The organism is Roseateles terrae (assembly GCF_014192155.1).
Classification (GTDB): Bacteria; Pseudomonadota; Gammaproteobacteria; order Burkholderiales; family Burkholderiaceae_C; genus Roseateles; species Roseateles terrae.
Map to the genome: position 1 here is coordinate 1 of NZ_JACHXO010000008.1, position 115,343 is coordinate 115,343.

Consider the following 115,343-nt stretch of genomic DNA (forward strand, 5'->3'; position numbering starts at 1 on the left):
TTCATGTCTGCTGCCAACGCAGCACGTCTGTGAACGCAATCAAATCAAAGCTGATTTCATTAAGACTCTACGAATTGGGCGAGCTGCCCTGTCCCCAGATGGACGCGCAGCTGGCCAACCAGTCAAGCCTGATGACCATAGCGAGTCGGTCCCACCCCTTCCCATCCCGAACAGGACCGTGAAACGACTCAGCGCCGATGATAGTGCGGATTCCCGTGTGAAAGTAGGTCATCGTCAGGCTAATAACCCTGCAAACCCCCTGAACTCCAGCAGTTCAGGGGGTTTTGCTTTTGGGCGTTTAAAAAGGGGTTTTCTCATTGGCGAAAATGCGGTGAACCCGACGCGTGAGCGCGCGGTGCCATGGTTCCCCATATCCCCCAAAATGATGGATTCAGGGGGGTATTGCAGCCAATATGACTAAAGGCCTGCCCAGCAGGCTCTCCGTCACAGCGACCCAGGGCTAGACTGCGCTGATAAAGACTTCTGCCGGCTGTGTCATGCGGGACCTGATTCGTTCGCTGCTTCGCTCCAACTTCTCTCGACCGGCCGTCCTCGCCGCCGCGCTGCTTGGCGTGTCGAGCCTTCCAGCACAGGCGATGCAGCTGGCCAAGGTCGTGCCGGAAGGGGAGGTCCGCCAGCTGGCCAATGTGGTGGTGCAGTTCGCCGAGTCGGTCAAGCCCTTGGGCGACCTTCGCGGAGAAGCCCCCGTCACCATCCGCTGCACGCCTGAGGCCGTTGCAGCGGGCGAAGGCCGCTGGACCAACGACAAGGAATGGGTGTTTGATTTCAAACGCCCGCTGCCTTCCGGCGCTCGTTGCGACATCCGTGCCAACGACACTTTCAAGCCGACAGTCCCCGGCGTCTCCAGCACCTGGGTGGGCAAACGCGACTTCAAGTTTTACGTCTCTGCCCCTTCCGTCGAACGCACCGTCCCGTGGGAAGGCAGCCAGGTCGAAGAAGAGCAGCGTTTCCTGCTGAAACTCTCCGCGGCTGCCAACAACAAGACCATCGCCGCTGGCATGTGGTGCGAAACCTCGCAGCTAGGCGAGCGCATCCCGGTGATTCTGGCCTCGGAGGCCGACCGGAATGAGGCGTTGAAGGCCAACGGCTTCCAGCGAAGCAAAGATTCCTGGGTGCTGGTCAGCTGCCAGCGTCCACTCCCCCCCGGCGGCAAGCTGGGGCTGGTCTGGGGGCCCGGCATTGCCTCCTCGGTGGACAGCACCGTCACCACCCGCGGCGAGCAGCGCCTGAACTTCAGCATCCGCGAACCCTTGACGGCTGAATTCAGCTGCGAACGGGAACGTGCCAATGCGCCGTGTATTCCGATCCGCCCGATCCGGGTGGAGTTCTCCGAGCCCGTCCCCAAAGACATGGCCATGGCGATCCGCCTTCGCGGCCCGGATAACAAGCTCTACAGCCCGACCGAAGAGAAGTCCGCTGCGGACGAGGACGACAGCACCAATCGCCGTCGGGTCAGCTTTCCCTTCCCCCTGCCGGAGTCCTCCACCTTCAAGCTCGAACTGCCCAAGGGGCTGAAGGATGTCAGCGGTCGCCCCCTGTCCAACGCGGCCAGCTTCCCAATGACGCTGCAGACAAGCCAGGCGCCGCCGCTGGCCAAGTTTGCCGCGGCGCCCTTTGGCATTGTGGAGTGGGACGTGCGCGAACCCAGCCTCGTGCCGCTGACGATGCGCCACGTGCAGCCGGAGTTGCAGACCGGGGGTCCCGGCAAGGTGCTGATCAAGCGCGTGACGGACGATCTGGAGGTGCTGCGTTGGCTGGCCAAGGTCCGCAAGGCGGTGAACAGCGAATGGGAAACCCGCGACAAGCCGATGCTCAAGGGCGACCCCACCGCACAGCCGCTTGAATTGCCCAAGTCGGACAATCCCAAGGCGGAGATGGAGGTGGTTGGGGTGCCGCTTCGCCAGCCGGGCTACCACATCCTGGAAGTGGCTTCGCCGCGTCTGGGCCAGAGTCTGCTGGAGCCGCCAGCGACGATGTATGTCCGCACCGGCGTGCTCGTCACCAATCTCGGCATTCACTTCAAGCTGGGCCGCGATAACAGCCTCGCCTGGGTCACGGCCCTGGACAGCGGACGTCCGGTCCCAGGCGCGAAAGTGTCGGTCTACGACTGCACCGGCAAACCGATCTGGTCCGGCAAGTCGGATGACAACGGCATTGCCCACATCGATCGCCCGAACCTGTCGCAAAGCCGGTCCATCGAATGCCTTGGCGACGACGGTCTGTACGTGACCGCCCGCCACACCGCGTCCGGACAAACTGAAGATTTCAGCTTCCTGTTCACCAGCTGGAACCGGGGCATTGAAACCTGGCGCTTCAACCTGCCCACCAGCTGGGGCGGCAATGAAACCACCGCCCGCGCCCACACGATCACTGATCGTCCGCTGCTGCGCCCCGGCGAAAAGCTGTCGATGAAGCATTTCTTCCGGCTGGAAACCCTGCAGGGATTGAACGATGCGCCGCCGAATGAGTTGCCCACCGAGTTGCGGGTCATCTTCGCCGCGACCGGTGAAGAAGTCTACAAACAGACGCTGAAGTGGCAGGGGACCCGCTACGCGCTCAGCAGCTGGCAGGTGCCTCCCGGCGCAAAGCTTGGCAGTTACCGGCTGGTGCTGCAGCGGGGCGCCGATGGCCAGCATGGCATGCGCCAATGGGACAGCGGCGGCGTGAAGGTGGATGAGATCCGCATCCCCTTGGTCGATGCTCGCCTGCTCCCACCCAAGGCTGCAGCCGCCGGGGCCAAGGAATTCACTTGGGGTGCCCAGCTGAACTACATGTCCGGCGGCCCGATGGCGCAATCGCCCGTGCAGATCAGCGCCGTGCTGCAGCCCCGGTGGAGCAGCAATCCCGGCTATGAGGAATTCGCTTTTGATCCGCCACAGACCTTCGACCCGGACGCCGCCGTCTCCACACGGAATGCGGACGGCGACGAAGGGGATGGCGACGACGCCGAAACCTCCGACCCCGGCAACCGTGAACTGCTGGTTGACAAGCTTGCGGTGCAGACCGACAAGAAGGGGGCAGCGCAATTCCGCATCCCGCTCAAGGCCCCGGTGACCCGTCCGTCCGAGCTGCGCGTGGAACTGACCTATCGCGATCCCGACGGCTCCTCACACACCCGCTCCAGCTCGCAGGTGCTGTGGCCCGCCGATCTGCAGGTCGGCGTGCGCGCCCCCACCTGGACCACCCGCGCCCAGAGCCTGCCGATCCAGACGGTGATCATGGATACCGAGGGCAAGCCCATCGCGGGCCGTTCGGTCGTGGTCACGGCACGCCAGATCATCACCGTGAGCACACGCAAACGCCTGGTGGGTGGCTTCTATGCCTATGAGCAAAAGCGCACCATCAAGGAACTGGGCGAGATCTGCAAGACCACCTCCGACGCGCTGGGCCTGGCCCGCTGCGAAGTCAAGATCGAGCAGTCCGGACAGGTGGAACTGATCGCCACCGCGACCGACGGCAACGGCCGCAAGAGCCTGGCCGCGCGTCCGGTCTGGGTGCACAGCGGCAGTGAACTCTGGTTCTCGCAGGAGAACGACGACCGCATCGACGTCATTCCTGACCGCCGCCGCTGGGAGCCGGGCGACACGGCCCGTTTCCAGGTCCGCATGCCTTATCGCGATGCGATGGCGCTGATCACGGTCGAGCGGGAAGGGCTGGTCTACAGCCAGGTCCAGCGTCTGTCCGGACGCGATCCCTGGGTCGAAGTGAAGATCGACAAGGACTGGGCGCCGAACGCCTTCGTGGGCGTCACCGTGGTGCGCGGCCGCCTGCACGACGTGCCCTGGTATTCGTTCTTTACCTGGGGATGGCGGGACCCTGGATCCTGGTGGCGCGCCTGGCGTGCGTCGGGCGACTACCAGCCTCCCACCGCCATGGTGGACCTGGCCAAACCGTCGTTCAAGATGGGCATGGCGGCCATCGAAGTCGGCCGCGCCAAACATGAACTGAAGGTGGAGGTGCTGCCGCAGCAGGCCCAATACGGTGTGCGTCAGTCGGCGCAGGTGAAGGTGCGGGTGACGCAGGACGGACAACCGGTGCCGGACGCTCAGTTGGCATTTGCGGCGGTGGACGAAGGCCTGCTGACCCTGTCCCCGAACGGCAGCTGGAAGTTGCTGGACCACCTGTTGCAGCAGCGTCCGTGGATGGTGGGCACCTCCACCGCCCACAGCGAAATCATCGGCCGCCGTCACTATGGCCGCAAAGCCGTCGCGGCTGGTGGGGGCGGAGGATTTGCCACGCGGGAGCTGTTCGACACGCTCCTCACCTGGCAGCCTGCCGTCACCCTCAATGCCCAGGGCGAAGCCGTGGTGCAGGTGCCACTGAACGACTCGCTCACCCGCTTCCGACTGGTGGCGATCGCTGACGCACCCGGCCAGCGTTTTGGGACGGGCGAGAACAGCATCGCCGTCAGTCAGGATCTCCAGCTGCTGTCGGGCTTGCCACCACTGGCGCGTGAGAACGACCGCATGGAGGCAATGCTCACCGTGCGCAACACCACCAGCCGTTCGATGACGCTGGCCCTGTCGCTCAAGGGCGTGGCCACGCTCGAGAGCGGTGACCAGCCGATCCCGCCGCAGACCCGTCAACTGACCCTGGCCGCCGGAGGGGCGGAAGTCGTCAGCTGGCCGGTGGTCATTCCGGAGGGGGCTCAGCGCATCAGTTGGGAGGCGCAGGCGCAGGAGCAGGGCACCGGAGGCGCCAAGGATGCAATGAAGGCGGTGCAGAAGGTCGAGCCGGCCCTGCCGCTGCGCGTGCTGCAAGCCACCTTGCGCCAGCTGGACGGCCCGCTGTCGCTGCCGGTTTCCGCGCCGGCCGATGCCTTGCCGCCGCAAGGCGTCAAACGCGGCGGCATTCAGGTGGGCCTGCAGCCTCGGCTGTCCAGCGCGCTGCCAGGCATCCGGCGGTTCTTCGTGAACTATCCGTTCAACTGCCTGGAGCAGCAGACGTCCAAATACATCGCCCTGCATGACGACACCGCATGGACCACGCTGATGGGCCAGCTGTCGAGTTACCAGGATCGTGACGGACTGCTGGGCTACTACCCGCTGTCCGCCACCTACAACCAGGGCAGCGATGTGCTGACCGCCTACGTCCTCAGCGTGGCGAAGGAGTCCGGCCGCAGCCTGCCCGATGCGGCCCAGACGCGTGCCCTCGAGGGTCTGGCCGCGTTTGTGGAAGGACGCATCGCGCGCCAGCACTGGTCCCCGCGGCCGGATGACGAGCCGCGCCGCGTGGGCGCATTGGCGGCGCTGGCCCGCTATGGCCGTGCCACCAGTCGTCAGCTCGCCACTGTCGACGCCACCCGTCTGCCGACCTGGCCCACGGCCGCCGTGATCGACTGGCTGGTGATCCAGCAGCGGCAGCCCGCATCCCCGCAACGCGACGCTCAACTGGCCGCGGCCCAGAACCAGCTGCGCGCCCGGATGAGCTACGCCGGCAGCACGCTGCGTTTTGTGAATGAGGACACCGACGCCTGGTGGTGGCTGATGGACAGCGGGGACAGCAATGCGGCCCGCCTGCTGATGGCCGTGATGAATGACCCCACCTGGAAGGACGAAATTCCCCGCATCGTGACCGGTGCGCTGGCCCGTCAGGACCGTGGCGCCTGGTACAACACGACCGCCAACCTCTGGGGCGCGCTGGCGCTGGAGCGGTTCGGCAACGTGTTCGAGTCCAGGTCGGTGACGGGCAGGACCGACGCGGCGCTGGGCGGCCAGAAAGCGTCACTGGACTGGTCGGCGTCACCGAAGGGCGGCCAGCTGGCCCTGCCGTGGCCAGCCAGCGGCAGTGGTCCGCTGAGCCTGACCCAGGCGGGCGACGGCCGGCCCTGGGTGACCGTGCAGGCGCTGGCGGCCGTCCCGTTGCGGGCGCCGCTGTCGGCGGGCTACACCATCAAACGCAGCATCGTCCCGGTCTCGCAGAAGGCGGCGCCGGCGTGGACGCGCGGCGACGTGATGCGGGTGCGTCTGGAAGTGGAAGCGGCGGCCGACATGTCCTGGGTGGTGGTCAGCGACCCGCTGCCGACCGGCGCGGCGGTCGTCACCGACACCATCGAAGCGGACGGCGAGCGCGCGGAAGGACAGGCCTGGCCCAGCTATATCGAGCGCAGTTTCTCGGCCTGGCGCGGCTACTTCGAATACCTGCCGCAAGGCCGCCATGTCTTTGAATACACGGTGCGACTGAACAATGCCGGCCGTTTCCAGATGCCTTCGACCCGCGTCGAAGCGATGTATGCGCCGGACCGTTTTGGCGAGGCGCCCAATGCCACGATGGAGGTGGCGCCGTGACAAGGGGAGGGCGGGCCGTGCCAGCGCGACTGGCCGGCTGGCCCGCGCTGCTGCTCACAGCGGCGCTGATCGGGGGATCACCGTCCGCAGGTGCTGCGGACCTTCCGGCGTTTTCGCAGGTCCGCACCCAGCACCGCGTCTCTGACTTCGTTTTGCTGGATCGGCGGGGCGAGCCGCTGCAGGGAGCGCGCCTGGACCCTCGCCGACGTGCGCTGGCCTGGGTGGCGCTGAAGGACATGTCTCCGGCCCTGTTGCGGGCGATGCTGCTGTCGGAAGACCAGCGCTTTTACGAGCACAGCGGCGTGGACTGGTCTGCCGTCGCCAGCAGCGCCTGGGGCAACTTGTGGAACAGCCGCACCCGGGGCGCTTCCACCGTCACGATGCAGCTCGCAGGGCTGCTCGATGAAGACCTGGCCCAGCGCGGCGGCCGCAGTGTGACGCAGAAGCTGGGACAGGCCTGGGTGGCCGGCCGCCTGGAAAAGCGTTGGACCAAGGCACAGATCCTGGAGGCTTATCTCAACCTGGTGCCGCTGCGCGGCGAATTGGTCGGCGTGCCGGCCGCCGCGCAGACCTTGTTTGGCAAACGTCCCGCTGGTCTGGACGCGCGGGAATCCGCGCTGCTGGCGGCGATGCTGCGCGGCCCCAATGCCAGTCAAGCGCGGCTGACCGATCGCGCCTGTGCCCTGCTGAAGGCGATGAACGAGCGCTGTGACGGGCTGGATGATGAGCTTGGTGCGGTGCTGGCCCGCAAGCCGCTGCAGTGGGATGACGCGCCGCAATGGGCGCCTCACTATGCACGGCTCGCCTTGCGGCCTGACGGTCCGCCGACGCAGCGCAGCACGCTCGACGGCCGCATCCAGCGGCTGGCGGTGGCGTCGCTGGGCCGTCAGCTGGGGGAGCTGCAGGAGCGAGGGGTCGAAGACGGCGCGGTGGTGGTGCTGGACAACGCCACGGGCGAGGTCCGGGCGTGGGTGGGATCGAGCGGCCAGCGGTCCGAAGCGGCCCAGGTGGACCATGTGCTGTCGCGTCGTCAGCCGGGGTCTGCGCTCAAGCCGTTTGTGTACGAGCTGGCTCTCGAGCGGCGGTTGATCACGGCGGCCAGCCTGCTGGATGACACGCCTGCCCAGATTCCGACAGGGGCAGGCGTCTACCTGCCGCAGAACTACGACAAGCACTATCGCGGCTGGGTCAGCGCGCGGGCGGCTCTTGGCAACAGCATCAATGTGCCCGCCGTCCGGCTGGGCCTGATGCTGACGCCCGAAGCCGTCTTTGAGCGGCTCAATGCATTGGGCCTGCAGTTGCCGGAGACGGGGGGGTTCTACGGGCCATCGCTGGCCCTGGGCAGTGCGGACGTGACCTTGCTGGCGCTGACCAATGCCTACCGCGCGCTGGCCAACGGCGGGGTCTACAGCGAGGTGCCCTTGCCGGGGGCCTTGTCCGATCCCGCGAAGGGCGGCCCCGCCGCAGCAACCGCTGCCAAGGCCGCGGCGCCTGCCGCTGGCCCCTCCGCACGCTCCCGCTTCAGCTCAACCACCTCCACCACGAACATCACCGCTACCAGTGCCTCCGCCACTGCCCCGCGGCGCGTCGCCGACGCCCGCGCCAGCTTCGTCATTGCCGACATCCTGTCCGACAACAATGCCCGCGCCATCACCTTCGGCCTGACGAGCGCCCTGGCGCTGCCCTTCCCGGCCGCGGTGAAGACGGGCACCAGCAAGGACATGCGCGACAACTGGTGCGTCGGCTGGTCATCGCGCTACACCGTCGGCGTCTGGGTCGGCAACTCCAACGGCTCGGCCATGCAGCAGGTCTCCGGTGTCAGCGGGGCCGCACCGGTCTGGCGGGATGTGATGCTGGCTCTGCATGCGGGTGCGCCCGGGCAGCCGTTCCAGCCCCCCCCTGGCCTGGTCCACCAGCCGGTCCGGTTCGATGCCGGCCGCGAGCCGCCGCGGCAGGAGTATTTCCTGGCCGGCACCGAACAGAGCCAGCTTCGCGCCGCCGGCACGCCGGTCAGCATCACCAATCCTGCGCCCGGGGCGATCTACGCCCTGGATCCGGACATTCCGCCCGCCCATCAGCGCCTGCGTTTCCAGCACCAGGGCGCGCTGGGCGCCGCCGGCCCCGCCCGCTGGCGCCTTGATGGACGGCCGCTGGGGCAGGGCGGCAGCGTGGACTGGATGCCGATGCCCGGCCGCCACGAACTGCAGCTGCTGGATGCCAAGGGCCGCGAATTGCAACGCGTGACATTCGAGGTGCGCGGTGCCTCCATCCGCCCGGGCCGCAAGTCAAGCCTTTGAAGACGCATTTCGTCGCGCGTCTCTGGCATGTCTTTCCCTGACTTTCGATACTCCCTTTCGCCGCTACCATTGGCCAGAGGAAGCTCATGAGTCGCCATCCCCGTCTGTCCTTGAAGACCACCGTTCGCCTGCTGGGGCCTGCCCTGCTGGGCCTGTCGCTGCTGCTCCCCATGGCGCCGGCGCAAGCCAGTGAGGTGGTCAAGCTGGCGCGGCTGCTCATCACCGGCAAGCGCCAGCCCAGCAAGCCGCCAGTGGCGCCGCAGTCGGGCACCTCCGACCGTGGGGGCTCCACCGATGCGCCGGGTCCCCAGAGCAAATACACCGACGCGGAGGCCCCCGTCCAACAGGCGCATGTGGTGACCGAACGCCGTGGGACCTCCGACACCACCGCCACCATGTCGATGGGCGACTGACGCTCGCCAATACGCCACGCTGGCCGTCGCAGCGCTGCAACAGATCCGCCGATCGCTGGCACCGCGTCCGCACCTTCCGTGTGCCGCGGACGCCCCACCGAGTGTCATTCCCGCCTCACCGCGGTGCTGTCGTGATGACGGTGTGCGGTAAGTCACCGAGCCCCTTCCAATCACCGGTCTTCCCCTCCTGACAGCAACAGATTGCAACGCCACACTGCGCTGCTTTCGCCCCACAAGGGCCGCTTGAGGATCCCGGAATGACCAAGGTCTGGAGAAAAGGCCTGCCCTTCAGCACGGAAGTGGCACCCCTGTTGGCAGCGATGCCGCTGCTGGAGGAATATCGCGAACCGCTGATGCGCCTGCAGGGCGCCTGGGACAGCCTGTCGCTGCTGGGCCAGATGAGCGGCGCCGCGACCGACATGGCCGACACCCGCAGCGCCTTCGAGGCGCTCACCGGTCGCCTGCTGGACAGCCTGGCCCGCCGCCAGTTCGACAACGCGGTGCAGCAGTTGCAGGGACGGTCGCAGGTGGCAATCGACATCCTGGTCCGCAATCTGTTCGAACGCACGGCGGATGTGGGTTTTCTCGCCGCGGACGGTCCGCTGAGAGCGATTCTGGCGGCGGATCGCGATCGGGCCGATCACGCGGCCGATCACGCGGCCGACCACGCCGCCGTCCCGGCCTCCGACCCCATCGCTGACCGCGCCGCCGTGCAGCAGCGCCTGGCCGACTACGTCGCCAAGTATTCCGTTTACGACCAGGTGGCGCTGCTCGCCGCCGATGGCCGCAGCCTGGTCGCCTTGCATCCGGAGCGCTGCGCCGACCGGGTGCACGACCCCCGTCTTCTGCGTGCACTGGACCCCGGTCAGCCGTTCGTCGAGGTGCACGGCCCCAGCCCGCTGCTGGGGGGCGCCAGCGGTCTGATCTATGCGGCCGCGGTGACCGCGGACAACGGCGCGCGCGGTGTGCTGTGCCTGTCCTTCAAACTGGAGGACGAAATGCTCGGGCTGTTCCGCGCCCTGTGCGCGGGTGTACCCCGTTCGGTGCTGGTGCTCAAGGACGCCGAGGGCCGCGTGCTTCTCACGTCCGACCCCTGGCAGATCCCGCTGGGGGCGCCGCTGGCCGCGGCCGACCGCGCGCAGGGTTTCTGCATCGATTTCGCGGGTCGGGACTATCTGGCTTGTTCGGCCACAGCCAGCGGCTACGAGGGCTACTTCGGACCGGGCTGGTCGGCGCAGATGCTGCAGCCGCTGCAGCACGCGTTTGCCGATGCGCCGCCGCCGCGCACGGAGGCCCGTGCACGCGGTGTCGATACCCGCGAACTGTTTGACGAAGAACTGCGCAGCATCCCGCTGGAGGCCCGGCGCATTCAGCGGGAGCTGTCGCGGTCGCTGTGGAATGGCAAGCTCAAGAGTCGCAGCCGGGACGGCCACCTCGGTGCCGCGGGCAGCGTCGCGAGCGGGAATGCCGACTTCGCCGTCACCCTGCTCAATGAAGTTGAACGCACGGGCGAGCAACTGCGGCAGGTGTTTGAGCGCGCCATCCATCAGCTCGAAGAGAGTGCCCTGGGCGCGGTGTTTGATACCGTCGGCTTCCAGTCCGAGCTGGCCATCTCGATCGTCAACCGCAACCTCTACGAACGCGCGAACGACTGCCGCTGGTGGGCGCAGGATGCGCGACTGCAGCAGGCGCTGGCGCGAGGCGATGTCGCCGCCGCGACCGAGGTACTCAGCAGCATCCATGCGCTCTACACCGTGTATTCGCTGCTGCTGGTGTTCGATGCGCAAGGCCGCGTACTGGCCGTGTCCGATCCAGCGCAGTCGCACCACCTGGGGCGGAGCGTCCAGGGCGACTGGGTGCACGGCGCCCTGGCGCTGCGGGACAGCAGCCAGTATGTGGTCTCGGCGCATGAGCCCTGCGGTCTGTATGGCGACAATGGGGCGTCGCCGTGCCTCGTCTACGCCACCGCGGTGCCGCATCCCGACAGTTCAACCGCCCCGGTCGGTGGCATCGCCATTGTGTTCGATGGCCAGCCGCAGTTTCGAGCGATGCTGCGTGCGGCGCTGCCCAGTCAGCCGGGATCGGCGGCGTTGCTGGTGACACGCAGCGGTGAGATCGTTGCCAGCAGCGATGCGCACTGGGCAGTGGGCCAGTCCTTTCCGCTCCCGCTGCCGCAGCTGGCCACCTTGCCGCCGGACCAGGTGGTGACCGGTGAACTGGCGTTGCAAGGACGTGTGCAGGCGTATGGCCTGGCGATGTCAGGCGGCTACCGCGAATACCGCCGCCACATGCCACCGCATCCGCAGGACCTGGCCGCACTCGTGCTGCTGCCGCTGGGGCCGCGTCAGGACGACAGTTCGGACGCTCAGAAAAGCGCGGCCTTCCAGCCCTTGCCGCCCTCCGGCCGTCAGGTGCTGGACCTGGCCAGCTTCCAGGTGGACCACCAGTGGCTGGGCCTGTCGGCGCCCCAGGTGCTGGCTGCCGTGGGGCGACAGCGCATCACCGCCTGGCCGCAGGCGCCGGCGGCGGTGCGCGGCATGCTTGGCTTCGAAGGGCGCATGCTGCCGGTGCTGGATCTGGGCCAGTTGCTGTTCCACCGCCCTGGCGGCGACGACGCTGCGCTGCTGGTGTGCGCGACCCGCGAGGGGCAACGGCTGGTGCTGGCGGTGCAGCAGCTCGGGCAGGTGTTCCAGTCGGGCGCCGAGCAGTTGCAGCCCAGTCCCACCCGACCCGGCTGGGCCGCGCAGGCGCGCGTGCATCTGCTGAAGGGCAAGGGGGCGGAAATGCTGACGCTGCTGGACTGCGACGACCTGTGGCGCCTTGTCAGCGGTATTCCCGCACCGTCGAGCGCTGACGACCAGCCGCTGCTGGCGGCAGACTGAGCGGCCTGCAGCGGCTACCGACTGCCGAAGACCGAAGACCGAAGACCGATGGTCTTCTGCGCCTATCGCGGACCCGTGGACTTCGCCGTCCCATCCAAGCCTTCTGGCGGCCACACCGGCAGAGCGGGTCGCAGACGCGCCATCGCATAGCAGTCGACATACTGCCCATGTCGCATGGCATACCCGCGCATCCGTCCCTCGATGTCGAAATTGAATCGCTCATACAGGCGGATGGCGCGGGTGTTGTCCACAAACACACTCAGCTCGATGCGCAGCACCCCCAGCCAGTCATCCGCCTGCTGAATGAGCGCGGACATCAACGCGCTGGCCACGCCCTGACCCTGCACCTGCGGAAGCACGCTGATGCCCAGGGACATCGCATGCCGACGACGCGCCTGCGGCCCGGCCGGATGCAGACCAGCGGATCCCACCAGCTGGCCATCCACCAGTGCCAGCAGCACCAGCTCCGCCGACTGCACCTCCGGCGTGGCGCTGAACCGCTGCCGCCAGGCCTCGGGGGATACATGGGGCAGGCCCAGCAGCCAGGGCTGCACCTCCGGATGACTCATCAGGGCCGCATGGGCCGGGCCGTCATCGGGGGTGGGGCGTCGCAGGATCAGGTCCATCAAGATCTCCCTTTGGTGTGTGAATGGAAGGGCCGGAAACAACAAAGCCCGCAATCGCGGGCTTTGTCGAGAACTCTGCTGTGGGGGCGGCCGGGGCACCGGCTGGGGCGGGGAAGGGCTACCGCGTTCGACCTTCCTGCACCGGGTTGAGCGGCGTCTGGAACGCCTGTGTCGGGACTAGGCGCATCAGCGCCTCCGCGACACGGCAGCGGCTTTGCAGAACGGCCGGCGCTTCGCTTGTCAGCAGCGTCTCAGCCATCACAGTGGAGCCAGGGCGATTCATGCGAACCAGTATGTTGGGGACGGTCCGCCGCAGTCAACCACCCAGCGGTGGGACGATGTGGGGTGTCGCATCCGATGCACAGTGGGGCGCGAGCAGGCGACAATGCCGAGTCCCGTTTATCCCGTCTCCCTTCCTTCGACATCCGCCCGTCATGCCCCGCCTGAGTTCACTGCCGCCCGCGCCTGCTCCCGCTCCCAAAGCGTCGTCGCGGGATGCGGCCGCCCCGGGAGTGCGCGGGGAGCCGATGCCGGCCGAGAAGTTTGCGCTGCATGTCGCCCCCAGTGCCATCGATGGCCTGGGTGTGTTTGCCGACGAGCCGATTCCGGCCCGACGCAAGATCGGCGAGATGCGCGGAGAAGTCGTGTCGGTGCGGGAAGCGCGACGCCGCATTGAGGGCAAGCGACGCATCCATGTGGTGGAGGTGTCGGACCGCACCGCCATCGACGCCACGCACGACAAAGGCGTGATGCGCCACATCAACCACAGTTGCGCCCCGAATGCCGTACTGCGCATCCGTCAGGGCCGGGCCGAGTTCTATGCCATCCGGGACATCGAACCCGGGGAGGAACTCTCCTGCGACTACGGCGAGAGCCACCACGAAGGTCGGCTGCGCTGCCGCTGCGGCGCGCCCAATTGCAAAGGGCGCCTGTAGGCGCCCTTAGTGTCCAGCCTTCGTCCTCAGTGCTGTGACGGTGTCTCGCCGTCTTCGCTGAAGGCGGCCTTCAAGGCGGCTTGCTGCAGCCAGAACAGGCGCATGTCCTGCACGGTGAACAGCATGTCGTCAATCAGCGCGTCCTGGTCGATGCCTTCCGGCTCTTCGTAGGCTTCCTGAATGTAGGTGCTTCGCTCGTCGGAATTCGTCGCCAGCGTCACCGCTTCAATGGCTTCCAGCATCAGCGACAGGTCGCGCGCCGCATCGCCTTCCGGCAGTTCCCACGAACCGGTGTCTTCCACCGCCTGGAGGAACCCCTGCGCCCACAGCGCGCCAGCCGCCGGCAGGCGTTCCAGCAGGTCTTCCGTCAGCGAGCCGTCGGCCAGCAGGCGGGCCTTGGTCTCGTCGTCGAAGTCGGAGATCAGCGGCACCAGCTGCATCTGCTCGGGCGACTCCACCAGCGCCTGCGGGTCCAGGCTGTCGGCGATCTCGTTCCAGCGCAGGTGCAGCACGTCCATGAAGGCGTCCGTCTGTTCCTGCGATTCGAAGATGCCGGGCCACTCGTCGCCAAACAGGGCATCCATCGCCTGGATGGGCGCGCTCGGCGGCGGGCCCACCAGCAGGGCGGTCATGTAGCCGTCCAGCGTGTCCAGGGTGATGGCAGGGGCGTCAGGATCGGCTGCGGCAGCCAGCTGGGCGATGAATTCGCCGAGTTGCTGGGCGTTGTCGATGTCGAGGGGTTGATCTTGTTGATCGCTCATGAAGGGCTCCAGAATGCGGTCCGCATGCGGAGCGTGTGTCGCTTCGCGTGGCGGTCCGTGGGGCGATCCGGACAGGAGTCCGGAACGCGGTCCGTGAAAAGATCCGGACCGAGAGCCGGCACCGGGATGAAAAACTCAAAAACAAAGGGCCCGGACCGGGCCCTTCGAGAGCATCGACCGGAGCCGCCCGAGGCGGCCACGGTCATGATGCATCAAGCTTGATGACGCCGTGGTGGCAGAGGAACCGGCAATGGATGGGGCGATGGATTGCTCAATGGAATGGGCAATAGACTGGGCAATCAACGGGCCTGGACAGGCCCGCGGCCTCAGACCCGCTCGCCGATCCAGCCCTGCACGCTCGCCAGTGCCGCAGGCAATCCCTTCGGATCGGTGCCGCCGGCCATGGCCATGTCCGGCTTGCCGCCGCCCTTGCCGCCAACCTGCTGCGCCACGAAATTCACCAGCTCCCCGGCCTTGACCTTGCCGATGCTGTCGGCGGTCACGCCGGCGGCGATCTGGACCTTGTCGCCGTCCACCGCAGCCAGCACGATGGCGGCGGTCTTCAGCTTGTCCTTGAGCTTGTCCATGGTCTCGCGCAGGGTCTTGGCATCGGCGCCCACCAGCGTGGCCGCCAGCACCTTCAGGCCCTTGACGTCCACCGCCTGGCCCAGCAGCTCATCGCCCTGGGCGGAGGCCAGCTTGCTCTTGGCCGCGGCGAGTTCCTTCTCCAGCGCGCGGACCTGATCCAGCACCGCCTGCACCCGCGGCTCGAGTTCCGACGGGGCGGCCTTGAGCGTGCCGGCCACCGCCGCAACGGTCGATTCCAGCGACTGCAGGTAGTGCAGGGCGTTGTCACCGGTCACGGCTTCGACGCGGCGAATGCCGGCCGCCACACCGCTCTCCGAGACGATCTTGAAGAGGCCGATGTCGCCGGTGCGATGCACGTGGGTGCCGCCGCACAGTTCCTTGGAGGTGCCGATGCTCAGCACCCGCACCGATTCACCGTACTTCTCGCCGAACAGCATCATGGCGCCGCTCTTCTGAGCGTCGTCCAGCGCCATCACCTGGGCATTGGTGTCTTCATTGGCCAGGATCTCGGCATTCACGATGGCCTCGACGCGACGGATTTCGTCCTGCGTCATCGGGGCGGTGTGGGCAAAGTCGAAACGGGTGCGCTCGGCGTTGACCAGCGAGCCCTTCTGCTGCACGTGGCCGCCCAGCACTTCGCGCAGGGCCTTGTGCATCAGGTGGGTGGCGCTGTGGTTGCGCACGGTGCGGCCGCGACGCTCGGCATCGACGCGGGCGATGAAGCTGTCGCCCACCTGGATCGAGCCTTCCACCACCTGGGCGTGGTGACCAAACACATCCGCCTGGATCTTCAGCGTGTCGTCCACCACCAGACGGGTGGTGGCATTGCGCAGTTCACCGGCATCGCCCACTTGGCCGCCGCTTTCGGCATAGAAGGGGGTGTGGTCCAGCACCACCACGACGTCGTCGCCGGCGTCAGCGCTTTGCACCGCGCTGCCATCGACATACAGCGCCACGACCTTCACATCGTCGCGAGCCAGCAGGTCATAGCCATGGAAGGTGGTGGCCGAGCCGGTGTACTCCAGGCCCTGCGCCATCTTGAACTTGCCCGCCTGACGGCCGCGCTGCTTCTGTTCTTCGAGCAGGCGGTTGAAGCCGGCTTCGTCCACCGTCACGCCGCGCTCGCGGCAGACGTCGGCGGTGAGGTCGACCGGGAAACCGTAGGTGTCGTGCAGCTTGAAGGCGGTCTCGCCGTCCACCTGCTTCGCACCGCCGGCCAGGGCCGATTCCAGCAGTTCCATGCCAGTGGCAATGGTCTTGAAGAAGCGCTCTTCTTCCTGCTTGAGCACTTCGGTCACACGGGCTTCGTCGCGGCGCAGTTCCGGATAGGCGTCGCCCATTTCCTTGGCCAGCGCGGCCACCAGCTTGTGGAAGAACGGGGTGCGGGCGCCCAGCTTGTAGCCGTGGCGGATGGCGCGGCGGGCAATGCGGCGCAGCACATAGCCGCGGCCGGCGTTGCCGGGGATGACGCCGTCCACCACGGTGAAGGAGCAGGCGCGGATGTGGTCCGCGATCACCTTCAGCGAGGGGGAGGTCTTGTCGCAGTCGCCGCTGCCGGGCGTGGCGGCGTCCACCGCCTGCTTGGCTGCGTCCAGCAGGTTCACGAAGAGGTCGATCTCGTAGTTGCTGTGCACATGCTGCAGCACGGCCGCCAGACGCTCCAGGCCCATGCCGGTGTCCACGCTCGGCTTGGGCAGCTTGTGCATCACGCCGTCTTCGGTGCGGTTGAACTGCATGAAGACGTTGTTCCAGATCTCGATGTAGCGGTCGCCGTCTTCATTGGCGCTGCCCGGAGGGCCGCCGGCCACGTCCGGACCGTGGTCGTAGAAGATCTCGGTGCAGGGACCGCAGGGACCGGTGTCGCCCATCATCCAGAAGTTGTCGGACATGTAGCGGCCGCCCTTGTTGTCACCGATGCGCACAATGCGCTCGGCGGGCACGCCCACGACCTTGTTCCAGATCTCGTACGCCTCATCGTCTTCCTGGTAGACGGTGACCCACAGCTTGTCCTTGGGCAGCTTGAAGTGCTCGGTCAGCAGTTCCCAGGCGTAGCTGATGGCGTCCTTCTTGAAGTAGTCGCCGAAGCTGAAATTGCCCAGCATCTCGAAGAAGGTGTGGTGACGCGCGGTGTAGCCGACGTTGTCCAGGTCGTTGTGCTTGCCGCCGGCGCGGATGCACTTCTGGGCGGTGGTGGCGCGGGTGTACGCGCGCTTGTCGAAGCCCAGGAACACGTCCTTGAACTGGTTCATGCCCGCGTTGGTGAACAGCAGCGTCGGGTCGTCACCGGGCACCACCGGGCTGGAGGCGACGATCTGGTGGCCCTTGGATTCGAAGAACTTCAAAAACGTATTGCGGATCTCAGCGGCTTTCATGCCAGTCCTTTAGCTGTTGCACCCAGCGGTTTGCACCTCTGCCAGGCCTTGGGCACCGGAAACGTACGCCGCATGGGATACATGCGGGGCGTGCGAACCGGGCACCGATGGGCGATGGCAGAAACGGTCAAGAATTCCTGGCGAAACGGCTTTGCAAGCAAATGTCTGCAGTGCGGGCTGCGGTCTGCGGGGATCTGGAGGGATCTCCCCGGAGCCCATCGCCCTGAATGCGGGCCAAATGCTTGATTCAGCGTCGTTTTCGCGAAGCTTTCCATTATAGGAGCGGCCCTTGCTCTCGCACCGGCCTGGCAACTCGGTGACGTGGCGCCCATGCCAAACCCGATAGGATCGTCCGCACACAGAGAGCCACTCTCGAACCCCTCTCCCGGAGCAACGACGATGGACACCCCCGTTTCCCCGCTGGCCCAACTCAAGGATCCCAGCCTCCTCAAGACCGATGCCCTGATCAATGGCGAATGGGTCGGCGGCGCCGCCCGTTTCGATGTGGACGACCCCGCTACCGGCGAACTGCTCACCCACGTGGCCAACCTTGGCGCTTCCGAGGCGGACGCCGCCGTCACCGCCGCCGAAGCGGCCTGGCCGGCCTGGCGCGCCAAAACCGCCAAGGAACGGGCCGCCATCCTGATGCGCTGGTACCACCTCTTGATCCAGCATGCGGACGACCTCTCCCGCATCCTGACAGCCGAACAAGGCAAGCCGCTGGCGGAGGCGCGGGGCGAAATCGTCTATGGCGCGAGCTTCCTGGAATGGTTCGCCGAAGAAGCCAAGCGGGTCTATGGGGAAACCATCCCGGCCACCGAAGGCAGCAAGCGCTACCTGGTGCTGCGCCAGCCGGTGGGCGTGTGCGCCGCCATCACGCCGTGGAACTTCCCGCTGGCGATGATCACCCGCAAGGTGGCGCCGGCCCTGGCGGCCGGGTGCCCGGTGGTCATCAAACCGGCCGAGCAGACGCCGCTGACCGCCCTGGCGGCCGCGGAACTGGCCCAGCGCGCCGGCATGCCGGCCGGGGTGCTGAACGTGGTGACTGGCGACGGTGAACACTCGGTCGCCATCGGCAAGGTGCTGTGCGAGCGGGACGCGGTTCGGCACCTGTCCTTCACCGGCTCCACCGAGGTGGGCCGCATCCTGATGGCGCAGTGCGCGCCCACCATCAAGAAGCTGTCGCTGGAGCTGGGAGGCAATGCGCCGTTCCTGGTGTTCGACGACGCGGATCTGGACAGCGCCGTGGACGGCGCCATCGCCAGCAAATACCGCAATGCCGGCCAGACCTGCGTCTGCGCCAACCGGCTGTATGTGCAGGACAGCATCTACGACGAGTTCGTGGCCAAGCTCTCCGCCAAAGTGGAAGCCTTGAAGGTGGGCAACGGCTTCGAAGCCGGTGTGGCGCTGGGCCCGCTGATCGACGATGCCGCGATGGCCAAGGTGGAGCGCCATGTGGCCGATGCCACCAGCAAGGGCGCCCGCATCGTGACCGGCGGCAGCCGGACCGGAGACCGCTTCTTCCAGCCGACGGTGCTGGCGGACGTCACCGCGGACATGCTCTGCGCCCGGGAAGAGACCTTTGGCCCGGTGGCCCCGATCTTCCGTTTTCAGACCGAGGCGGAAGCCATCCAGATGGCCAATGCCACCGAGTTCGGCCTGGCCAGCTATTTCTACAGCCGGGACATCGGCCGCATCTTCCGCGTGGGCGAGGCGCTGGAGTCCGGCATGGTGGGCGTCAATACCGGCCTGATCTCGACGGCGGAGGTGCCCTTCGGCGGCGTCAAGCAGTCGGGCCTCGGCCGCGAGGGCGGGCATCAGGGCATCGATGAATATCTTGAGACGAAATACCTCTGCCTGGGCGGGATTTGAGGGATGCGGGCCTGGACCCGCTCACCACCGCAGCCACTTCGGGCCCATGAGGGCGCCGAGGCCCGTGGGAATCAGGAGGCCGGCCACATACCAGATCGCCCAGAACGGCAGTTGCATCTCCGGGCAGTGCAGGCAATAGACGGTGGTGGCGCTGGCCCCGGCCAGCAGCCCGATGACCGCACCCGTCAGCCGCAGCCGCGTCGGCGCCATGCCGCGCACCGCCCAGAAGAGCGCCAGGAAGCCTGGCGCCGACAGCACCGCAATGTTGAACGGGCAGCTCCGCCACGACAGGCCCAGCAGCAGCGCTTGCCACTGGTCCACCGGCGACAGCACCAGCGTGCCGATGGCGCCCAGCCAGAGGGCCGCGAGAGGCGCCACGATGAACAGCCAGCCTCGCCCCAGCGGCAGGCCGGGCCGCGCCAGACGTAGCATCATCTGCCCGGCCCCGATCGCCAGCAGCGCCGGAAAGGCCACCTTGAGCCAGAACCGCGGGGTGATGGCCACCGCGGCGAGGTCCGCGCGCAGTCCCAGCAGCACCAGCATGAGCGCGGTCGCGCCGAGCAGGCTGATCAGCATCGCCGCGGCGTATCGGCGCGGCGGTGCGGATCGGTCCGCCGCGCCGGCTTCGGCAGCCAGCATCGCGACCAGGTCGTCGGTTTTCATGTCACTCCTCGAATCATCTGGGCCAGGGCCTTCAGCCCGCGATGGATGCCCACCTTGATGGCGGACTCGGACAGCCCCGTCAGTTGCGCCGTCTCCGCCACGGACAGTCCCTGCAGCTTCACATGCAGGATCGGCAGGCGGTGTCGGTCCGGAAGCTGGGACAGCAACTGATCCACATCCCGGCGGGCATGAGCGGCCTCGTCATCGGAGGCGGCAAACAGGTCCGCGGCGTCCTCGTCCAGCGGTTCCGTCCAGGCCTCGTGACGATAACGGCTGCGCAGGAAGTCCGCCGTCTTGTAGCGGGCAATGGCATACATCCAGGCGGTCAGTGGCTGCTCCGGCAGGTAGGTGTGGCGGCCGTTGTGGACCGCAATCAGGATCTCCTGCACCAGGTCCTCCACGTCCTGCGGCTTGTCGTGCAGCCGCTTGCGAAGGAAGGCGCGCAGCACGCCGCCCAGCGCCTGCAGGAACGATTGGTAGGCGCGGGTGTCGCCGTCGAGCGCCGAGAGGAACAGCGATTTCAGCTGCTGTTCGGTGGCCTGTGCGGTGGCTCGTGCGCCAACCTGGGCGGTGGTCGGCGCAGGCGGCGGGGTGGTCGTGGGGGCGCCAGGGGCGAAGTCCATCGCGCGATTGTCCGTGTGACCTGGCATTGAGGTGTTGGGAATTGTGCGGAGTCGGGGAAGGCCGTCCCCGCACCTGGACTGTGACAGGTCGGGGGCTGGCGCTTGCATTGCCGCTGGCGCACACGCCGACACTGGCGCCCGTGCGTGGGCCGGAGCCGAGGGCCATGCCGGCCGGCGCGGGACGCTCGACGACGTCCGGATCTGCGGCAGTGGCGGGTCGTTCCGCCTCGTCCGGACCCGCCTCAGTGGTGCGTCGCCCCAGAACGGGCTGGATTCAGCGAGGTTCATGACGCCGCCGTGTCAGCGAAGCCAGCCGCCGGCCGATCAGATGATCCAGCGAGAGGGCGCCCGGTCCCCCGGCGGCGATGGCCATCGCCATGGCAAACCAGGTGGCATGCACCGGCCAGCCGTCTGGCACGGTCAGCTGGATCAAAACAATCATGCCCATCAGGGCGCAGGCCGCCAGGCGCGTGCCCAGGCCGGCGATCAGCAGCAGGGGCAAGACCACCTCGCCGCAGGCTGACAGAAACGCCATCACGGCCGGCGCGGGAAACGGGTACGGCCCGCCCGGGAGGTGGAGCTGAAACTCGTCGGTGAACAGCGCGACCGCGACGTCATTCAAGTGCAGGAACCCATCCCACTTGAGCAGGCCTGATTTGAGAAAGGGCACGGCGATGGCTAGACGAAGTGCAAGCTGTGCAAGCCAAGCGGGTGGGGTGAGCGCTGCCCACCACCGGGACCAGGACAACCCGCGCCCGTGGGCTGCCAGGTGGGTGTGCGCGGTGGGCGGCATGGCGGGAGCCGCCGCGCCGGAGGCTCGGTCGTTCAACGGGGTCATGCGACAGTCTCCTCGGGCAGGGACGCAAAGACGCCGGCTTCGATGAGCGCGGCGAGATGGGTGGTGAGATCAAAGGACGGGTTCGCCGACAGGGCTGCCTCGGCAGCGCTTGCCAGAGGCTGCCCGTCCAGCAGCGCCTGCAGGAAGGGCGCCGCTTCATCCGGAAGGTGGGTGACGATCACTTCGTCAGCAGGGCGGGTCACGAGCGCGATCTGGGCGTCGCGGGTCGTCAATGGGCTCACCGGGCCTTCATGGCGGTTGATGGCGAAGATGGACACCGCCGGATAGGCCGATCGCACCACTTGCGCGGCAGGGTGTGCCCGCAGCTGGAGGTCTGGTAGGGCTTGGGCAGGCAGCGCGGCGAGGTCATCGGCGGCCAGCGCGGGCGCGTCTGCTGCGTGATAGGCGTCCAGCCACGCGCGTTCGATGCGTGCGACGTCGGCCAGCCAGGGCATCTCCGCTGCGTAGGGATAAGCAGCAATGAAAGCCGGGAACGCGCGACCATAGTCGAACAGCAGCGGCGAGCTGGGCGGCGTCTCGCGGACGTGAGCCCGCGCCATCGCGCGGAAGAAGTCTTCCCCCACGATGCGCTGCACTGCCGGATAAATTGCCGCGACCGCTGCAATGAGGCTGACGGTCACATTGTTGCGATAGACGTTGTAGCGTTTGGCGACCGAGGCGCCCTCGGCGTTCAGCACGATGCCGGGCGGCGGCGCGGCCGGGTCCAGCAGGCCGGATGCGAGTGGGGCGGCGAAGTCAGTGGGCATCGGACACCTCGGCGGCCTGATTCGTCGGTCGATCCGTGATTCCAGTGCCGCTGTACAGGAAGCGCTGAACATCGAGCGCTTGCGCCATCTGCGACTTCAGCACCGTCCAGGGGGGCAACTCGCTGTCCCACTCGATGAGAGTGGGAACGTGCCCGATGGCTGCGATCACCACTGCGTACAGGGCCCACACGTCCGCGCCGACACTGCGATCATGGCTGTCAATCAGCAGCCGCTGCCCGTGTTCATCCTGCTGTTCGCTATGGCCTGCCAGATGCACCTGACCGACCGATGCCAGCGGCAGCTCCCGCAGATACTGGTGGACGTCGAAGCGATGGTTGGTGGCACTGACCACCACGTTGTTCAGGTCCAGCAGCAGACCGCATCCAGTGCGTTGCACGACCTCGCGCAGAAACTGCGGTTCGCTGAGGTCAGACGTGTTGAAGCGTAGATAGGTGGAGGGATTTTCGAGCAGCAGCGGCCGACCCAGCGCGGTCTGCACCTGATCGATGTGCTGGCAGACCTGCTGCAAGGTGGCCGCGGTGTAGGGCAGCGGCAGCAGGTCATTGAAGAAGCGGCCGCCGTGGGACGACCAGGCCAGGTGTTCCGACACCAGGGCGGGTTCATAACGCCGAACCACTGCCACAAGCCGCGCGAGGTGGGCATCGTCCAGCGGCTCGGATCCGCCGATGGACAGGCCCACACCATGCACGGACAGGGGATAGGCGGCCCGCAGCGCCGACAGGGCGCGATGCGGTGGGCCGCCCGCACCCATGTAGTTCTCGGCATGGACTTCGAAGAAGGTGTCCGGGAGCGTGTCTGCGAGCAGCTCGTCCAGGTAGGCCGGCTTGAAGCTCGCGCCGACCCGCAGGGCAGCGTTGCTCGCGACCGGCCAGGTTGCGTCTGGATGCGTCACCGCGCCGCCCGTGGCCGAGCGCGCCGAGGAAGACGCAGAAGCGGTGGCCGCGACAGCGTCCGCGGACGCGAAAAGAATGGATGCGCGAGACACGGAGACCTCCTGGATATGAGAGCGCGCCGCCGGAGGCGTTGACTCGCTGGAATCAACGCCGTAGGACGCTGAGGCACCAGAGTGGTGAATCCCTGCGGCGCGGTGAGCGTGAACGCATCGGTCGCGACCCGCCGGGCATGGACGCCGGAGCGCGCAGACCGCCAGTCATAGACGCTTGCGGCACGACGTCACCAGGCATGCCCGCCTGTGGCGTGAAGTCACCGGGCCTGCTCGCCCGGTGAGCGTAGCCATCCAGGTTTCAGCGCTTCATGATGGGCGTCAGGGAGCCCTGGCCGCCGGGCACCTTCATGGACGTGCAGGTGCCGGCCGGCACGAACTTCCAGGCGTTGCCTTGATAGTCTTCGGTGGAGGTGCCTTGGCAGGTGGTGCCCGGGCCGGCGGCGCAGTCGTTCTGGCCCTTGAGGGCGACGCCGTAGCACTTTTCCTTCTTGGCTTCGGTCTTCGTGTCCGCCTTGGCCTCGGGCATGGCGCCGGCATGGGCCGAAGTGGCCAGAACGCCAGCGACGGCGGAAGCGAGCAGGGCAGCGGTGAAGGTGACTTTGGTGGACATGGGGTTCTCCAATCGTTGAGAGGGCTAGCGGCCCTGCAGCGGTGTGCTGCCGGACACGAGGGTTAGTTCGTGCCGTTCGTCGATTGGGTTACAGCGGGTCAAAAAAATTCTTGAGCGGCTGCCCGTCTGTGCATGTCGGGGGGGCACGAAGCCAGCGTTCCAGTCGAAGCAAGAGTGACTCCGCCTGGCGCTCGCCTTCTACGACAGCGCTCGGGCTGACCGGGCCGCCGACATCGTCCGAGACGTTGCGCCCGATCCACCGCCTCTACAACGTCTGAAAGTTCACTTCGCTCAGAACGAGCAAATCGGCGCATGGCAACCAGAAGCGTCGTGGGCGCTAGGAACGCTCAGCAGGGAGTTGAAGGGGGGGGAGGAGGTTCAGCGAACGCGCCTCGTCTTTTGGCGCGCGGTCTACTTCAGTCACGGCGAGGCTGCCGATGCTGGAGCGGGTGATGGGAATCGAACCCACGTATCGAGCTTGGGAAGCTAGCGTTCTACCATTGAACTACACCCGCATCGCTGACCATTGTAGCCGAGCCAGGACGCGCGGCGCAGCATCCGAGCGGGGGCACGTAGAGGCGCCTTCAGCGCCTCCAGCAGCACGTCCGCGCTCCATTCGGGCGCTCTTCGACCCTACTCAGACGCCGTTTGTCCGATTCATGTTGCAATGCTGAACGCTACCTGAACGTTTGCTTGCAAGCCCCATGACTCCACCGGCCGCTCCCTCGTCTGCACACACCCCTGGCGCCCCCGATACTCCTGCGGCTCACGCCCAAGCCAGGCGGACGCCCGCCGCGGGTGGATCCCAGTCGGCACCTGATGCCGCGGGTCGCCATCCTCATCTGGTCTGGGCGCTCCTGGCCCTGGCTTTGGGCGGCTTCTCCATCGGCACGACCGAATTCGCGGCGATGACGCTAGTGCCGTTCTTCTCCCCCGATCTGGGGATCGACGTCCCCACTGCCGGCCGCGTGATCAGTGCCTATGCCCTCGGCGTCGTGGTCGGCGCGCCGATCTTCGCCACACTCGGTGCGAAGCTGCCGCGACGCACCCTCCTGATCCTGCTGATGATGGCCTTCGCCGTCGGCAATGGCCTGAGCGCCATCGCGCCGGGCTATTACTCGATGCTGCTGTTCCGCTTCCTCAGCGGCCTGCCGCACGGCGCCTACTTTGGTGTGGGTGCGCTCGTCGCCGCCTCACTGGTGGCTCCGGAACGCCGCGCCCAGGCGGTTAGCATGATGATGCTGGGTCTGACCGTTGCCACCATCATCGGCGTGCCCTTGGCCAATGCGCTGGGGCAATGGGTCGGCTGGCGCTGGGGCTTTGCGATCGTCGCGCTGCTGTCGCTGTGCACGGCCGCGCTGGTCGCGACCCAAGTGCCCAAGGATGAGGTCCAGCCCGGCGCCAGCGCCATGCGCGAACTCGGTGCCCTCGCGAAGCGGCAGGTGTGGCTCACCCTGGGCATCGGCGCCATCGGCTTCGGCGGCATGTTCGCGGTCTACACCTACCTGGCCTCCACCCTGCTGGAAGTGACCGGCGCCAGCCCATCGCTGCTGCCCATTGTGTTCAGCGTGTTTGGCCTGGGCATGACGGTCGGCACCCTGGCGTGCGCCTGGGCCGCCGACCGCGCGTTGATGCCCACCGTCGGTGGCATCCTGCTTTGGAGCGCCGTCTCCCTGGCGCTGTTCCCCTTCGCCGCCGGCCATCTGGGGACGCTGCTGCCGGTGGTCTTCATGATCGGCTGCGGCGGCGGCCTGGGCGCGGTGCTGCAGACCCGGCTGATGGACGTCGCCGGTGATGCGCAGACCTTGGCTGCCGCGCTGAATCACTCAGCCTTCAATGCCGCCAATGCCCTAGGCCCCTGGCTGGGTGGCATGGCCATCGCGGCGGGTTACGGCTGGACCTCCACCGGCTGGGTCGGCCTGGCCCTGGCCATTGGCGGTCTGCTGGTCTGGGCCCTCTCCCTGGCCGACGACCGCCGCACGGTCGCGCGACGGGCTGTCACGTGACACCCCCTTCGCTGCGATAATCCCGCGCTTGCTGAGTCTAGAGAGTTCTCATGCCTGTCCACATGGCTGAATGGCTGCCGCCCGTGCGCTACTGGGTGCTGGCGATCTTCATCGCTTCCGCGCTGTATGCCCACTTCCGGGGCCGTGTGCGTTTCAAGCTGGCGCGCGCGCTGACCGATTTCACGGTGCTGCTGGCGCCCATCAATGCGGCCATGTATCTGTTCTCGCGGCCGCCAGCGACCCCCTACCTGAAGACCGACGACTTCAAGGAGCTGGACCTGCTGCGCGACAACTGGCAGCTGATCCGCGATGAAGCGCTGCGCCTGAATGACGAGGGCTACATCAAGGCCGCCTCCGGCTACAACGATATCGGCTTCAATTCCTTCTTCCGCACCGGCTGGAAGCGCTTCTACCTGAAGTGGTATGACCGCGACATGGAATCGGCCCAGTCCCTGTGCCCGAAAACGGTGGAACTCCTGCAGCGCATTCCGACCATCAAGGCCGCCATGTTTGCTTCGCTGCCGCCGGGCGCGCGCCTGGTGCGTCATCGCGACCCCTATGCCGGCTCGCTGCGTTACCACCTGGGCCTGACCACCCCCAACCATCCCGACTGTTTCATCGAAGTCGACGGCGAGCGTTATCACTGGCGCGACGGTGAAGCGGTGATGTTCGATGAGACCTTCATCCACTACGCCGAGAACAGCACCCAGCATCAGCGCGTGATCCTGTTCTGCGACGTGGAGCGTCCGCTGCACTTCGCCCCGATGCGCTGGCTCAATCGCTGGTTCGGCAAGGTGGTCATGACCGCTGCGGCCACGCAGAACCTGGAGTCCGAACCCATTGGCGGACTCAACAAGTTCTTCTTCCACGCCTACAAGGTGCGGATCTTCTTCAAGGCCTTCAAGCAGCGCACCCGCCTGGGGTATTACATCGTCAAGTGGGCGCTGATTCTGGGCATCCTGGCCGCGATCTTCCTCTGATGCCCCCGTCAACGAGGCCATCGACTGGCCTCGTCAGGGGACGAACGTTCCCCAAAGGTTCCCGGAAGCCGACAGGTCTCGGGGATCTTGTCAAGGGGTGTTTTGAAGAGCCTCCCGCAGCGCCCCAGCCTGCGGCCCGAAGGCATACGCATCCATCCCCAGGCAGCCGAAGGTGACGGCCTCGAAGATGCGCTGTGGTGCTTCTTCCCGGCCACCCAGGCCGGCCGCCACGAACCAGGGCAGCAGATGCTCATCGGTCGGATGCATCATCACCGCGTTCGGGGCCTGGACGCGGTATTGCGCCAGAGCTTCCCAGTCTCGCGCTTCGCTGCGTGCTGCAAACCAGGTCCGGAAGGCGGCCGACTCCGGCATCTCCGGATCGTTCTCGGTGGGCGCGCCGCCCCAGGGGCGCTGGCTCATCAGCAGACGCAGGTTGTGGGTGATGCTGCCGGTGGCCAGCACCAGCACGCCGTCCTCGGACAGCGATCGCAGTTGCGCCCCCATCGCCATCAGTTCAGCGGGGGACGCCATGGGCGTGAGGGCCAGCGGCACCACCGGCACATCGGCGTCCGGATACAGGTAGCGCATCGCCGTCCAGATGCCGTGATCCAGGCCGCCGCGTTCCAGCACCGGCGCCTGCAGACGCTCGCCCACCGTGGCTGCCAGGTCCGGCGCGCCGGGCGCGTCATACCGCAATTCGTACAGCGCCTGCGGGAACCCGCCGAAGTCGTAGACGGCCTCATGCTGCGCGCCGCCCAGCAGCACCGGCGCGCGCGCGGTGGTGTGGGCGGAGACGGCCAGCACCGCCCTCGGGCGGCCGAAGCGGCGGTCCAGGGTCTGGCCCAGATGGGTGAGAAAGGCACCGGTCGCTCCGGGCTCCAGCGCGATCATTGGGGAGCCGTGCGAGACAAAGAGGGCAGGGAAGTGCATCGTCATGCCTTCATTGCAGCGCGGACCGGCCGGTCGGGGATCAAAACCCCTTGCATGGTCTGTTCAAACTGCTTGTACCTCCGAGCACGTGCAGGCGCGTCATTCGCTACAGTCCACCCATGAGCGCGCAATCCCCGTCCCAGTCCGTTCCGCCTTCCGACACCTGGCCGGCCACCGGCCCCGCCCCCAGCTCCCGCCGCCCGCCGTCCCTGTGGCGGCAGACGGCCCTCCAGACCTGGCGGGATGCGCGGGCGGGGGAACTCTCCCTGCTGATCCTCGCCCTGATCCTGGCGGTGGCGGCGGTCTGTGCCGTGGCCTTCCTGTCCGACCGCCTGGACCGCGGTCTGCGTCGCGATGCTGCGCAGCTGCTCGGTGGCGATGTGGTGCTCGCCAGCGACCAGCCCACGCCCGCGCCCGTGCGGGCACTGGCCCAGCGCCTGAACATGCAGACGGTGGACACCCTGAGCTTCCCCAGCATGGCCCGCGCGCCCGATGCGCAAGGCGGGGGCAGCCGGCTGGTGTCGGTGAAGGCGGTCAGCCCCAGCTATCCGCTGCGGGGCAAGCTGACGCTGTCCGATGGCACCAAGACCGGTGCGCCAGCGCCTGGCACGGTGTGGGTCGACCCCGGCGTGCTGACGGCCTTGAGCGTCAAGGTGGGAGATTCGGTGCTGCTGGGGGATGCCACGCTGCGCATCGCCGGCCAGATCGGCAATGAGCCCGACCGTGGGGCCGGTTTCATGAATCTGATGCCGCGGGTGATGGTGGCCCAGGCGGATCTGCCGGCCACGGGTCTGATCCAGCCCGCCAGCCGGGTGACCTACCGCTTCGGCGTGGTGGGCAATGAAGCGGCGGTGCGCAGTTTCACCACCGAGACGCAGCAGGCCGTGAAAGCGCAGAACTTGCGCGGCATCCGGCTGGAGTCGCTGGAGTCCGGCCGTCCGGAGATGCGTCAGACGCTGGACCGGGCCACCAAGTTCCTCAACCTGGTGGCCTTGCTGGCGGCGCTGCTGGCGGCCATCGCCGTGGCCCTGGCGGCCCGTGAATTTGCCAATCGCCACCTGAACGACTGCGCCATGCTGCGGGTGCTGGGTCAGCCGCAGCGCCGGCTCTCCTGGGTCTTCACGCTGGAGTTTGCGCTGGTGGGGGCCGTGGCGAGCAGCCTGGGCATCCTGCTCGGCTTCCTGCTGCACTACGTCTTCATCGGCCTGCTGGCCGGCCTGATCGCGGTGGACCTGCCCGCTGCAGGCGCCTGGCCGGTGCTGCTCGGCCTGGGCATGGGCATGAGCCTGCTGCTGGGTTTCGGCCTGCCGCCGGTGCTGCAACTGGCCTCCGTCCCGCCGCTGCGGGTCATCCGCCGCGATGTCGGCCGGCCCAAGGCCACGTCGATCCTGGTGCTGGGCGCGGGCGTGCTGGGCTTTGTGGCGGTACTCACCGCCCTGTCCGCAGACTGGCGTCTGGGCCTGATCGCCACGGGCGGCTTTGTGGTGGCGCTGGCGCTGTTTGCGCTGATGGCCTGGCTGGCGGTCGTCGCGCTGCGCCGGGTGGTGCCACAGGCGGGTGCGCCACGCTGGCTGTTGCTGGCCACCCGTCAGGTGGCCGCCCGCCCGGCTTTTGCCGTGCTGCAGGTGGGCGCGCTCTCGCTGGGTCTGCTGGCGCTGGCGCTGCTGGTGCTGCTGCGCACCGACCTGATCGACAGCTGGCGTGCCGCCACACCGGCCAACGCGCCGGACCGCTTTGTGATCAACATCCAGCCGGACCAGGGCGCGGCCTTCCGCGGTGAGCTTGAGAAGGCCGGCGTGAAGGACTACGACTGGTATCCGATGATCCGGGGCCGGCTCGTCAGCATCAATGGCAAGGCGGTGAGCGCGGGGCAGTTCCAGGAAGAACGGGCGCAGCGTCTGGTGGAGCGGGAATTCAACCTGAGCCACAGTGCGGAGCTGCCCAGTCACAATGAAATCAGCCGCGGCCAATGGACGGCCAATGAGAAGGACGGGCTCAGTGTCGAACAGGGCCTGGCCGATCAGCTCGGGCTGAAGCTGGGCGACCGCCTGGCCTTCGACATTGCCGGCACCACCGTCGAATCCCGCATCACCAGTCTGCGAAAGGTCGATTGGGGCTCGATGCGCGTCAACTTTTTTGTGCTGTTTCCACAGGCCGAGATGCCAGACCTGCCGCTGAGCTACATCTCCGCCTTCCACACGCCGCCGGGCCAGGCGCTGGCCATGGATCGTGCGCTGGTGCGCGCCTTCCCCAACCTCACGCTGGTGGATGTGTCGGCCGAGCTCAAGCAGATCCAGTCGGTGCTGGAACAGGTGAGCATGGCGGTGCAGCTGTTGTTCGCCGTCGCGCTGGCGCTGGGCGTGGTGGTGCTGCTGGTGGCCGCCGTCGGATCCCGCGAAGCCCGGACCCGGGAATTTGCGCTGATGCGGGCCATGGGCGCGTCCAGCGCCTTGATGGCTGCGGTGCAGCGGGCCGAACTGCTGGGGCTGGGGGCGCTGGCCGGTTTTCTGGCCGGAGGCGCCGCCCAGGCCATGGGCTGGGCGCTGACGCGATATGCCTTCGACTTCGAATGGCAGTTCAAGCCCTGGGTGCTGCTGGGCACGACCGTGGGCGGCGCGGTGCTGGCCCAACTGGCGGGCTGGTGGGCGCTGCGCGGCGTGCTCAAGCGCCCGGTGGTGCAGACGCTGCGGGACGCGCAGGACTGAAGCGGCGCAGGCCCGTGCGATGCGCGCTGAGCCGGCGCCTCCCAAAACAAAAGCGCCTGGCATGCCAGGCGCTTTTGTTTTGGGTCCGCGCAGGACCGTCGGAGCAGGGCGCCACACAAGCGCCCCCGCTGGCAGATCGATCAGCCGGTGATGGAATCCATCAGGCCCATGTCGGCGCTGCTCATCAGGCCTTCGATGTCGATCAGGATCAGCATGCGTTCGCTGACGGCGCCGATGCCCATGATGAAGCTGGTGTTCACCGCGCTGGCGCTGAGTTCCGGCGCCGGACGGATGGCTTCACGGCTCAGTTCCAGCACGTCGGACACCGAGTCCACCACGGCACCGACCACGCGGTTCTTCACGTTCAGCACGATGACCACGGTGAAGCTGTTGTATTCCGCGGTGGCGCAACCGAGCTTCAGGCGCAGGTCCACGATCGGCACGATGACGCCGCGCAGATTGACCACGCCCTTGATGAAATCCGGAGCGTTGGCGATGCGGGTGGGCTGCTCGTAGGAGCGGATTTCCTGCACCTTCAGGATGTCGATGCCGTACTCTTCCTGGCCGAGGCGGAAGGTCAGGTATTCACCATTGGACGGTGCGACATTGCCCGAGCCGGACTGGAGGGCCAGCGCGCCGGAGCCTGCTTGCACGACTTGCGTGCCGGTTTGTTGGACGATTTCCATGAAGTGACCTCGTGCGGCTGATTAAAAGGTTTCCCAGTCGCCGTCATCGGCGGCGGTGGTGACCGGCTGGGCCGGCGCGGGAGTAAACGGAGCAGCGGCTGCCTTGGGGGCGGACGCCTTGGGTTTCGGAGCGGGGCTGGCCTTGGCGACGGGCTTGACCGTCGCTGCCTTGGCGGGCGCCTTCACGGGTGCCTTCACCGGGGCCTTCAACGCTGTCTTCGCCGGCGCATTCGCCGATGCGGAAGCGGGCGCCTTGGCGGCGGCGGTGGTCGTGGCGGGCTTGACCGTCATCGGCCTGCTGGCCGGGGACGTCACGCTGGTGCTGGCCTTCGGCGCCGCAGCCCCGGGCGTCGGCTTGAAGCTGGGTTCCACCGGGGCCTTCGCCGCCGGCTTGCCTGCGCCGCTGAACAGGGACGAGGACGTCGCCACGGCCGCATGCGGATTGACGCGGAAGCGGTCCACCACCGAGCCCAGGCGCTCGGCCTGGTCCTTGAGGCTTTCCGCCGCAGCAGCGCTTTCTTCCACCAGCGCGGCGTTCTGCTGGGTCATCTGGTCCAGCTGGCTGACGCCCTGGTTGACCTGGCTGATGCCGTCGCTCTGCTCGCTGGAGGCCGCGGTGATCTCGCCAATGATGTCGGTCACGCGCTGCACGCTGGAGACGATGTCGCTCATCGACGTGCCGGCTTCCTGCACCAGGCGGGCACCGGTCTCGACGCGCTCGACGCTGGCGCCGATCAGCGACTTGATCTCGCGGGCCGCTTCAGCGCTGCGCTGGGCCAGCGAGCGCACTTCACCGGCCACCACCGCGAAGCCGCGGCCCTGTTCCCCGGCACGAGCCGCTTCCACAGCGGCATTCAGGGCCAGGATGTTGGTCTGGAAGGCGATGCCATCGATGGTGCCGATGATGTCGCTGATGCGCTTGGAGCTGGCGTTGATCTCGTCCATGGTGGAGACCACCTGGCTGACCACTTCGCCGCCCTTGGCCGCTGCGCCGGAGGCGGAGGAAGCCAGCTGGTTGGCGGTGCGGGCGGAATCGGCGGTCTGCTTGACGGTGCCGGTCAGCTGCACCAGCGACGAAGCGGCTTCCTGCAGGTTGGAGGCCGTCTGCTCCGTCCGGCTGGACAGGTCCTGGTTGCCGGTGGCGATTTCCACCGAGGCGGTACGGATCGAATCGGCGGCGGTGCGCAGTTGCCCCACCATCGTCTGCAGCGCTTCCTGCATGCGATGCAGCGACTGCATCAGCTTGGACGCTTCGTCCTTGCCTTCCACCCGGGTCATGACGCGGGAGAGGTCGCCCTCGGCGATGGCACCGGCCAGCGCTTCAGCTTCCACCAGCGGGCCGCAGATGCTGTTCATGTTCAGCAGCGTCAGCGGCACCACCACGACGGCGGCAAACACCAGCACCAGCACAAAGGTCCACAGCACCTTGGACTGGGTGCTTTCCATCCCGGTCCGCATGGCTTGCGATTCAGCTTCCAGCCGCTTGGAGTATTCGGCGATCTGGGCTTCCGCCTCCTTCACCTGATCTTTGGCGGGCTGCAGCAGGCGGTCCGCCACGGCCGCGTGGTCATACGCGCCCGCTTCAAGCTGGTTCACCACATTCGAGGCCTTGCTCGCATAGGTCTCCAGCGCGCCCTTGATCTTGTCCAGCAACGCCTTGTCTTCATCGTCGCTGAGCTTGGTCAGTTCGGCCACGAAGCCAGCGGCCTGGCTGCGGGCGGCGTCCCACTTGGCATGCCGCTCCTTCACCACCTCGGGCTTCTCGTAGTTGATGATCATGTCCTTTTCATGGACACGCACCAAACCCATCGCCCCGACCAGATTGCTGACCACACGGCCGCGTTCCGACGATTTATCCAGGAACTCCTGCGTCTGTCCGCGCATGGATTGCATGCCGAACAGACCGACGCTCCCGACCACCAGCAGCAGCACCAGCACGATGGCGATGGCGCCGATCATGCGGGTCCTGATGCTGAACTGCCGAAGCAGTGCGCTGAAATTCATAGGTCTACCTCAAGAGGGAAACAGCCGGAGCGGTTCAATGACGTGACCGGCGGACCAGACTGCCGACATCCAGAATGAGGGCCACGCGGCCATCCCCCATGATCGTGGCGCCCGATACATCCGGCACCTTGCGATAGTTGGCTTCCAGGTTCTTCACCACCACCTGCTGCTGGCCGAGCAATTCGTCCACCAGCATGGCCACGCGGCCGCCTTCAGCTTCCACAACGACCATGATGGAGCTGACATGCTCGAAGTCGAAGCGGGGCACGTTGAATACCTGCTCCAATTCCACCACCGGCATGAACTCGTCACGCACCTCGACCACACGGCCGGAGCCGCCCACGGTCTTGATGGTGTCGGACTGCACCTGGAAGGACTCGACCACCGAGGACAGCGGCAGGATGTAGACCTCTTCGCCCACACCCACGCTCATGCCGTCCATGATGGCCAGGGTCAGCGGCAGGCGGACCGAGACCTTCATGCCGTAGCCTTCAGCGGAGTCGATCTCCACCGTGCCGCCCAGCGAGGTGATGTTCTTCTTGACCACGTCCATGCCCACGCCACGGCCCGACACGTCGGTGACCTGATCGGCCGTGGAGAAGCCCGGCGCGAAGATCAGACCCCAGACTTCCTGGTCGCTCATGGTGTCCGGCGCATCGATGCCCTTTTCGCGGGCCTTGCGGATCAGCTTCTCGCGGTTCAGGCCACGGCCGTCGTCGCGCACTTCGATGACGATGGAGCCGCCCTGATGGGACGCCACCAGCGTGATCGTGCCCTGTTCCGGCTTGCCCTTGGCCGCACGCTCGGCCGGGGTCTCGATGCCGTGGTCGCAGCTGTTGCGCACCAGGTGGGTCAGCGGGTCGGTGATCTTTTCCACCAGGCCCTTGTCCAGCTCGGTGGCTTCCCCTTGGGTGACCAGCTCGACCTTCTTGCCCAGCTTCGCGGCCAGGTCGCGCAGCATGCGGGGGAAGCGGTTGAAGACGACCGACATCGGAATCATCCGAATCGACATCACCGATTCCTGCAGATCCCGGGTGTTGCGTTCCAAATCGGCCAGACCCGAAGCCAGCTGCTGATACAGCGCCGGATCCAGGTTGCGGCTGTTCTGGGCCAGCATCGCCTGGGTGATGACCAGCTCGCCCACCAGGTTGATCAGCTGGTCGACCTTTTCCACCGAGACGCGCAGGGTGGACTGGTCCATGTTGGCACCACCGGCACGGGCCGGCGCATCGGCCTTGGCCGGCACCGCCGGCTTGACCGGCACCGGCACGGCGGCCTTGGGAGCCTCGGCGGCCTTCTGCTCCGAATTGGTGGCAGCAGGCAGGCCGGGGGAATCTTCAAAGAAGCCGTAGCCCGGATCCTCGTCCTTCTTCGCTTCTTCCTTCGGAGCGCCCGGGGCGCCTTCATGGAATCCAAAGCCTGGGCCGATCGGCAGGATCTTGACCTGCTCGCGGGAGACGTGGAAGGTGAACAGGTCCAGCAGGTCGTTGTCGCTGCTGCTGGTGAGCACCTTGAAGCGACGCATGCCGTCGGCGGAGATGCCACCGTCCAGCGGCTCGATCGTGCCGAGGTCGGTGATTTCCTTGAACAGGTCGACCAGGTTGTCGGCCTGCGCCGGATTGCTCAGCGGGCCGACGAGCAGCTCCAGCTGACGCACCGAAGAGGTCAGCGGGGCGGGAGAGGGCGATGCGGCGGCGGGGGCCGGCGCAGGCGCGGCTGCTGCAGCGGGCGCGGCCGCAGCCCGGTTGCCGTCCAGCTCACGGCCTTCCACGAGGGCGCGAATGTCGACCAGCAGCGCGCTGGTGTCGACCGCATCGGCACCGGAACCCTGATGGCGGGCCAGTTGGGCGCGCAGCGCGTCACCCGACTGCAGCAGCACGTCCACCATCGGTGACGTGGGGGCCAGTTCGTGACGCCGCAGCTTGTCCAGCAGCGTTTCCATCTGGTGGGTCAGCTCGGCCACATCATTGAAGCCAAAGGTCGCGGCGCCCCCCTTGATGGAGTGGGCGCAGCGGAAAATGGCATTCATCTGCTCGTCGTCCGGATTGTCGATATCCAGATTCAGCAGCAGTTGCTCCATGTTGTCGAGGTTCTCACCGGCTTCTTCAAAGAAGACTTGGTAGAACTGACTCAGGTCGATGCCGGCGCCGAGGTTGGCGCCTTCGGAGGTCATATCTCCCATCTATCTCTCCCCCGCGGGTTCAGCGGATGACCTTGCCGATCACTTCGATCAGCTTGGCCGGGTCGAATGGCTTGACCAGCCAGCCGGTGGCACCGGCGGCGCGGCCGGCCTGCTTCATCTGGTCGCTGGACTCGGTCGTCAGGATGAGGATGGGGGTGGTCTTGAACTTCGGGTTGTCCCGCAGCTTCTTGGTCAGGCTGATGCCGTCCATCCGGGGCATGTTCTGGTCGGTCAGCACCAGATCGAAGTCGCGCTGGGTGGATTTCTCCCAGGCATCCTGCCCGTCCACCGCCTCCACGACATTGAAACCCGCATTCTTGAGGGTGAACGAGACCATCTGGCGCATGGAGGCCGAATCGTCTACGGCGAGGATCGAGGGCATTTTTGGTTCTCCGGATGACAAGCGGTTTTCGGTTGCAGCTTGAGATTCTTTAGGCTACAGCAGCGGTTGTTTTTTTGTGGGACTTGTGGTTGCTGACGAAGGTCAAAACAGCTCGATCGAGCCAGCATCCATTTCGTCCTGGGTGACCGGATTCGGTCTCAGCGGGGCAGTTTCCACTACAGCAGCCCCATCTTCGTCGTCCCCGAAGGCATCTCGGGCGAGTTGATCGGAACAATTGCGCAAACGCTGGCTGGTATGGTTGATCAGCTGCGTGGACATGTCGTGAAACTGCAGCGCCGTGACCGCGCCGGCCAGGTGCAGCATCACCTGTTGAAGGGCGTCCTTGTCCTGGTCGCTGCTGGCGCGTGACAGGAGCTGGTCAATCAGGCTGGAGGCCCCGAAAAAGTGGCTGGACAAGGTCTCACCCGTGTCATCCAGCAACCGCTGCAGGCGCTCGAGGTCATTGTTGACCGTCATGAGATGGTCCTGCAGCTCGGCGGCGGCCAGCAACGGCATCAGGCCACTGTCCTGCTCGACCGCTGTCTCATCGATTTGCATCTTGGCTCCACATGCGATGTCCACACTTCGTGCTCACACCGACCCAACTCGGTGTGCGGCGAGACTCTTCTTGGCTGCAGGAATCTTCGGCTTTTAGCAGGCATCTGTCGATGGAAGTAATTGGCCAAAGTGACCCCAATATTGGGCTTCGTCCACCTTTCCACACTTTCAGAACGGGCCGCCGAGAACTTCCTCTCCAGCGTAAACCCAGGACTCTAAGGTTTCCAGATGTGAACGAAGACGAGTTGCGCGCGCGCATCCCGGGGAGTCGCGACAAACTTGGCATACTCGCGGCATGCCTGCCTTGCCTCAGGGCGAACGCCGCCTGCGTTTGCTGCACATCGAAGACTCCGATCTGGACCATCAACTGATCCTGGCCCAGTTGCAACGGGCCGGGCTTTCTTTCGAGATCACCCGTCTCGACAGCCTGGCGGCGGTCGAAGCGGCGCTCGGCCAGCCGTGGGACGCCATCATTTCGGACTACAACCTGCCCGGTTTTTCCGGGCTGGTGGTGCTGGACCTCATCCGGCAGCGTCAACTGATCCTGCCTTTCATCCTGGTGTCCGGGGAAATCGGGGAGGACACCGCGGTGGCCGCCATGCGCAACGGCGCCTCCGACTACCTGCTCAAGAACAACCTCGCCCGCCTGGCGCCGGCGCTGCTGCATGCGATCGAATCCTGCGAAGCCCGGCGGGCACGCCAGGAATCGGACCGGGAACTCATCAAATCCAAACAGCAATTGCACGAGCTGGCGGGTCACCTGCAGACCAGCGTGGAAATGGAACGTGCCGCCATTGCCCGTGAAATCCATGACGATGTGGGCGGCTCATTGACCGCCATTAAATTCGACCTGGCCTGGATCGCTCGACATTCTGATGATGCCGCGGTCCAGCAGCGGGTGCAATCCGCCCTGGAAACCGTGAGCAGCGCCATTGAATCGAGTCAGCGAATCATGCACAACCTGCGCCCGGCCATCCTGGAACAGGGTTTGCTGGCAGCAGTGCAATGGTTGGCCGCCCGTTTTGAGCGACGCACCGGCATTCCTACCGCGGTGCGCAGCGGCGACGAGGTGCAGCCTCTGCCCGCCGGCGTGCCCCTGGTGGCCTACCGGACGGCTCAGGAGGCGCTGACCAATGTGTCCAAACATGCCAATGCAAGCCGCGTGGACGTGGAACTCAGCATGGACGGTGGTGTGCTGACCCTGGAGGTCAAGGACAACGGTCAGGGCCTGGCGCCCGGCGACCTGAGCAAGGCCCGCAGCTTCGGCATCCGAGGGCTGCGGGAGCGCGCGGCCACCGTGGGGGGCTGGGTGGACATGAGTTCGGGCGTGCATGGCACCAGCCTGATTCTGTCGGTCCCGCTGCGGGGGGTGATCCACCCGTTTGAGGATGATTTTGCGGAGGAGGACGGGGCCGGCGCCTCGGGTGCCGGTGCGCAGTCGGAGCATGACCCGTCCACATGGGGCCAACTATGATCAAAGTGATTCTGTGTGACGACCATGCCCTGATCCGCCGGGGCATCCGCGACACCCTGGCCGACGCGCCCGACATCGAAGTCGTGGGCGAGGCCGGTGACTACCCCGAACTGCGCAGCGTCATGCGGGCGCTGCCGGTGGACAAGCAGTGTGATGTGCTGGTGCTGGACATCAACATGCCAGGCCGCAGTGGCCTGGATGTGCTGCATGTGCTCAAGGATGAGGGCACGGCCACCCGGGTGCTGATCGTCTCGATGTATCCCGAGGACCAGTACGCCATCCGTGCCCTGCGGGCCGGCGCGTACGGCTATGTCAACAAGGGTGGGGATCCGCAGCTGCTGGTGCAGGCGGTGCGCACGGTGGCGCAGGGCCGCAAATATGTGACGCCCGAGATCGCCCAGATGCTGGTGGAAAGCCTCACCGCGCCAGCGCCCGAACAGGCGCATCAGAAATTGTCCGATCGCGAATTGCAGACCCTGGTGATGATTGCATCGGGCAAGCGGCTGTCGGATATTGCAGAAGAATTGATGCTCAGCCCCAAGACCGTCAGCGTGTATCGCGCCCGGGTGCTCGAGAAGCTGGGCCTGTCCAACAATTCGGAATTGACGGTGTACGCCATCAGGAACGGGCTCGTGGAAAGCTGATCGCGCTGTCCTGGCGTCGTTTCACGACGCCGTCCCTCCGTTCGTCGCATGGCGCTGCCGGATCGGTCCGGGCATTCACAGAATGCCCGCCATGCAGTGAAGTTTGAGCCACGAACGAGGGGGTTGTCATCGATACCGCATTGTTGAAAGAGCTGCGCCTGGATGGCACGCAGCGCGAAGAGGTGCGCACCGGCGTGCCGACCTGGGCTTGGATCACCGGCGCTGGGCTGCTGGTGCTGGCCTTGCTGGCCGCCGGCGGCTGGTGGTGGTGGCGCAGCGCGCAGGTGCCGGAGGTGCAGACCGGCTCGGTGGCGTCCCGCTCGGCGGGGGGGGGCAATGCCGTGCTGCAGGCCACCGGATACGTCACGGCCCGTCGGTCGGCCACCGTCTCCACCCAGATCACCGGCACGCTGACCGAAGTGCTCTTTGAAGAGGGCGACAAGGTCACCAAGGGCCAGGTTCTGGCCCGGCTCGAGGACCATGCCCTGCGGGCCGCGCTGGAGGCGTCCCGGGCGTCGGTCAAGAGCGCGCAGGCCAATGTGGAAGCGCTGCGGGCGCAGTGGCTGCAGGCCCAGTCGGACCTGCGCCGTCAGGAGGAACTGTCCGCCAGCGGCATGACCACCCGTCAGGCGGCGGAGCAGGCCCGCACCGCCGTCAACAGTTATGCCGCGCAACTGGAGGCGCGTCGCAGGGAAGTGGAAGCCGCCGTGGCCCAGTCGGCGCAGACCCAGGTCAACTTCGACTACACCGTGGTGCGTGCACCGTTCTCCGGCGTCATCACCGCCAAGGCGGCGCAGGTGGGCGAGATCGTCTCGCCGCTGTCCGCCGGGGGCGGCTTCACCCGCACCGGCGTGGGCACTATCGTCGACATGGATTCGCTGGAAGTGGATGTCGATGTCAATGAAGCCTACATTGGTCAGGTCAAGGCCGACATGCCGGCCGAAGCCGTGCTGGATGCCTATCCCGACTGGCGCATTCCCGCGCATGTGATCGCGGTGGTGCCGGCGGCCGATCGTGGCAAAGCCACCGTCAAGGTGCGGGTGGCACTGGAGCAGAAGGACCAGCGCCTGGTGCCGGACATGGGCGTACGCGTGTCCTTCCTCGCGGCCCGCGCGGAAACGGCCGCCGCGCCCCCGCCGGGGGTGCTGGTCCCCCGGTCGGCGGTGGTCACCCGCAACGACGCCCCCGCGGCTTTTGTGCTCAACGGCGAGCGGGCCGAGCTGCGGCGACTGCGCACCGGCACGCCGGTGGGCGAGCAGGCGGTGGTGCTCGAAGGCCTGAAGGCCGGAGAGACGGTGGTGCTGAGTCCCCCCGAAACCCTCAAAAGCGGCGATGAAGTCCGCGTGACCCCGGCCGCCCGCTGAAGCAGCCGTCGTCCGTCGTTCCTTTCAGCATCTGTCCCCGGCGTCAGGGCCCGCAGTCCGTTCCTGATCTTGGGGTCATCACGTCCATTCAACGGGTCCCACGAGGCCCCAGGCGAGGAGTTACCGTGAGCAAACTGATCGAGATCCGCGACCTCTCCAAGGTCTATGTGCGAGGCAAGCAACAGGTGGAAGTGCTCCACCGCATCGACCTGGAGGTCAACCAGGGGGATTTCCTGGCGCTGATGGGTCCCTCCGGCTCCGGCAAGACGACGCTGCTCAACCTGATCGGGGGCCTGGACCGGCCGACTGCGGGCAGCATCAGCATTGGCGGCGAACGGATCGATCAGCTGAGTTCAGCGGCGCTGTCCCGCTGGCGCGCCGCACGGGTCGGCTTCGTTTTCCAGTTCTACAACCTGATGCCGATGCTGTCGGCGCAACGCAATGTGGAGCTGCCGCTGCTGCTGACCAAACTGTCGGCGGCGGAGCGGCGCAAGCGAGCCTCGATTGCGCTGGCGCTGGTGGGGCTGTCGGACCGGGCCAGCCACAAGCCGACCGAGCTGTCTGGCGGTCAGCAGCAGCGGGTGTCGATCGCCCGGGCCATCGTCTCCGACCCGACCCTGCTGGTCTGCGACGAACCGACCGGTGACCTGGACCGCCAGTCGGCCGAGGACGTGCTGAGCCTGTTGCAGGCGCTCAACCGGGATCAGGGCAAAACCATCGTCATGGTCACCCACGATCCACGAGCCGCCGAACGCGCCGGCCAGGTGTTGCATCTGGACAAGGGCAGCCTGGTCGAGCAGGTGAGCGCCTGAGGAGCCCGCCATGAAATACCTTCATCTGGTGTGGGCGGCGCTGTTCCGGCGCAAGCTCAGGACCTTCCTCACCCTGGTGTCCATCATCACCGCCTTTTTGCTGTTCGGGCTGCTGGATGCCGTCCGCATCTCCTTCGACCAGGCCGGGCAGAGCGCCAACGGGGCGTCCCGGCTGCAGACCGGCGCGCGTCTGTCCTTCATCCAGACCTTGCCCAAGGCGCTGGAATCACGCATCGGTCAGGTGGACGGCGTCCAGAAGCTGACTTATGCCAACTGGTTTGGCGGTGCTTATCAAGACCCTCGCAACGCGGTATTCAGCTTTGCGGTGGCCCCCAACTATGTGGACATGTATCCCGAAATGCGGGTGACGGATGAGGCGCTGAAGGCCTTTGCCTCCACCCGGACCGGGGCGCTGGTGGGGGAGCGGCTGGCCAAGAAGTTCAACTGGAAAGTGGGAGACCGCATCCCGCTGCAATCGACCATTTATCCGGACCGCAGTGGCAACAAGAACTGGGAGTTCGAGATCGTCGGACTGATCCAGGCCACTGACAAGAAGGCGGGCGGCTGGTACGACTCGATCTTCCTGCTCAATTGGAAGTACTTCGACGACACCACGCCACTCAACCAGGGCACGGTCGGCTGGTATGTGACCAAGGTGACGGATGTGAACCGGGCGGATCAGGTGGCCAAGGCCATCGATGCCCTGTCCGCCAACTCCGATCATGAAACCCGCACCCAGACCGAGCAGGCGGCCATGTCGTCCTGGGTGAAGCAGCTCGCGGACATCGGGTTGATCGTCAGCTCCATCATGGGCGCCGTCTTCTTCACCCTGCTGCTGCTGGCCGGCAACACGATGATGCAGGCGGTGCGGGAGCGGACCAACGAAATTGCGGTGCTCAAGACCATCGGCTTCTCCGGCGGCAGCGTGATGGCGATGGTGCTGGCGGAATCGATGCTGCTGCTGCTGATCGGTGGTGTGGTCGGGCTGGCGCTGGCCAGCGTCATCGGGCCGGCGGTGAGCGCGGGCAGCGGCGGCGCCTTGCGTCTGCCTGCGGCGGGGCTGGGAAGCTGGGCGACGGGCGTCGGCCTGGCGCTGGTCTTCGGTGCCATCGTGGGGGCCTTGCCGGCCTGGAACGCGATGCGGCTGAAGATTGTGGACGCACTGCGCTGAGGAGCCAGACATGACGATTCTGAAACGATTCGGGCTGGTGATCTTTCTGATCCTGGCGGTGGTGGGATGGGTGTTCCTGCCGTGGAGCGGCGCCCTGGGCCTGGCCGTGCTGCTGACGCTGTGGCTGCTGCTCAGCCGGCGAGGCGGGCAGGCCCGCTCGGTGGCGGGTGTGGGCATCAGCACCTTGCCGCAGCGCTTGGGCTCCTCCGCGGTCATCGTCGTCGGCATTGCCGGCGTGGTGGGGGTGCTGGTGGCGCTGCTGGCGATGGCGGAGGGCTATGCCGAGACGCTCAAGCGCTCCGGCAGCCTGGACACGGCCATCGTGCTGCGCGGGGCGTCGGCGGCGGAGGTGTCGTCGCAACTCAGCCGCAATGACATCGTGCTGATCAGCCAGGCGCCCGGCGTGGCGCGCTCCGACAAGGGCGAGCCGCTGGTCTCGGCCGAGACGGTGGTCGCGGCCAATCTGCCGGTCAAGGGCGGGGGCAAGGATGAAGAGGGCAGCGTTCAGTTCCGTGGGGTGGGCGACGAAGCCTTCCTGGTGCGGCCGCAGGTCAAGGTGATCGAGGGGCGGCGCTTTCAGCCGGGACTGCGGGAGCTGATGGTGGGCAAGGGCGCGGCCCGTCAGTTCAGTGGGCTGGTGGTGGGCCAGGACGTGCGGCTGGGCAACCAGGTGTGGAAGGTGGTGGGCATCTTTTCGTCCGGCGATGCGATGGAGTCGGAACTGTGGGCCGATGCGACCATTCTGGCGGATGCGTTCCGTCGGGGCAGCAGCCGCAATTCGGTGACGGTGCGGTTGACCGGGCCGGAGGCGATGGCCGGGTTCAAGGAGAGTTTGACCAGCAATCCGCAGTTGAAGGTGGATGCCACAACGACGCTGGATTTCTTTGCGAAGCAGTCGGAGTCGATGAGCAAGACGCTGCGCATCATCGGTACGGTGGTGGGGGCGATCATGGCGGTGGGCGCGGTGTTTGGCGCGCTGAACACCATGTTTGCCGCGGTGGCGACCCGGGCGCGGGAGATCGCAACCTTGCGGGCCATCGGTTTTCCGGGACTGCCGGTGGTGGTGGCGGTGATGCTGGAGACGATGCTGCTGGCGGCGCTGGGCGGATTGATCGGCGGGGTGGTGGCCTTTCTGCTGTTCAACGGCCATTCCGCGTCCACGATGGCGGCGGGCTCGGTGGGCAAGCTGAGCTTTGAACTGAAGGTGTCCGGTCAACTGCTGTGGGAGGGGCTGAAATGGGCCCTGGCCATCGGCTTCATCGGCGGGCTGTTCCCCGCGGTGCGCGCCGCGAGCGTGCCGGTGACGACGGCGCTGCGGGAGCTTTGAGCAGCGACCTGCGCAGGTGGCTGCGGATCCGCCTCAGCGTGGAGGGACTCCGCAGTTCCTGCAGCAGGTCGTGAGCCGTCCGTACCCCCTGCAAAGCCTCTCTCTGCCGGAAGTGGATCGCCGTGTTGTAGTCGGCGACGTTGCGCAAGCGACGGAGTTCTTCAAGGTCTTCGGCCAGGTCTTCCAGCCCCATGGTCTTGAGTTCCTGGCAGGCCCTGCCGTGGACGTCCGCACTGCGGTCACGAATGTTCAGCAGGTCTCTGGTGACGAGAAAGGTCGCATAGTACGCGCGGGACATCGCACTTCGGTGGCTGGCCTCGTCTGACTGCCTTGAAAGCAGGTCGGCCAGACGGGCGAATGCGGCGGGACGGAAGGGCGGCATGGGGCCTCCCCATTCAGCGCCCCGTGCGCAACGGTCCGCGTGCAATCATCAGCCCGATATGCCCGGAGGTGTGTCGCACGTGCAGTCCTTCCGCGAACAGCGCATCCAGGAACGCACGATGTTCATCGTGGATGGCGCGATGCCGCTTCAAACGCGGCAGCCCGTAGACGGTGAACCACAGACACAGCCAACCGTCTTCAGGGTCGATGCTGACATGGGCCGTGAGCGTGCAGCCCTTCATGTGACGGGTCAGCAGGCGGGCGTAGTCAGTCAACGCCAAGAAGGCCAGGAACGGCTTGCGGCGCAGGTACCAGCGGACCAGCTTGTCGTAGGCCGGAGTGCCGAGCGTCACCTCGGTGTCCTGCACCCAGGCGTCGTCATCGGCTCCGCGCCAGAAACCGGCTTCCAGGCGGTGCTGCAGACGACGTACCCGCCGAAGTTCCCATGGGTCGGGCGGGCAGGGGAACGGCTTTGAGCGTGGCGAGAGCGCTCGTGCCGGAACATCCTGGGACGCTGCGGCGGCTCCGCGGGCTTTGGCCGCAGCGCCCGGCGACGGGCGCTGCCTGGGGTCAGGAAAGAAAGTAGGCGTTCGCATGGCAGTATTGACTGAAGCGAGCCCGCGCCGAGGAAAACGTCTGTGCCGCTATCGAGCAGCCTTGTAGGACGCTCCCTCCGCCGGGTATTGCTGCAGTCTGAAGAGAAGGAAGTTCTCATTGTGAGAACCTCCCGCACGGACTGCCAACGACTTGAATCAGTCGTTCCACCCCGATTCCGTCAAAGGAGCAAACGCTCGTTCCGCTCACCTGTGAACCCGGTGAAACTCGATCAGAGTCTCGTCAGGTGAACGCCGCCAGCAAGCGCTCCAGCGCGATCATGAACGGCTGATGCATCAGCGGCAGTGTGGCCACGAGGCCGACGAGGCCCACACTCACCGTCAGCGGGAAGCCGACCGAAAACACATTCAGCTGCGGTGCCACCCGCGAGATGATGCCCAGCACCAGATTGACGAACAGCAGCATCGTCACCAGCGGCAGCGCAATCCATAGCCCCATGCGGAAGACCTCGGCGCCCCAGACCTGCGGCTGCGCCACCCGCAGGAAGCGGAACGGCTCTTCCCCCACCGGGAACGCCTGAAAGCTCGCCACCAGCGACTGGATGAGCATCAGATGCCCGTTGATGGCAATGAAGAGAAACGCCACCATCGACCCCAGAAATCGCGACGACGACGTGCCCTGCGAGCCGGTGGACGGATCAAAGAAGCCGGCGAAGTTCAGCCCCATCTGCAGGCCGATCAGCTCCCCCGCGAACTCCAGCGATGCAAACACCAGCCGCACGGCAAAGCCCATCGACAGGCCGATCAGCAGCTGCTGCGCCACGACCACCAGCAGCTGCGGCAGGGAGTCCAGCGGCACCACCGGCATCTCCGGCAGCGACGGCTGCGCCGCCACCGCGATGAACATCGCCAGCCCAATCTTGACCCGCTGCGGCACCGCCCGCTGGCTGAACACCGGCATGCCGGCAAAGAGCGCCAGCGTGCGGATGAACGGCCACAGGATCGGATTGAGCCAGGCCATGACCTGGGCTTCGCTAAAGGTCAGCATGTGGGGCGTCGACGCGGTCCGGCGGTCCGTTCAGCCCAGCGCCTGCGGAATGCTCTGCAGGGTGCGCTGGATGTATTCAACCAGGGTGGTGATCATCCAGGGACCCGCCACGGCCAGCACCAGCACCGCGGCGACGATCTTCGGCACAAAGGACAGGGTGGATTCGTTGATCTGCGTGGCCGCCTGGAAGACCGACACGAGCACGCCCACGGCCAGCACGGTGAGCAGCAGCGGGGCCGCGACCATCAGCAGCACATACAGGCCTTGCTGGCCGATGGTGAAGACTTGTTGGGCATCCATGGTGCGTTTGGGCTGAAAGGGCTGAAAGAGCTGAAGGGGCTGAAAGAGCTGATGGGGGAGGGCGCTGAAGGGGCTGAAGACGCCGGGCGGTCTGGATGTTCTGGAGCGGCGGTCGTCGCAAAGTCCAGGGCGGCCGCTACTGGGCGAACGAAGCCGCCAGCGATCCGAGCAGCAGGTTCCATCCGTCCGCCAGCACAAACAGCATGAGCTTGAACGGCAAGGAGACCAGCACCGGTGACAGCATCATCATGCCCAGGCTCATCAGCACGCTGGACACGATCATGTCGATGACCAGGAACGGGATGAAGATGAGGAAGGCGATCTGGAAGGCCGACTTCAATTCACTGGTGACAAAGGCCGGGACCAGCACACGGAAGGGCACGTTCTCCGGCGTGGTGGCCGCATCCAGCTTGGCCAGGCGGGAGAAGAGCGCGACGTCGGACTGGCGCGTCTGCTTGAGCATGAAGGCGCGCATCGGGACCTGGGCACGGTCGAGCGCCACTTCAAAGCCGATCTGGCCGGTAGAGTAAGGCTGGTAGGCGTCTGCATAGACACGGTCCAGGGTGGGGCTCATGACGAAGAAAGTCAGGAAGAGCGACAGCCCCACAATGACCTGGTTCGGCGGCGCGGCCTGCGTGCCCAGTGCCTGGCGCATCAGGGAGAGCACGATGACGATGCGGGTGAAGCCGGTCATCATCAGCAGCACGGCGGGCAGGAAGCCCAGCGCGGTGAAGAAGAGCAGGGTCTGGATGGGCACCGAGTAGCTGTTGCCACCCGCACCCTGGCCGATGATGAGCGGCACTGAGGCGGGGGAGCCGCCGCCAGCCTGCTGGGCAAGTGCAGCGGCGCTGAGGGTGCTCAGCAGCAGGGCGATGAGACCTGGGGCGAGGCGGCGGGCGGAAGCAACGCTGCGCATGTCAGAGACCCGTTCCCGTTCCGTCAGCCTGGCGGCCGCCCAGACTGCGCTTGAGCATGTGGGCAAAGCTGGGCTGGGCCGACTGCAAGGCCGCACCAACATCCGCCTGGGGCGGCATGACGTGCAGGGTACGGATCTGCTGACCCGTGATGCCGAGCACCAGCCATTGCCGGTCGTCACCCTGGCCCACCTCCACAATCACAATCCGCTGGCTCGGGGCAATCACCAGCTGCGCCACCGTGCGCAGGTGCCCGCCCAGCGCAGCACCGCCCAGCGGCGTGCGCTTCAAGAGCCACAGCACCACAGGGATGAGGGCGAGAATCGCCAGGAACCACAGAAGAGGGGCGAGGGAGGTGTTCATACCTCCCGATTATGGAGGGTTCTCTTCGCGCGCTTCACCGAAACAAACAGGGGATGTGGGGGGTGTTTCGGTGGATCGAAACCGGTGACTGGGGGCCCTTTTCCTCCATGTCCCCCGGCCCCTGCAGGGCCTCCTCCTTTTACTTACGGAAAAGGGCCCCCAGTCACCGGTTTCTCCAACCGAGAACTGCGGGGGAGGGGACGGAGCGGTGCGGAGAGTCGGGCGCCTGAGGCAGGTCGCCGCGTCGGGAAGGCCCGTGTGCAGGTGCAGGCCGATGAGGCCGCACAGGCCGTGGTCAGGCCTTGCTCAGGCGGCGCATGCGCTCGGACGGCGTCACGATGTCGGTCAGGCGAATACCGAATTTGTCGTTCACCACCACCACCTCACCCTGCGCAATCAGGTAGCCATTCACCAGCACATCCATCGGCTCGCCCGCCAGCGCATCCAGTTCCACCACGGACCCTTGCGCCAGCTGCAGAATGTTCTTGATCGGGATGCGGGTGCGGCCCAGTTCAACCGTCAGCTGGACCGGAATGTCCAGAATCATGTTGATGTCACTGCCCGGCATATTGCCCGGCGTCGGCGTGAAATTGGTGAACGTCGCGGGAGCCACCTGCTCCGCCACCGACTGCACCTCTTCCACAGCCTGTCCACCACCACCGCCAGCCTCAGCCAGCGCCGCCGCCCATTCAGCGGCCATTGCGTCCTGTTCGTCCATCGAGTTCGGAGTGTCAGCCATTGCGGGCTCCCAGCCAGCCCGCATCCGGGCCAGTCAGCAGTTTTTCAATCTTGATCGAGTACTTGCCGTTCGACGTACCGTAATGGCAATCGAACACCGGCACACCATCCACCTTGGCCTGGATGATCTGTTCCAGATCCAGCTCAATGAAGTCGCCCGGCTTGAATGCCAGCAGCTGCTCCACCGTCGCCGGCGCCTTCGCCAGCTCCGCCACCAGCTCCACCTCGGCCGACTGGATCTGGTGCTTCAGCAGATTCACCCAGCGCCGGTCCGGCTCGCTGGAATCACCCTGCGTGGTGCTGTAGAGCACATCGCGAATCGGCTCGAGCGTGGAATACGGAATGCAGAAGTACACCGTGCCGCTCGTCTCGCCAATCTCCAGCGTGAAGCTGGTCGAGACAATGATTTCACTGGGCGTGGCGATATTCGCGAACTGCGGCTGCATTTCCGAGCGCTGATACTCCAGCTCCAGCGGATAGATGCCCTTCCACGCCTTCTGGTATTCCTGCGTGATCACTTCCACCAGGCGCAGGATGACCCGCTGCTCGGTCGCCGAGAAGTCACGACCCTCGATCCGCGTGTGGAACTTGCCAATGCCGCCAAAGAGCGAGTCAATGACCGCAAACACCAGCGTCGGGTCACAGACGATCAGGCCCGACCCCCGCAGCGGCTTCACCGACACGATGTTGAAGTTGGTCGGCACCACGATCTCGCGCAGGAAGGCGCTGTACTTCTGCACCTTGATGCCGCCAATCGCCACTTCCGGGCTCTTGCGGATGAAGTTGAACAGCCCAATGCGGATATTCCGCGCAAAACGCTCGTTGATGATTTCCATCGTGGGCATGCGCCCACGAACAATCCGCTCCTGGCTGGCCAGGTTGTACTCGCGAATGCCGCCGCTCTGGACCTCTTCGGCCTCGAGCTTCTGGCTCTCGCCAGTGATGCCCTGCAACAGGGCATCCACTTCGTCCTGGGAGAGGATCTGCTGGTTCATGACTTCAACCTTTGCACGGACCCGCGCTTATTGCACGATGAAGGTGGAAAACAGCACTTGCGTGACCGGGCTTTCCACCTGCTTCTTCTTTTTCTTCTTCTTTTTCGGCGCGTCGCTGTCTTCTTCGTCTTCGTCTTCCAGCTCGATGCCCATCGGGCGTACGGCTTCACGGCGGATCTCGCGCGCCAGCTTTTCCTTGCCCTCCACCGTCAGCAGCTCCGCCGAGGTCTTGTGGGAGAGCACCAGCAGGACGTTGTTGCGGATGGCCGGCATGTAAGCCTTGAGCTGATCGGCAAAGTGCGGGTCCGCCACCTCCAGGGTGATGCCGACCTGCGCAAAACGGTCCACTTCCTTGTCCGCCAGATTGACGGTGAAAGGGTCCAGCGGCACGAACGTGGGCGGGGTGCCCGGCTTGGCATGGGCTGCCGCCGGAGCATGCGTCTCTTCAGCCGCGCCGCCTTCTTCATCGGCCGCGGCCGACTTCTTCTTCATCATCAGCAGGGCGCCCACGCCAGCCAGCACCAGCACCAGCACGATGGCGATGATGATGATCAGCTTCTTCTTGCCGCCGCCCTTGGCGGCGACCTCATTCCCTGCAGCAGCAGCAGTGGCCATGGGTGGGCTCCTGTAATCAGTCGGACATGCGGGCTCGCCAGGAGCCCCTCTACCGTCCATTGTGCGGCGACCGCGTCCGCGCCAAAACTGGAAAAGACAGGAAAAACAGCAGTTGGCGCTTGGACTGAGGACTTCGCACGCCCCGCCGGAACCCTCCCGGTCCGGCCAGACTGACGCTCAGGGATGCGCCGCCCCCCTCCGCCGTGCGGAAGGCAGCGGCGCGCGCTCAGGCGTACAGGTCCACCAGACCGCGCGGCGCCGTCCGGCGCTCGCTGCGGGCCACCGAGGTCAGGCCGTCATCGCCGCCCTTGCCGCCCAGACCACCGCGGCGTCCATCGCCGTCACGGTCGCTGCCGCGCCCGTCCTGGCCGTTGCCCGACTGGGTCTGCGCAAAGACGCCGCCACCGCTGAGGGTGATGCCCTGGTTCTGCAACGCCGCCGCCAGATCCGGCATGCTGCGCATCAGCACGTCACGGGTCTCGGCCTGGGCCGCATGGAAATTCACCTGCGCCTGCTGGCCGTCCAGCTGGATCTGGATGGCCACCGGCCCCATGTCCGCCGGATTCAGCTGCAGCTGCGCTTCATGGACACCGTCCTGGATCAGCAGGCTGACACTGGCCGACAGTTCCGGCGCGAAATCCGGGCTGTCCAGCGGCTGGGAGAGGGGGACCGAAGGCGCGTCCGCCGCACGCGGGGCGTCGGTGGCGCCCGCCGCGCCGGTGCCGTCCGCCTGCTGGGCCGCAGCCAGCAAGGCTTCAAAACTATGGCCCGGGCCGCCAGCGGCCGCGTGGTCGCCCAGCGCGATTTCCTTGCTGCCGCCTGCGAGGGCCTGCAGGCCTTCCAGCGCCTCGTCGGCGGGCTTTTTGCCGTCTGCGTCCGCCGCTGTGGCTTGCTGCAGCTCCTGCTGCAGGGCGTCATGCCCCGCTGCGCCGCCTGCATGGGCATGGCCACCTTTGCCATGGCCGGCCACTGCTGCGTGATCTTCACCCGTGCCGTCCACCAGGCCATCCGCCTTGCCTTGCGGACGCGCCTCGGCCGGCGCATCGCCTCGCAGCATCGCCAGCATCTGCTGGGCAGCGGCAGTGGGATCGCCGGCCGCCGGGGTGTCCTTGGCGTCCTGGTCATCCTGACCGGCCGTCGCCTCAGTGCCGTCGGTCTTGCCGCCGGCCTGGGAAGACTGGCTGTTGTCGGTCGCAGTGTTGCGTGCGCCCACCGGCCTGGCGGCAGCGTCGGCCGCATCGGCCTTCGCCTGGGCCGACGGAGCGGGTGTCTTGGGAGCGTCCGCCTGCTTGTTGGCCGCATTCCGGTTCAAGGCATTGCGGGCGTTGAGCTTGTTTTCTTCCTGCGCCGTGCCACTGGTGCCGTTGCCATTGCCATGACCCGCGCCATTGGCGGCCCGGTTCTGGGCTGCGCGCTGAGCGGCCTGGGCCGCGTTGCTCGACGCCGTCGCCACGTTCGGCGTCTGCGGAGACGCCATCGATGGGCCCGGCAGGGACGTCGACGCAAACGGGGTCTGCGGGGCCTGGGCCTTCAGGTGGGACGCACTCTGGTTCAGCAATTGAGAGAACGACGGCGCGGACGCGTTCGGCGCCGTCGCGGGCAAGGCCACGGCGCGGCCACTGTCCTTGCGGGTGCCGGCCGAGGGACCGCCAAGGCCGCTCAGGGCGCTGCTGCCCGCGGCACCGGAATGATTCAGGGGGATCTGGGACATGGACAGGGACCTCAGGCGACCAGACGGTTCAAAGGATTGCCGCCCCGAGCCGCGGCACGTGCCGCCTGCTCATCGGTCGTGCGCTGCTCCTGGCGCATCTGGGTGCGCAGGGCATCGGCACGGCGGCGCTCGATCAGCTTGCGCACGGACGCCACACGGAGCTCACGCTCCTGCAGCACCCGGCGAGCCGCGTCCAGACGTTGATCCGCAAAGTCGGCCACCCCGGCCTGCTGGCCGATGGCCTGGTCCAGCCGCCCGCCAAAGTTCTGATAACAACCCAGAATCTGGATGGTGGTGCGCTGGGCAAATTCCTGCTTCCAGCGGGACTGGTAGTCGCTGCGATATTGGCTCAGCTGGTCATGCTGCAGCCGCGCCGCCTGGGACCGCCGTTCAGCGTCCTGGAGGAAGCGCAGGGCTTCGTCGCGCTCAGCTTCCGCGCGCTCCAGCAGCACGGTCAGCGCTTGCAGGTTGGAACTACTCATTGGCTTACCTCGTCCACGGATTTCCACGTCTTTCACGTGGAATGAAGTGTGGCCGCCAACTGGTTCAGGCAATCCGCCAAAGAAGCGGGTGAATGCATGTCTTGTTGAAGCAATCGGACCATGTCGGCATGCAAGCGAACGGCGGCATCCAGTTCCGGATCGTGCCCTGCCTGATAGGCGCCGAGCTGAATAAGATCACGCGCTTTGTTGTATTTCGCGAGCAATTGCCGGAATCGCCGAGCAAGTTCAACATGACGACGGTCCGCCACGCTGGTCATGACCCGGGAAATCGATTTCTCCACGTCGATCGCGGGGTAATGCCCGCTCTCCGCGAGGTCCCGGCTGAGCACGATGTGCCCGTCCAGGATCCCCCGCGCAGCATCGGCGATCGGGTCCTGCTGGTCATCCCCCTCCGAGAGGACGGTATAGAAGGCGGTGATCGAGCCTTCACCCGCCAGACCGTTGCCGCTACGCTCCACCAGTTGCGGAAGCTTGGCAAAGCACGAAGGCGGGTAGCCTTTGGTGGCGGGCGGTTCGCCAATGGCCAAGGCAATCTCCCGCTGTGCCATCGCATAGCGGGTCAGTGAGTCCATCAGCAGCAGCACATGCTGGCCGCGATCCCGGAAATGCTCGGCAATGGCGGTGGCGTAGCTCGCGCCCTGCATGCGCAGCAGCGGCGGCGCGTCAGCCGGGGCCGCCACCACGACCGACCGGCGCAGGCCCTCTTCACCGAGGATGTCCTCGATGAATTCCTTCACCTCCCGGCCGCGTTCACCGATCAGCCCGACGACGATCACATCGGCCTGGGTGTAGCGGGCCATCATGCCCAGCAGCACCGATTTACCGACGCCGGTACCGGCAAACAGGCCCAGCCGCTGGCCACGGCCCACGGTGAGCAGCGAATTGATGGCGCGCACGCCGGTATCCAGCGGCCGACGCACCGGGTCGCGATCCATCGCATTGATGGACCGGCGCACCATCGGTTCGTCCCGCACCTGCTGCAGCGGGCCGCCGCGATCCAGCGGATGTCCCTGGGGATCGACCACGCGACCCAGCAGCCCGTCGCCCATCGGCAGGTGCAGGCCGCGGTCTTCATCCCGGCGCCAGGGGTGGCGCTCTTCGCCGAGCGCCGGTCCATGCAGGGCCGCCGGACGCGGCAGCACCATCGCACCGCTGGCCAGGCCGTGGATTTCGTCGGTGGGCATCAGATAGGCCCGGTCCCCCGAAAAGCCGACCACTTCGGCCTGCACCGGCCGCTGGCCGCGGCGAGGCTGGGCGGCGGAGGAGGGCATGTGGATCTCGCACACCGAGCCCACCGGGACCTTCACACCGGTCGCCTCCAGCACCAGGCCGGCCACCCGCACCAGCTTGCCTTGCGGCTCCAGCGAGGGAGCGTTGGTGGAAAAGTTCTGCAGGTCGCGGAAGTACTGCTGCCAGCGGTCGGTACGGGTGCTCATGGGCGACCTCAGGCCGGCGTGTCGTCGTCGAAGCGACTCTGGTCGAAGCGGCTGGCTTCAAATCGGCTCGGTTCAAATCGACCTGGCTCCGTGCGATTCGACTCCCCGCGACCCGACTCCATGCGACCGGCGTCCCGTCCGCCCAAAGGCTCGCGGTCCAGATCCTCCCGCAGCATCTCGTGCAGCGGAGGCCGGGGCTCGGGGCGTGCGTCGGGGCGCCCCTCATGGGCGGGCGCAGGCGGGCGGCCGCGGGGCGCGTCTGCGTCCGAACCCGAACGGCGGTCTTCCCACACAGACGCCTGCCCGATCGTGCTCACCGCCGCCTGCCAGCGGGCCGGCAAGGTGGCATCCACGCTGCAGATGTCGGCATCGACCTTGCAGCCGCCCCGGGCGATGCTGGGGTCTGGAATCACCTGGGTCTCGCGGGCGCGCAACTCTTCGCCGGCGCCATCCAGCACCAGCGGCAGATCGTCCGGATGCACCCGCATGCGCACATGGCGGGCATTGATCAGCAACGCCTCGACCGTGTCGTGCGCCACCTTGGCAATCAGTTCGGGGTGGGTGCGAAGCTCATTGCGCACCACCTGCCGCGCCAGTTCCACCGCGGTGCGGGCCAGCGAGTCCGCCATGTCCCGCTCCAGGCTCTGCAGGTCGGCATCAAAGCTGGTCACCAGCGCACCGACCTGGGCGCTGATCTGCTTGGCAAAACTCTGTTTGAAGGCATCCAGTGCGGCCATGCCGTCCCGGTAGCCGTCCTGGTAGCCCGACTGCCGGGCCGCCTGCAGCAATTCGTCGATGCTGGGCGCGGGCGGCGGCGGGGGCGCGGGCGGCTCCACCGGCGGCGGCGCGCTCACCGGCGGGCGGCGCGGCGCGGCACCACCGTCCAGCGAGCCCGGATTCCAGGCGGCAAAACCGGAGAGTTCCTCCCGCGGAATGATGCGGCTGTAGCTGGTGCCACGCGGCTGATCGCCTTCCGGGCGGGTGGGCGGCGGCACTTGGCGGGGCGGGCGGTTGACCATGAGAATGAACTGTCCTGACTGCGACCCGTAAGCCTATTACAGGAATTGGTCGTCGCCGCCACCGGCCAGCACGATTTGTCCTTCGTCCACCAGACGCCGTACGACCTTGAGGATTTCCTTCTGCTCGGCTTCCACCTCCGACAGGCGCACCGGTCCGCGCGATTCCAGGTCTTCGCGCAGCGTTTCGGCGGCCCGGCTGGACATGTTGCGGAAGATCTTCTCGCGCAGTTCCGGCCCGGCGCCCTTGAGGGCCACGATGAGCGATTCGGACTGCACTTCCTTGAGGATGGCCTGGATGCCACGATCGTCGATCTTGTCCATATCGTCGAAGGTGAACATGTTGTCCATGATCTTCTGGGCGAGGTCGGAGTCGGCTTCGCGGATGTAGTCCAGCACCGACGCCTCGACGCTGGAACCCATCATGTTGATGATTTCCGCCGCCGTCTTCACGCCACCCAGGTTGGACTTCTTCATGCGTTCGCCGCCGGCCAGGATCTGGCCCATCACCTCATTGAGGTCCTTCAGCGCCATTGGCTGAATGCCGTCCAGCGTGGCAATGCGGATCAGCACTTCATTGCGCTGACGTTCGGTGAAGACGCGCAGCACCGAGCTGCTCTGGTCAAAGTCCAGATGGGACAGGATGGCCGCCACGATCTGCGGGTGTTCATTGCGCAGCAGCTCGGCCACCGAGCCGGGGTCCATCCACTTCAGGCTTTCGATGGACGACACATCCGACCCCTGCAGGATGCGGTCCAGCAGCAGGTTGGCCTTGTCTTCGCCCAGCGCCTTGCGCAGCACCGAGCGTACATATTCGTCGGTGTCAGATACCAGCGTGCTCTGGGTCTCGGCCACCTTGTCGAAGCGTTCCAGCACCGACTCGACCCGGTCGCGCGGGACGACCTTCATCTTGGCGATGGTTTCGCCCAGCTTCTGCACTTCCTTGGGGGCCAGATGCTTGAAGACCTCGGAGGCCTCCTCCTCGCCCAGGGACATGAGCAGGATGGCTGCGTCTTCTACGCCTTTGTCGTCCATGTCGGGTCTCGCTTGGATCTCGTGATGCGGTGGGGAATGGGATCGGTGGAAAGGGCCCTGGGCGCGTCAGCGCTTGGCCGTCTCCAGCTCTTCCCCGTTCACCCAGGCCCGCATGATGTTGGCCACGGCCACCGGATTGTCTCTCGCCAACTGGCGGGCACGCTCGAGTTTGTCGTTGGAGATAGGGGCTTCCAGGGCCGGCAGGCCGCCCGGGCCGGCCGCCAGGGCCAGTTGCTCGTTCTCGATGACGCTCAGCTCGGTCGCGTTGGCGGCTTCCGCGTCTTCCTTCGGCGGCGGGGGCGGGAAGGCTGCCTTCAGCGCCGGACGGACCAGGCCGAAGACTGCAATCAGCGCCACCAGCACCAGGGCAGCCGGGATGGCGGCATCACGGGCCACGTCACGCAGCCAGGGCTGGCGCCACAGCGGCAGGTCGGCCGGTTCGTTCTTGTCCGCCACAAACGGCGCGCTGATCACCTTGACCGAATCGCCACGGTCCTGGGAGAAGCCCATGGCTTCCTTCACCAGGCTGTCGAGCTTCTGCAGTTCGGCATCGGACAGCGGCTGGCTGCTGGTCTTGCCCTTGGCATCGGTCACCGTCTTCTGGTTGATCACCACGGCCGCATTGAGGCGGCGCACCTGGCCAATCGCATTGCGGGTCACCCGCACGGTGCGATCGACTTCGAATTCGGTGCCGTTCACGCGACGGGTGTTCTGCGCGCCGCCGCTGGTGCCGGCCGGTTGCAGCTGCTGGGCCTGGCCGTTGATCGGCGCGGCGGCCTGCGGCGGCACCTGGTTGGTGGTGGCGCCCGGCACACCGGTGGGCACCGCCGGGGTGCTGCCGATCTGCTCCTCGGAATTCATGCGGCGCACCGAGCTCTGGGTGTTGGGCCCCTGGTTCGGCTTGAACTCCTCGGCGGTCGATTCCACCTGGTTGAAGTCCACGTCCGCCGTCACGGTGGAGCGCAGGTTGTCGCGGCCCACCACCGGTTCCAGCAACTCCGCGATGCGCTTGTTCAGGTTGTTCTCGACCTGCTGCTTGTAAAGCAGCTGCTGGCTGTCCAGCCCGGTGCCGTTGTTGTCGTTGTTGTTGGAGAGCAGGGTGCCGGTGCTGTCCAGCACGCTGACGGCTTTGGGATTGAGTTCGGGCACCGAGGACGAGACCAGATGCACGATGCCGGCGATCTGGTTGCGGTCCAGGGTGTGGCCACCGCGCAGGGTCAGCATGACCGAGGCGCTGGGCTTTTGCTGCTCCCGGAAGAAGCCGTTCTGCTGCGGAATGGCCAGATGCACCCGGGCATCGGCCACATCCGCCATGGCGGTGATGGTGCGGGTGAGTTCCCCTTCCAGGCCGCGCTGGAAGTTCAGCCGTTCATTGAACTGGGTCTGGCCGATGGACTGCTTGTCCATCAGCTCGAAGCCGACGATGCCGCCCTTGGGCAGCCCCTGGGACGCCAGCTTCATGCGCAGGTCATACACCTGGTTCGCCGGAACCATGATGGTGCCGCCCGGCTCATTGCGGTAGGCCACATTCATCTGCGCCAGCTGGGCGATGACGGCACCGCCGTCTTTATCCGACAGACCGGAGAACAGCGGGCGGTAATCTCCCTTGCTGGTCATCATGGTCATCGCCACGATGACGGCCAGCAGGGCGGCCAGGCCGCCGCCGAGCATCAGCTTGCTTTTGGTGGGCATCGCGGCCAGGCGGGCCGGGAAGCTCTGGGGAGCTCCAGGCTTCACCTCGGCGGGGAGTCCGGCGGCAGGGCTCAGGGCGTTGTCCATGGGGCGGGTCGGTCGGCGTAAGTGGGTCGGGCATCGCACGGCCAGGGAGACTCCAGGCCGCAGTCGAAATTATTCGCAAGACTGGCCTCAAGAATGCGGGAAACAGGCCGAAGAAGGCCCCCTTGTTCCGCTCTTGCAGGGGCGAGGGAGTGTCTACAGTCCAGTCCGTGGACCTCAAACTTCAACCCTTCAATTTCGCCAGCGCGGTGGCCCGTGCCGGTCTGACCCCTCAGGGGCAGCCGGTGGCCAAGCCCGCGTCCGGGACGAACTTCGCCGATGCGATGAGTTCGGCATTGAAGTCCGTCAGCAACCAGCAGAACGAGGCATCACGCCTGCAGCGGGAAGTCCAGCTGGACAATCCGACCGTCAGCCTGGAAGAGACCATGATCGCCATGCAGAAGGCCCAGATCGGCTTTCAGGCGACCCTGCAGGTGCGCAACCGCCTGGTCTCGGCTTACTCCGAAGTCATGAACATGCAGGTGTGAGCCCGCGCTCCCCTGAACGCTGGTGCCGGCTGAGGATCAGCCCGGGCGCTTGAGCATCCGCTCGCGCTTCTGCGCCTGGTCGATGAACAGCTGCAGCGCCCGCGAGGCCGTGGGCGCCAGCGATACAAAGGCGCAGCCCAGCTGGTGCGGCGCCTGGTCTTCACCCGGTGTGACATGTTGCACACGCAGCAGGGTGGCAAAGCTCACTTCCCGTTCCAGCTCCAGCGTGCCGGACAGTTCCGTGCCCGCCACCGGGGTCGGGGGCATTTGTCCGGTCAAGCCGGCCGCCGCCACTTGCGGCCATTGCAGGGCCAGTCCGCCGCTGCTCACATTGAGCACCCGCAGGCGCAGGCCCTCGGGCTGGGTCAGACGCAAGGCCGGATACATCTGGCCGGGCGACTGCACCCGGTAGGCCTGACGGCGCTGGAAGCGGAAGAGGCGCGCCGGCAAAGCTGCGCGCAGCACCGTGCCACCGGCGCCGCGCACGGCCACCAGACCGGAGACCTCGAAGGCCAGCTTGATGCGGTCGAGGTAGGCCATGGCATGGACTTCCGGGCTGGACAGGACCGCCTCGGTGACGGCCGCATCCACCGGCATTTCCAGGCTCAGCACCCCATGCGCCGGATCCACCGCCATCACGACGGTGTGGAGCAAGGCCCCGTCCGGCGTGCTCAATTGCACACGGGCCTGGGCCTGCATCAATTCCCGCAGCCAGCTCTGGACTTCGCCGGGCGCGTCCAGGCGGTAGTCGTCGGCGCCGTCCAGGTCGTCAGAGGGACCTGGGGCGGTCGAGGGGTCCGGGGTGCGATCGTTCAAGGTGAAGGGCTCGGGTCGCTGCCAATCCAGGGGCGGGAGACCGCGCGGCTCAGTGAACCGTCTTGGACTTGCCCTTCATCAGGTGATCCAGGTCTTCCAGCCAGGGTTCGGCCAGATGACGGATCTCGGCGTCATTCAGCAGGATGCGCTGCATGATGCGGCTCTTGAGCTGCGACTCCTCCGCGCCCAGCTGCTGCTGGCTGGCGGCATGCTTGAGCTGCGAAATCAGCAGCACGCAGGCGCCTTCAAGCTTGACGACTTCATCCCAGTTGCCGGTGCGAGCGGCGTTGAGCATGTCGGCGCTGGCCTGTTCAATGGCTTCGTAGTAGCTCAGGAGATGAGTATTCATGGTCGTCGTCGGGGCGGAAGAGGCCGGGGCGGCGGAATGCGTCTTGGCGGCGAAAGGCTTGGTCATGGTCGAGCTCGTATCTTGACGTTCGGGATGACAGCCGACCTTCAGGCGGCAACGCGTTGTTCGTTCTGAGCCGGGGCGATGCTGGCCCAGGCTTCACGAATGGGCTGCATCAGACGTTGGCACTCTTCCACCGCAGCGAGATCGCTGTGCAGATTGGCGTAGGTCAGGCGCATGCTCATGTAGGCGTAGAGGTCACGCAGGTCGTTCGCCAGTGTGCCGGCGGCGGGATTCAGCGCAGCCTTGAGGCCTTCGTCCAGGATGCGAACGGCCTTGCTCAGCGCGCGGCCCTTCGCTTCAACATTCCCGGCACGAATCGCTCCCAGACTCTGGGTCATGGCGTCGTTGGCGCCGTCCAGCAGGAGCTGCACCAGCCGGTGCGGCGAGGCCTGCAGCACATCGGTTTCCACGCCGACGCGGTTGTACATGTTGCTCGCGCGCTGGCCGTGGGAAGCAAAGGGAGAGGAGTTTCCGTACATGATGTGCTGCGGGGTTGTCGTAGTGCTTGTTTTAGTTTTCGGCTCTCACGCGGCTAACTTGAGCCGACCCTCGCCAGGATTAATGCAGGAATTTTGCGGTATTTCACAAAAACAAAAGCCTCCGTGAGGAGGCTTCAGGGCGCGTTATTCAAAGCGCCGCAAAAGACGCGCTTTTTCAGCTGCTGCTGTTGAGCATGCTGGTGATCTTGCTGACATAGCTGGACATGTCGTTCAGCTTGGCCATCTGGGTGTCCAGCGCGGTGTACTGAGCACGCAGGCGCTTTTCATAAGAGGCCGAGCGGTCGGTCAATTCATCGACCCGCTTGTTGTTGGAGGTGACGCGGGACTGCAGGCCGGCGGTCCGGGTCGTGATGGCGCCGTCCATGCCGGTGACCTGGTCCGCCAGCGCCCGCCATTTGGTGGCGATGCCGTTGTTGGCGGCATTGGTGCTGTCCACGCCCATGAACAGCTGCTTGAGGTCGCTGACGTGGCCCAGCGCGCTGCTCAGCTTGGTGTCATCCACCGTGATCGTGCCAGCGGTGCCGATGTTGAGGCCCAGGTCGGCGAGGCGGGCGTACGAGCCGCCCAGCGTGCTGCCGCCGGAGGTGATGTTGCGCAGTTGCGATTGCAGATTCACCGCGGTGCTGTCGCCCTGCAGGGCGCCGGCCGCCTTGCTGGTCTGGTCGTACTTGGTGTTGTCGCGCAGCAGGTTCATCAGGCTGTTGTAGGCCGTGACGAAGTCGGTGATGTTCTTCTTGATGCTGTCCTTGTCCTGGCCGACGGTGACGGTGAGGTCGCCCTTCTTCAGGATGTTGATGCTCAAGCCATCGACCGCGTTCTCGATGGTGTTGGTGGACGAGACGATGTCGATGTTGTTGATCTTGACCTTGGCGTCCTGCGCGGCGGCATTCTGCGTCATCGAGCTGATGCTGGCAGACGGGTCATAGGCGAGGGCGGACAGGCCGGACGCATCGCCGTTGTTGCCGTCCGCATCCGCAGTCGAGATCCGGAATCCATTGACTTCGCCGGTGGCGGCGGAACGGACCACCAGCCGGCTGCCGGTGGCATCGGTCACGACGGAGGCGAGCACGCCGGAGCTGGACGAATTGATCTTGTCGCGCACGCTGGCCAGCGTGTCGGTGGCGCTGACGGTGATGTTCACCGCCGTGGCGCCGCTCTTGCTGGTGAAGGAGGGGGGCGTGCCGGTGCCCCACTGGCCCAGCTCGATGGTCATGGTGCCGGCGCCCACCGGTGCGGTGCTCGAGGTGGCCTGGCTGACCACGCTCTGGGCCGAGGCCAGCTGGCCGACCGAGACGGTGTAGCTGCCCGCCCCACTGCCGGAGCCGGCGGTGACGGTGGCCATGGTGGTGTCCGAGGAGGTGGCGGTCAGGGCGGCCCAGTTGGCGGGCGTGGAGAGCTTGCTGGCTGCGTCCCGCATCGCGCTGAAGGCGCTCTGGATCTTGCCGTACGCTGAAATCTGGGTCTTGAGGGTGTCGGTGCGGCCCTGCAGATCGGTGATCGGCTGCTGCTCGACGGCGACCAGCTTGGAGATGATGCTCTCAACGGGCAGCCCGCTGCCTGAGCCGATGGAGGAGATGGTGGCCATGGTTCGACTCCTGGGTCCCGCCAGATAGGTGGATCAGTACATCCGCCGGTCAGGCAAGCGCAATGGACGACAGGGCCCCGGATGAGGCCCTGTCCACAGTATCGGCACGCCAGGCGTCCGACTTGAGGGAATATTTCGCGTCTTTAGGACGCGAATCAACCCTTCAACAGGGACAGGACCTGCTGCGGCAGCTGGTTGGCCTGGGCCACCATCGCATTGCCGGCCTGCTGCAGGATCTGCGCCCGGCTGAGGTTGGACGTTTCCTGGGCAAAGTCCGCATCCATGATCCGGCTGCGGGCGGCGGTCTGGTTTTCGTAGGCTACCTGCAGGTTGGAGATCACGGCATCGAAGCGGTTCTGGGTCGCACCCAGCACGGCGCGCTGGGAGTTGACCGAGTCCAGCGCGGCGTCGATGTTGGCCACGACGGTGGCGATCGCGGCCGGGTCGGCGGTGTTGTCGATCACGGCACGCCCGGCGCCGTTGATGTCGGTACCCGCGACGGACGTGATGGCCGGGTCCTGGGTCATGTTCGGCGTGGTGACGGTGATTTCGTCATTCGCCGTGGTGTTCGGACCCACCTGGAAGGTCTGCGGCGTGGCCGCATCCGCACCCAGGATGTATTTGCCGTTGAAGGTGGTGCCGCCCAGCACGCGCTGCATTTCCTTGGCCAGCTCGCCGAATTCCTTGTCGAGGGAATCCTTGTCGCTGTTGGCGTTGGTGGCGTTGCGGGCCTGGATGGCCAGTTCACGCATCCGCTGCAGCGAGTCGGCCACCTTGCCCAGCGCGCCTTCAGCGGTCTGCGCCAGCGAGATGCCGTCGTTCGAGTTGCGGATGGCGACGCTCATGCCGCGGGCCTGAGCGTTCATGCGTTCTGCGATGGCCAGGCCGGCGGCATCATCCTTTGCGGAGTTCACCCGCAGGCCCGACGACAGCCGTTGCATCGAGGTCGCCAGTGACGACTGCGAGCTGTTCAGATTGCGTTGCGCGTTGAGCGAAGCAATGTTGGTGTTGATGGTCTGTGGCATTGATGCACTCCTGCGGAGATCCTTGTCCTGGCTTTAGATCCTGACGGTGATCGTGGTTGACGCTGTCGTTCCCGACCTCGCCTGCCGACCCCCACCTCGCCCCTCGGCGCTCTGGATGGATCTGCCGGTTGGACCGGTGGTCGAGCCCGTCAAAGTGGAGGCTCGATGGATCTCATTGTGGAGAATGTGTCGGGTGCATGAAGCCGCGATAAAGGGGTGAAAGACCGATCAAATGAAAAGAAGGCCCCGCGGCCATCCCCAGGGCGGGGAGGGCGGCGGGGCCTTCGGTGCAACGGCGCTGGCGCCGGCTTTCGCGAGGCTGGGCGGGGCTGGCGCCCCGGGGAAGCGGGCTGGGCCTGAGGCCCGGCGGCGACTGCGGCTCGATCAGCTGCGCAGGAGGGACAGCACCTGCTGCGGCAGCTGGTTGGCCTGGGCCACCATGGTGTTGCCGGCCTGTTGCAGGATCTGCGCACGGCTGAGGTTGGCGGTTTCGGCCGCGAAGTCGGCATCCATGATCCGGCTGCGAGCGGCGGTCTGGTTTTCGACCGAGATCTGCAGGTTGGAGATGATGGCGTCGAAGCGGTTCTGCGAAGCGCCCAGGACAGCGCGCTGGCCGCTCACGGTCTTGATGGCGGCATCGATGTTGTCGATGACGGTCGCCAGCGTGGCCGGGGTGGACGCGTTGTCGATGGTGCCGCCGGTCACCGAGGTGATGGTGGCATCTTGGGTGAGGTCGGTGGTGACGACGTCCACCGAGTCGTTGGCCGTCGTGTTGGCACCGATCTGGAAGGTCTGGGTGCCGGCATCGGCGGCGAGGATGGCCTTGCCGTTGAAGGTGGTGCCACCCAGCACACGACCGATTTCTTCACCCAGCTGGGCGTATTCGCGGCCGATGGAGTCCAGGTCGGACGTGGTGTTGGTGGCGTTGCGGGCCTGGACGGCCAGTTCACGCATGCGCTGCAGGGAGTCACCGACCTTGGAGAGGGCACCTTCCGCCGTTTGCGAGAGGGAGATGCCGTCGTTGGCGTTGCGAACCGCGACGTTCATGCCGCGCACCTGGGCGTTCATGCGTTCGGCGATGGCCAGACCGGCGGCGTCGTCCTTCGCGGAGTTGACGCGCATACCGGAGGACAGGCGCTGCATGGAAGTCGCCAGAGACGACTGCGACGAGCTGAGGTTGCGCTGAGCGTTCAGGGAAGCCAGGTTGGTGTTGATGATCTGAGCCATGATCAAAATCCTTTCAGTTGCGTAGACCTTGTCGGTCCGTGTCGGATGAAACTTGTCCGACGGGGCCGGACCACGAGGTCCTTGCTAGACATTGCGGACCCGTTGAACCTGTTATCGGGTCGGGGCTGAAAAGACTTGAGGGGGAAAATTCGGGCCGGGGTGTAACGGCGCGCCCAGGATGTGAATTCATGGGCGTTTGGAGGGGGTTGTCGGAGAAATGGGGGGTGAATCCCTGGCCTTTCTTCGATTCAACCGGGGGCGTGGGGCGCCCGGAGTGGACAGGTTACCGAGGCCCTCCAGGCGCGTGGCAGGCGAGGGCGGGAAGGACGCGGTCCCGGTGAGAACCCCGGCAGCGCCACCGATGTCTAGGGCAGCAGCGCAGGGCTCTCCGGTGCTCCCACCGGGACGGACGTTTTCCTCTTCCTCTTTTTGTTCTCTGTCTTCAATGCGTTGGGCGGGCTGGATGGAGCAAGACTGAGGACTGAATGAAGTCGTTTTTAGACCGAGGCCTGCGCTCCGAAGTCGCCGTCCTGGGACCCGTTTGCTTCATGGCCCGGGCCAGTGGCCCGGGCGTTCGGTAGGCTCAAACAGTCCACCGGACTGTTTGAGTCCGACCTCACTATTCCTGTCCGGCTCCGCCGGCCATTCCCTTCTTTACTTCCGCAAACGGGCCCCAGTCCGGCTCATTCTTCGGATCAGTGGGCCTGCCACGGTTGTCTTCTCTTCATTCATTACCTGCGAGGTCCGCGTGTGACCCCGTCCTGCCACGGGCAGTGCGCTGGCAGGCCGCAACTTCCCTCATCAAGACCTTCCGGCCTCCATCAGGCAGCGCGCCTCGCTCCGGCCAGAGCCGTAGCAGGGCATTCAATCAAAGACCGGCTTCATTCAAAGACCGGGCAGACGCTCATTGAGAGCAAGCGTCCGCCCCGTCTCTGTCGCCACAGACGTTCGCCGCACCCCGCAAGCCGGGCACTACTCCATCCATCGCACAGGTCGATGCACTTGCGGGGGCGGGGAACACCGTACGTTGTGGCGCAGGGTGTGGCCGCAGGGGCGCCGTCGCAGGCGCAGCCAGGCCCGGAAGATCCAGGCGAGGCGCGGGCTGCGAAGGAGAGGGCCGAGGCCCCGTCCTTCATCCGGCGCTTGCGGTCGGGCCGATCAGCGCAGCAGGGCCAGCACTTGCTGGGGAGCCTGGTTCGCCTGGGCGATCATGGCGTTGCCAGCCTGTTGCAGGATCTGCGCACGGCTCAGGTTCGCGGTCTCAGACGCGAAGTCCGCATCCATGATCCGGCTGCGAGCCGCCGTCTGGTTCTCCACCGAGATCTGCAGGTTGGAGATGATGGCGTCGAAACGGTTCTGCGAAGCACCCAGCTTGGAACGCTCACCCGACACGGTCTTGATGGCCGAGTCAATGTTGTCGATCACCGTGGCCAGGTCGGACGTGGTGGACGCGTTGGTGATGGCGCCGCCGGTCACCGCAGTGATGGTGGTGTCGGTCGTCATGTTGGTCGTGACCACGTCCACCGAGTCATTCGACGTCGTGTTGGCGCCGATCTGGAAAGTCTGGGTGCCAGCGTCCGTCGCCAGAATGGCGCGGCCGTTGAAGGTGGTGCCGCCCAGCACGCGCTGGATTTCAGAACCCAGCTGCGCATATTCCTGACCGATCGAATCCAGGTCAGACGTGGTGTTGGTGGCGTTACGGGCCTGCACCGCCAGTTCACGCATACGCTGCAGCGAGTCACCCACCTTGGACAGCGCGCCTTCAGCCGTTTGCGACAGCGAGATGCCGTCGTTGGCATTGCGCTGGGCCACGTTCATGCCGCGCATCTGCGCTTGCATGCGGTCCGCAATCGCCAGACCGGCAGCGTCGTCCTTGGCGGAGTTGACGCGCAGGCCGGAAGACAGGCGCTGCATCGAAACAGCCAACGAGCTCTGGCTGGTAGAGGTATTGCGCTGAGCGTTCAGCGACAGCAGGTTGGTGTTGATGACTTGGGCCATGTTTTGCTCCTAACAGCAATCTAGAAATACATACCGGCAAAAGTGCCGAACCACACAGGAGTTGTGCCAGTCCGGCGCTAGTCAACCCATCTCGCCCCCGCCCCTCCCTGGGGCCTGGACGCCTGGCCTTCTAACCGGACGACGTGTCTGCAAGCAGACCCGTTGTTTTGGTTGTCGGCACAGTCGCCATAGAACTTGAGGGCTGTTTGTCAAGACACCTGAAAACTTGAAAAGAGGGTCTGACAACAGGCTTTTCTGCGTTTGACTTTTGGCGGGAGCTTCGCCCCTGCCGCCAGTCAATGCGACGGACACACCTGATTAACGGCATCCGCGCCCGGCAATGAAGGGATTGGCCGGTGATTCCGCCGCTTTTCGTGTGCTTGATCACAAGAGCCTCCCCCTAAAGTCCTTCCCAGCGTTGCCGAGCCCGGTGGCGCACCCCGTCACCCTGGGGATGCCATCACCGCGATGTGCGGTAGTTGTCATGTCCCAGTGATCCTTGCTGACCCACATGGAGAGGTCTATGCCGCTGCACACCGCCCAATCCGCGAACCCGACGATCGGCCAGGCACGGTCCGCCGCGTCCATCGTGTCCACCCCGTCGACCGACGGCGTGAGCCGCATTCAGCCCGGTTCCCACGAAGCCATGCTGTTGCTGGCCCAGGCCCGCAATGCCGCGTTCGAACAGGCCGCACTGGGCCGCCTCGGTGAAGGGGTGAACCTTCTGTGCAATGCACTGGAAATCGAACCGACCAGCGTGGACCTGATGTCTGACGTGGCCGCGCTGCTGCTCTCGGCCGGTCAGCTGGCCGATGCCGCGCTGTATGCCCATCAGGCCATCCAGATCCAGCCGCAGCACGCCCCCAGCCTCTATACGCTGGCCTTTGCGCTGTCCGGTCTGGGTGAAGTGAAGGCCGCCATCGAAGTGCTGACCACCCTGTGCCAGGGTGAAGCCGCCGAGATGCTCAAGCGCGAAACCCCGGAGCTGGCTCCGCTGGTGGCCACCGAACTGCGTCGCCTGCAGATGACCTGAGGGCGCCGTGTGACAAAGTGCCGCTTTGACGGGCCCTCAGGGCTCGCAGGCGGCCGATCCGGGCGGTGAGACGCCACGGCCGGTGTCACCCGCTGACGTATTTTTGTGATCCGCCGTCGTGCGGATCGCGCTCAGGCGCCAAGCCTGGCGCACCGGCCCCGACAGGGGGCCCTCGACTGACTGACGTCCGCCAGCCTCTGCGCGCGACGTGTCAGCCACGCTGGAAGTCCCAGCCCACCGGGCTTGCGCGCACTTCCGATGCGGTCGCCAGCGTGACCGGTCTCCCCTGGACTGTCTGCCGCGCCTGTCAGCGTGTAGGAAGTGCGCTGACACGCCGGTCGGCGCGTTCCCTAGCTCGCATCTGGTGTCACCCTGATGTTGTCGGCCTCGATGAATCCGCAGAATTCAATCCAACGCAGCCACAACGCCCCCCAGGAGAGCCCCATGAATGCAGACCAGATCCTCGCCGAGATTCGCGAAGCCAACCTGTCCTATCTGATGCTGGCGCAGAGCCTCATTCGCACGGACCGCGAACAGGCGCTGTTCCGCCTGGGCATCTCGGAAGACACCGCCATCCTGCTCACCACCCTGAGCCCCGCCCAGATGATGAAGATGGCCGCCAGCAACACGCTGCTGTGCCGCTTCCGCATGGACGACGATCTGGTCTGGAACCTGCTGACCAGCCACGGCAAGCCGGCTGCGAACGATTCGGTCTCCCGCCTGCACGCTTCGATCCTGATGGCCGGTCGCCATCACGAAGCCGCCTGATCGAACGTCGCCCCGTCCCCTGAATTCCAGTTCCGAGAGGTTTCCCATGCGCACCAAGTCCATCCTGACCGAAGCCAAGCAGATCGAACGCGCCGTGACGCTGATCAACCTTGGCGCTCGCCTGCAGGTGCTGGAGTCGGAAACCGATCTGAGCTATGAGCGTTTGCTGCGTCTGTACAAGGAAGTCTCGGGCAAGAGCCCGAGCAAGGGCCAACTGCCGTTCTCGACCGATTGGTTCATGAGCTGGCAACCCAACATCCATGCGAGCCTGTTCATGAACATTCATGAATACCTGAACAAGGTGGCCGAGATGGACGAGATCGACACCGTGATCAAGGCCTACCAGCTCTACCAGGAGCACACCCAGGCCCAGAACCTGGAGTCGCTGCTGTCGGTGACCCGCGCCTGGCGCCTCGTCAAGTTCGTGGACAACGGCATGCTGACGCTGACCAAGTGCAGCAAGTGCCACGGTCACTTTGTCACCCACCCCCACGAAGTGGCCAAGCACTATGTGTGTGGCCTGTGCAACCCGCCGGCACGTGCGGGTAAGGGCAAGGCCGCTGGCGGTCTGCAATTGAACTGATACGGTCGCTTCATGTCCACCCGTTGGCGTACCTGCCTGGTCGTCATCGCCAGGAATGAGGCCGCCCACATCGGGCGGCTGCTGGACAGTGTCCGCCCGTGGTTGGACGACATGCTGGTGCTGGACACCGGCTCGACCGACGACACCGCCGTGCGCGCCGCGCAGGCGGGTGCCCGCGTGGCCCATGCGCCGTGGCCGGATGACTTCGCTCAGGCGCGCAACACCGCGCTCGATCTTGCGAACGCCGATTGGCATCTGGTGCTGGACGCCGATGAATGGCTGATCAGCGGCGGGGAAGCGCTGGAGGCCCTGCGTCAAACCGCGCCCGATTTCGTCGGCACCGTCGCGCTGGAGGACCACTTCGACGACGGGGTGGCCCACACGCGCCTGAGTCGTCTGTTGCCGGGCGACGTGCGTTATGCCGGGCGCATCCATGAGCAGCCGGTGCATCAACGGCCGGTGTACGCCGTACCTCTCCATATCGGTCACGATGGCTACCTCAGTGCGCGTCTGCGCGACAAGGCAGGACGCAATCGTCGCCTTCTGGAGGCCGCCATCGCGGATCAGCCTGCCAGCGCCTACCTCTGGTATCAGCTTGGCAAAGACTGCTCGGTGTACAACAACTATGCCGAGGCCGAAGACGCCTTCGCGAACTGCGCAGGGTTGCTCCCCAGTGACGCGTGGCCGATGTGCAATGCCGAGGACGGCGCAGCCGGTGCTCACCCCGCGCCCGCTACAGCCCCCGCCTGGTGGCCCGATCTGGTCGCACGTCGGCTCTTCGGCCTCAAGCGGCTGGGTCGCCATGCGGACGGCGTCGTGTTCGCGGACGGCCAGCTGGCCATTTGCGAGTCCTCACCCGATGTGTTCTTCGCGCTCGGAGACCTGCTGCTCGACTGGGCGGCCGAGGATCCGGGCCAGGCCGACGTCCTGCTGCCGATGATGGAGGACGCCTGGCGGCGCTGTCTGCTGCTGGGTGAGCAGCCGGACCAACCGGGCGCGGTCGCCGGCCGCGGCAGTTACCTTGCGGCGCACAACCTGGCGCTGGTCCTGGAAGGGACGGGGAGGGCGGAAGAGGCCCAGGCACTGCGGGAGCAGTTTCCAGCGCCTCGTTCGTGACGTGATTGGCAGAAAAGCAGGGTCCCCATGGCGCTGATCTGGCAGCTTGTAGGAAGTTCCCTGACACCGCCGTCGTCCTGCGCCCTAAGAAAGGCATAGAAGCCCCCTGATGTCGGCTTTGTTTCTCGTTCTCTACAGTTCAACCCATGCCGCGACGTCACCACGACGACGCAACAGACGGCCCCCAACACAGACCTGAGGTAAACGAGATGAACGCTGACCAGATCCTCGCTGAAATCCGCGAAGCCAACCTGTCCTACCTGATGCTGGCGCAGAGCCTCATCCGCTCGGACCGCGAGCAGGCCCTGTTCCGCCTGGGCATCTCCGAAGAAACGGCCACGCTGCTGAACACCCTGAGCCCCGCTCAGATGATGAAGGTCGCTGCCGGCAACACGCTGCTGTGCCGCTTCCGCATGGACGACGACCTGGTCTGGGGCCTGCTGACCAGCCACGGCAAGCCTGCCGCGAACGAATCGGTCTCCCGCCTGCACGCTTCGATTCTGATGGCCGGTCGCCATCACGAAGCGGCCTGATCGACCGTCGCCCCGTTCCCTGAATTCCCCAGTTCCGAGAGGTTTCCCATGCGCACCAAGTCCATCCTGACCGAAGCCAAGCAGATCGAACGCGCCGTGACGCTGATCAACCTTGGCGCTCGCCTGCAGGTGCTGGAGTCGGAAACCGATCTGAGCTATGAGCGTTTGCTGCGTCTGTACAAGGAAGTCTCGGGCAAGAGCCCGAGCAAGGGCCAACTGCCGTTCTCGACCGATTGGTTCATGAGCTGGCAACCCAACATCCATGCGAGCCTGTTCATGAACATTCATGAATACCTGAACAAGGTGGCCGAGATGGACGAGATCGACACCGTGATCAAGGCCTACCAGCTCTACCAGGAGCACACCCAGGCCCAGAACCTGGAACCGCTGCTGTCGGTGACCCGCGCCTGGCGCCTCGTCAAGTTCGTGGACAACGGCATGCTGACGCTGACCAAGTGCAGCAAGTGCCACGGTCACTTTGTCACCCACCCCCACGAAGTGGCCAAGCACTATGTGTGTGGCCTGTGCAACCCGCCGGCACGTGCGGGCAAGGGCAAGGCGGCTGGCGGCCTGCAAATGCACTGAGCGCAGTGACCACGCCGTCACCCACCCAGACGACATCCCAAGGCGTTGCCGCTGGCCGGCGGCGCCTTGAATCCCGCACAATCGTTTTGCCTTCACCCTCGACCGTCGGCTTGAACGATCCCTACGCACCTCCGCCTTCGGAGGACTCCCCGGCAGCCCGTGCGGACACCCGCGACGAAGCGCTGCCGCCCGCCTGGCGCTGGCCGGCGCATGCGCTGGCCTGCTGGGCGACCTGCTGGGCCGTCTGGCGGGCCTTCGGGCCGGACTGGCCGGCCGCAGTGGTCAGCATCGGTCTGGGGCTGATCTTCGCCGGGCTGTACCACCAGCCCTGGCGGCGCGCCATCGTGGCAGGCGGCTTCCCGCTGGCCCTGCTGGTCAGCGGCGCGCCGCTGCCCGGCTGGGTCTGGCTGATTCCCCTGGCCATCCTGCTGGTCGCCTATCCGCGCCGAGGCTGGTCCGACGCGCCGCTGTTTCCCACCCCTCATGACGCGCTGAAGGCACTGCCGACCGTGCTGACGCTGCGTGAACAAGCGCACGTTCTCGACGCCGGCTGTGGTTTGGGCGATGGATTGGTAGCGCTTCGCCGCGCTTATCCCGCCGTGCAACTGCACGGGATTGAATACAGTCCGTTCCTGTGGCTGCTGGCTCGGCTGCGCTGCCGCTGGGCCACCGTGTCCCGGGGCGACCTCTGGGCCCAGTCGTGGCGGGAGATGGACCTGGTCTACCTGTTCCAGCGTCCCGAGTCCATGCCGCGGGCACTGGACAAGGCGCTGGCCGAAATGCCTGCAGGCCGCTGGCTGGTGAGCCTGGATTTCCCGCTGCCGGGGCAGACCGCCCATGCGCAGCTGGAGACCGGGACCCGCCACCGGCTGCATGTCTACCGGATCGAGGACCTGACGCCCGAGTCAGCGCGCGAGGTTCGGTAGCCCCGGCAGTCGAGGCAGACCGGACAGTCGCCAAAAGACCGCTCAAGCCCTCGGGGCCCTCGGTCGATATGAGATGAGACGGGTCGTGCCGGCAACGGTCGCGGCGGAATTTTCAGGACGGAACCACTTCCATGTTTGTCATCATTGGTTGGGTGCTCGCGTTGGCTTGCATCTTCGGCGTGTTCATCGCGCACGGAGGAAACATCAGCGTGGTGCTGCATGCACTGCCGTTTGAGATGACCACCATCTTCGGTGCGGCCATCGGCGGCATGCTGGCCACCAATCCCCCCAAGGTCATGAAGGCCACCATGAAGGGATTGGGGGAATGCTTCAAGGGCAGCAAATACACCAAGGCCCGCTACATGGAGCTGCTGGCACTGCTCTACGACATCCTTCAAAAGGCTCGCAAGGAGGGCCTGATGTCGATCGAAAAGGATGTGGAAGATCCGCACAGCTCGCCGCTCTTCCAGAAGTACCCCACCGTTGGCAACGACCACCATGTTGCGGAATTCATCACGGATTACCTGCGCATGATGGTGTCGGGCAACCTCAATGCCCATGAGATCGAGTCGCTGATGGACGCCGAGATCGATACCCATCACCATGAAGCCTTCCTGGCGGTGCAGGCGATTCAGCGTCTGGCCGGTGGCCTCCCGGCCTTCGGGATCGTCGCCGCGGTGCTGGGCGTGGTGAACACCATGGGCTCGGTGGGGCAACCCCCGGCGGTGCTGGGCGGCATGATCGGCTCCGCCCTGGTCGGTACCTTCCTGGGTATTTTGCTGGCCTATGCATTCGCCGAGCCGCTGGCCGGTGCGCTGGAGGCCAAGGTGGACGAAGCCGGCAAGGAATTGCAGTGCATCAAGACGACCCTTCTGGCGTCGATGCAGGGATATGCACCGCAGGTGGCCATCGAGTTTGGCCGCAAGGTGCTGTATTCCACCGAACGTCCGACCTTCGCCGAGCTCGAAGGCCACGTGAAGAAGAAGTAACCCAGGCCGCAAGGACTTCACCATGGCCGGAGACGCCAAAAAACTTCAGCCCATCATCATCAAGCGCGTCAAGAAGGGCGGCCATGCCGCTCACGGCGGCGCCTGGAAGATCGCCTATGCCGACTTCGTGACGGCGATGATGGCCTTCTTCCTGCTGATGTGGCTGCTCGGCTCCACCACCGAGGGCGACAAAAAGGGCATTGCCGACTATTTCGCCTCGCCGCTGAAAGTGGCCATGTTTGGCGGTTCCGGCTCCGGCGATGCCTCCCACATCATCAAGGGTGGCGGTCAGGATCTCACCCGCCAGACCGGTCAGGTCAAGGCCGGCGATGTGGAATCTCCTCGAAAGACAGTGAATTTGAAGGCCTTGAAGGAAGAGCAGCGCCGCGCTGAGCGGGTGAGGCTGCAACAACTCAAGGACAAGGTCGAAAAAATCATTGCCGACAACCCAAAAATTGCGGCATTAGGTGGACAAATACGGCTGGACATGACCCGCGAGGGCTTGCGCATCCAAATCGTGGACGAGAATAATCGTCCTATGTTTGACAGTGGCAGTGCCGTGGTGAAGCCGTATATGCGCGAGCTGCTCCAGGAACTGGGGGGAGTACTGTCCGAGGTGCCCAACCGGCTGACGCTGGAAGGTCATACGGACTCCCAACCGTTTTCTGGCGGTGAGCGTGGATACAGCAACTGGGAGCTGTCCGCCGACCGTGCCAACGCCTCGCGACGCGAGCTGCTGGCGGGCGGTCTGCCGGACAGCCGGGTACTGCGCGTGCAGGGTCTGGCTTCCAGCAAGTTGCTCGACACCAAGGATTCAAAAAGCCCGGTCAATCGCCGCATCAGCATCATCGTGATGAATCGCGATGCTGAAGATGCAGTCCTGAAGAACTTGACGGATGATGAAGACGCCCCGAGCGAAGCAGCCAGCGAACCGATGGCTGCGGGTTCGGCAGCAGCGGGCCGGTAACCCGCGGCGCCTTTGAATTCCCGTATATCGCCCCAAAGCCCTCCAGTCCCCTCAGAGGAACGCCATGAGCACTGACATGAAATTCTTGATCGTCGATGACTTCTCGACCATGCGCCGGATCGTGCGCGGTCTGCTGAAGGAAATCGGCTACAACAACGCCGAAGAGGCGGAAGATGGCGTCGAGGCCCTGAGCATGCTGAAACAGGCGAAATACGATTTCGTCGTCAGTGACATCAACATGCCCAACATGAATGGCTTTGAACTGCTCAAGGCCATCAAGGAAGACGCCAGCCTGAAGCACCTGCCGGTGCTGATGGTGACCGCCGAAGCCCGCAAGGAAGACATCGTGCTGGCCGCCCAGAGTGGCGCCGCCGGCTACATCGTCAAGCCCTTCACCAAGGCGACGCTGGAAGAAAAAGTCCAGAAGATCATGCAGAAACTGGCCGCTGCGGCCTGACGCGTTGGGAGTCCCACCATGCAGATGGAAGAGTTGGCCAAACTGAGTCAGAACGCCACCGAGCCCTTGTCGGTGTCGCCCGAGGTTTTTCAGCAGCTGGGCAATATCACCCGGGTGCTGCATGACACCATGCAGCAACTGGGTGTCATGCCCAAGCTGCAGGTGGCGACGGACGGCCTGCCCGATGCGCGCAGCCGCCTGACCTACATTGCCACCAAGACGGCCGATGCTGCCAACAAGGTGCTGAATCACGTGGACCAGGCCAAGGCCGAGCACGCCCGCATTTCTGCGGCTGCCAACGCCATGGCCCAGGCCATCACCGCCGACCCGGTCAAGGCCGTGGCCACCGGTGCGGTGTTCAACTTCGTCAAGGAAGTCGAAGAATCGACCTCCAAGATCGACAACCACCTGACCGACATCATGATGGCGCAGGACTTCCATGACCTCACCGGTCAGGTCGTCGCCAAGGTGGTCACGCTCGCCAATGACCTGGAAGACAGCCTGGTCAAGCTGCTGGTGCAGGTGGTGCCGCCGGAGCAGCGCGAGAAGGTGGACCCGAGCATCCTGCAGGGCCCGGTCGTGAACCCGGAAGGCCGTACCGATGTGGTGAGCAACCAGTCGGAAGTGGACGACCTGCTGGCGTCCCTGGGCTTCTGACCCTCCGGCGCGCGGCCCCGCGCCGCCGCCCGTCGAACAAGGAGATCTTCGGATCTCCTTTTTTTTGGGCCGCCGGGCCCGGCATGCCTGCCGCCCACCGGCGCAGAAGAGCCGCCCCTTTCCCCCCTTTATCCGGCTAAAGCCCGGACCCTGCTCGCCGAACAATGGCGGTGCTGCGGCATGGTGTCGCAGACCTTCACCCCGCCATGGCCGACCAAGACGCACAAGACCGCAACTTACCCGCCTCGCAGAAGAAGATCGAAAGGTCTCGCGAGGAAGGGCAGCTGCCGCGTTCCCGCGACCTGCCGCACTTCACCGTGATGGCCACGGGCGGGGCGATGATGGTCATGGGCATGCCAATGGCGGTGGAGCGCATGCAGCGCATGCTGGAAGGCTCGTTGCGTTTTGACGCCGAACAGCTGCGCACGGCCGGCATGATGACCGAACGCCTGTCGGGCCTGACCTGGCAGGCGTTTGCGCTGGCACTGCCGGCGCTGCTGATCCTGAGCGTGGCCGCCATCGCAGGCCATCTCGCCGGAGGCGGCTGGAACTTCACCATGAAGCCGCTGGCCCCGAAGTTCTCCCATCTCAATCCGCTCAGCGGTTTCGGCCGGCTGTTCCAGTGGCAGAACCTGACGCAGGCGCTGAAGGCCTGCCTGCTGGCGCTGGTGCTGGGCATCATCGGCGCCCTGGCGCTGAAGGACCGCGTCGCCGGCTTCATCGGCATCATGTCGGTGCCGCTGCCCTCGGCCCTGGCCTTCGCCGGCCAGCAACTGATGGGCGGCCTGATGCTGCTGGGCCTGGCCCTGTTCCTGTTCGCCGCCATCGACCTGCCGCTGCAGCGCTTCATGTACCTCAAGCGCCTGAAGATGTCGCGCGAAGAGGCGAAGAATGAAATGAAGGAAGCCGAGGGCAACCTGGAGATGAAGCATCGCATGCGCCAGAAGGCTCGCGAGCTGATCAAGCGCCAGATGCTGGCCGCGGTGCCCAAGGCCGACCTGGTGGTGATGAACCCGACCCACTATGCGGTCGCCATCCAGTACGACGAAACCAAGATGGGCGCCCCACGGGTCGTGGCCAAGGGCCTGGACCTGATGGCCTTCAAGATCCGCGACCTCGCCAAGGACAACAAGGTGCCGGTGCTGCGCGCGCCGGCCCTGGCCCGTGCCCTGTACGCGCATGCCGAGATCGACCGCGAAATTCCCGGCGCCCTGTTCGGTGCCGTCGCCCAGGTGCTGGCCTATGTCTACCAGCTCAAGGCGGCCCTGGCCGGCCGTGGCATGAGCCCGAACGAAGCGCCCAACCCGAGCGTGCCGGACGAACTCGATCCGCACAAGAAGCCGGGCTGGACCCCGCCTGCCGAGGAACAGGACGACCTGTTCACCGACGCCGCCCCGCAACCCTGACCCAGACACACGAAGGCTGAACCATGAACGAGCTGATGGCCCGTTTGCAAAACCTCCTGGGACCCCGCGCCGCGATCATCGGTGCGCTGGGGGCGCCGATCGCCGTCATGATGGTGCTGGCGATGATGGTGCTGCCGCTGCCGCCCTTCGCCCTGGACCTGTTCTTCACCTTCAACATCGCCATGGCCATCATGGTGATGATGGTGGCCTCGCACATGGTGCGGCCGCTGGACTTCGCCGCCTTCCCGACGGTGCTGCTGCTCACCACGCTGATGCGCCTGTCGCTGAACGTGGCCTCCACCCGCGTGGTGCTGATGGAAGGCCACACCGGCGCCGGCGCGGCCGGTCAGGTGATCGAGAGCTTTGGCCACTTCCTGATCGGCGGCAATTTCGCCGTCGGCCTGATCGTCTTCGCCATCCTGGTGGTGATCAACTTCATCGTGGTCACCAAGGGTGCGGAGCGGATCGCCGAAGTCGGCGCGCGCTTCACCCTGGATGCGATGCCCGGCAAGCAGATGGCGGTGGACGCCGACCTGTCCGCCGGTCTGATCGACGAGAAGGAAGCCAAGCGCCGCCGCGCCGAGCTGAGCGACGAAGCGGACTTCTTCGGCTCCATGGACGGTGCCAGCAAGTTCGTGCGCGGCGATGCCGTGGCCGGCATCCTGATCCTGTTCATCAACATCATCGGCGGCTTCATCATCGGCGTGGCCCAGCACGGGCTGTCCGCCGGCCAGGCCGCCGACAGCTACATCCTGCTGGCCGTCGGTGACGCGCTGGTCGCCCAGGTGCCGGCCTTGCTGATCTCGGTGGCGTCCGCCCTGGTGGTCTCCCGCGTGGGCAAGGACAAGGACGTCGGTTCGATGATCGGCAAGCAGGTCTTCGGCTCGACCAAGGCCGTGGGCATCACCGCCGGCGTGGTGGCCGTCCTGGGCCTGATCCCGGGCATGCCGCATCTGGTGTTCCTGATGATCGCCGGTGGCCTGGGTTACCTGGCCTACTGGATGCAGCAGAAGGAAGTGAAGGCCAAGGCCGCCGAAGCCGTCAAATCGGCAGCGCCGGCCGCGGGTGCCCCGAATCCGGATGCCGAAGCCTCCTGGGAAGACGTCGCCCCGGTCGACACCCTGGGCCTGGAAGTGGGCTACCGCCTGATCGCCCTGGTGGACAAGAGCCGCGAAGGCGACCTGCTCAGCCGCATCAAGGGCGTACGCCGCAAGTTTGCGCAGGACGTCGGTTTCCTGCCCCCGTCGGTGCACATCCGCGACAACCTGGAGCTGCGCCCGAGCCAGTACCGCGTCACCCTGCGCGGGGCGGTCATCGGAGAAGCCGAGGCCTACCCCGGCATGTGGCTGGCGATCAACCCCGGGCATGCCACCCAGAAGCTGATCGGCACCCAGACCACCGACCCCGCCTTCGGACTTCCGGCGGTCTGGATCGAAGACCGGCAAAGGGAAATGGCACAAATGGCAGGCTTTACGGTCGTTGATTGCGCGACCGTGGTGGCCACACATCTCTCACACTTGATGCAAGTTCACGCGGCCCGACTCCTGGGCCGGGTGGAAACCCAGCAGCTGGTGGAACACCTCACCAAGCAAGCGCCTCAGTTGATCGAAGACGTGATTCCCAAAATGGTCAATATCGCCAACCTGCAACGAGTCCTCCAGTTCCTGCTGGAAGAGGGCGTGCACATCCGCGATATGCGTTCCATTGTGGAAAGCCTGGCCGAAAACGCCGGCATGACCTCGGACCCGGCCGAGCTGGCCCGCCGCATCCGCATCCACATCGCTCCGGCGATCGTGCAGCAGATCTACGGACCCGCGAAGGAACTGGACGTCATTGCCCTCGAACCCGAACTGGAGCGTCTGGTGACTCAGGCCTTGAATTCCCCGCACGGCGCTGCCCTGGACCCTGGCGTGGCTGACACGCTGGCCCGCAGTGCCGCGCAGACCGCCCAGTCTCAGGAAGACCGTGGCCTGCCTGCCTGTCTGCTGGTTCCCGACCTGATCCGCGCTCCCCTGGCCCGGCTCCTCAAGCGCGCTGCGCCGCGTCTGAAGGTGCTGGGTCATAGCGAGATCCCGGAAACGCACACTATCCGCATCGGCTCCATCATCGGAGGCACGGCATGAACGTCAAGCGATTTACCGCCCGCAACACCCGCGAAGCCATGAACCTGGTCCGCCAGGCTTTTGGCGACGACGCCGTGGTGCTGTCCAACAAGCCCTGCCCCGAAGGGGTGGAAGTGCTGGCCATGGCGCCGGAGGGCATGTCGCAGATCGAGCGTGTGGCCGCGACCGCGCCGCGGGTGGCCGCACCGCGCCAGCCAGCGCCGCAAGCGTCTGCCCGTGCTGAAGCGCAGCCGCGCCAGGCCGTGAAGCAGCGCCTGTCGGCCCGGCAGGAGCCCGGCTTTGCCAACAGCCAGCCGCCGTCCATCGGTGACGATGTGAATGCGATGGCGATGAGCACGCTGTCCTTCCAGGACTACGTCCGGGAACGCATGCTCAAGCGCCGTGCCGCCGAAATGAGCGGCCTGCCCGATCCGATGATGGACGCGCCGGAACCGAGCCCGATGCAGATGCAGGAATCGGTGGCCTCGATGATGGCCGCCCGTGACCAGCGCGCCCGCAGCGCCATGCAGACGCTGGGCGCCCGTCGTGTGGACGACGGCCAGGGTTACGCCGCCGCGCCTGCGCATCAGCACGGCCACCAGCAGCCTCATCACCCGGCTCAGCAGCCGCAGCATCACCAGCAGCAAGGCGCCCAGCGCATCGTGCCGCCGGTGCTGCGCGACGAGATCCGTGTCAATCACCCGGCGCAGTCCCAGGACCTGGGCGGCTTCGGCGTGCCGGGCCTGGACCAGATGCCAGCCCGCCGCGAGCAGGACATGATGACCGAGCTGCGCGCCATGAAGGGCCTGATCGAGGAGCGCTTCGGTGCCCTGGCCTTCATGGAAAAGCTGCAGCGCCAGCCGACGCAGGCCCGCCTGACCCAGAAGCTGCTGGACGCCGGTTTCTCGCCGGCCCTGGTGCGCAAGCTGGTGGAAGGCCTGCCGGCTCACCTGACCGAAGAATCCGACTGGACCGCCTGGGCCGGCAACGTGCTGTCGCGCAATGTCGCCACCGCCGAGCAGATGCCGGCGCTGGAAGACCAGGGCGGCGTGTTTGCGATGATCGGCTCGACCGGCGTGGGCAAGACCACGACGACCGCCAAGATCGCCGCCGCCTTCGCCACCAAGTACGGTGCCAGCCAGCTCGGCCTGATCACCCTGGATGCCTACCGGATCGGCGCCCACGAGCAGCTGCGTGCCTACGGCCGCATCCTCGGCGTGCCGGTGCACACCGCGCATGACCGCGCTTCGCTGGAAGACCTGCTCGACCTGCTGGCTGCCAAGAAGATGGTGCTGATCGACACCGCCGGTACCGCCCAGCGGGACAGCCGCACCGCCGAACTGCTGGACATGCTGGCGCACCGCAACATCAAGCGCATTTTGGTGGTCAATGCCGCCCAGCAGGGCGAGACCATCGAAGACGTGGTCCAGGCCTGGCGCGGCAGCGAAGCCCAGGGCGTGATCCTCTCCAAGATTGATGAGGCGGTGAAGCTCGCACCGGCCCTGGATACGGTGATCCGTCACAAGCTGCGGGTGCTGGGCGTGGCCAACGGCCAGCGGGTGCCGGAAGATTGGCATCGCCTGTCGTCGCAGGCCCTGGTGCAGCGGGCGCTGCGCAGCCAGGGACCGTCGGCCTGGCGCATGGATGCCTCGGACGTCAACCTGATCTTCGCCTCCGGCTCGGTGCCGGGCGCGTCGGCCGGGCCCGTCTCGGCGATGGGATTGAATTGATTGTCCAGTCGCACCTGTCGCCTCCGGCGGGGACACCGCCGCTGGCACAAGTGCGCAAACGCCCTCCGGGTGTCCGGGGGATGGACTTGAAAAGCAGGGTGTTTTCCCCGTTCAATGCAGTCTGGGGAGACGGCACTCACAGCGACACTTCCGGTAACGGATCAGACCCAACACAGAGCAGCCCATGCGCGACCCGATGAGCCTCAGCAATGCGCCCAAGGACCAGGCCGACGGCCTGCGCCGACTGTTTGCCACCGCCCGCGTCCGCGTGGTGCCGGTGGTGAGCAACCCGCATGTGGTGGGCAGCGGTGCGCTGCTGGAAGGCCTGTGCGCCGCGTTTGGCGAACTGGGCCTGCACACGCTGGTGGTGGATGCCGGTGAACAGGCGGTGGCCGCCTCCGAACTCGCCGCGGTCGATCTCGCCGCCTGTGTCGAGCCGCTGTCGGCCCGGGTGTCCTTCCTGGCCGCGCGGGGTCTGCCGATGCGGTATGTCAACGCCAACGGCTCCGCCGCCCAGTTCCTGGAAGCCGTGACCGATGCGGCGCCCTTTGCCGATGTCGTGCTGTTGCATGCCAGCGCGGCGGAGCTCTCCCGGGTGCTGGTGTCGCGCGAAGTGCGGCCGGTGCTGCTGGCCGATACCGATGTACAGAGCGTCACCCATGCCTACGCGGGCATGAAATGGCTGACGCAGCGCGCCGGCCTGATGGTCTACAGCCTGCTGCTGGCCTGCTCGCCGCAGCTGCGTCTGGCCGAGCGCATTGCCCAGCAGCTCTCCAGCTGCGGGGATGGTTTCCTCGGAGCGGTGCTGCGGGAATGGAGCTGCCTGGATCCCAAGCAGCCGGTCTCCGCGCCGCTGAGCCCTGAACTTCGCCACATGGCGCGGGAACTGCTGCTGGCTTCGGTGCCGGGCGCCGCGCTGGACAGCGCCGCCGAAGCCATGCCGCTGCGTCCGCGTCCGATGTGGCAACCGCCTGCCACCCGTGCGCAGGTGTCGTCCCACTGAGTATCCGGGTCTTGGAGACAAGCATGTATACCGCCAAGGGCCAACTCGACAACAACACCCTGATCCGCCAGTACAGCCCGCTGGTGCGCCGCCTGGCGCATCAGATGATTGCCAAGCTGCCGGCCAATGTGGAACTGGATGACCTGATCCAGGTCGGTCTCATCGGCCTGACCGATGCGCTGTCGCGCTTCGACACCGCGCAGGGCGTGCAGTTCGAGACCTTCGCCACCCAGCGCATTCGCGGCGCCATGCTCGACGAACTGCGGGGCTCCGACTGGATGAGCCGCGGCAGCCGCCGTCAGCAGCGCTCGATCGAATCCGCGGTGCACAAGCTGGAGCAGAAGCTCGGCCGTGCGCCGCAGGAATCGGAAATCGCCGAAGAGATGGGCATCAGCCTGGGGGAATACCAGGACATGCTCTCCAAGGTGCGCGGCACGCAGCTGGTGTATCTGGAGGACATCTCCGGCGACGACGACAGCGACGATTATCTGGACCGGCATGTCGGCGACGACACGGCCGACCCGATGAGCATGCTGCGCGACCACCGCATGCGCGAAGCGCTGGTGGAGGCGATCAAGAACCTGCCCGAGCGGGAAGGCTACGTCATGTCGATGTATTACGAGCACGACATGAACCTCAAGGAAATCGCTGCGGTGTTGAAGGTGACCGAATCCCGCGTGTGCCAGTTGCACAGTCAGGCGATTGCCCGCTTGCGCGTCAAGCTGCGCGACTGGTAAAAGAGGCCGCAGGGGCTGACCGCAAAGACGACGCCCCCGGGCGTGTGGCTTGCCGTGTCGCCGGACCGGCGGCAACCAGCCCCAACAGCTCCTGCATAGGCCGCTCACCCTGGGCGGCCCGGGAGCCATAAGGAGCGGCGATGTGGGAGACATGGCGCCGGCGTGGACCGAAAGACGGCTCCACGCCTGACGCGAGCAGGGCCGTACCCGGTACGGCCGCAGGCAGCAGCAACGAATCCAATCAGACCACCCGGGTGGTGCGTGAGCTATCCGGCGGCGTGTCCCGTCTGGGCCGCGACGCCGCCGAAGTGCGCGGCTTGCTGGAAGACACACAGAAGGTCGTGCTGTCCCAGGCCCAGGCCATGCAGGCGCTGGGCAGCGAGCTGGACCAGGTCCGGCATGCGCAGGACGCCATCAACCAATCCACTTCCCAGACGCGTGAAGCGGTGGCCCGCGCTCGGGTCGCACTGGCGGGCGTGGGGGATGAGGTGGGCGGCATCGTCGCGACGCTGCGGCAGGTCTCCGATGCGGCGTCCGACATCACCCGCATTGCGCTGCAGACGCGCCTCGTCGCCTTCAATGCTTCGGTTGAAGCCAGGCGCGCCGGCGAGGCCGGACGCGGTTTCGGTGTGGTGGCCGATGCGGTGAAGGATCTGGCCGCGCAGGTGGAAGCGTCGTCCAAGGCCATCATGGGCACCGTCGGCACGCTCGACACCCGCATTGAGGCCTTCAGCCGCGAGCTGCATGCCAATGGCGGTGCGGACGGGGTGGCGCAAAGCACCATCCACCGCGCCTTCGCCGATGTGGAAACCGATGTCGATCTGATCTCCCGCTCCGCGCAGCAAAGCCAGCTGACGACGCAACAGCTGGCCGAACGTTCCGGCGTGCTGGGCCAGGAGATTCAGCAGGCGATGCAAAAGCTCGAATCCGCATTTGCCTGCAGTGACCGTTTCCTGCGCCTGTCCGAACAGATGATCGAGCAGATCGCCTCCAGCGGGGTGGCGGTGGACGATTCCCCGTACATCGAAGCGGCGCAGCAGGCTGCGGCCGAGATCAGCGCCTTGCTGGAGCAGGCGCTCTCGGCCCGGCGCATTGACGCCAGCGCGCTGTTCGACGAGCAATACCAGCCGATGTCCGGCACCGATCCGCAGCAGTTCCGCACCCGCTTCACCGAGCTGGCGGATCAGCTCTTCCCTGCGGTGCAGGAACGCATGCTGACCTTCTCGGACAAGGTGGTGTTCTGCATCGCAGTGGACCGCAACGGCTATGTGGCCACCCACAACCGCCGTTACTGCCATCCGCAGCGGGCGGGCGAGACCGCCTGGAATACCGCCAACAGCCGGTACCGACGCATCTTCAATGACCGCACCGGCCTGGCTTCGGCGCGCAACCAGCGACCCTTCCTGCTGCAGACCTACCGCCGCGACATGGGCGGGGGCCAGTTTGTGCTGCTCAAGGAAGCCTCGGCGCCGATCACCGTGGCCGGCCGCCACTGGGGCGGCCTGCGGCTCGCCTTCGGCTTTTGAGTGGAGGCTCGCGAATGACCGATCCCGCGCAGCGCCTGCGGGACCTGCGGCGCATGCAGGGTGTCGCCCTCGGTGCGCTGGGCCTGTCCCTGTCCGGACTCGGTGTGAGTGTGGCGATGGGCGGGCAGGGCGGCTGGGGCTGGTTCCAGTCCTTCTGCGAGGCGGCGACCGTCGGCGGGTTGGCAGACTGGTTTGCCGTCACCGCGCTGTTCCGGCATCCCCTGGGCCTGCCGATTCCCCACACCGCGCTGATCCCGCAAGGCAAGCATCGCATTGCGGACAGCCTCGCCAGCTTCGTGCGCGACAACTTCCTCCATCCCGATGTGCTGCTGGCCAAGCTGGAGCGCTTCAATCCGGCGCAGCGGCTGGGGGAGTGGCTGGCCTCCGCCGAGCATCAGGCGCAGGTGGCCAGCTCGGCGCGGAGCATGGCGCTGGAAGCGCTGTCGCTGCTGAATGAAGAATCGGTGCGGCGTGCACTGGGCGAGTTCCTGCTCAGGCGCGCGATGTCGTGGAATGCCACAGCCACCGCGGCCGGCGTGCTGGATGTGCTGACCGATGCGGGCCGGCATCAGCAGGTGCTCGATGGGGCGCTGGAGAAGCTGCGTGACTATCTGGCCACGCCGGAGGTGCGCACGCTGGTGGCGGCGCGGCTGGTGAAGTTCTCTCGGGCGCAGTGGCCCAAGGTGACGTCGGTGGTGGACGCCTTGTCCAGCGTCGACAAGATGGCCGACAGCCTGTCGGACAAGCTGGCGCTGCAACTGGTGGAAGAAGTGCAGGAAGCACTGTCGCAGCCGGACCATCAGGTGCGGCGTGAGTTCGACGTGTGGATCCACGACTTCATCCAGCGCCTGCGCGACGATGAGAAATTCGCGCAGGACATCAATGCGCTGAAGGACCGGGTCGTGCAGAGCCCCGATGTCCGCGCCTATCTGGACGGTCTATGGCTCGAGCTGCGGGCCGGCATCGAAGCCGACATCCGCCGTGACGACTCCGCACTGCTGCGCCATCTGGTGCAGTCGCTCCATGCACTGTCGCAGCGCATGGCGCACGATGAAGGCCTGACGCAGGCGATCAATGACCACCTGCTATCGATGGCGGGTCATCTGGTGACGCGCCTGCGCGGCGGCGTCACCGATCACATCGCCACCACGATGAAGGCCTGGGACGATCGCAGCCTGGTGCGTCAGATCGAGCTGAGCGTGGGCCGCGACCTGCAGTTCATTCGCCTCAATGGCACGCTGGTGGGCGGTGCCATCGGGCTGCTGCTGCATGCATTGAAGGCCTGGCTGCAATAGCGCGTCTCGCGCCTCGCGCCCCACCGGCCATCACTTCGCCGGTGCCAGACCCAGCAGACCATCACGCGTGCTGCCGCGCACCTTCGGGCCGATCCACACCTTCATCATCATCGGGAAGAAGGTCTCGCCTTCGATGGCGTCGCCGGTCTTCTGGCCGTTCACCGCGAAGGTGGTGGTGCGCTTGGCCGGGTCGTAGTCGATGGTCACGAGCTCGCCCTTGAGCAGCTTGGAGCGGCTGCCGAAGACGATGCCCAGCTGCGACGTCTGGATGATGTTCTTCGCAAACTCTTCCTGGGCGTTCTGACGGATGCGGTCCAGCATCGCATTGGAAAGGTCGCGTGCCGAGACATCACGCAGCATGTAGAACTGGATGCGCTTCACACCTTTCTCAGCCACAGCGCCTTCCATCGTGTTCTGCTTCTTCGGCAGATAGAAACCGACGGCGGTGGAACGGGTGGAGAGGATGCTCGACGTGGCAGCCCCGTTGAGCAAAAGGTTCTGGCCGTAGACGGCTTCGGTGTCCTGGAACTTGTAGCCTTCCACATCGACCTCGGCGAAGGCCGTGGAGGTCAGGGCAGCCAGGCCAAGGGCCAGGCTCAGAAGGCGGAAGGAAGGACGGGTCATAGGGCTGCTCCTCGTGGGGTCGTTCATGTCGTGTTCTTGTGATGCAACGCAGGCTTGTGACTTCACCCGAACCTGCGCGCATCGCCGTCTTCACCGATGTCATCGGCGTTGCGGCGCCGCGAATTACATCGGAAGCGCCGCCTCTCGCACAGCCCCGCGATGTGGGGTTGCACCTCTAATTGACACGGCTTGTGACGTTTGGCACGCCGGACTTGGCCGATGGTCGGCATGATGCGCATCGTCGCAAAGGCCGTTGCCATCGGCCTTCCAAGCGCAACAGGTGAAAAGCCCCAGTGCCGCGGGCGGCCCGGCTTGCACCTGCCAACAGACTGAGACAACAACTTCATCGAGGGTTTTATGACGACGCTTCATTGCCGCGCTCTGGCGGCTGCTGTGCTATGCCTGACCGCTGGCGCCACCTTTGCCACTGAAAACAGCCAGGTCCGCGGCCTGCTGGGCGCCCCGTCCTATGAACTGTCCACGCCGCAGTTCCCCGGGATTTACGGCCAAATCTGGGCGCAGCATTACGAAGCGACGAAGCTGCGCGATGGCAGCGGCAACACCCCCACCACCACCACGACCATCCCCGGTGTCGGCACCTTGCCGCTGAGGGTGGAGGGCAGCGTGCGCGCCGATGTGCTGGTGCCGCGCCTGACCTTCGTCACCGACCAGATCATTCTGGACGGTCGCCTGGGCTTCTCCGCCGCGCTGCCGATGGTCCACCAGACCACCCATGTGAACCTCACGACGACCCTGCCGGCTGGCACGCCGCAGCCGGTGGTGACCGGCGTCAACGGTGCACTGGCCACCGCCAGCGCGCAGCGCTCGGGCAGCCATTCGGGTCTGGCGGATCCGGAAGTCTCCGCCTACCTGGACTGGGCCCAGGATGAATCGCGCATCGTGGCCGGTGTGGCGATGAACCCGCCGCTGGGGGACTACGACAAGAACCGCGTGGTCAACACCGGCTCTGGCAAGTACTGGACCTTCAAGCCGCTGCTGGTGGCCACCCGCGCCTGGGAAAACGGCTTCTCCGTCGGCCTGCGCGCCACCTACAACATCAACACCCGCAATGACGACACCGGCATCAAGTCTGGCCAGTATCTGCATGCGGACTGGAGCGGCATGTACCGCCTGAATGACCAGTGGCAGCTGGGCGTGCAGGGCTATGTGCTCAAGCAGTTCACCGCCGACAAGGGCGGCCTCGCGGGCGACAACAAGGTGCAGGCGCTGTCGGCCGGCCCGGTCATCGCCTATGTCGCCGAGAGCGGCAACTGGGGCGTGGACCTGAAGACGATGCAGGAGTTCTCGGTCCGCAACCGTCCGCAGGGCACGCTGACCTGGCTGCGCCTCAACGTGCGCCTGGACTGAATGTCCAGTTAAGACCCAGCGCCCACCACGGGCGCGTCTCTGAGCCGAGATGAGCCGCACGGCTCAGGTCCAGGGACACGCGTTCATTGAAGAGATAACGCACCCCGCCGCGCCAGTGGCGGGCCCCATGATCGTCGAAGCGTTCGCCGATCAGGGACCAGTGGGCCGTCGGTGCCCATTCAGCTGCAAGACCGCGGCGTGAATGCGACCCGGCGCCGGCCACCTGGTCCATGCCCAGATGGCCATGCACCGCCAGCGTCGGTGTCACCTGCCAGGTCACCGGGATGCCCCAGGTGCTGGCGGTGTAATGGCCGCTGCCCGCGTCCCAGGTGGCGCCGGCGGACAGCCCCGCACTCCACGATTCATTGATCGGCATGGCCCATTTGGCCTGGGGGCCGATGAAGGTCTCGCGACCTTCACCGGGCACCCGCACCTGATCGACATTCAGTCCCCATTCCAGCGCGCCAAGCCGGCACCCCGGCCCCACGTGATTGAGGGTGGCACCGCCGCGTTCGGTGCGTTCCTGCCACAACTCCAGCTGACACTGACCGGGTTCCAGGATGGCGGCGTCGTCCACCGCATGATGGCCGCCAGCCGCCCATGCGGGCCACGGCATCAGACCGAGAAGTCCGAAGGCAATACAAAAGCGCTTCATTCCGAGGGGCTGGTCGTCCAGCGGTACTGCAAAGTTGCGCGGATGGTAGTGGCACGCCCTTTGCCAAGAAAGCGGTCAAGTCTTCAGGAGTTCACACCATGTCTGTTTCCAGCACGACCACCCCCGCCAACGAGGCCGATCGTCGGCATAAGTTGTGGGATCTGATCAAGGACACCCGCTTCGCGATGTTCACCACGCGGCATGCCAACGGCCATCTGCATTCCCGTCCGATGACGACCCAGAACCGGTCGGTGGATGAGGATGACACGCTGTGGTTCTTCATGTCCCGCTCCGGGGATCCGGTGGCCGACATCCAGAACGATGCCGTCGTCAACGTCAGCTATGCCAATACCGACAGCGACAGCTACGTGTCGGTGTCCGGTCGCGCGTCGCTGAATGAGGATCGCCAGCGCCGGGAAAAGCTGTGGAACAAGGCGGCTGAAGCCTGGTTCCCGAAGGGCATTGACGATCCGGATGTGGCGTTGGTGCAGGTCAAGATCACCCATGCCCACTATTGGGATGTGAAGGCCAGCAAGCTGACGCAGCTGTACGAGATGGCGAAGGCGGTCGTCACCGGCGAGCAGCCCAAGAAGCTCGGCGAATCCGGCGAAGTCCGGATGAACGCGGGCTGAAGGTTGAACATGGCGGGTCCTCCTCTGTTTGTTGTCTTCAACCTGGCCTCCGGTCGCGGTGACCGCGAGGAGGTCCGCCGTGAGATTGAATCCGCCTGCGCCGCCCAGGGCCGCCAGGCGGACCTGCTCAGCGTCGACGCGCCCAACCGTCTGATGGAGACGGCGCGAGAGGCGGTGCGGCGGGCGAAGGCGGCCAGTGGCATCGTCGTGGCGGCGGGGGGCGACGGCACCCTGAGCGCGGTGGCCCAGGCCACGCTCGGCAGTGGTTGCCCGTACGGGGTCCTGCCGCGCGGCACCTTCAACTACTTCAGCCGCACCCACGGAATTTCGGCCGACATTCGCGAGGCGATGAAGACCTTGCTGGAAGAGTCGCCGCAGCCGGTGCAGGTGGGCCTGGTCAATGGACGAGCGTTTCTCGTCAATGCCAGTGTGGGTCTCTACCCGCAGTTGCTGGAAGACCGGGAAAGCTGGAAACAGCGCATCGGCCGCAGTCGGCTGGTGGCGCTGGGGGCGGGCATTGCCACGCTGCTCAAGGGCCATCGCTCGCTGCGCCTGCGCTTTGATGCGCCCGACGCACCGGATGCGCCGCAAGAACTCCGCACGCCCACGCTGTTTGTCGGCAACAACGCGCTGCAGATGGAGCAGGTGGGCCTGCCGGAATCGCGCGCCATCGATCGGGGCCGGTTGGCCGGCGTGGCCTTGAAGCCGGTCGGCCGCTGGGCGCTGCTGGGGCTGCTGCTGCGCGGCGCGCTCGGCCGCCTGGGCGAAGCCGACGCGCTGGTCGACTTCTCGTTCAAGCGCCTGACGGTGCGCGCCCGCCGTTTTGGCACGCGTCGGGTGAAGGTGGCCACCGATGGCGAAATCGTCTGGATGCAGCTGCCGCTGACCTTTGAGGTGTCGCCAGAGCCGCTCATGCTGGTGCGACCGCGCGGGCTCGCGCCGGAGCGTGCGGCTCAGCAGGCTCAGCGGGACGACGCCCCACTGGCGGAGACCGAAAGGTCGCTTCCGTGACGGTGCTGCTGCAGGTCAGTGATCCGCACTTCGGGACCGAGCGCCCGGCCGTTGTGGCCGCACTGGAGGCGCTCTGGCGGGAGCAATCACCCGATCTGCTGCTGCTGACGGGTGACATCACCCAGCGCGCGCGGGTGCAGGAATTCCGCGCGGCCCGTGCCTTCCTGGACCGGCTCGCGCCCCAGTCGCTGCTGGCCATTCCGGGCAATCACGACATTCCGCTCTTTGACCTCTGGAGCCGCTGCCTGCATCCCTACCGGCGATTCCAGCGGCATTTCCAGCCAGCCCTCGACGGTGAGTTCCGCCATGGCGACGTCCAGGTGGTCGCGGTGAACACCACGCGCTGGTACCGTCATACGGACGGCGAGCTGTCGGTGGAACAGATCGCGCGGGTGGCCGAGCGGCTGCGTGCCGCGGATCAGGCGCGCTGCCGCGTCGTGGCAGTCCATCAGCCGGTGGCGGTGACCCGTCAGAGCGACCTGAACAACCTGCTGCACGGTCACGAAGCGGCGGTGCATGCCTGGGCGGAAGCGGGCGCTGATCTGATTGTCGGCGGCCACATCCATCTGCCGTTTGTGGTGCCGCTGCGGGAACGCTGGCCGGCGCTGGCCCGGCCGATGTGGGCGGTCCAGGCCGGCACTGCGTTGAGCACGCGCGTACGGGGCGGTGTGCCCAACTCGGTCAATCTGATCGACCTCGGCGCGCAGTGGCAGGTGCATCGGTGGGACTTCGATGCGGAAACCGACCGCTTCGTGCAGGCGGGGACAACGCTGCTGCGCTGAGCGACCCGGGTGCCGGCGGGCCGGCTCAGCCCGCCAGGAACTGGTGCAGCACAATGCTGGAGCGATAGTCCTCCCGGTGTTGATCCAGATGACGCGCCAGATACTCCCGCAGCTTCAAGACCGAAGCACCCAGCCACTGCGCGGATGACTCGGTGCATCCGGCGGCCTTGAGCAGCGACAGCCGCTCCTGCGGCGCCATCGAGCCCAACACGGCCGCATAAAACGCGTCTCCGCCGTGTGGGATGGCGAGCACCTCGGCGCCTTGCACGGTCGCATACCGGTCCCCCCGGGGCGAGCGGGTCACACGGACCGGCGCCCGGTCCGCCATCGGCTCCCCGAAGCGGAACATCAGGGCGCCTGTCTGCGCATCATGGATGTCCAGGGTGCGTCCGACCGGCCACGCAGCCAGATCCGCCAGCAGGCGCGGTGCGAGGTCGGCGCTGAAGTCGGTCCATCGCCGGGGCGTGCGGACGTCGTGCAGGAGTTGCTCCACGGCGGTGCTGAACTCGGGCGCAAACAGCGCCTGCGTCTCCCGATCCAACACCAGCGCAGGGTCCACGGTCGCTCCGGTGGCGCCCATGGCGGCGTCCGGGGCCTCGCCTTCGACCAGCGCCTTCAGCCATGGCGGGGCAGCGGTCGGACGCAGTTCTTCGAAGCGCTGGGCCGACGGTTCTGGCGCGCGTGGGTGAATGTGGATGGCCGCATCGATGCTCTGCTCGTGGCGCAGCTGCGCCAGCCGCTCATCCCGCGCGATCTGGTGGGCGGCAAACCGGGAGGTGAGCTCATCACTCCGGCCGACGGGCAGGTCGCTGTATCCGACCGGGCTGCCCTCCGGCGACTCGTCGTCCCAGTCGCGCAGGGGCTCCGCTTCGAGGTTCGCCAGCAAAGCTTGATGATCCGGGTGCATGCCGGAGGCGCTCGACGCGGCAGGGTCGTGAATGTCGGCGGCGTCGGCATGACGGTCGTCCCGCAGCACCGCGCAGGCCATCGGCTGACCATCCTCCATGGAGAGGTAGGTCATGCCGGCGTGATGGCGCAGGGGCGGCGACATGACATCCTGGGCCGGCCGCATGCCCGGCAGGTAGGCCTGCAAGCCGCACAGCACCTGCGACATCAGCGATTGCTCCAGCGGCGACATCCGCCGATAGACCTCATGAACCGGCACCTTGAAGTCAAACCGCTGGCCGCGGCGTTGCTTCAGCTGGGTGTCTTCCAGACAGACCTGCACCGCGCATCCGGCCACCAGCCAGTCTCGCAGCTGCGGCATCGGGCCCGTGTGATGCTTGCGCGTCAGATTCACTTCCCTGGCCGTGATGTCCCGCCCCAGCCGGCGGCACAGCTCGAGTCGCTGCTGAGCGGCGGGCGATGTCACCAGGCGGTCCAGCTCACTGGGGACGGCCAGCAGGCGGTAGTCGAACCAGGCCATGGACAGCGCGGCCGACCGGTCGGTCGCCTGCAGTCCGGCGTGGGTGGCCGGCGCGCAAAGCCGGGGGCCGACCTTCAGCTGGAATTCGGGCGCCGCATCGAGGTTGAAGCGGTCCAGCGCCTCCTGCAGATGTCCTCCGCCTTTGACCGTCGCGTCCAAAGCGTCCTGCAACAGGAAGAAGTGCAGTTCGAGTGGGGAGGGGGAGTCCTGGGCATCGGCAGCGGTCAGCTGGGCCTGCGTCTGGGGCGCGCTTTCCATGCGGATGCCGCCGGGTTCGCTGCGCAGGGTGAGCAGGGGTTGCGACGCTGCGCCGGTGAGGGGTGCACTGCGGGCCAGGCAGGTGCCGGCAGGCGGATGCCAGGCCCCCAGGGTCACACCGGCCACCAGGGCCGTCGACGCGGAGAAGGGGCCATGAATGGGCACCGACTTGATGAGGGTCACCGGTCTGGATTCGACATGGCTCTGAGTCAGCCACGCGGTCCACTGCTGGTCGAACTCCTTCAGTGCGGCCGCCACGCCCGGACTGCGACCCAGGAAGAGGCCGTCGTCGTCGAGCAGCGCCTCCATGTGCGGTGCCACCTCCCGGGCGACCCGTCGGAACCCTTCGTCGCCGGGGAGATGCAGGCGCGGGCTGCGGGAGATCGTCATGGCGATGTCGCGCAGATGCTGGAACCGGGCTTCACCCGCGGGCCAGTGCTTCACCTTGAACAGGTCCCACACCAGCGGCGCGAGATCCTGAACGTTGGCCGGCAGCGGATCATGGAAGGTGCGGTAGTGCACCTCGAGGCGGTCGGCCTCCCGTTGCGACAGCGGGGCTTGCGTCGCTGCGCCCGCGGCATCGGCGGGTGTCGGCGGCATGGGGCCGGGCGCAGCGTTCCGCGGGGGAAGTGGCGGCGCCTCGTCGAGACAAAGACTGGACGCTGCGGAGAGGACAACGGGGCTGATCATGCAGGGGGCTCGGACCGGTGGAAACGATCATGAGTGACGTGCTTGAACAGAGCGTTCACAGACGCCATGCGCCATGGCCGCCACATCCGGCGCGTTGCATGTTCAGTCGCTCCAGTCCTCCAGCCAGTGCGCCGTCGCCTCCGTCGGGCCTTCCGTCATCGAGGGGTCGAACGCTTCGGACAGCGCGTCGCCGAACTCTTCGGACATCCGCCTGCGGACCGGGGCGGGCAGGGTCTCGCCCCACCCGTCGTCCGCTGGATCGACCTGCGGCTCGGGCGCGGCGGCGCGCGCCGCGGCGAGAGTGGGAAAGGTGCGCACCACCACGCAGCCCATGGGACTGCCCCGGTCCATGGAGACATATGTGGGGGCCGGCTTCCAGACGGCGGGACGGTCCATGGCGGACAGGTCCAGCCCTGCAATCTTCCAGCGCAGCGAGGCCAGAATCGCCTGCAGCAGCGTGATCTCCGTGGGAGTCATCCGGGCGGTCACTTCGTGCACAGGCACCACGAAGTCGAACTCCGTGGGCTGGGTACGCGAACGCCCTGCGGCTTCGAGGCAGAGCTGGACGGCGCAGCCCAGCACCAGGGAGGCGCGAAACTGGTTGTAGGGCGCAGGCAGGTCGGGCAGCAGCTCATTCACTTCGGCATGCGCAGCGTCCTGGACCAATCGTCTGCAGGCGTTGAGGTGGTCCAGGGCCCCGGGGCCATCGATCCGCTGGTCGAGCGCGCCCGGCGTGACCAGCCCGGCATAGTCGAACCACAGGATGCACTCTTGGCACGACCCCGGTTGCACCTGTAGCTCCGCCCTCCGTATCGCATCGGAGAGGCCCGGCGCCATTGTCAGCCGCAGGCGCGGGTCCGCGCCGCGGTTGAAGTGATGCAGAGCATCCTCCAGACACCGACCCGCAGCCAACGACAGCATCAGCGTGCCGTCGAGACCGTTCAACGCTTCGCGCAGGCGGCTTCCATCCGCCCGCCAGTCCCGGTCGCCTTGCGGCGTGACTTCGATCCGCAGGCGACCCCGTGCGGTGCTGAGACAGAGCAGGGGCTGACAGGGCACCCGGTCGCCCTCCCGGGGGACCGGCGGGCTCGGCATCGGCGTGCTGGCCAGCAGGGTGTCCATCAGCGGCTGCGGGGTGCGCAGTGTCAGCCCCGTCACGGCGGCGCGGCAGGTCAGCAGCGGCTCCTTCAGAGGGACTGACTTGACGATCATCACCGGACGTTCCTGCGCGTCGGGGGCGCCCAGTGCGTTGTTGAAGTGGACGGCGAATTCGTCCAGTGCGGCCTCCACGCCGGGTGTTCGTGAACCTTCGGTGCCCCCGCGGGCCAGCATGGCATTCAGCCGGGCGCGGCAGGTGTGGGCCATCTGCCGGATGCCGGGATCTGGCGGCAATACCAGACGGGAACAGCGCGACAGCAGCATCGCGATCTCATGCAGCTGGCGGTCTTGCGACGGGCCGTCACGATCGCGCAGGGCCGTCAACAATGCGTACAGAACGGAGGAGAGGTCATGCACGCCCTGCGGCGCGGGGAACGGGCGCTGGTTGTAGCGCTGCCAGAGCGTTTCCACGTCCAGCTCGGGGCCGCCCGGACTGTCGCAGCGCGAGGGGCTGGGGGCGCTGAGCGTGCTCGACGAGCTGGAGGCCGACGAATCAGGGGACGCGCCCTGATGGCAAGCAAGGGGAACCACAACCGCGGGGCTGATCATGCGGACACTCTGGTCGTTGAAACCGACCCTGAGTGGCCTGTGCGCCCCGTGTGTTCGGGTCAGGCCACGCAGGCCCGGTTCTTCCCGGTGCGTTTGGCTTCGTAAAGCGCTTCGTCGGCGCGGTCCAGCGCGTGTTCCAGGGTCTCGCCCTGCTGATAGAGCGTGACGCCCGCCGAGAAGGTGACGAACACGTCGCGGCCTTCATGCATGAAGAGGCTGGCCGACAGGGACCGCTGCAGACGCAGCAGCACCGCCTGTGCTTCTTCCAGCGGCGCCTCGGGCAGGATCAGCACGAATTCCTCACCCCCCCAGCGGCCCACCTTGTCCCCGGGCCGCAGCAGCCCGGAGACCCGCGCCGCCAGTGACTTCAGCGCTTCATCGCCGGCTGCATGGCCGAGGCTGTCATTGAGCTTCTTGAAGTTGTCGATGTCCAGCAGCGCCAGGGCCAGCGGACGCGGCTCCCGTTCCAGCTTCGCTCGCTCGGTCTCGAAGGCGGCGATCAGGCCGCGACGGTTGGCCACCTGGGTGAGCTGGTCGGTCTGCACCTCGTTCGAGAGCTTGCGCAGTTCGCCTTCCAGCGCCTCCACCCGCTCGGCCAGCTGGCTGGCGCGGTCATGTTCATCCCGCAGGCGGCCCTGGGTCTGCTGCACCAGGGACTGCACGCTGCGGCTTTCTTCCACCATTTCGCGCACCACCCCCGCCAGGCTTTCCAGCGTGTCCGCCTTCTCGATGACTTCGGCGTATTTGCCGACGCTGTCGCTGAAGCGGTCGGTGTGCTGGCCCAGTTCGCCCAGCTCCTGCAGCATGCGGTTGATCAGGCCCTTGAGGGCATCGCGCGCCCGGCCGCGTTCCTCGCGCAGGCTGGCCTGGCGGCTGCGGGTATTGACCAGCAGCTCATTGACCGAGCGCACGCTGCGGGCGGTCAGGCCCTGGGCCAGCGTCTGGCCCATGACTTCGCACTGGCCGCGCGCCCAGGAATCGTCTTCGGCCAGATCCGCCAGACTGTCGGTGAGGGCGCCGCACAGCTTGCCCAGCTCAACGAAGGCATGGTCGCGATGGTCCAGCCAGCGGCGTACCCGCGCGCACAGGGCTTCCATGGCTTCGGCACGCGCAGGCGTGGCGCCGTCGCGGCGGATCTCGGCGAGGGCCGCGTCCAGCTCGGCCACCAGGGCAAGCGCGCGCGGGTCTTCGCCGCGCAAGGCATGCTGCACCGTGTCATTCAGGCTGGCGCCGACATCCGGCCAACGGGCTTCGCCCGGGCCGTTGCTGCCCAGCAGGCTGGACAGTTCGCCATAACGCGCGTCGGTCCCTGCAGCAGCCGCGCCGTCTCCAGGCGCTTGCGCCACTTCATCATCGGTGAAGAACTGGCTGGGTGTGCCGGCGTCGCGGTCGTCATCATCGTCCAGACCGTCATCCAGCGGAGCGGGCTGGGTCTCCACCCGGGCGTCACTGGTGTCGCTGTCCCAACTGCCCACCAGCTGGCGCAGCCGCTGCATCAGTCGCTGAGGATCGGTGCGGTTGCTGGCGAGCACCCGCAGCACGCCGTCCTTCTTGCGCGCCAGCGTCCACTGCCGGCCGCCGCGCTCCAGCCCCTTCATCAACCGCTCGATGAGCTGGGCCATCTGCTCAGCCTGGGCGCCGGCGCCATGGGTCTGCTGCAGGGCTTCCAGCGCCCGCTGCAGTTCGTCCCAGCGACCTTCCTTGAGTTGGGTGGCCAGACCGGTGCGGACCTGCAGGTCCGGCACTGCCAGGCTCAGCAGGCGGCTGATGGGCGCCTGGGCCCGGTCGGGCAGGGCGCCACCATCGCGCTGGGGTTCACCGGCCTCCTGCGCATAGGCCCGCGCATAGTTCTCCGGCGTGGGTTCCAGCTTGTCCAGCGCCAGGCGGCGCAGGGCCGCCTTGGCAATCAGTGCGGGGGGCTGCTGCGGCATCGGTGAGACTTGAATTCAGCGTTGGGACAATTCTTCGCCAGCTTCGGCCGAGGGAAGGATCCAGGGAGCCTTGCGAGGCAGCACGGTCTGCGCCAGCCAACGCTCCAGCTCGTCCGGGGGCAGCGGTTTGCTGAACAGGAAGCCCTGCATCAGGCTGCAATCCAGCCGTCTGAGCACTTCCATCTGGCGCAGGGTCTCCACGCCTTCAGCAATCACCTGCAAGCCCAGCGAACGGGCCAATGCAATGATCGCAGTAACCACGGCGGAACTCTGCGGCGTAATACCGAGATCCCGGACAAAACTGCGGTCGATCTTCACTTCCGAGATCGGCAGGGTGGTCAGGTAGGCCAGGGACGAATAGCCGGTGCCGAAATCGTCGATGGAAATCTCGACGCCCACCTCATTGAGACGGTGCAGCGCCGGAATGACGCTCTGCAGATCCTTCATCAGGCCGGTTTCAGTGATCTCCAGCTGAATGGCGCGGTGCGGCACCCCCCAGGCACTGACGAACTGGTGAATGTGTTCCACCAGATCGGAGCGTTCAAACAGCCGGTTGGGCAGGTTCACCGCAATCGACTCGGAGAAGCCGAAATTGAGCTGCCAGACCTTGGCCTGACGCGCCGCCTCCCGCAGCGCCCATTCGGACAGCGGCACGATCAGGCCGGTCTCCTCCGCCAGCGGAATGAATTCGCCGGGCGGCACCAGCGTATTGCCACGGCGCCAGCGCATCAGCGCTTCGGCGCCCACCATCCGGGCGGTGCGCACGTCGATCTTCGGCTGGTAGTGCAGCACCAGTTCGTCGCGCTCAATGGCCTTGTGCAGCGCCGATTCCAGTTCCAGCTTCTCGCGGCCACGGCCGGCCAGCATCGGCGAATACAGCGCCGACGCATTGCGGCCCTGGTTTTTGACCGCATACATCGCCACGTCGGCATTGCGCATCAGGTCGGCCATGGTCAGGCCGTCACGCGGATACAGCGCAATACCCACACTGGCCGTCACAAAGCATTCCTGGCCTGCAATGAAGATCGGTTCCCGCAGGGCTTCCAGCACCCGCCCGGCGACGCGCTCGGCATCGCCTTCATCGCTGACTTCCGGCAGCAGGGCCACGAATTCATCACCGCCCAGGCGGCCCACGGCTTCCAGCGTCCGGTGCGACCGGGTGCCCACCGATTCCAGCATGCCTTCCATCACCTGATCGGAATGGCGCACGCAGGAGCGCAGCCGGCGGCCGACCTCCATCAGCAGCTCATCACCGGCCGCGTGGCCCAGGGTGTCGTTGATGACCTTGAACCGGTCCAGGTCGATCAGCAGCAGGCCGACGTCGTGGCCCATGCGCCGACCGGCCTCAATGGCCCGCTCGGCCCGCCACATCAACTGGCGGCGATTCGGCAGGCCGGTCAGGGCGTCAAAGTTGGCCAATTGGCGGATGCGGTCCTCGGCCATACGCCGGTCGGTCACATCCTGGATGACGCCGGTATAGCCGCAGGCATTGCCGTGTTCATTGAACTCCGGCTCTGCTTCAATGTGAATGACGCGCTGACGGCCGTCCAGCAGCGTGAAAGGCAGGTCGGTGACCAGCACCGAGTTGTGGGCCACCACATCGCGCAGCAGACGCATGAACAGCAGCCGCTCTTCTCGCGGCACCATGCGCATCACGCCAATGAAATCAAGCGGATCGGTCGGGCTCCGCCCAAACACGCGCAGGGCCTCATTCGCCAGCTTGAATCCCTGGCCGGTCTGCCATTCAAAACTGCCCATGCGGGCGAGATCCTGGGCGCGGGCCAGCTTGGCCTTGCTGCGCTCCAGTTCAATGCGGGTGCGCGAGCTGCGCAGCAGGTAACGCAGCCGTCCCGCCAGCAGTCGCCATTGCGTGGACTTGACGAAGAAGTCGGTGGCGCCCGCCTGATAGGCGCGATTGATCGAGGCTTCGTCGTCCAGCCCCGTCAGCATCAGAATGGGTGAATTTTCGAAACCGGGCAGGGCGCGCAGTCGCTCGCAGGTCTGGAATCCGTCCAGCCCCGGCATCAGCGCATCCAGCACGATCAATTCGGGTGTCCATTGCGTCACCAGGTCCAGCGCTTCTTCGCCGCTGTGGATGCTGGTCACGTCAAAGCCGTGCTCGCGCAGGGCCGCTTCGATCAACATCAGGTTGACCGGGTCGTCGTCCACCAACAGGACGCGCGGACGTTCGTTCAGCAGGCTGTCCTTCACGTCGCCCCTTTCATTGGGTGGGGGACAGCAGACGCTGCATCGCCTGGCGTGCGGCGTCGATTTCCGCCAGCACGCCGGTGGTCAGGGCGGGCAGCCGTTGGGTGTCTCCCGCGCGGGCGGCCGTTTCGATCTCGGCACAGCATTGCGACAGTGCCAGCGCACCCAGACTGGCGGCAGCCGATTTCAGCGTATGCGCCACATGCCGCACAGCGGACAGATCGGCCGACGCAGACAAGCCCTGACGCAGCACGACTTCCTGCTGCTCCAGCGCTTTCAGAAAGGCGCCCACCACACGTTCCAGCAAATGATTGTTGCCACCCGGATCCAATTCGCGCAGGCGGGCGAGGGCCTGCTCATCCAGCACGGAAGAAGGGGTCATCGGGCGCGAAGGCATCGTCAGGGTGGAGTCTGGTGACATCTTTTAATGATGGATCTGCAGTGATGGTTTCACGCAAGGTCGCAGTGCATTGTCTGTCAGTCGAAGCCCTCGGACGTGCGAAAAAGCGGCAAATCTGGGGTGCTCCGTTCGGCAAATGGGGGTAAGCCCTTGGTTTTGGGCGTGTGACAGACGTCCTTCACTTTGATGAGACGGTGGTGGCAGCCGCCGCGCCCCCAGGTTGCCTGCCTACAATGGCTAGCATGACTAGGTTGGGGGAAGCCGTCGTTCGCCGTCGGCCTTGGAAGGGAGCGGCGCTGGCCTTGGGGCTGGCGGCGCTCGCTCTGGTCCTCCTGGTGGCCCTGAATCTGGAACAGGCCGGACCGGGCCTGGTGCTGACCGCCCTGGTGGCGGGCGCCGTGCTGATGATGTTCGTCGCAGCCGTGTCCTGGCATATGGCTGTACGGTTGGCACGGGCGCAATTCGGTGAATTGCTGCGGGAATCGCGTCAGCAATCTCATCTCCTCAGTCAACTCATTCCCGACTGGCAATGGCAGACGGATGCCGCGCATCACCTGGTGCGCTGGCAGGCGCCGCAGGGCGCGCCGTCGTCCAGCTGGGTCGGCGGACCCTTGCACGGCGCGGTCACGCAGACCTTGTGGGAACGATTCGAAGCTGCCGACGCGGACCTGGATCTGGCGACTGCACTGGCGGCCGGACAGTCGTTCCAGGGCTGGCGGGTGCGGGATGCCCAGGGCCGCTGCTGGGAACTGCGGGGGCAGGCGGTGATGGACGCCACCGGTCACTTCAATGGTTATCTCGGGACCGCGCGGTTGGAAGCGCCCGATTCGACGACGGATGACGCCGGGGCTGGTGACGCCGCGGGATCCGGGCGCGTGGCTGCGAAGGGGGGCATGGCGGCGAGCGTCGTCCCGGTCGGGACCGGTGTTGCGAGTCTCGCTGGCGGCGCGCCGTTGCCGCTGTTGACCACCGACTGGCTGCACGCCCTGCCAGGCCCAGCCTGGCTGCTCAGTGATGGCACCCATGGGGGCAGCACGCGGTTGATCGATTTCAACGATGCGGCGGCGCAGATGATGGGCGGCGCCGTCGAGGTCAAGGGACAGCTCTGGCGCGCCTGCGAGGAGCACCTGCCCGACGAACTGCGCCAGGCCCTGGCGGAGCCGGATCTGCAGTCCGGCAGCGCCTGTGGTGCCTGGTGGCTGTGCCTCACGCCGGTGCCGCAAGGGCAGGGCCAATTGCTCAGCCTGTGGCCGCAAGGCGCGGTGGACACGGTGCCGGCGGCCCTGGCCCTGCGGGCGGCAGAGCAGGCGCGGGCGGACCAGGCGTCCTTCAGCTACACCGTGTCCCACGACCTGCGCGCGCCTTTGCGGGTGGTGGAGGGCTTCACCCGCATCCTGAAGGAAGACTACGGCCGGCTGCTGGACCGCGCCGGCAATGACCATCTGGACCGCGTGCTCAGCGCGGCCGGCCGGATGCACAGCATGATCGATGCGCTGCTCGCCCTGTCGCAGCTCTCCTCCCAGACCTTGCGGCAGGAGACGGTGGATCTGTCGCTGCTGGCGTCAATGGTGCTGGAGGAACTCCGCCGCTCGGCGCCGGAGCGCCAGGTGGAGACCTTTGTGCAACCCGGGCAGCGGGTGATCGGGGACCCGACCCTGCTGCGCATGGTGCTGGAGAATCTGCTGGGTAACGCCTGGAAGTACAGCAGCCGCCAGGCCGCGGCATCCATCCGATTCGAGTCGATGACCCGGGACGGCGAGCAGGTGTTTGTGATCTCCGACAACGGCGCCGGCTTTGACATGCGTTTTGCCGACCGGCTGTTTGGGGTGTTCCAGCGGCTGCACAGTGCGAGTGAATTCCAGGGGACCGGCGTTGGCCTGGCCTCCGCGCGCCGGATCGTGCGCCGGCATGGCGGCGACATCTGGGCGGAATCCGAGATCGGGCAGGGCGCCCGGTTCTATTTCAGCCTGCCGATGGCCTGAAGGGGGGCCTCAGGCGACGACCCCGGGAAGGTCGCTCAGGCGCCCAGGGCCAGTTGCTCGACGGCTTCGATCAATCGTTGCGCCTGATCCACCGGGCTGATCTTCTGCTCGGTCGCCATGCGCTCGAGCCGGGCCAGCGCCTGGGCGCGGGTCAGCGAGTAGCGATGCATCAGGATGCCCAGCGCCATGGCCTCGACCCGGTCGAGCGCCTCCTGGCTTTCGACCGGTGCCACCGGGGCCGGTTCCGCGTCACCGCGGGCCGGACGATTCGCAAAGGCGGCTTCCACCGCCGGCACGATCTGGTGAATGTCCAGCGGCTTGACCAGGTAGGCCAGCGCGCCGAGTTCCTTGACCTTGGCCACCGTGGCCTCGTCCGCAAAGGCGGACAGGAACATGAAGGGCATCTGCAGGTAGTCGCGCAGGTAACCGGCGACATCAAAGCCGCTCATGCCTTCCATGCGGATGTCCAGCAGCGCCAGATCGGGCCGTTGCTGGCGGGCGATCAGGATGGCGTCGTCGCCGTTGTCAGCGTCCAGCACGTCGTAGCCGGCCTGGGCCAGGCCATGGGTCAGCGTGGCCAGCACCAGCCGGTCGTCGTCGACCACCAGGATGCGGCCCTTGTGTCCGTAGGTGCCCTGCGGACCATGGCTGGCGCCGGCGCCGGCACTTCTGCCGTGCGCTGCTCCCCGGCCGGCCGGATCGGGCCGGTTTCCGAATGGGCGGTCGCCCAAGCCACTCACGCTGTTCACGCTGCTGTCCAAGCTTTCATTGGCGGATCGAACATTGTCACCCAAATGCCGGAGAGCGCCCCGCTCGTTTGCGAGCGGTCACAATCTCCCTGCCGGGGCTTCACAAAGCGGACTCAAGCTTGCGGCAGCCAGCTCACGCCCGGCGGCCACAGACTCAGTTCACACAGAACCCGGTCGCCCTCCTGCTGGAGGCTGAGCAGGGCACTGCGACGGGGCAGCAAGGCGCGTACCAGCCCCAGTCCGGACACCCCGCCGCGGATCTGCTTCAGGTCGAAGCCGGGCGGCAGCTGGCCTTCATTGCTGATGCGCAGCAGCACCTGCTCCGGGTCGAACACCAGCTCGCACAGGACCGGTGCGCTGCCGCCATGCTTGAGGGCGTTGGTGAACAGCTCATTGAGGGTGAGGGCGATCGGGATCGCCTCCACCTCCGGCAGGCCCCAGCGCTGGGACTGATCCGCCGCCGCACCGCTGATGTCCACCCGGATGTCCCGACCGAACATGCGCTGCACCGAGCCCAGCACCGCCTCGATCACCCGGCGCAGCCGCAAAGGTCCGGATTCGCCGACCTGCAGCCCATACACCTGGGCGATGGCCTGCACCTGGCCCACGGCCTCGTTGATGACGCCCGCCACCTCCGGACGTCGGGCAGCGATCTGCTGCAGCAGGCCGGCCACGCCCTGCAGGTTGTTCTTGATCCGGTGATGCACCTCGCGCACCAGCAGTTCCCGCTGGGCGATCGCCGCTTCCAGCCGCGCCGCTTCCTGGGCCCGCTGCTGCGTGACGTCGCTGGCCACCAGCAGCAGCTGCTCCGGTTCCACTTCGCCGCTGGCGTCGTTCACGCCCGAGAGGTGAAGCAGCCGCGTGTCCCAGACCCGGGTGTGACCGGCCACCTGCAGCCGGTATTCGCGCTGCAGCACTTCGGAACTTTCGAGGGCGAATTCCATGTCGGCGCGGACCGCCTCCGCCTGCTCGGTGCCAAAGAGCGCCTCCAGGCTGGCACCGACCAGTTCTTCCTCTTCGCGTCCGGCGAGGTCGGCTGCGGCCTGGTTGATCTGGCGCACCTGCAGCGTGCGGGCGTCATGCAGGCTGATGGCGATCGGCGCCGCCTCGATGATGCGCTGCAGGGACGCCTGCGCCTGCTCACTCTGCGCCTCGGCCTGGCGGCGGCGTTCGATGTCGAGCAGGGCGTAGGTCAGCTGACGTTCGCCGTCGGGGCCGCTGCCGGTCACCACCGCATTGCCCACCACCCAGAACTCGCGGCCATCACGGGCGACGAGGCGGCATTCGAAGGTCTCCGCCTGGCCTTCGGGCAGGTCGTCGAGGTAGTGGGTCTGGCGGAACGGATGGTCCGGCGCGTCGGTCGCGACGATGCTGATCGGCTGGCCGGCAAAGCCCGCCAGGTCGCCGCCGAACATTCGGCGGGCCGAGCGGTTCATCCACTCGATGCCATGACGGCCGACGGTGACGATGCCCACCAGCACCGAGTCCAGCACCGCGCGCTCCCGCTCGGTCTGGAGCAGCAGGGATTGCTGCGCGCGATGGCGTTCATCGACGCTCAGATAGGTGACGATGATGCCGGCCTCCGGCTGCCCGGGACGCACCGGCCGCTTGCTGACCAGCATCCAGAGAATCGACCCGTCCCGCCGACGCACCCGTCGCTCGCTGCGCCACAGGCCGGTCTCCGCCAGGCTGCGGACGGCGGCGCGGCGGTCGCGCTCGAATTCTGCGGGCGATTCAAACAGCTCCGCATGCGGCAGGGCGATCAGTTCATCCTGCCGGTAGCCCAGCATCTGGCCCAGGGCTTCATTGGCGCGGACCACCCGGTCGTCCCGAAGGATGGCGATGCCGACGTCGGACAGCTCGAACATCAGCTCCCGGTCCTGGGCCAGCGCTTCCAGCTCGGCCTGCTGGGCCTTGAGGCGGGAGATGTCACTGACCACCGCCACCAGCGCCTGCTCCTGCGGCGCCTCGGGCGGCACCACGCGGCGCAGGGACAGGGCGTGCCAGCGCGGCTCGGCGCCAGCGGTCGTGCCGGGTGTGCCCGATGTGGCGGACGTACCGGGCCATTCAAACTCAAATTCGCGGCCGTTCTCGTCCAGCGCTGGTAGTGCAGCCATCACCTGCGCATGCAGCGCCGGGAGCGCCTGGAAGAGGGCATCAAAGGGCGTGCCGGGCTCCGGCTCGCCGCCCAGGCCGAGCATCCGGCCCAGCGCCCCGTTGCTGCGCAGCAGACGCTGCCGGCGGACGTAAGCCATGCCCAGGCCGGCACCGTCGAGCATGGCGCCCAATTCGCGAAGGAGCAGCTCATAACGGGCCTGGGCCTGCTGGTTGTCGGTGATGTCGAGCGTCAGCACCGAGGTGATCGGCTGGGCGGAGGACAACACGCCCGGCTCGACGCGGGTCAGCAGCCAGCGCAGGCCCAGTTCGGGGTGACGCACGGCGTAGCGCAGGGCCAGCGGCTGATTCTGCTTGATGGCCTGCTGGAGCTTTTCGTAGTCGGCGCGGGAGTCGGCGTCGACCATGTCGCGGTTGACGCCTTGCAGGGCGCTGGCTCTGGCAGCGGACGCCGCCGCAGCCGGGCGCGCGTCTGCGGGCAGCGAAGCGGCGGGTGGGATCGTCGGGGCCGCCGGCCGTGGCCCCGCGGAGGGCGACGTTGGCCAGGTCCCCGGACCCTCCAGGGCGTCGGGCAGCTCGCCGGGACGCATCCAGCCCATCTCCGGCTGGAAGGTCGCCAAGCCCACGCCCGCGGTGTCCATCAGGGCCTGCAGCTGGAGATGCGCCAGTTCCAGAGCCTGATCGCGACTGCGGTCTTCCAGCATCAGCAGCAGTCGCGGACGGTCCCAGGGGCCGGTGAGCCGACGGGCCCGCACCCGCATCCAGCGCGGTCGGCCCTGCGGCTCGGCCAGCAGCGCTTCCCGGTGGACTTCGGTGCCGGCTTCCGGGGCGAGGCCGCTCAGCAGCGCGCGCCAATCCGGCGGCAGCTCCTGGACGCTCGCGGGCGGCTGCGGGCACAGGCGCCCGGCCAGTCGGCCGAAGGCGGCATTGCTGCGCAGCAGCAGGCCCTGGTCGTCCTGCATCAGGGCGGGCAGCGGGCAGAGATCGAGCCACTGGTCGATTTCCGTCTGCATGTGTTCGGCCCGTTCCCGGGCGGCGCGTTCGGTGCTGTGGTCCTGCAGCAGCGCCAGCGTCAGGTCGGTGCGCTCCAGCGGATGCAGCGAGGCCTGCAGGAGATGCTCGCGCTGCTGGTCATCCAGCAGCCTCAGGTCGTGGGGGCGGCGGACCCCGTGGGCGCCGTGGGGGCTGGCCGCGCGAGGCAGCCGGCTCTTGAGGGTGACCGGCCCGAGCAATTCCATCAGCCGGGCGTTGACCAGCAGCACCTGCCCCTGGCCGTCGATCAGCAGCGCCGGCCACGGCCCTTCCCAGAGCCCCGTCAGCAGCGTCTGCAGGGAGGACCCGGCAACCGACCGCGTGCTCAGCAGGGAGCGGAAAGGGTCGGTGCGGGTCGGGTCCATGGGCGCGCTAATTACTCCAGCTGGCCGGCCTTGTGCAGGGCGCGCAGCACGGCGTTGTTCACTTCTTCCGGCGACAGCATCAGCGCATCAATGGCGCTGCGGGTGTCGAAGACGGATTCGTTCTCGATGGCCTGCACCAGGTCCAGGTAGGGCTTGTAGGGGCCGTTCTGGTCGACCAGCGCCTGCCGCACCCGCTCCGGCACCGGGATGGATTGCAGCAGCTTCTCGAAGGGCTGACGCAGCATGTGGTCCAGCAGCGAGAACAGGCCGCAGATGAACATTTCATCGCGCAGTTCGGCTTCCGCCATGCTCTTGGCCAGGTCTTCCATCAGCAGCCCGCGGCGCAGCGCGGCGAACATCACCGGGCGCATCGCATGTTCCTTGCTCGCGGTGGCCAGCAGCAGGGCCAGCCAGCGACGCAGGCGGGCATAGCCCAGCAGCATGATCGCGTGACGGAAGGAGGACACCTCCACCGACAGGCCAAACGCCGCGGAATTCATGTAACGCAGCAGCTTGAAGGCCAGGCTGGGGTCACGCTTGAGCGTCTGCTCCAGGCGTTCCACATCCTCGCCCTGGTCCACCCGGGACATCAGCTCAACGATCACCTGCAGGTCGGCGGCCTGGGGGTCCTTGGTGGTCGGCGGGGTGGCGGGGGCTTCGAATTCTCCGTGGAAGGGCCAGCCCAGCACACCGGCGGCGCCTTTGTCCCAGGCCTGCTGAAAGTCGCCGGCACTGCGTGCGCCCGACACCAGCACCGTCTTGCCCGCCGGCGTGGGACCGCTGGCCAGGTCCGGCAGGTCCAGCACGATCTGCTTGAAGCCGGGGGCTTCGGAGCGGCCCTTGAGCAGGGTCACCACGCCTTCGGCGGCGCGGGCCTGGATCTGGGTGGCCAGTTCGGCGTCGCCGACCAGGAAGGCGGGTACTTCCACCCGGAAATGGCGAGGCAGCGGCGCGGCCAGCAGGCCCTTGAGCAGCCCTTCATGGGCCACGTTCAGCACCACCGCCTTGGCGGGGAAGGCGTCGGTCAGCGCCGCCAGCACGTCCGCCGCCGCCGGAGTGGCTTCGGGGCGCAAAGCGAACACGGTGACGCGAGTGGCTTCGATGTCGAGTGGCCTGGTAACCAGGGGCGCGTATCCCAGGGCCAGTTGGCCCAGCACGGCGTGCGTCGAGTTCATGCAGATGGCGGCTTCAGGAGTTGAGGTATTGGAACAGCGACATGCGCTGAACCATGGCGTAAGTTTTCAACGCCGCATCGTAGCCCGTCTGCTGGTTCTGGAAATCGGAAATGCCCTGCGTCATATCGAGGTCCTCTGCGGCAGATTGCTCGGCTTGGTTGTAAACCTTCAAGGTCTGGAGCCGTGTCTGGGATCCGTCGAGGTTGTTCATCTGCTCACCGACCTGGCTGCGGACGTTGGTCAGATTGCCCATCACGGCATCCAGATCCCGCAGATTGACCAGGTTGGCCTGGGTGACTTCGGTGCCGGTACGACCCTCCTTGCGCAGGGATTCGATGGTGCGGTCCAGCACGTCGAACACCTTCAGGTCGCTGGTGGCGGGTTCGACGGTGAAGGTGTCCCCGTCCACCGGCTGGCCGCCAATGGTCATCGACAGGCCGTCGAACTTGACGGTGTTGCCGGCGGTGTAGTTGTCGCTGGCGACCGGCACATGGCCCTGGGTTTCGTTGTAGACGGTGTAAGTCTGCGACGGGGCGGTGCCGGTGATGGTGATGGCGTAGGAGGCGCCGGTGACGGCGGTGGGGTCGGTAACCCGGCCGGCGTCGATCCAGCCGGCCGGTGCCGCGCCGGTGGTGAGGTTGGTGCCAGCGTTGGTCACGAAGGTGCCATTGCCGCTGCGGGCCTGCTCCCAGGCGGCCTTGCCGTCCACGCTCAGCGGATAGTTCTCGAGGTTGCCGGTGCTCACGCTACCGCCGATGCCGTCGAAGGCCACACCGCCGCCGGTGCGGTTGCCTGCCGCATCCCGCTGGACGGGATTGTCCAGGAACGGGGTGCCGGTGGTGCCCTGGCCGGAGAACAGGTAACCGCCGGAGCCGTCTCCCCGGTTGGCGATGGAGAGCAGCTGGTCGCGCAGGCCCTGCACCTTGTTGGCCAGGCTCTTGCGCTCGGCGTCGGTGTAGCTGGCGTTGCCGGCAGCGACCAGCGTTTCGCGGATCTGCTGCATGATCTCGTTGGCATCGCCCAGCGCGCTTTCCGCCAGCGTCATGCTGTTGCGGCTGGCCTCCAGGGCGCGGGTGCTGGCATCGACCTGGCCAATGGCGGTGCGCGCACGCTCCGCGCGGGCAGCGCCGGTCGGGTCGTCGCTGCCTTTTTCGACCCGTTTGCCGGAGGTGAGGCGCTGCTGGGCATCCTGCATCTCCTGCTGGCGTTTTTGCAGCGTCGAGATGCTGGCCTCGAACATGTTGGCGGTGGAGAGGCGCATGGCGGTCGTCCTGGCGTCAGTTCACTGGGTTACGTGGCGGAGATGCGGCGGCTGTGGCCCGCTCACCGCTGCACGATGCTCAGCAATTGGTCAAAGATGGTCTGGGCGGTCTGCAGCACCTTGGCCGCAGCCTGGTAGCCCTGCTGGAACTGCATCAGGCGGGCGGCTTCCTCATCGAGGTTGACGCCGGCCTGGCCCGATCGGGTCGCTTCGGCCTGGCTGGCCACGGTGGTGGAGACGCTGGCGAGATATTCCGCCCCCTGCACCCGGGAGCCGACGTCGGCAATCGCCGCCGCATAGGCCTCGGTGACCGTCTGGCCGCGCGACATCGTGCCGTCGGCCTGCAGCTGCTTGCCGACGAAGGTCTCGCTCTGCAGCTTCAGGAACGCCTTGGCATTGCCGTTGTTGGTCGAGACCACCGCATCCGACTTCTGCAGGTTGATCTTGTCGCCTTCGCGCGGCACGCCGTTCAGGCGCAGCTCGAAGCCGAGATCCACCCCGCCCGCCGGATCATTGCCGATGGCCTGCCCGGCCTTCCAGGTGCCGGTGTAGCTGGTGTTGTCCGACAGGGTGATGGTGTAGTTGATGCTCTGGTCCGCATTCACCGTGCCGAACTGCACCGTGGCAGGCTGCAGGGTCTTGTCGAACTTCGAATTGACCGCATAGAGCGAGTCGACCGTGGCCGTGCCCTTGTTGTTGACGTCGACAGTACCCACCACCGGCGCCGCGGCGGCCAGGCCGCTCGGGTCGTCCATGGCGCGCTTGAAGCTGGTCGCAGCAGCGGCCACCGGTTCCAGCACAAAGCGGTCGTTGGCCTGCATCGTGCCGGTCATCGTCAGGCTGATGCCGTAGGCCTTCTCGATCTGGTCCTTGTTCATCGTCGTGGCCGTGCCGTCCGGACGCACCGCGATCTGATAGCTGTCGGGCGTGCCGGTGGGATCGGCGGAGATGACAAAGGACAGGGCCGGCACCATCTCACCGTTGGTGATGGTGGCCGAGAGCTTGGCGTCGCCCTTGTTGGTGACGGCAGGCAGCACCGTGGGGTCGGCGATGCTGAAGAGCGGTCCGCCCGCAGCGGACTTCAGGTCCACGCCGAGCGACTGCTGTTCGTTCACCCGGGTGGCGATGGCCGTGGCCATCTGACCCAGCAGGTTGCGTGCATCCTGCAGGTGGGTGTTCTGATAGCGCAGCAGTGCGGTGAGGGAGCCGCCGGTCAGGGTGCTGTCGTCCAGCACCCGGGTGCCGTTGGCCTCGGTGATGGAGAGCTGCGCGCGGGAATTGTCGTAGGGGTCGGGCGTGACCTGCAGCTCCTGCGCCTGGCCGCCCAGCACCAGCCGCTGGCCGCCGCCGATGAAGACGCCGACGGTGCCGTCGCTGCTGGCCACGGTGGAGACCTGCACATACTGGCTGAGCTGCGAGACCAGCTGGTCGCGCTTGTCCAGCAGGTCGTTGGGCGAATGGCTGGTGCCGTTGGCCCGGGCGATCTGGTCATTGGCCGCGGCGATCTGTTTGGCCAGCTCGTTCACGGTCTTGACGTCCGCCTTCATGTCGCTGACGACGCCGGCCTGCAGGTCGGCCAGCTGCTGGCCGGCGCTCTGGAACCGCGACGCCAGCTCCTGCGCCTTGCCCAGCACCACCTGACGCGCCGACGGGTCGGACGGCCGGCTGGCCACATCGACCAGGGCATTCAGGAAGTCGTTGCTGGCCTGGCCGATGCCGTCCGAGCCGGTCGGGAAGATGTTCTCCAGCTGCGCCAGCTGGGCCTGCATGGTGTTGTCCATGAAGGCCTGCGACTTGGCGGCTGCCGCTTCGCGGGTCAGGAACTCGTTGTGCGAGCGGGTGACCGTCTGCACATTCACGCCCTTGCCGAAGTAGCCCGCGCCGGTGAACTGCCCCTCGGGCGTGGTCAGCACCACTTCCTGGCGCGAATAACCGGCCACGTTGGCATTGGCGATGTTCTGGCCGATGGTCTGCAGGGCCGCCTGGTTGGCGAACATGGCCCGCACACCAAGGGAAAGAAGGGCGGAGGTCGACATGCTGGTGTCCTAGGACGTCAGGCCATGGCGCGTTGCACGCGCATGGTTGTGTTGATGACCCGCGCCAGCTTGGACGCGTACTCCGGATCGGTGGCGTAGCCCGCCTTCTGCAGGCCCTTGGCAAAGCCTTCGGCGCTGCCGGTGCTGGCCTTGGCCACCACGTCGCGATAACGGTCGTTGCCGCTGATCAGCTTGGCATAGTCCTTGAAGGCTTCTTCATAGCTGCCGTAGGCGCGGAACTTGGCGGTGACACGCTGCGGCTTGCCGTCCACATATTCGGTGGTGCTGACCTCGGCGACCTTGCCGGTCCAGCCCGGGCCGGCCTTGATGCCGAAGACGTTGAAGCTGCTGCTGCCGTCCTTGTTCAGAATCTCGCGCTTGCCCCAGCCGGATTCATGCGCCGCCTGGGCGATCATGAAGCTGGCCGGAATGCCGGTGGCAGCCTGGGCGGACTTGGCGGCGCCGTCGTGCTTCTGGATGAAGTCCTGCACATGCGGCTGCACATTCTTCGTGGCCAGCTGCGGCAGCTGCTGCGTGCCGGCGGCCGCCTTGGCGCTGGGCAGCTCGCCGTCCTTCACGCCCAGCTGGCGCTGAAGATGCCGTTCGATCGCCTGGGACAGCCCGCCCGGCAGGCCGGCCATCTTGCCGGCGTACTGCTGGTCCAGCATCTCGCCGCCCATCTGGGTGGCGGAGTTGTCCATCATGCCGGAGCTCATCGTGGCCTGCCGCATGCTCTTCATCACTTCCTGCATGAAGAGGGTTTCAAACTGCTTGGCCGTTTCCTTCACCGCCGCCTTCGGGTCGCGGGTCGCGACCGACTTCAGCTGGTCGATGGAGCGGGTGTCGGTGGAGAGGCCGCCGTTGCCCAGGGCCGTGCTCAGAGGAGTCGAGAGTGCCATGTCAGATCACCTCCAGCTCGGCATTCAGGGCGCCGGCACTTTTCATGGCCTGCAGGATGGCCAGCAGGTCCTGGGGCGTGGCGCCCAGGGTGTTGAGCGCCTTCACCACGTCATTGAGTCGGGTGCCGGCCGGCAGCTGAATCATCGTGCCGGGGTCCTGCTTGATCGAGATATCGGTCTTCTCCGTCACCGTGGTCTGGCCGCCGGAGAGGGCATTGGGCTGGCTGACCTGCGGGGTGCTGGAGATCGTCACCGCCAGGTTGCCGTGCGCCACGGCGCAGGGCGACAGCGTCACCGCCTGATTCATCACCACCGATCCGGTCCGGGCGTTGATGACGATGCGGGCCGCTGGCGTGTCCAGATCGAGGGGCAGGTTTTCCATGTCGGCCAGGAAAGCGACTCGCGCTTCCGGCGCCAGCGGTGCGCGCACCCGCACCACCCGGCCGTCCAGCGGCTGGGCCGTGCCTTCGCCCTTGGCCTTGTTGATGGCGCGGGCCACGGCGCGGGCCGTGCCGAAGTCGGAGGCATTCAGGTCCAGCTGCAGGAATTCGTTCTGCTGCAGCGGCGTGGGCACGCTGCGCTCGACCAGCGCCCCGTTGGGGATGCGGCCGGCGCTCAGATGGTTGATCTGCACCTTGGAGCCCCCGGCAGATGCGCCGGCGCCGCCGACGATCAGGTTGCCCTGGGCAATGGCGTAGACCTGGCCGTCCGCACCCCGCAGCGGGGTGGCGATCAGCGTACCGCCGCGCAGGCTCTTGGCATTGCCCATGGACGACACCACCACATCCAGCGGCTGGCCGGGTTGGGCGAACGGGGGGAGCTGGGTGGTGATCATCACCGCCGCCACGTTGCGCGGCTGCATGGTGACGCCCTGGGGCAGCAGCACGCCGAACTGCTGCAGCATCGCGGTCAGGCTCTGGCCGGTGAACGGGGCCTGGGTGGTCTGGTCGCCGGTGCCGTCCAGACCCACCACCAGGCCGTAGCCGGTCAAGGGGTTGGAACGCACGCCCTGCACGGCCGCCACTTCCTTGATGCGGGTGGCCTGGGCCGGGGTGGCCACAGCCAGCAGCGCCATCAGGCTCAGCAGGCCACTGGCCAGCAGGCGGGGGCAGGGACTGAAAAAGCGGCGGAGAGGGGGGAAGGTGTTGGGGTACATCTCGGTCACACGTGAGGCAGACTCGTGTGACCGATTGTGGGCAAACTTAAGTCGGCGAAAGGTTCAAGAAGAACCGGGATAGCCAGCCAATTGAATGCGCATCCGCCACCGCGCCGCGGCCGCGCTGCTCCACCCGGACATTGGCCACGGCGGTGGAAGGCACCGTGTTCCCTTGGCGAATCGTCTGCGGGTCCACCTGGCCGAAGAAGCGCAGCACGTCCACATTGCTGTTGACGCCGACCTGTTTCTCGCCGGAGATCAGCAGATGGCCGTTGGGCAGCACGCCGGTGACCACCGCGGTGATGGTGCCGGAGAAGTCATTGGTGTTCTCGTTGGTGCCCTTGCCGGTGTTCTTGTTGGACGAGGTACCGCCCACCTCCGCCCGGCCGCCACCGAAGGAATTGGCCGCAAAGCCGGGGATCGCGGTCACGCCCGCGCTCAGGGAGCCGGTCTTGTCCAGGGCGGAGCTGGACTTCTGGGTGGCGCTGACCTTCTCGGTGATGGTGACGGTGACGATGTCGCCGACCAGCCGGGCCCGATGGTCCTCGAACAGCGGACGGAAGTTCGCGTTCTGATAGATGGCGCCGTTGTTGGCCGAGGCCGGAATCGGCTCGGGCATGCGCACCACCGGCGCGGGCTGCATGTCCACCCGGGGTTCCGGGTAGGGCGTGCTGCAGGCGCTGAGAACGGCGAGTGCCGAAGCTGACAGGGCCAGCAGCGCGGTGCGGACCAGCGAACCGGCGCGGGGGCCGGTATGGCGGGCGACCGGGGCGACGACCAGGGAGCCGACCAGGGAGGCGACAGAGACAGGGGAAGAAGACCGGGACATGAACAACTCCTGGAACAACGAAGCGGGGCGTGGATCAGGCGGAGGGGGGGCAGGCCGCACCCATCAGGGGCGCGGCATCAGCCCGCCGCTCAGATCTGCGACAGCTTCTGCAACATCTGATCCGAGGTCTGGATGGCCTTCGAGTTGAGCTCGTAGGCGCGCTGGGTCTGGATCATGGAGACCAGCTCTTCCACCACATTCACATTCGAGGTTTCGGTGAAGCCCTGCTGCACCGCGCCCAGGCTGTTGGTGCCCGGAGCGCCCGTCTGCGGCGCGCCCGAGGCGACGGTTTCCGCATACAGGTTGCCGCCCAGCGATTCCAGCCCGGGCGGGTTGATGAAGTTGGCCAGTTGCAGCTGGCCCAGCGTGGTCTGGGCGGTGCTGCCGGCGGTGGTGACCGCCACCGTGCCGTCCTGGCCGATGGTCAGCGACTTGGCGTCCGCCGGCACGATGATGCCGGGCAGCACCGTGTAGCCGTTGTTGGTCACCACCTGGCCGTTGGCGTCCAGCTGGAAGCTGCCATCACGGGTGTAAGCGGTGGTGCCGTCCGGCATCTGGATCTGGAAGAAGCCGTTGCCCTTGACCGCCACATCCAGATAGTTGCCCGACTGCTGCAGCGAGCCCTGGGTGTGGTTGCGGGAGGTCGCCACGGCGCGCACGCCCAGGCCGACCTGCAGGCCGGTGGGCAGGCTGGTCTGCTCGGAGGTGGCGGAGCCGGCCGGGCGGAGGTTCTGATACATCAGATCCTCGAACACCGCATGCTCGCGCTTGTAGCCGTTGGTCGAGACGTTGGCCAGGTTGTGCGAGACCACATCCAGCTGCATCTGCTGGGCTTCCATGCCGGTCTTGGCGATCCAGAGGGAACGAAGCATGTTGAACTCCTGATTCTTCAGACGGGCACTGTGCCGTCAACCGCAGCGGGTGAAGGCTGGATGAGAGGGGCTTATGCGGTGCTAAACCGTGGTGTCGGGGGATCAGCTGTCGCTGAGCAGCTTGGACGCGGCCTGGCCGTGGGTCTGGGCAATCTGCAGCAGCTTCATCTGCTGCTCGAACTGCCGGGCCGCGGCGATCATGCCCACCATGGTTTCCACCGGCGACACGTTGGAGCCTTCCAGCGCACCGGCCTGCACCCGGCCGGCCGGGTCGGCGGGCAGCGGCTCACCGTCCGGTGCGGCGAACAGGCCGTCGGTGCGGCGGGTGAAGCGGCCATCCTCCGTCACCAGCTTGAGCTTGCCGATGTTCACCGGCCGCTGATTGCCGGTCTTGGCGGTGATGGTGCCGTCCGAGCCGATGTCCACCGTGGAGTTGGGCGGCACGCTGATGGGGCCACCGTCGCCCAGCACCTGCAGGCCATTGCGCATCACCAGCAGGCCTTCGGCGTTGACGTCCATCGAGCCGGCGCGGGTGTAGGCCTCGGTGCCGTCCAGCGCCTGCACCGCCATCCAGGTGCGGCCCTTCATGGCCACGTCCAGATTGCGGCCGGTGGTTTCCAGCGGGCCCGCCGACAGGTCGTGACCGGTGGTGGTCTCCAGCGAGAACGCGCGCACGGTCGAACCGTCGCCCCGCACCGGCACCGACCGGAAGGCCTGCAGCTCCGCACGGAAGCCGTTGCTGTTGACGTTGGCCAGGTTGTTGGCCAGCACGTCCTGGCGCGAGAGCGCCGCTTGCGCGCCACTCATCGACAGATAGATCATGCGGTCCATGGTCAGCGGTCCTTGGCGTGTGTCTGCTCAGGTGTCTGCTCAGCCGGCGCGATCAGCGCAGGTTGACCAGCGTCTGCAGCACCTGGTCCTGGGTCTTGATGGTCTGCGCATTGGCCTGGTAGACGCGCTGCGCGGTCACCATGTTCACCAGCTCATTGGTCAGGTCCACGTTGGACTCTTCCAGGGAGCCAGCCTTCAGGGCACCGAGGTTGCCGTCGCCCGGCACGCCGACCACGGCGTCGCCCGAGGCATTGGTGCGGTTCCACAGGTTGCCGCCCAGCGGCTGCAGGCCCTGCGGATTGCGGAAGGTGGCCAGTTCCACCTGGCCGGCCGGCTTGGACTGCCCGTTGGAATAACGGGCGGTCACGATGCCGTTGTTCTCGATGCTGATGCCGGTCAGCTGGCCCGGGGCATAGCCGTCCTGGGTGAGGCTGGTGACGGCGAAGTTGGCGCCGTTTTCCACCGCCGAGGTCATGTCCAGTGACACGCCCTTGACCGACGGATCGGACGGGTCGGCCGGCGGCGCCGGAATGGCCAGCGTCGGCGCCCCCTGCGAGTTCACGCCCGCCGGGATCTTCAGGTTCAGCAGCTCATTGGCGGCCGGCGAGACCGGACTGCCGCCGGTGGGCAGGAAGGTCACCTGGGTGAACGGCGTCAGCGGGTTGCCGGTGGCGGTGCCGTCTTCCGTCTGAATGGGGTTGCCCTGCGCGTCGTATTGCACCGCGCTGCCGTTGGCCGTCACATAGACGTTCCAGACCGTGTTGCCGTTGGCGTCGTCGTTGTTGGCGCGCTGGTAATACAGCGTCACCGCCACCGGCTGGCCCTTGGCGTCATACACCGTCAGCGAGGTGGCGTTGTTGTAGGTCTTGGGGTCGCTCAGCGTGATGCCGGTCTTGTCGATCTTGGCGGACTTCGGATCCGCCGGGTCGCTCAGCTCGAACGGCGCGGTCGCGCCAGCGCGGGAATCCAGCGTGAATTCCATCTCGATGTTGCCGGTCACCTTCGGGTCGATGCCGCCGGTGGGCAGCTTCAGCGAGGTGGCCAGGCCCGGCTGGATCACCCCGTTGCCGTCCGCGGGATAGCCTTGCAGCTTGAGCTGGTCGTTGTTGACGATGTAGCCCTCGCGGTCGACCTTGAACTGGCCGTTGCGGGTGTACATCGTGGGGCTCTTGCCGTCACTCACCTGGAAGAAGCCGTTGCCGTTGATGGCGAGGTCCATCGGGTTTTCGGTGACGGTGATGTTGCCCTGCGTGAACTGCTGGGCCACGGTCTGCAGCTGAACGCCGATGCCGATCTGGTTGGTGCCGGCACCATTCAGCGCGGTGGCGTACATGTCGGCGAATTCAGCCCGCGACGACTTGGCGCCGTAGGTCTGCGCATTGGCGATGTTGTTGCCGATGACTTCCAGGTTCTTGCTGGAAGCGTTCAGTCCGGAGAGGCCTTGTTGGAAGCTCATGTGAAGTCCTTGGGCGGTTCAGTCGGGTCGGGCGGGTCGGCCGCGAAGTCAGTCGGAGATCGGACGATCAAACGATGTTGCGGACCTTGTCGTAATCGACCAGACCGCTGTTCTTGAGTTCCAGCTGCAAGGTGGCGCCGCTGGTGTTCACTGCGCTCACCACATCACGGGTGTAGGTGGTGGCGGTGACCGGATTGGTGCTCTTGGTGGCGGTGACCCGGAAGGTCAGGCCGGTGGTTTCGCCGGACTTGCTGGCATCCCAGGTGTAGGTCTGGTTGCCGGCCTTCTGGGCGCCGATGTCCTGGGTGGCGATCACGGTGCCCGCGCCATTGAGCACTTCCACCTTGACCGTGTCGGCCGGATTGGCCAGTTCGTAGTTGAGCTGGGCCTTGCCGTTCTCCACCGTCACCTGGTTGCCCGGCACCGTCACCGAGCGGCCCACCAGGCTGACGCTTTGCAGCGCCTGCATCTGGCTGAACTGGGTGGCCAGGCTCTGGATGCTGGTGTTGACGTTGCCCACGCCGGTCACCGTCTGGATCTGCGCCAGCTGGGTCGTGACCTGGGCGTTGTCCATCGGATTCATCGGATCCTGGTTCTGCATCTGCGCCACCAGCAGCTTCAGGAAGCGGTCCTGGGTGTCGGCGGCGTTCGGGGTCGAGCTGTTGGACGTGCCGCCGAGGCCGTTGGACGTCTTGCTGGTGCTGTTCAGGGTGGTGAAGTCCATGATGGGCAATCCTGGTACGGGGTGTGGGGGCGGTTCTGCGGTCGGGCGGTCAGGCGGTTGATCAGCCCTGGCCCATCTGGAGCGTCTTGAGCAGCAGCGACTTGGCGGTGCCCATGACTTCGAGGTTGTTCTGATAGGAACGCGAGGCGGAGATCATGTTGACCATCTCTTCCACCGAATTCACATTGCTGTAGGTGACGTAGCCGTCGGCATCGGCGAGCTGGTGGCTCGGATCGTGCACCCGGCGGCCGGGGGCCTGGTTTTCCTTCACCGCGACCACCTGCACACCGACATCGGTGGCGTCGGTCATGCCGCCGTTCTGGTTCATCAGACTCTGGAAGACGACTTCGCGGGCCTTGTAGGCCTGGCCGTCCGGGCCGGCGACGGTGTCGGCATTGGCCATGTTGCTGGCCACTGCATTCAGGCGCTGGCTCTGCGCACTGACCGCGCTGCCGGAAATGTGGAAGATGCTGAACATCGACATGGCGGGGTCCTCCTACGACGTCTTCAAGCCGCGTTCGGCGACTTCATCGCATCCATCAGGGTGCGTACGCTGCCGTTGATGAAACGCAGGGACGCTTCGTACTTGACGGTGTTGTCGGCGAAGCTGGCGCGTTCGCGGTCCATGTCCACCGTGTTGCTGTCCATGCTGGTCATGGAACTCAGGGAGTTCTGGAGCACGCCCTGGGTGCGCTGGGTCAGGGTCTGGTTGGAGGTATCCGCGGCAGGGGAGGTCGCCTCCCGCAGCGCCTTGGCGAAATCCAGGTCCCGCGACTGATAGCCGGGGGTGTCCGCATTGGCGATGTTGCTGGCGAGCAGGCGTTGACGCTCCGCCCGCAGGGTCAGCGCCTGGGCCTGGAAGTTCATCGCGTCGGTCAGTCGGTTCATCATGGTGCGGCTCCTGTGCGTTTCCATGGCGGCCGGGTCCGGAAGGGACGGCGGCCTGGGATTCATCACGTTCGGCCATTGTGGGCAGCGGGCCGGAAAACATGAGCGCGATAAAACGGGGGTTTGCAGTCCATTTCAAAGCCATGCGGGGGGAGGGCGTCGGTAGAGTCACTGGCCATGGCGAAGTCCTCCACCCCCCACGCGCGCCTTCATGCGCCCACCCTGCGCAGCCGTTCACGCGCTGCGGCGGTGCGGCTGGGGCTGCTTCTGATGTCGCTGAGCCTCGGCGCTGCCGGCGCCGCGACTGCGGGGTCGCTGCCAGAACCGATCATCGACCCGACGATGGGCGCCGTGGCGGCGCAGGCGTCGGGCAGTGCTTCGCCGCAGACGCAGGCGGGTGGGCCCGGGGCGTCCGCGCGGCCTTCCAATCAGGGGGCGGGTGGCACGCCAGTCGGCCCTTCGTCCGGCACCGCCCCATCGACACCGATGCCGCAGCGCCAGCTGGCCAATGCCTTCCAGGCACCGCCGCCGCCCTCGGGGACCCAGAGCATCGTGCCGGGTGGTGGGCGCATCGCCCCGGCGGCGAATCAGGCGCCGCCGAGCCCGCTGGAGGCCAGCCTGCAGGAGTCGCTGCAGATGCTGGCGATGGCCGGGGCGCGTCAGGTGGCGCCGAGTTCGGCCCGGG

At 66.4% G+C, this 115,343-nt stretch carries 98 protein-coding genes, 1 tRNA gene and 1 rRNA gene (1 of these 100 running past the window's edge); 41 read left to right on the top strand and 59 right to left on the bottom strand.

The features are described from left to right. Positions 1-127: 127 nt before the first annotated feature. From rrf to FHS28_RS19380, 5 genes are all read left to right on the top strand, one after another. Positions 128-240 (top strand): 5S ribosomal RNA (gene rrf / locus FHS28_RS19360). A 257-nt stretch (positions 241-497) separates the two neighbouring features. Next, positions 498-6,308, top strand: coding sequence for an alpha-2-macroglobulin family protein (locus FHS28_RS19365; protein WP_088454712.1), 5,811 nt, complete (start codon positions 498-500; stop codon positions 6,306-6,308). Between the two features lie 17 nt (positions 6,309-6,325). After that, on the top strand, positions 6,326-8,605 hold the full coding sequence (locus tag FHS28_RS19370; protein ID WP_088454713.1) for a transglycosylase domain-containing protein: 2,280 nt from the start codon (positions 6,326-6,328) through the stop codon (positions 8,603-8,605). An 86-nt stretch (positions 8,606-8,691) separates the two neighbouring features. Continuing rightward, positions 8,692-9,018: a hypothetical protein gene (locus FHS28_RS19375; RefSeq protein ID WP_088454714.1), complete on the top strand. Its 327-nt coding sequence runs from the start codon at positions 8,692-8,694 to the stop codon at positions 9,016-9,018. 257 nt (positions 9,019-9,275) lie between these two features. Next, positions 9,276-11,900: a chemotaxis protein CheW gene (locus tag FHS28_RS19380; protein ID WP_088454715.1), complete on the top strand. Its 2,625-nt coding sequence runs from the start codon at positions 9,276-9,278 to the stop codon at positions 11,898-11,900. Positions 11,901-11,962: 62 nt separating this feature from the next. On the opposite strand, the gene FHS28_RS19385 is transcribed toward FHS28_RS19380, so the two are convergent. After that, on the bottom strand, positions 11,963-12,526 hold the full coding sequence (locus FHS28_RS19385; protein ID WP_088454716.1) for a GNAT family N-acetyltransferase: 564 nt from the start codon (positions 12,524-12,526) through the stop codon (positions 11,963-11,965). A 434-nt stretch (positions 12,527-12,960) separates the two neighbouring features. Here FHS28_RS19385 and FHS28_RS19390 point away from each other — a divergent pair, with 434 nt between their 5' ends. Next, the gene (locus tag FHS28_RS19390) at positions 12,961-13,461 is read left to right on the top strand and encodes an SET domain-containing protein (protein ID WP_246410382.1); all 501 of its coding nucleotides are present in this window, start codon (positions 12,961-12,963) and stop codon (positions 13,459-13,461) included. 26 nt (positions 13,462-13,487) lie between these two features. Here FHS28_RS19390 and FHS28_RS19395 read toward each other — a convergent pair whose 3' ends face one another. Further along, positions 13,488-14,222, bottom strand: a complete 735-nt coding sequence (locus tag FHS28_RS19395; protein WP_088454718.1) for a UPF0149 family protein — start codon at positions 14,220-14,222, stop codon at positions 13,488-13,490. 326 nt (positions 14,223-14,548) lie between these two features. Further along, complete coding sequence (gene alaS, locus FHS28_RS19400; RefSeq protein ID WP_088454719.1) at positions 14,549-17,182, bottom strand: alanine--tRNA ligase; 2,634 nt, start codon at positions 17,180-17,182, stop codon at positions 14,549-14,551. 399 nt (positions 17,183-17,581) lie between these two features. Here alaS and FHS28_RS19405 point away from each other — a divergent pair, with 399 nt between their 5' ends. Next, positions 17,582-19,054 (top strand): NAD-dependent succinate-semialdehyde dehydrogenase, encoded by a 1,473-nt coding sequence (locus tag FHS28_RS19405; protein ID WP_088454720.1) that lies wholly within the window; start codon positions 17,582-17,584, stop codon positions 19,052-19,054. Positions 19,055-19,075: 21 nt separating this feature from the next. On the opposite strand, the gene FHS28_RS19410 is transcribed toward FHS28_RS19405, so the two are convergent. The 7 genes from FHS28_RS19410 to FHS28_RS19440 form a co-directional block, all read right to left on the bottom strand. Next, complete coding sequence (locus FHS28_RS19410) at positions 19,076-19,717, bottom strand: DUF1109 domain-containing protein (protein ID WP_088454721.1); 642 nt, start codon at positions 19,715-19,717, stop codon at positions 19,076-19,078. Continuing rightward, positions 19,714-20,340 (bottom strand): sigma-70 family RNA polymerase sigma factor, encoded by a 627-nt coding sequence (locus tag FHS28_RS19415; RefSeq protein WP_088454722.1) that lies wholly within the window; start codon positions 20,338-20,340, stop codon positions 19,714-19,716. The genes FHS28_RS19410 and FHS28_RS19415 overlap by 4 nt, the downstream gene beginning before the upstream one ends. A gap of 274 nt (positions 20,341-20,614) precedes the next feature. After that, positions 20,615-21,178, bottom strand: a complete 564-nt coding sequence (locus FHS28_RS19420; RefSeq protein WP_246410383.1) for a DoxX family protein — start codon at positions 21,176-21,178, stop codon at positions 20,615-20,617. Then, positions 21,175-21,945: an HvfC/BufC N-terminal domain-containing protein gene (locus FHS28_RS19425; RefSeq protein ID WP_088454724.1), complete on the bottom strand. Its 771-nt coding sequence runs from the start codon at positions 21,943-21,945 to the stop codon at positions 21,175-21,177. Before FHS28_RS19425 ends, FHS28_RS19420 begins: the two co-directional genes overlap by 4 nt. After that, a complete protein-coding gene (gene bufB, locus FHS28_RS19430) occupies positions 21,935-22,858 on the bottom strand; it encodes an MNIO family bufferin maturase (protein ID WP_088454725.1) in 924 nt (307 codons plus the stop codon). Before bufB ends, FHS28_RS19425 begins: the two co-directional genes overlap by 11 nt. A gap of 352 nt (positions 22,859-23,210) precedes the next feature. Continuing rightward, positions 23,211-23,522 (bottom strand): BufA1 family periplasmic bufferin-type metallophore, encoded by a 312-nt coding sequence (locus FHS28_RS19435; RefSeq protein ID WP_088454726.1) that lies wholly within the window; start codon positions 23,520-23,522, stop codon positions 23,211-23,213. Between the two features lie 441 nt (positions 23,523-23,963). Then, positions 23,964-24,037, bottom strand: a tRNA-Gly gene (locus tag FHS28_RS19440). 189 nt (positions 24,038-24,226) lie between these two features. On the opposite strand from FHS28_RS19440, the gene FHS28_RS19445 reads away from it, so the two are divergent. Together FHS28_RS19445 and FHS28_RS19450 are read left to right on the top strand one after the other, a co-directional pair. Beyond that, a complete protein-coding gene (locus tag FHS28_RS19445; protein ID WP_088454727.1) occupies positions 24,227-25,528 on the top strand; it encodes an MFS transporter in 1,302 nt (433 codons plus the stop codon). 83 nt (positions 25,529-25,611) lie between these two features. After that, positions 25,612-26,508 carry an aspartyl/asparaginyl beta-hydroxylase domain-containing protein gene (locus tag FHS28_RS19450; RefSeq protein ID WP_310736835.1) on the top strand — a complete coding sequence of 299 codons (897 nt, stop codon included), beginning with the start codon at positions 25,612-25,614 and terminating at the stop codon, positions 26,506-26,508. A 90-nt stretch (positions 26,509-26,598) separates the two neighbouring features. On the opposite strand, the gene FHS28_RS19455 is transcribed toward FHS28_RS19450, so the two are convergent. Then, entirely contained in the window at positions 26,599-27,444 is an 846-nt protein-coding gene (locus FHS28_RS19455; RefSeq protein WP_088454729.1) for a dioxygenase family protein, read from the bottom strand. A 113-nt stretch (positions 27,445-27,557) separates the two neighbouring features. On the opposite strand from FHS28_RS19455, the gene FHS28_RS19460 reads away from it, so the two are divergent. Continuing rightward, the gene (locus tag FHS28_RS19460) at positions 27,558-30,143 is read left to right on the top strand and encodes an ABC transporter permease (protein WP_088454730.1); all 2,586 of its coding nucleotides are present in this window, start codon (positions 27,558-27,560) and stop codon (positions 30,141-30,143) included. Positions 30,144-30,283: 140 nt separating this feature from the next. Here FHS28_RS19460 and FHS28_RS19465 read toward each other — a convergent pair whose 3' ends face one another. The 5 genes from FHS28_RS19465 to FHS28_RS19485 form a co-directional block, all read right to left on the bottom strand. Then, positions 30,284-30,829, bottom strand: a complete 546-nt coding sequence (locus tag FHS28_RS19465) for a chemotaxis protein CheW (RefSeq protein ID WP_088454731.1) — start codon at positions 30,827-30,829, stop codon at positions 30,284-30,286. Positions 30,830-30,850: 21 nt separating this feature from the next. Then, a complete protein-coding gene (locus tag FHS28_RS19470) occupies positions 30,851-32,833 on the bottom strand; it encodes a methyl-accepting chemotaxis protein (protein WP_088454732.1) in 1,983 nt (660 codons plus the stop codon). A 34-nt stretch (positions 32,834-32,867) separates the two neighbouring features. Further along, positions 32,868-35,015 carry a chemotaxis protein CheA gene (locus tag FHS28_RS19475; RefSeq protein ID WP_088454733.1) on the bottom strand — a complete coding sequence of 716 codons (2,148 nt, stop codon included), beginning with the start codon at positions 35,013-35,015 and terminating at the stop codon, positions 32,868-32,870. A gap of 19 nt (positions 35,016-35,034) precedes the next feature. Further along, the gene (locus tag FHS28_RS19480) at positions 35,035-35,397 is read right to left on the bottom strand and encodes a response regulator (RefSeq protein WP_058934514.1); all 363 of its coding nucleotides are present in this window, start codon (positions 35,395-35,397) and stop codon (positions 35,035-35,037) included. A 102-nt stretch (positions 35,398-35,499) separates the two neighbouring features. Continuing rightward, the gene (locus FHS28_RS19485; protein WP_088454734.1) at positions 35,500-35,955 is read right to left on the bottom strand and encodes a hypothetical protein; all 456 of its coding nucleotides are present in this window, start codon (positions 35,953-35,955) and stop codon (positions 35,500-35,502) included. 295 nt (positions 35,956-36,250) lie between these two features. On the opposite strand from FHS28_RS19485, the gene FHS28_RS19490 reads away from it, so the two are divergent. From FHS28_RS19490 to FHS28_RS19515, 6 genes are all read left to right on the top strand, one after another. Then, complete coding sequence (locus FHS28_RS19490; RefSeq protein ID WP_088454735.1) at positions 36,251-37,429, top strand: hybrid sensor histidine kinase/response regulator; 1,179 nt, start codon at positions 36,251-36,253, stop codon at positions 37,427-37,429. Beyond that, the gene (locus tag FHS28_RS19495; protein ID WP_088454736.1) at positions 37,426-38,073 is read left to right on the top strand and encodes a response regulator; all 648 of its coding nucleotides are present in this window, start codon (positions 37,426-37,428) and stop codon (positions 38,071-38,073) included. Before FHS28_RS19490 ends, FHS28_RS19495 begins: the two co-directional genes overlap by 4 nt. Positions 38,074-38,213: 140 nt before the next feature. Beyond that, positions 38,214-39,437: an efflux RND transporter periplasmic adaptor subunit gene (locus FHS28_RS19500; protein WP_221194093.1), complete on the top strand. Its 1,224-nt coding sequence runs from the start codon at positions 38,214-38,216 to the stop codon at positions 39,435-39,437. A gap of 125 nt (positions 39,438-39,562) precedes the next feature. Next, on the top strand, positions 39,563-40,249 hold the full coding sequence (locus FHS28_RS19505; protein ID WP_088454738.1) for an ABC transporter ATP-binding protein: 687 nt from the start codon (positions 39,563-39,565) through the stop codon (positions 40,247-40,249). 10 nt (positions 40,250-40,259) lie between these two features. Next, positions 40,260-41,420 carry an ABC transporter permease gene (locus FHS28_RS19510; RefSeq protein ID WP_088454739.1) on the top strand — a complete coding sequence of 387 codons (1,161 nt, stop codon included), beginning with the start codon at positions 40,260-40,262 and terminating at the stop codon, positions 41,418-41,420. 10 nt (positions 41,421-41,430) lie between these two features. After that, positions 41,431-42,747, top strand: a complete 1,317-nt coding sequence (locus FHS28_RS19515; RefSeq protein WP_184295240.1) for an ABC transporter permease — start codon at positions 41,431-41,433, stop codon at positions 42,745-42,747. Here the strand turns inward: FHS28_RS19515 and FHS28_RS19520 are convergent. From FHS28_RS19520 to fliF, 15 genes are all read right to left on the bottom strand, one after another. Next, positions 42,677-43,129, bottom strand: coding sequence for a HEPN domain-containing protein (locus tag FHS28_RS19520; RefSeq protein WP_184295243.1), 453 nt, complete (start codon positions 43,127-43,129; stop codon positions 42,677-42,679). The genes FHS28_RS19515 and FHS28_RS19520 overlap by 71 nt on opposite strands. Positions 43,130-43,142: 13 nt before the next feature. Then, positions 43,143-43,496, bottom strand: a complete 354-nt coding sequence (locus tag FHS28_RS19525) for a hypothetical protein (protein WP_088454741.1) — start codon at positions 43,494-43,496, stop codon at positions 43,143-43,145. 469 nt (positions 43,497-43,965) lie between these two features. Further along, entirely contained in the window at positions 43,966-44,730 is a 765-nt protein-coding gene (gene fliR / locus FHS28_RS19530) for a flagellar biosynthetic protein FliR (RefSeq protein ID WP_088454742.1), read from the bottom strand. Positions 44,731-44,760: 30 nt separating this feature from the next. Then, complete coding sequence (gene fliQ, locus FHS28_RS19535) at positions 44,761-45,030, bottom strand: flagellar biosynthesis protein FliQ (protein WP_088454743.1); 270 nt, start codon at positions 45,028-45,030, stop codon at positions 44,761-44,763. Positions 45,031-45,166: 136 nt separating this feature from the next. Continuing rightward, positions 45,167-45,946 (bottom strand): flagellar type III secretion system pore protein FliP, encoded by a 780-nt coding sequence (gene fliP, locus FHS28_RS19540; RefSeq protein WP_088454744.1) that lies wholly within the window; start codon positions 45,944-45,946, stop codon positions 45,167-45,169. 1 nt (position 45,947) lies between these two features. Further along, entirely contained in the window at positions 45,948-46,307 is a 360-nt protein-coding gene (locus tag FHS28_RS19545; protein ID WP_088454745.1) for a FliO/MopB family protein, read from the bottom strand. 295 nt (positions 46,308-46,602) lie between these two features. Beyond that, a complete protein-coding gene (gene fliN, locus FHS28_RS19550) occupies positions 46,603-47,046 on the bottom strand; it encodes a flagellar motor switch protein FliN (protein WP_088454763.1) in 444 nt (147 codons plus the stop codon). Further along, positions 47,039-48,040 (bottom strand): flagellar motor switch protein FliM, encoded by a 1,002-nt coding sequence (gene fliM / locus FHS28_RS19555; RefSeq protein WP_058934529.1) that lies wholly within the window; start codon positions 48,038-48,040, stop codon positions 47,039-47,041. Before fliM ends, fliN begins: the two co-directional genes overlap by 8 nt. A 27-nt stretch (positions 48,041-48,067) precedes the next feature. Continuing rightward, entirely contained in the window at positions 48,068-48,655 is a 588-nt protein-coding gene (locus FHS28_RS19560) for a flagellar basal body-associated FliL family protein (protein WP_088454746.1), read from the bottom strand. A 226-nt stretch (positions 48,656-48,881) separates the two neighbouring features. Further along, positions 48,882-50,366 carry a flagellar hook-length control protein FliK gene (locus FHS28_RS19565; RefSeq protein WP_088454747.1) on the bottom strand — a complete coding sequence of 495 codons (1,485 nt, stop codon included), beginning with the start codon at positions 50,364-50,366 and terminating at the stop codon, positions 48,882-48,884. 11 nt (positions 50,367-50,377) lie between these two features. Beyond that, entirely contained in the window at positions 50,378-50,848 is a 471-nt protein-coding gene (fliJ, locus tag FHS28_RS19570) for a flagellar export protein FliJ (protein WP_088454748.1), read from the bottom strand. A 32-nt stretch (positions 50,849-50,880) separates the two neighbouring features. Further along, positions 50,881-52,305: a flagellar protein export ATPase FliI gene (fliI, locus tag FHS28_RS19575; RefSeq protein ID WP_088454749.1), complete on the bottom strand. Its 1,425-nt coding sequence runs from the start codon at positions 52,303-52,305 to the stop codon at positions 50,881-50,883. An 8-nt stretch (positions 52,306-52,313) separates the two neighbouring features. Then, the gene (locus FHS28_RS19580) at positions 52,314-53,324 is read right to left on the bottom strand and encodes a FliH/SctL family protein (RefSeq protein WP_088454750.1); all 1,011 of its coding nucleotides are present in this window, start codon (positions 53,322-53,324) and stop codon (positions 52,314-52,316) included. 36 nt (positions 53,325-53,360) lie between these two features. After that, positions 53,361-54,356 (bottom strand): flagellar motor switch protein FliG, encoded by a 996-nt coding sequence (gene fliG, locus FHS28_RS19585; RefSeq protein ID WP_088454751.1) that lies wholly within the window; start codon positions 54,354-54,356, stop codon positions 53,361-53,363. 66 nt (positions 54,357-54,422) lie between these two features. Further along, on the bottom strand, positions 54,423-56,135 hold the full coding sequence (gene fliF, locus FHS28_RS19590; RefSeq protein ID WP_088454752.1) for a flagellar basal-body MS-ring/collar protein FliF: 1,713 nt from the start codon (positions 56,133-56,135) through the stop codon (positions 54,423-54,425). A 167-nt stretch (positions 56,136-56,302) separates the two neighbouring features. Between fliF and fliE the strand changes: the two genes are divergently transcribed. Continuing rightward, entirely contained in the window at positions 56,303-56,620 is a 318-nt protein-coding gene (gene fliE / locus FHS28_RS19595) for a flagellar hook-basal body complex protein FliE (RefSeq protein ID WP_088454753.1), read from the top strand. Positions 56,621-56,656: 36 nt separating this feature from the next. Here the strand turns inward: fliE and FHS28_RS19600 are convergent, their stop codons facing one another. From FHS28_RS19600 to FHS28_RS19630, 7 genes are all read right to left on the bottom strand, one after another. Then, positions 56,657-57,436, bottom strand: a complete 780-nt coding sequence (locus FHS28_RS19600; protein WP_088454754.1) for a flagellar brake protein — start codon at positions 57,434-57,436, stop codon at positions 56,657-56,659. A 49-nt stretch (positions 57,437-57,485) separates the two neighbouring features. Next, positions 57,486-57,785, bottom strand: coding sequence for a flagellar protein FliT (locus FHS28_RS19605; RefSeq protein ID WP_088454755.1), 300 nt, complete (start codon positions 57,783-57,785; stop codon positions 57,486-57,488). A gap of 107 nt (positions 57,786-57,892) precedes the next feature. Further along, complete coding sequence (fliS, locus tag FHS28_RS19610; protein ID WP_088454756.1) at positions 57,893-58,327, bottom strand: flagellar export chaperone FliS; 435 nt, start codon at positions 58,325-58,327, stop codon at positions 57,893-57,895. 175 nt (positions 58,328-58,502) lie between these two features. Continuing rightward, positions 58,503-59,933 carry a flagellar filament capping protein FliD gene (gene fliD, locus FHS28_RS19615; protein ID WP_088454757.1) on the bottom strand — a complete coding sequence of 477 codons (1,431 nt, stop codon included), beginning with the start codon at positions 59,931-59,933 and terminating at the stop codon, positions 58,503-58,505. Positions 59,934-60,088: 155 nt separating this feature from the next. Continuing rightward, positions 60,089-60,958 (bottom strand): flagellin N-terminal helical domain-containing protein, encoded by an 870-nt coding sequence (locus FHS28_RS19620; protein ID WP_088454758.1) that lies wholly within the window; start codon positions 60,956-60,958, stop codon positions 60,089-60,091. A 384-nt stretch (positions 60,959-61,342) separates the two neighbouring features. Then, positions 61,343-62,185, bottom strand: a complete 843-nt coding sequence (locus tag FHS28_RS19625) for a flagellin N-terminal helical domain-containing protein (protein WP_088454764.1) — start codon at positions 62,183-62,185, stop codon at positions 61,343-61,345. Between the two features lie 1,158 nt (positions 62,186-63,343). Then, on the bottom strand, positions 63,344-64,183 hold the full coding sequence (locus tag FHS28_RS19630) for a flagellin N-terminal helical domain-containing protein (protein WP_088454759.1): 840 nt from the start codon (positions 64,181-64,183) through the stop codon (positions 63,344-63,346). A 523-nt stretch (positions 64,184-64,706) separates the two neighbouring features. Here FHS28_RS19630 and FHS28_RS19635 point away from each other — a divergent pair. The 18 genes from FHS28_RS19635 to FHS28_RS19720 all read left to right on the top strand — a co-directional run bounded on the left by FHS28_RS19635 (position 64,707) and on the right by FHS28_RS19720 (position 82,596). Beyond that, positions 64,707-65,216, top strand: a complete 510-nt coding sequence (locus tag FHS28_RS19635) for a tetratricopeptide repeat protein (RefSeq protein WP_184295246.1) — start codon at positions 64,707-64,709, stop codon at positions 65,214-65,216. A 444-nt stretch (positions 65,217-65,660) separates the two neighbouring features. Then, on the top strand, positions 65,661-65,984 hold the full coding sequence (gene flhD, locus FHS28_RS19640; protein ID WP_088454761.1) for a flagellar transcriptional regulator FlhD: 324 nt from the start codon (positions 65,661-65,663) through the stop codon (positions 65,982-65,984). Positions 65,985-66,030: 46 nt separating this feature from the next. Further along, entirely contained in the window at positions 66,031-66,567 is a 537-nt protein-coding gene (gene flhC / locus FHS28_RS19645) for a flagellar transcriptional regulator FlhC (RefSeq protein ID WP_184295249.1), read from the top strand. A 12-nt stretch (positions 66,568-66,579) separates the two neighbouring features. Further along, the gene (locus FHS28_RS19650) at positions 66,580-67,683 is read left to right on the top strand and encodes a glycosyltransferase family 2 protein (protein WP_088454777.1); all 1,104 of its coding nucleotides are present in this window, start codon (positions 66,580-66,582) and stop codon (positions 67,681-67,683) included. A 209-nt stretch (positions 67,684-67,892) separates the two neighbouring features. Beyond that, positions 67,893-68,216 carry a flagellar transcriptional regulator FlhD gene (gene flhD / locus FHS28_RS19655; RefSeq protein WP_088454778.1) on the top strand — a complete coding sequence of 108 codons (324 nt, stop codon included), beginning with the start codon at positions 67,893-67,895 and terminating at the stop codon, positions 68,214-68,216. Between the two features lie 48 nt (positions 68,217-68,264). After that, a complete protein-coding gene (gene flhC, locus FHS28_RS19660) occupies positions 68,265-68,801 on the top strand; it encodes a flagellar transcriptional regulator FlhC (protein WP_184295252.1) in 537 nt (178 codons plus the stop codon). A gap of 110 nt (positions 68,802-68,911) precedes the next feature. After that, positions 68,912-69,727, top strand: coding sequence for a class I SAM-dependent methyltransferase (locus FHS28_RS19665; RefSeq protein WP_184295255.1), 816 nt, complete (start codon positions 68,912-68,914; stop codon positions 69,725-69,727). Positions 69,728-69,858: 131 nt separating this feature from the next. Next, entirely contained in the window at positions 69,859-70,716 is an 858-nt protein-coding gene (gene motA, locus FHS28_RS19670) for a flagellar motor stator protein MotA (protein ID WP_088453544.1), read from the top strand. Between the two features lie 22 nt (positions 70,717-70,738). Continuing rightward, positions 70,739-71,683: a flagellar motor protein MotB gene (motB, locus tag FHS28_RS19675; protein ID WP_088453545.1), complete on the top strand. Its 945-nt coding sequence runs from the start codon at positions 70,739-70,741 to the stop codon at positions 71,681-71,683. A gap of 64 nt (positions 71,684-71,747) precedes the next feature. Next, positions 71,748-72,140 carry a chemotaxis response regulator CheY gene (gene cheY, locus FHS28_RS19680; RefSeq protein ID WP_058934552.1) on the top strand — a complete coding sequence of 131 codons (393 nt, stop codon included), beginning with the start codon at positions 71,748-71,750 and terminating at the stop codon, positions 72,138-72,140. Between the two features lie 18 nt (positions 72,141-72,158). Further along, positions 72,159-72,797: a protein phosphatase CheZ gene (locus FHS28_RS19685; protein WP_088453546.1), complete on the top strand. Its 639-nt coding sequence runs from the start codon at positions 72,159-72,161 to the stop codon at positions 72,795-72,797. A gap of 206 nt (positions 72,798-73,003) precedes the next feature. Next, positions 73,004-74,203 (top strand): flagellar biosynthesis protein FlhB, encoded by a 1,200-nt coding sequence (gene flhB / locus FHS28_RS19690; RefSeq protein WP_088453547.1) that lies wholly within the window; start codon positions 73,004-73,006, stop codon positions 74,201-74,203. A gap of 23 nt (positions 74,204-74,226) precedes the next feature. Then, on the top strand, positions 74,227-76,326 hold the full coding sequence (gene flhA, locus FHS28_RS19695) for a flagellar biosynthesis protein FlhA (RefSeq protein ID WP_088453548.1): 2,100 nt from the start codon (positions 74,227-74,229) through the stop codon (positions 76,324-76,326). Next, positions 76,323-78,035 (top strand): flagellar biosynthesis GTPase FlhF, encoded by a 1,713-nt coding sequence (gene flhF, locus FHS28_RS19700; RefSeq protein ID WP_088453549.1) that lies wholly within the window; start codon positions 76,323-76,325, stop codon positions 78,033-78,035. Before flhA ends, flhF begins: the two co-directional genes overlap by 4 nt. A 184-nt stretch (positions 78,036-78,219) precedes the next feature. Next, positions 78,220-79,038 carry a MinD/ParA family ATP-binding protein gene (locus FHS28_RS19705; protein WP_088453550.1) on the top strand — a complete coding sequence of 273 codons (819 nt, stop codon included), beginning with the start codon at positions 78,220-78,222 and terminating at the stop codon, positions 79,036-79,038. 23 nt (positions 79,039-79,061) lie between these two features. Further along, positions 79,062-79,775 carry an RNA polymerase sigma factor FliA gene (locus FHS28_RS19710; protein ID WP_088453551.1) on the top strand — a complete coding sequence of 238 codons (714 nt, stop codon included), beginning with the start codon at positions 79,062-79,064 and terminating at the stop codon, positions 79,773-79,775. A gap of 140 nt (positions 79,776-79,915) precedes the next feature. Then, a complete protein-coding gene (locus FHS28_RS19715; RefSeq protein ID WP_088453552.1) occupies positions 79,916-81,301 on the top strand; it encodes a methyl-accepting chemotaxis protein in 1,386 nt (461 codons plus the stop codon). Between the two features lie 14 nt (positions 81,302-81,315). Further along, the gene (locus FHS28_RS19720; protein WP_088453553.1) at positions 81,316-82,596 is read left to right on the top strand and encodes a DUF445 domain-containing protein; all 1,281 of its coding nucleotides are present in this window, start codon (positions 81,316-81,318) and stop codon (positions 82,594-82,596) included. 30 nt (positions 82,597-82,626) lie between these two features. Here the strand turns inward: FHS28_RS19720 and FHS28_RS19725 are convergent, their stop codons facing one another. Next, positions 82,627-83,220, bottom strand: a complete 594-nt coding sequence (locus tag FHS28_RS19725; RefSeq protein ID WP_184295258.1) for a chalcone isomerase family protein — start codon at positions 83,218-83,220, stop codon at positions 82,627-82,629. A 357-nt stretch (positions 83,221-83,577) separates the two neighbouring features. Here FHS28_RS19725 and FHS28_RS19730 point away from each other — a divergent pair, with 357 nt between their 5' ends. Next, a complete protein-coding gene (locus FHS28_RS19730; RefSeq protein ID WP_088453555.1) occupies positions 83,578-84,588 on the top strand; it encodes a SphA family protein in 1,011 nt (336 codons plus the stop codon). On the opposite strand, the gene FHS28_RS19735 is transcribed toward FHS28_RS19730, so the two are convergent. Further along, entirely contained in the window at positions 84,569-85,243 is a 675-nt protein-coding gene (locus FHS28_RS19735; protein ID WP_184295262.1) for a PA4824 family protein, read from the bottom strand. The two genes, FHS28_RS19730 and FHS28_RS19735, sit on opposite strands and share 20 nt — an antisense overlap. A gap of 98 nt (positions 85,244-85,341) precedes the next feature. On the opposite strand from FHS28_RS19735, the gene FHS28_RS19740 reads away from it, so the two are divergent. From FHS28_RS19740 to FHS28_RS19750, 3 genes are read left to right on the top strand one after another with little or no spacing between them, the layout of a single operon-like run. Next, on the top strand, positions 85,342-85,875 hold the full coding sequence (locus FHS28_RS19740) for a pyridoxamine 5'-phosphate oxidase family protein (protein WP_088453557.1): 534 nt from the start codon (positions 85,342-85,344) through the stop codon (positions 85,873-85,875). A gap of 9 nt (positions 85,876-85,884) precedes the next feature. Further along, positions 85,885-86,886 (top strand): diacylglycerol/lipid kinase family protein, encoded by a 1,002-nt coding sequence (locus tag FHS28_RS19745; RefSeq protein WP_088453558.1) that lies wholly within the window; start codon positions 85,885-85,887, stop codon positions 86,884-86,886. Further along, positions 86,883-87,668 carry a metallophosphoesterase family protein gene (locus tag FHS28_RS19750; protein ID WP_088453559.1) on the top strand — a complete coding sequence of 262 codons (786 nt, stop codon included), beginning with the start codon at positions 86,883-86,885 and terminating at the stop codon, positions 87,666-87,668. The genes FHS28_RS19745 and FHS28_RS19750 overlap by 4 nt, the downstream gene beginning before the upstream one ends. Before the next feature lie 25 nt (positions 87,669-87,693). Here FHS28_RS19750 and FHS28_RS19755 read toward each other — a convergent pair whose 3' ends face one another. The 5 genes from FHS28_RS19755 to FHS28_RS19775 form a co-directional block, all read right to left on the bottom strand. After that, on the bottom strand, positions 87,694-89,952 hold the full coding sequence (locus tag FHS28_RS19755) for a hypothetical protein (RefSeq protein ID WP_088453560.1): 2,259 nt from the start codon (positions 89,950-89,952) through the stop codon (positions 87,694-87,696). 192 nt (positions 89,953-90,144) lie between these two features. Beyond that, entirely contained in the window at positions 90,145-91,749 is a 1,605-nt protein-coding gene (locus tag FHS28_RS19760; protein ID WP_088453561.1) for a hypothetical protein, read from the bottom strand. Between the two features lie 59 nt (positions 91,750-91,808). Beyond that, the gene (locus tag FHS28_RS19765) at positions 91,809-93,680 is read right to left on the bottom strand and encodes a GGDEF domain-containing protein (protein ID WP_088453562.1); all 1,872 of its coding nucleotides are present in this window, start codon (positions 93,678-93,680) and stop codon (positions 91,809-91,811) included. Between the two features lie 15 nt (positions 93,681-93,695). After that, positions 93,696-95,891, bottom strand: coding sequence for a putative bifunctional diguanylate cyclase/phosphodiesterase (locus FHS28_RS19770; RefSeq protein ID WP_310736827.1), 2,196 nt, complete (start codon positions 95,889-95,891; stop codon positions 93,696-93,698). A gap of 10 nt (positions 95,892-95,901) precedes the next feature. Then, the gene (locus FHS28_RS19775) at positions 95,902-96,270 is read right to left on the bottom strand and encodes an Hpt domain-containing protein (protein WP_184295265.1); all 369 of its coding nucleotides are present in this window, start codon (positions 96,268-96,270) and stop codon (positions 95,902-95,904) included. A 260-nt stretch (positions 96,271-96,530) separates the two neighbouring features. Here FHS28_RS19775 and FHS28_RS19780 point away from each other — a divergent pair, with 260 nt between their 5' ends. Beyond that, positions 96,531-98,270: a sensor histidine kinase gene (locus FHS28_RS19780; RefSeq protein ID WP_184295268.1), complete on the top strand. Its 1,740-nt coding sequence runs from the start codon at positions 96,531-96,533 to the stop codon at positions 98,268-98,270. Positions 98,271-98,305: 35 nt separating this feature from the next. Here the strand turns inward: FHS28_RS19780 and FHS28_RS19785 are convergent, their stop codons facing one another. The 14 genes from FHS28_RS19785 to flgB all read right to left on the bottom strand — a co-directional run bounded on the left by FHS28_RS19785 (position 98,306) and on the right by flgB (position 114,661). Then, positions 98,306-99,019, bottom strand: a complete 714-nt coding sequence (locus FHS28_RS19785; RefSeq protein WP_310736828.1) for an ANTAR domain-containing response regulator — start codon at positions 99,017-99,019, stop codon at positions 98,306-98,308. Between the two features lie 113 nt (positions 99,020-99,132). Further along, a complete protein-coding gene (locus FHS28_RS19790) occupies positions 99,133-102,531 on the bottom strand; it encodes a PAS domain S-box protein (protein WP_088453565.1) in 3,399 nt (1,132 codons plus the stop codon). An 11-nt stretch (positions 102,532-102,542) separates the two neighbouring features. Further along, complete coding sequence (locus FHS28_RS19795; protein WP_088453566.1) at positions 102,543-103,706, bottom strand: EAL and HDOD domain-containing protein; 1,164 nt, start codon at positions 103,704-103,706, stop codon at positions 102,543-102,545. A 13-nt stretch (positions 103,707-103,719) separates the two neighbouring features. Next, positions 103,720-104,967 (bottom strand): flagellar hook-associated protein FlgL, encoded by a 1,248-nt coding sequence (gene flgL / locus FHS28_RS19800; protein ID WP_088453567.1) that lies wholly within the window; start codon positions 104,965-104,967, stop codon positions 103,720-103,722. A 62-nt stretch (positions 104,968-105,029) separates the two neighbouring features. Beyond that, positions 105,030-107,003 carry a flagellar hook-associated protein FlgK gene (flgK, locus tag FHS28_RS19805; RefSeq protein ID WP_088453568.1) on the bottom strand — a complete coding sequence of 658 codons (1,974 nt, stop codon included), beginning with the start codon at positions 107,001-107,003 and terminating at the stop codon, positions 105,030-105,032. Positions 107,004-107,020: 17 nt separating this feature from the next. After that, positions 107,021-107,902, bottom strand: coding sequence for a flagellar assembly peptidoglycan hydrolase FlgJ (gene flgJ / locus FHS28_RS19810; protein WP_088453569.1), 882 nt, complete (start codon positions 107,900-107,902; stop codon positions 107,021-107,023). Position 107,903: 1 nt separating this feature from the next. Further along, on the bottom strand, positions 107,904-109,058 hold the full coding sequence (locus FHS28_RS19815) for a flagellar basal body P-ring protein FlgI (RefSeq protein WP_088453570.1): 1,155 nt from the start codon (positions 109,056-109,058) through the stop codon (positions 107,904-107,906). 46 nt (positions 109,059-109,104) lie between these two features. Then, complete coding sequence (locus FHS28_RS19820) at positions 109,105-109,887, bottom strand: flagellar basal body L-ring protein FlgH (protein WP_088453741.1); 783 nt, start codon at positions 109,885-109,887, stop codon at positions 109,105-109,107. Positions 109,888-109,976: 89 nt separating this feature from the next. Then, positions 109,977-110,759, bottom strand: a complete 783-nt coding sequence (flgG, locus tag FHS28_RS19825) for a flagellar basal-body rod protein FlgG (RefSeq protein ID WP_088453571.1) — start codon at positions 110,757-110,759, stop codon at positions 109,977-109,979. Between the two features lie 102 nt (positions 110,760-110,861). Then, positions 110,862-111,590: a flagellar basal-body rod protein FlgF gene (gene flgF, locus FHS28_RS19830; protein WP_088453572.1), complete on the bottom strand. Its 729-nt coding sequence runs from the start codon at positions 111,588-111,590 to the stop codon at positions 110,862-110,864. Between the two features lie 52 nt (positions 111,591-111,642). Then, a complete protein-coding gene (gene flgE, locus FHS28_RS19835; RefSeq protein WP_088453573.1) occupies positions 111,643-113,046 on the bottom strand; it encodes a flagellar hook protein FlgE in 1,404 nt (467 codons plus the stop codon). Between the two features lie 67 nt (positions 113,047-113,113). Then, positions 113,114-113,770: a flagellar hook assembly protein FlgD gene (locus FHS28_RS19840; RefSeq protein ID WP_088453574.1), complete on the bottom strand. Its 657-nt coding sequence runs from the start codon at positions 113,768-113,770 to the stop codon at positions 113,114-113,116. A 61-nt stretch (positions 113,771-113,831) separates the two neighbouring features. Further along, positions 113,832-114,254 carry a flagellar basal body rod protein FlgC gene (gene flgC, locus FHS28_RS19845; RefSeq protein ID WP_088453575.1) on the bottom strand — a complete coding sequence of 141 codons (423 nt, stop codon included), beginning with the start codon at positions 114,252-114,254 and terminating at the stop codon, positions 113,832-113,834. A gap of 23 nt (positions 114,255-114,277) precedes the next feature. After that, complete coding sequence (gene flgB, locus FHS28_RS19850; protein ID WP_088453742.1) at positions 114,278-114,661, bottom strand: flagellar basal body rod protein FlgB; 384 nt, start codon at positions 114,659-114,661, stop codon at positions 114,278-114,280. A gap of 174 nt (positions 114,662-114,835) precedes the next feature. Between flgB and flgA the strand changes: the two genes are divergently transcribed. Next, positions 114,836-115,343: the 5' portion of a flagellar basal body P-ring formation chaperone FlgA gene (gene flgA, locus FHS28_RS19855; protein ID WP_088453576.1), read on the top strand. It continues 551 nt past the right edge of the window; 508 of the gene's 1,059 nt are visible here — the first part of the coding sequence; it begins with the start codon at positions 114,836-114,838; its stop codon lies off the right edge, out of view.

Coding starts and splice junctions, on each gene's coding strand:
- FHS28_RS19465 (WP_088454731.1), bottom strand. CDS start 30,829: ATGGAAATCGTCCAACAAACCGGCACGCAAGTCGTGCAAGCAGGCTCC.
- flgB (WP_088453742.1), bottom strand. CDS start 114,661: ATGATGAACCGACTGACCGACGCGATGAACTTCCAGGCCCAGGCGCTG.
- FHS28_RS19395 (WP_088454718.1), bottom strand. CDS start 14,222: ATGAGCGATCAACAAGATCAACCCCTCGACATCGACAACGCCCAGCAA.
- flhF (WP_088453549.1), top strand. CDS start 76,323: ATGAACGTCAAGCGATTTACCGCCCGCAACACCCGCGAAGCCATGAAC.
- fliJ (WP_088454748.1), bottom strand. CDS start 50,848: ATGAGTAGTTCCAACCTGCAAGCGCTGACCGTGCTGCTGGAGCGCGCG.
- motB (WP_088453545.1), top strand. CDS start 70,739: ATGGCCGGAGACGCCAAAAAACTTCAGCCCATCATCATCAAGCGCGTC.
- FHS28_RS19510 (WP_088454739.1), top strand. CDS start 40,260: ATGAAATACCTTCATCTGGTGTGGGCGGCGCTGTTCCGGCGCAAGCTC.
- FHS28_RS19820 (WP_088453741.1), bottom strand. CDS start 109,887: ATGTCCCGGTCTTCTTCCCCTGTCTCTGTCGCCTCCCTGGTCGGCTCC.
- FHS28_RS19840 (WP_088453574.1), bottom strand. CDS start 113,770: ATGGACTTCACCACCCTGAACAGCACCAGCAAGACGTCCAACGGCCTC.
- FHS28_RS19795 (WP_088453566.1), bottom strand. CDS start 103,706: ATGAACTCGACGCACGCCGTGCTGGGCCAACTGGCCCTGGGATACGCG.
- fliD (WP_088454757.1), bottom strand. CDS start 59,933: ATGGCCACCATCTCCTCCATCGGCTCAGGCAGCGGGCTGCCCGTTGAG.
- FHS28_RS19515 (WP_184295240.1), top strand. CDS start 41,431: ATGACGATTCTGAAACGATTCGGGCTGGTGATCTTTCTGATCCTGGCG.
- fliN (WP_088454763.1), bottom strand. CDS start 47,046: ATGGCTGACACTCCGAACTCGATGGACGAACAGGACGCAATGGCCGCT.
- fliF (WP_088454752.1), bottom strand. CDS start 56,135: ATGGACAACGCCCTGAGCCCTGCCGCCGGACTCCCCGCCGAGGTGAAG.
- FHS28_RS19410 (WP_088454721.1), bottom strand. CDS start 19,717: ATGAAAACCGACGACCTGGTCGCGATGCTGGCTGCCGAAGCCGGCGCG.
- flhD (WP_088454761.1), top strand. CDS start 65,661: ATGAATGCAGACCAGATCCTCGCCGAGATTCGCGAAGCCAACCTGTCC.
- FHS28_RS19745 (WP_088453558.1), top strand. CDS start 85,885: ATGGCGGGTCCTCCTCTGTTTGTTGTCTTCAACCTGGCCTCCGGTCGC.
- FHS28_RS19480 (WP_058934514.1), bottom strand. CDS start 35,397: ATGCCCTCGATCCTCGCCGTAGACGATTCGGCCTCCATGCGCCAGATG.
- FHS28_RS19705 (WP_088453550.1), top strand. CDS start 78,220: ATGCGCGACCCGATGAGCCTCAGCAATGCGCCCAAGGACCAGGCCGAC.
- FHS28_RS19760 (WP_088453561.1), bottom strand. CDS start 91,749: ATGATCAGCCCCGCGGTTGTGGTTCCCCTTGCTTGCCATCAGGGCGCG.
- FHS28_RS19790 (WP_088453565.1), bottom strand. CDS start 102,531: ATGGACCCGACCCGCACCGACCCTTTCCGCTCCCTGCTGAGCACGCGG.
- FHS28_RS19775 (WP_184295265.1), bottom strand. CDS start 96,270: ATGACCCCTTCTTCCGTGCTGGATGAGCAGGCCCTCGCCCGCCTGCGC.
- FHS28_RS19765 (WP_088453562.1), bottom strand. CDS start 93,680: ATGCCGCAGCAGCCCCCCGCACTGATTGCCAAGGCGGCCCTGCGCCGC.
- FHS28_RS19460 (WP_088454730.1), top strand. CDS start 27,558: ATGAGCGCGCAATCCCCGTCCCAGTCCGTTCCGCCTTCCGACACCTGG.
- flgF (WP_088453572.1), bottom strand. CDS start 111,590: ATGGACCGCATGATCTATCTGTCGATGAGTGGCGCGCAAGCGGCGCTC.
- fliM (WP_058934529.1), bottom strand. CDS start 48,040: ATGAACCAGCAGATCCTCTCCCAGGACGAAGTGGATGCCCTGTTGCAG.
- FHS28_RS19445 (WP_088454727.1), top strand. CDS start 24,227: ATGACTCCACCGGCCGCTCCCTCGTCTGCACACACCCCTGGCGCCCCC.
- fliS (WP_088454756.1), bottom strand. CDS start 58,327: ATGTACGGAAACTCCTCTCCCTTTGCTTCCCACGGCCAGCGCGCGAGC.
- fliQ (WP_088454743.1), bottom strand. CDS start 45,030: ATGGATGCCCAACAAGTCTTCACCATCGGCCAGCAAGGCCTGTATGTG.
- FHS28_RS19780 (WP_184295268.1), top strand. CDS start 96,531: ATGACTAGGTTGGGGGAAGCCGTCGTTCGCCGTCGGCCTTGGAAGGGA.
- cheY (WP_058934552.1), top strand. CDS start 71,748: ATGAGCACTGACATGAAATTCTTGATCGTCGATGACTTCTCGACCATG.
- FHS28_RS19815 (WP_088453570.1), bottom strand. CDS start 109,058: ATGTACCCCAACACCTTCCCCCCTCTCCGCCGCTTTTTCAGTCCCTGC.
- FHS28_RS19485 (WP_088454734.1), bottom strand. CDS start 35,955: ATGCAAATCGATGAGACAGCGGTCGAGCAGGACAGTGGCCTGATGCCG.
- FHS28_RS19605 (WP_088454755.1), bottom strand. CDS start 57,785: ATGAATACTCATCTCCTGAGCTACTACGAAGCCATTGAACAGGCCAGC.
- FHS28_RS19420 (WP_246410383.1), bottom strand. CDS start 21,178: ATGACCCCGTTGAACGACCGAGCCTCCGGCGCGGCGGCTCCCGCCATG.
- FHS28_RS19435 (WP_088454726.1), bottom strand. CDS start 23,522: ATGTCCACCAAAGTCACCTTCACCGCTGCCCTGCTCGCTTCCGCCGTC.
- FHS28_RS19650 (WP_088454777.1), top strand. CDS start 66,580: ATGTCCACCCGTTGGCGTACCTGCCTGGTCGTCATCGCCAGGAATGAG.
- FHS28_RS19375 (WP_088454714.1), top strand. CDS start 8,692: ATGAGTCGCCATCCCCGTCTGTCCTTGAAGACCACCGTTCGCCTGCTG.
- motA (WP_088453544.1), top strand. CDS start 69,859: ATGTTTGTCATCATTGGTTGGGTGCTCGCGTTGGCTTGCATCTTCGGC.
- FHS28_RS19720 (WP_088453553.1), top strand. CDS start 81,316: ATGACCGATCCCGCGCAGCGCCTGCGGGACCTGCGGCGCATGCAGGGT.
- flgE (WP_088453573.1), bottom strand. CDS start 113,046: ATGAGCTTCCAACAAGGCCTCTCCGGACTGAACGCTTCCAGCAAGAAC.
- FHS28_RS19380 (WP_088454715.1), top strand. CDS start 9,276: ATGACCAAGGTCTGGAGAAAAGGCCTGCCCTTCAGCACGGAAGTGGCA.
- FHS28_RS19740 (WP_088453557.1), top strand. CDS start 85,342: ATGTCTGTTTCCAGCACGACCACCCCCGCCAACGAGGCCGATCGTCGG.
- FHS28_RS19520 (WP_184295243.1), bottom strand. CDS start 43,129: ATGCCGCCCTTCCGTCCCGCCGCATTCGCCCGTCTGGCCGACCTGCTT.
- FHS28_RS19725 (WP_184295258.1), bottom strand. CDS start 83,220: ATGACCCGTCCTTCCTTCCGCCTTCTGAGCCTGGCCCTTGGCCTGGCT.
- flhA (WP_088453548.1), top strand. CDS start 74,227: ATGAACGAGCTGATGGCCCGTTTGCAAAACCTCCTGGGACCCCGCGCC.
- flgG (WP_088453571.1), bottom strand. CDS start 110,759: ATGCTTCGTTCCCTCTGGATCGCCAAGACCGGCATGGAAGCCCAGCAG.
- flgJ (WP_088453569.1), bottom strand. CDS start 107,902: ATGGCACTCTCGACTCCTCTGAGCACGGCCCTGGGCAACGGCGGCCTC.
- FHS28_RS19495 (WP_088454736.1), top strand. CDS start 37,426: ATGATCAAAGTGATTCTGTGTGACGACCATGCCCTGATCCGCCGGGGC.
- flhC (WP_184295249.1), top strand. CDS start 66,031: ATGCGCACCAAGTCCATCCTGACCGAAGCCAAGCAGATCGAACGCGCC.
- fliI (WP_088454749.1), bottom strand. CDS start 52,305: ATGAGCACCCGTACCGACCGCTGGCAGCAGTACTTCCGCGACCTGCAG.
- flhD (WP_088454778.1), top strand. CDS start 67,893: ATGAACGCTGACCAGATCCTCGCTGAAATCCGCGAAGCCAACCTGTCC.
- flgL (WP_088453567.1), bottom strand. CDS start 104,967: ATGCGCCTCTCCACCGCCAACATGTTCGAGGCCAGCATCTCGACGCTG.
- FHS28_RS19580 (WP_088454750.1), bottom strand. CDS start 53,324: ATGGTCAACCGCCCGCCCCGCCAAGTGCCGCCGCCCACCCGCCCGGAA.
- FHS28_RS19630 (WP_088454759.1), bottom strand. CDS start 64,183: ATGGCCCAAGTCATCAACACCAACCTGCTGTCGCTGAACGCTCAGCGC.
- FHS28_RS19625 (WP_088454764.1), bottom strand. CDS start 62,185: ATGGCTCAGATCATCAACACCAACCTGGCTTCCCTGAACGCTCAGCGC.
- FHS28_RS19560 (WP_088454746.1), bottom strand. CDS start 48,655: ATGGCCACTGCTGCTGCTGCAGGGAATGAGGTCGCCGCCAAGGGCGGC.
- FHS28_RS19735 (WP_184295262.1), bottom strand. CDS start 85,243: ATGAAGCGCTTTTGTATTGCCTTCGGACTTCTCGGTCTGATGCCGTGG.
- FHS28_RS19545 (WP_088454745.1), bottom strand. CDS start 46,307: ATGAACACCTCCCTCGCCCCTCTTCTGTGGTTCCTGGCGATTCTCGCC.
- FHS28_RS19385 (WP_088454716.1), bottom strand. CDS start 12,526: ATGGACCTGATCCTGCGACGCCCCACCCCCGATGACGGCCCGGCCCAT.
- FHS28_RS19390 (WP_246410382.1), top strand. CDS start 12,961: ATGCCCCGCCTGAGTTCACTGCCGCCCGCGCCTGCTCCCGCTCCCAAA.
- FHS28_RS19405 (WP_088454720.1), top strand. CDS start 17,582: ATGGACACCCCCGTTTCCCCGCTGGCCCAACTCAAGGATCCCAGCCTC.
- FHS28_RS19635 (WP_184295246.1), top strand. CDS start 64,707: ATGCCGCTGCACACCGCCCAATCCGCGAACCCGACGATCGGCCAGGCA.
- flhC (WP_184295252.1), top strand. CDS start 68,265: ATGCGCACCAAGTCCATCCTGACCGAAGCCAAGCAGATCGAACGCGCC.
- fliR (WP_088454742.1), bottom strand. CDS start 44,730: ATGCTGACCTTTAGCGAAGCCCAGGTCATGGCCTGGCTCAATCCGATC.
- flgC (WP_088453575.1), bottom strand. CDS start 114,254: ATGTCGATGTTCAGCATCTTCCACATTTCCGGCAGCGCGGTCAGTGCG.
- FHS28_RS19425 (WP_088454724.1), bottom strand. CDS start 21,945: ATGCCCACTGACTTCGCCGCCCCACTCGCATCCGGCCTGCTGGACCCG.
- FHS28_RS19475 (WP_088454733.1), bottom strand. CDS start 35,015: ATGGGAGATATGACCTCCGAAGGCGCCAACCTCGGCGCCGGCATCGAC.
- FHS28_RS19365 (WP_088454712.1), top strand. CDS start 498: ATGCGGGACCTGATTCGTTCGCTGCTTCGCTCCAACTTCTCTCGACCG.
- flgK (WP_088453568.1), bottom strand. CDS start 107,003: ATGTCGACCTCCGCCCTTCTTTCCCTTGGTGTGCGGGCCATGTTCGCC.
- FHS28_RS19755 (WP_088453560.1), bottom strand. CDS start 89,952: ATGCCGCCGACACCCGCCGATGCCGCGGGCGCAGCGACGCAAGCCCCG.
- FHS28_RS19685 (WP_088453546.1), top strand. CDS start 72,159: ATGCAGATGGAAGAGTTGGCCAAACTGAGTCAGAACGCCACCGAGCCC.
- FHS28_RS19710 (WP_088453551.1), top strand. CDS start 79,062: ATGTATACCGCCAAGGGCCAACTCGACAACAACACCCTGATCCGCCAG.
- FHS28_RS19490 (WP_088454735.1), top strand. CDS start 36,251: ATGCCTGCCTTGCCTCAGGGCGAACGCCGCCTGCGTTTGCTGCACATC.
- fliG (WP_088454751.1), bottom strand. CDS start 54,356: ATGGACGACAAAGGCGTAGAAGACGCAGCCATCCTGCTCATGTCCCTG.
- FHS28_RS19455 (WP_088454729.1), bottom strand. CDS start 27,444: ATGACGATGCACTTCCCTGCCCTCTTTGTCTCGCACGGCTCCCCAATG.
- flhB (WP_088453547.1), top strand. CDS start 73,004: ATGGCCGACCAAGACGCACAAGACCGCAACTTACCCGCCTCGCAGAAG.
- FHS28_RS19620 (WP_088454758.1), bottom strand. CDS start 60,958: ATGCCACAGACCATCAACACCAACATTGCTTCGCTCAACGCGCAACGC.
- alaS (WP_088454719.1), bottom strand. CDS start 17,182: ATGAAAGCCGCTGAGATCCGCAATACGTTTTTGAAGTTCTTCGAATCC.
- FHS28_RS19470 (WP_088454732.1), bottom strand. CDS start 32,833: ATGAATTTCAGCGCACTGCTTCGGCAGTTCAGCATCAGGACCCGCATG.
- FHS28_RS19565 (WP_088454747.1), bottom strand. CDS start 50,366: ATGTCCCAGATCCCCCTGAATCATTCCGGTGCCGCGGGCAGCAGCGCC.
- FHS28_RS19730 (WP_088453555.1), top strand. CDS start 83,578: ATGACGACGCTTCATTGCCGCGCTCTGGCGGCTGCTGTGCTATGCCTG.
- fliP (WP_088454744.1), bottom strand. CDS start 45,946: ATGCGCAGCGTTGCTTCCGCCCGCCGCCTCGCCCCAGGTCTCATCGCC.
- FHS28_RS19715 (WP_088453552.1), top strand. CDS start 79,916: ATGTGGGAGACATGGCGCCGGCGTGGACCGAAAGACGGCTCCACGCCT.
- FHS28_RS19415 (WP_088454722.1), bottom strand. CDS start 20,340: ATGGACTTCGCCCCTGGCGCCCCCACGACCACCCCGCCGCCTGCGCCG.